The organism is Streptomyces sp. G45, from assembly GCF_049542095.1.
Lineage (GTDB): Bacteria > Actinomycetota > Actinomycetes > Streptomycetales > Streptomycetaceae > Streptomyces.
This window is the reverse complement of the sequence record NZ_JBMUZU010000001.1, coordinates 6,830,909-6,946,251: the sequence shown is the minus strand read 5'-3', so window position 1 is coordinate 6,946,251 and position 115,343 is coordinate 6,830,909. Positions and strand designations below refer to the sequence as shown.

At 72.4% G+C, this 115,343-nt stretch carries 90 protein-coding genes, 1 tRNA gene and 9 pseudogenes (2 of these 100 running past the window's edge); 38 read left to right on the top strand and 62 right to left on the bottom strand.

Annotation, left to right across the window (positions count from 1 at the left end; translation table 11 throughout):
- The 4 genes from ACOBQU_RS29360 to ACOBQU_RS29345 all read right to left on the bottom strand — a co-directional run.
- A protein-coding gene (locus ACOBQU_RS29360; protein WP_423634790.1) for a glycoside hydrolase family 6 protein crosses the window boundary here: on the bottom strand, nt 1-275 show its 5' portion. 769 nt of this gene lie to the left of the window's left edge; only the first 275 of its 1,044 coding nucleotides appear in the window; its start codon is at nt 273-275; its stop codon lies off the left edge, out of view.
- A 212-nt stretch (nt 276-487) separates the two neighbouring features.
- The gene (gene pip / locus ACOBQU_RS29355) at nt 488-1,462 is read right to left on the bottom strand and encodes a prolyl aminopeptidase (RefSeq protein ID WP_423631107.1); all 975 of its coding nucleotides are present in this window, start codon (nt 1,460-1,462) and stop codon (nt 488-490) included.
- Nucleotides 1,463-1,519: 57 nt separating this feature from the next.
- Nucleotides 1,520-3,043 carry a YfcC family protein gene (locus ACOBQU_RS29350; RefSeq protein ID WP_423631105.1) on the bottom strand — a complete coding sequence of 508 codons (1,524 nt, stop codon included), beginning with the start codon at nt 3,041-3,043 and terminating at the stop codon, nt 1,520-1,522.
- Entirely contained in the window at nt 3,040-4,401 is a 1,362-nt protein-coding gene (locus tag ACOBQU_RS29345; RefSeq protein ID WP_423631103.1) for a M20/M25/M40 family metallo-hydrolase, read from the bottom strand. Before ACOBQU_RS29345 ends, ACOBQU_RS29350 begins: the two co-directional genes overlap by 4 nt.
- Before the next feature lie 146 nt (nt 4,402-4,547).
- Here ACOBQU_RS29345 and ACOBQU_RS29340 point away from each other — a divergent pair, with 146 nt between their 5' ends.
- A complete protein-coding gene (locus ACOBQU_RS29340; RefSeq protein ID WP_423631101.1) occupies nt 4,548-4,958 on the top strand; it encodes an RNA-binding S4 domain-containing protein in 411 nt (136 codons plus the stop codon).
- Nucleotides 4,959-5,046: 88 nt separating this feature from the next.
- Here ACOBQU_RS29340 and ACOBQU_RS29335 read toward each other — a convergent pair whose 3' ends face one another.
- Nucleotides 5,047-5,760: a class I SAM-dependent methyltransferase gene (locus tag ACOBQU_RS29335; RefSeq protein ID WP_423631100.1), complete on the bottom strand. Its 714-nt coding sequence runs from the start codon at nt 5,758-5,760 to the stop codon at nt 5,047-5,049.
- A 61-nt stretch (nt 5,761-5,821) separates the two neighbouring features.
- Nucleotides 5,822-6,727, bottom strand: a complete 906-nt coding sequence (locus ACOBQU_RS29330; protein WP_423634788.1) for an acyltransferase domain-containing protein — start codon at nt 6,725-6,727, stop codon at nt 5,822-5,824.
- A 172-nt stretch (nt 6,728-6,899) separates the two neighbouring features.
- Here ACOBQU_RS29330 and ACOBQU_RS29325 point away from each other — a divergent pair, with 172 nt between their 5' ends.
- Nucleotides 6,900-7,157 carry a DUF6343 family protein gene (locus ACOBQU_RS29325; protein ID WP_423631098.1) on the top strand — a complete coding sequence of 86 codons (258 nt, stop codon included), beginning with the start codon at nt 6,900-6,902 and terminating at the stop codon, nt 7,155-7,157.
- A 171-nt stretch (nt 7,158-7,328) separates the two neighbouring features.
- On the opposite strand, the pseudogene ACOBQU_RS29320 reads toward ACOBQU_RS29325, so the two are convergent.
- From ACOBQU_RS29320 to ACOBQU_RS29305, 4 genes and pseudogenes are all read right to left on the bottom strand, one after another.
- Nucleotides 7,329-7,688: pseudogene (locus tag ACOBQU_RS29320) on the bottom strand (tetratricopeptide repeat protein); the annotation flags it as partial.
- Between the two features lie 222 nt (nt 7,689-7,910).
- Nucleotides 7,911-8,294, bottom strand: coding sequence for a hypothetical protein (locus tag ACOBQU_RS29315; RefSeq protein WP_423631096.1), 384 nt, complete (start codon nt 8,292-8,294; stop codon nt 7,911-7,913).
- A 54-nt stretch (nt 8,295-8,348) separates the two neighbouring features.
- Entirely contained in the window at nt 8,349-8,963 is a 615-nt protein-coding gene (coaE, locus tag ACOBQU_RS29310) for a dephospho-CoA kinase (protein WP_423631094.1), read from the bottom strand.
- A 112-nt stretch (nt 8,964-9,075) separates the two neighbouring features.
- Nucleotides 9,076-10,014 (bottom strand): PAC2 family protein, encoded by a 939-nt coding sequence (locus ACOBQU_RS29305; RefSeq protein WP_423631092.1) that lies wholly within the window; start codon nt 10,012-10,014, stop codon nt 9,076-9,078.
- A 141-nt stretch (nt 10,015-10,155) separates the two neighbouring features.
- On the opposite strand from ACOBQU_RS29305, the gene ACOBQU_RS29300 reads away from it, so the two are divergent.
- Both ACOBQU_RS29300 and ACOBQU_RS29295 read left to right on the top strand, forming a co-directional pair.
- The gene (locus ACOBQU_RS29300; RefSeq protein ID WP_423631090.1) at nt 10,156-10,356 is read left to right on the top strand and encodes a DUF2191 domain-containing protein; all 201 of its coding nucleotides are present in this window, start codon (nt 10,156-10,158) and stop codon (nt 10,354-10,356) included.
- Between the two features lie 255 nt (nt 10,357-10,611).
- The gene (locus tag ACOBQU_RS29295; RefSeq protein ID WP_423631088.1) at nt 10,612-11,583 is read left to right on the top strand and encodes a right-handed parallel beta-helix repeat-containing protein; all 972 of its coding nucleotides are present in this window, start codon (nt 10,612-10,614) and stop codon (nt 11,581-11,583) included.
- Nucleotides 11,584-11,733: 150 nt separating this feature from the next.
- Here the strand turns inward: ACOBQU_RS29295 and rpsA are convergent, their stop codons facing one another.
- Nucleotides 11,734-13,233 (bottom strand): 30S ribosomal protein S1, encoded by a 1,500-nt coding sequence (rpsA, locus tag ACOBQU_RS29290; protein WP_423631086.1) that lies wholly within the window; start codon nt 13,231-13,233, stop codon nt 11,734-11,736.
- A 296-nt stretch (nt 13,234-13,529) separates the two neighbouring features.
- Here rpsA and ACOBQU_RS29285 point away from each other — a divergent pair, with 296 nt between their 5' ends.
- Nucleotides 13,530-14,423 carry a class I SAM-dependent methyltransferase gene (locus ACOBQU_RS29285; RefSeq protein WP_423631084.1) on the top strand — a complete coding sequence of 298 codons (894 nt, stop codon included), beginning with the start codon at nt 13,530-13,532 and terminating at the stop codon, nt 14,421-14,423.
- 52 nt (nt 14,424-14,475) lie between these two features.
- A complete protein-coding gene (gene hrpB / locus ACOBQU_RS29280) occupies nt 14,476-17,079 on the top strand; it encodes an ATP-dependent helicase HrpB (RefSeq protein ID WP_423631082.1) in 2,604 nt (867 codons plus the stop codon).
- A 139-nt stretch (nt 17,080-17,218) separates the two neighbouring features.
- On the opposite strand, the gene ACOBQU_RS29275 is transcribed toward hrpB, so the two are convergent.
- The 4 genes from ACOBQU_RS29275 to polA form a co-directional block, all read right to left on the bottom strand.
- A complete protein-coding gene (locus ACOBQU_RS29275; protein WP_423631080.1) occupies nt 17,219-18,217 on the bottom strand; it encodes a DUF3068 domain-containing protein in 999 nt (332 codons plus the stop codon).
- A gap of 12 nt (nt 18,218-18,229) precedes the next feature.
- Nucleotides 18,230-18,364 (bottom strand): SPW_0924 family protein, encoded by a 135-nt coding sequence (locus ACOBQU_RS29270; protein ID WP_423631078.1) that lies wholly within the window; start codon nt 18,362-18,364, stop codon nt 18,230-18,232.
- A gap of 264 nt (nt 18,365-18,628) precedes the next feature.
- Nucleotides 18,629-20,467, bottom strand: coding sequence for a lytic transglycosylase domain-containing protein (locus ACOBQU_RS29265; RefSeq protein ID WP_423631076.1), 1,839 nt, complete (start codon nt 20,465-20,467; stop codon nt 18,629-18,631).
- Between the two features lie 392 nt (nt 20,468-20,859).
- On the bottom strand, nt 20,860-23,589 hold the full coding sequence (polA, locus tag ACOBQU_RS29260) for a DNA polymerase I (protein WP_423631074.1): 2,730 nt from the start codon (nt 23,587-23,589) through the stop codon (nt 20,860-20,862).
- Nucleotides 23,590-23,771: 182 nt separating this feature from the next.
- On the opposite strand from polA, the gene ACOBQU_RS29255 reads away from it, so the two are divergent.
- The 8 genes and pseudogenes from ACOBQU_RS29255 to ACOBQU_RS29220 all read left to right on the top strand — a co-directional run bounded on the left by ACOBQU_RS29255 (nt 23,772) and on the right by ACOBQU_RS29220 (nt 33,465).
- Nucleotides 23,772-26,051, top strand: a complete 2,280-nt coding sequence (locus ACOBQU_RS29255) for an FdhF/YdeP family oxidoreductase (RefSeq protein WP_423631072.1) — start codon at nt 23,772-23,774, stop codon at nt 26,049-26,051.
- A 71-nt stretch (nt 26,052-26,122) separates the two neighbouring features.
- Complete coding sequence (locus ACOBQU_RS29250; RefSeq protein ID WP_423631070.1) at nt 26,123-26,593, top strand: PaaI family thioesterase; 471 nt, start codon at nt 26,123-26,125, stop codon at nt 26,591-26,593.
- A 184-nt stretch (nt 26,594-26,777) separates the two neighbouring features.
- Nucleotides 26,778-27,173: a hypothetical protein gene (locus ACOBQU_RS29245; RefSeq protein ID WP_423631068.1), complete on the top strand. Its 396-nt coding sequence runs from the start codon at nt 26,778-26,780 to the stop codon at nt 27,171-27,173.
- Between the two features lie 592 nt (nt 27,174-27,765).
- Nucleotides 27,766-28,995, top strand: a complete 1,230-nt coding sequence (locus tag ACOBQU_RS29240; RefSeq protein WP_423631066.1) for a branched-chain amino acid ABC transporter substrate-binding protein — start codon at nt 27,766-27,768, stop codon at nt 28,993-28,995.
- 91 nt (nt 28,996-29,086) lie between these two features.
- Nucleotides 29,087-30,016 carry a branched-chain amino acid ABC transporter permease gene (locus ACOBQU_RS29235; RefSeq protein WP_423631064.1) on the top strand — a complete coding sequence of 310 codons (930 nt, stop codon included), beginning with the start codon at nt 29,087-29,089 and terminating at the stop codon, nt 30,014-30,016.
- Between the two features lie 5 nt (nt 30,017-30,021).
- Nucleotides 30,022-31,832, top strand: a pseudogene (locus ACOBQU_RS29230) (branched-chain amino acid ABC transporter permease).
- A 5-nt stretch (nt 31,833-31,837) separates the two neighbouring features.
- Nucleotides 31,838-32,752, top strand: coding sequence for an ABC transporter ATP-binding protein (locus ACOBQU_RS29225; protein WP_423634786.1), 915 nt, complete (start codon nt 31,838-31,840; stop codon nt 32,750-32,752).
- Entirely contained in the window at nt 32,749-33,465 is a 717-nt protein-coding gene (locus ACOBQU_RS29220; protein ID WP_423631062.1) for an ABC transporter ATP-binding protein, read from the top strand. The genes ACOBQU_RS29225 and ACOBQU_RS29220 overlap by 4 nt, the downstream gene beginning before the upstream one ends.
- A gap of 78 nt (nt 33,466-33,543) precedes the next feature.
- Here ACOBQU_RS29220 and ACOBQU_RS29215 read toward each other — a convergent pair whose 3' ends face one another.
- Nucleotides 33,544-34,200: an ANTAR domain-containing response regulator gene (locus ACOBQU_RS29215; protein WP_423631060.1), complete on the bottom strand. Its 657-nt coding sequence runs from the start codon at nt 34,198-34,200 to the stop codon at nt 33,544-33,546.
- 102 nt (nt 34,201-34,302) lie between these two features.
- On the opposite strand from ACOBQU_RS29215, the gene ACOBQU_RS29210 reads away from it, so the two are divergent.
- Both ACOBQU_RS29210 and ACOBQU_RS29205 read left to right on the top strand, forming a co-directional pair.
- A tRNA-Leu gene (locus ACOBQU_RS29210) sits at nt 34,303-34,385 on the top strand.
- Nucleotides 34,386-34,467: 82 nt separating this feature from the next.
- Nucleotides 34,468-35,253: a helix-turn-helix domain-containing protein gene (locus tag ACOBQU_RS29205; protein WP_423631059.1), complete on the top strand. Its 786-nt coding sequence runs from the start codon at nt 34,468-34,470 to the stop codon at nt 35,251-35,253.
- A gap of 51 nt (nt 35,254-35,304) precedes the next feature.
- Here the strand turns inward: ACOBQU_RS29205 and pyk are convergent, their stop codons facing one another.
- Nucleotides 35,305-36,741, bottom strand: coding sequence for a pyruvate kinase (pyk, locus tag ACOBQU_RS29200; RefSeq protein WP_423631057.1), 1,437 nt, complete (start codon nt 36,739-36,741; stop codon nt 35,305-35,307).
- Between the two features lie 144 nt (nt 36,742-36,885).
- Complete coding sequence (locus ACOBQU_RS29195; RefSeq protein WP_423631055.1) at nt 36,886-37,596, bottom strand: SIMPL domain-containing protein; 711 nt, start codon at nt 37,594-37,596, stop codon at nt 36,886-36,888.
- 155 nt (nt 37,597-37,751) lie between these two features.
- On the opposite strand from ACOBQU_RS29195, the gene ACOBQU_RS29190 reads away from it, so the two are divergent.
- The gene (locus ACOBQU_RS29190) at nt 37,752-39,551 is read left to right on the top strand and encodes a bifunctional metallophosphatase/5'-nucleotidase (RefSeq protein WP_423631053.1); all 1,800 of its coding nucleotides are present in this window, start codon (nt 37,752-37,754) and stop codon (nt 39,549-39,551) included.
- Nucleotides 39,552-39,724: 173 nt separating this feature from the next.
- Here the strand turns inward: ACOBQU_RS29190 and ACOBQU_RS29185 are convergent, their stop codons facing one another.
- From ACOBQU_RS29185 to ACOBQU_RS29160, 6 genes are all read right to left on the bottom strand, one after another.
- Nucleotides 39,725-41,116 (bottom strand): lysine N(6)-hydroxylase/L-ornithine N(5)-oxygenase family protein, encoded by a 1,392-nt coding sequence (locus ACOBQU_RS29185; RefSeq protein ID WP_423634784.1) that lies wholly within the window; start codon nt 41,114-41,116, stop codon nt 39,725-39,727.
- A gap of 55 nt (nt 41,117-41,171) precedes the next feature.
- The gene (locus tag ACOBQU_RS29180; RefSeq protein ID WP_423631051.1) at nt 41,172-42,500 is read right to left on the bottom strand and encodes a pyridoxal phosphate-dependent decarboxylase family protein; all 1,329 of its coding nucleotides are present in this window, start codon (nt 42,498-42,500) and stop codon (nt 41,172-41,174) included.
- Nucleotides 42,501-42,812: 312 nt separating this feature from the next.
- Nucleotides 42,813-43,655: an SDR family oxidoreductase gene (locus ACOBQU_RS29175; protein ID WP_423631049.1), complete on the bottom strand. Its 843-nt coding sequence runs from the start codon at nt 43,653-43,655 to the stop codon at nt 42,813-42,815.
- A 151-nt stretch (nt 43,656-43,806) separates the two neighbouring features.
- Entirely contained in the window at nt 43,807-46,320 is a 2,514-nt protein-coding gene (gene pepN / locus ACOBQU_RS29170) for an aminopeptidase N (RefSeq protein ID WP_423631047.1), read from the bottom strand.
- Nucleotides 46,321-46,476: 156 nt separating this feature from the next.
- Complete coding sequence (locus ACOBQU_RS29165) at nt 46,477-46,794, bottom strand: chorismate mutase (RefSeq protein WP_423631045.1); 318 nt, start codon at nt 46,792-46,794, stop codon at nt 46,477-46,479.
- Nucleotides 46,795-46,805: 11 nt separating this feature from the next.
- Nucleotides 46,806-47,705, bottom strand: coding sequence for a helix-turn-helix domain-containing protein (locus ACOBQU_RS29160; RefSeq protein ID WP_423631043.1), 900 nt, complete (start codon nt 47,703-47,705; stop codon nt 46,806-46,808).
- Nucleotides 47,706-47,895: 190 nt separating this feature from the next.
- Between ACOBQU_RS29160 and ACOBQU_RS29155 the strand changes: the two genes are divergently transcribed.
- On the top strand, nt 47,896-49,647 hold the full coding sequence (locus ACOBQU_RS29155) for a glycoside hydrolase family 35 protein (RefSeq protein ID WP_423634782.1): 1,752 nt from the start codon (nt 47,896-47,898) through the stop codon (nt 49,645-49,647).
- Between the two features lie 255 nt (nt 49,648-49,902).
- On the opposite strand, the gene ACOBQU_RS29150 is transcribed toward ACOBQU_RS29155, so the two are convergent.
- Together ACOBQU_RS29150 and ACOBQU_RS29145 are read right to left on the bottom strand one after the other, a co-directional pair.
- A complete protein-coding gene (locus ACOBQU_RS29150; RefSeq protein ID WP_423631041.1) occupies nt 49,903-53,088 on the bottom strand; it encodes an endo-alpha-N-acetylgalactosaminidase family protein in 3,186 nt (1,061 codons plus the stop codon).
- A 340-nt stretch (nt 53,089-53,428) separates the two neighbouring features.
- Nucleotides 53,429-54,226: a S1 family peptidase gene (locus ACOBQU_RS29145; protein ID WP_423631039.1), complete on the bottom strand. Its 798-nt coding sequence runs from the start codon at nt 54,224-54,226 to the stop codon at nt 53,429-53,431.
- 265 nt (nt 54,227-54,491) lie between these two features.
- On the opposite strand from ACOBQU_RS29145, the gene ACOBQU_RS29140 reads away from it, so the two are divergent.
- Nucleotides 54,492-55,388, top strand: coding sequence for a hypothetical protein (locus ACOBQU_RS29140; RefSeq protein WP_423631037.1), 897 nt, complete (start codon nt 54,492-54,494; stop codon nt 55,386-55,388).
- 45 nt (nt 55,389-55,433) lie between these two features.
- Here ACOBQU_RS29140 and ACOBQU_RS29135 read toward each other — a convergent pair whose 3' ends face one another.
- The 7 genes from ACOBQU_RS29135 to ACOBQU_RS29105 all read right to left on the bottom strand — a co-directional run bounded on the left by ACOBQU_RS29135 (nt 55,434) and on the right by ACOBQU_RS29105 (nt 66,964).
- Nucleotides 55,434-56,159, bottom strand: a complete 726-nt coding sequence (locus ACOBQU_RS29135) for a VWA domain-containing protein (RefSeq protein ID WP_423631036.1) — start codon at nt 56,157-56,159, stop codon at nt 55,434-55,436.
- A gap of 95 nt (nt 56,160-56,254) precedes the next feature.
- Nucleotides 56,255-57,103, bottom strand: a complete 849-nt coding sequence (locus ACOBQU_RS29130) for a carbohydrate ABC transporter permease (protein ID WP_423634780.1) — start codon at nt 57,101-57,103, stop codon at nt 56,255-56,257.
- Nucleotides 57,104-57,129: 26 nt separating this feature from the next.
- Entirely contained in the window at nt 57,130-58,128 is a 999-nt protein-coding gene (locus tag ACOBQU_RS29125) for a carbohydrate ABC transporter permease (RefSeq protein ID WP_423631034.1), read from the bottom strand.
- Between the two features lie 84 nt (nt 58,129-58,212).
- The gene (locus tag ACOBQU_RS29120) at nt 58,213-59,520 is read right to left on the bottom strand and encodes a sugar ABC transporter substrate-binding protein (RefSeq protein WP_423631032.1); all 1,308 of its coding nucleotides are present in this window, start codon (nt 59,518-59,520) and stop codon (nt 58,213-58,215) included.
- Nucleotides 59,521-59,888: 368 nt separating this feature from the next.
- Nucleotides 59,889-61,349: a glutamate synthase subunit beta gene (locus ACOBQU_RS29115; RefSeq protein ID WP_423631030.1), complete on the bottom strand. Its 1,461-nt coding sequence runs from the start codon at nt 61,347-61,349 to the stop codon at nt 59,889-59,891.
- A complete protein-coding gene (gene gltB / locus ACOBQU_RS29110) occupies nt 61,342-65,853 on the bottom strand; it encodes a glutamate synthase large subunit (RefSeq protein WP_423634778.1) in 4,512 nt (1,503 codons plus the stop codon). Before gltB ends, ACOBQU_RS29115 begins: the two co-directional genes overlap by 8 nt.
- A gap of 379 nt (nt 65,854-66,232) precedes the next feature.
- A complete protein-coding gene (locus ACOBQU_RS29105) occupies nt 66,233-66,964 on the bottom strand; it encodes a VIT1/CCC1 transporter family protein (RefSeq protein ID WP_423631028.1) in 732 nt (243 codons plus the stop codon).
- Between the two features lie 334 nt (nt 66,965-67,298).
- On the opposite strand from ACOBQU_RS29105, the gene ACOBQU_RS29100 reads away from it, so the two are divergent.
- The 7 genes and pseudogenes from ACOBQU_RS29100 (at nt 67,299) to ACOBQU_RS29070 (ending at nt 75,136) form a co-directional block, all read left to right on the top strand.
- Nucleotides 67,299-68,303: an ADP-ribosylglycohydrolase family protein gene (locus ACOBQU_RS29100; protein WP_423631026.1), complete on the top strand. Its 1,005-nt coding sequence runs from the start codon at nt 67,299-67,301 to the stop codon at nt 68,301-68,303.
- Complete coding sequence (locus ACOBQU_RS29095) at nt 68,303-69,598, top strand: ADP-ribosylglycohydrolase family protein (RefSeq protein ID WP_423631025.1); 1,296 nt, start codon at nt 68,303-68,305, stop codon at nt 69,596-69,598. The genes ACOBQU_RS29100 and ACOBQU_RS29095 overlap by 1 nt, the downstream gene beginning before the upstream one ends.
- A 35-nt stretch (nt 69,599-69,633) precedes the next feature.
- A complete protein-coding gene (locus ACOBQU_RS29090) occupies nt 69,634-70,806 on the top strand; it encodes an ADP-ribosylglycohydrolase family protein (protein WP_423631023.1) in 1,173 nt (390 codons plus the stop codon).
- Nucleotides 70,806-72,199, top strand: a pseudogene (locus ACOBQU_RS29085) (ADP-ribosylglycohydrolase family protein). Before ACOBQU_RS29090 ends, ACOBQU_RS29085 begins: the two are co-directional and overlap by 1 nt.
- Nucleotides 72,196-73,092: a ribokinase gene (gene rbsK, locus ACOBQU_RS29080; RefSeq protein WP_423631022.1), complete on the top strand. Its 897-nt coding sequence runs from the start codon at nt 72,196-72,198 to the stop codon at nt 73,090-73,092. The pseudogene ACOBQU_RS29085 and the gene rbsK overlap by 4 nt, the downstream one beginning before the upstream one ends.
- Nucleotides 73,089-74,273, top strand: coding sequence for a CaiB/BaiF CoA transferase family protein (locus ACOBQU_RS29075; RefSeq protein WP_423631020.1), 1,185 nt, complete (start codon nt 73,089-73,091; stop codon nt 74,271-74,273). The genes rbsK and ACOBQU_RS29075 overlap by 4 nt, the downstream gene beginning before the upstream one ends.
- Nucleotides 74,270-75,136 carry an HpcH/HpaI aldolase/citrate lyase family protein gene (locus tag ACOBQU_RS29070; protein ID WP_423631018.1) on the top strand — a complete coding sequence of 289 codons (867 nt, stop codon included), beginning with the start codon at nt 74,270-74,272 and terminating at the stop codon, nt 75,134-75,136. The genes ACOBQU_RS29075 and ACOBQU_RS29070 overlap by 4 nt, the downstream gene beginning before the upstream one ends.
- 19 nt (nt 75,137-75,155) lie before the next feature.
- Here ACOBQU_RS29070 and lgt read toward each other — a convergent pair whose 3' ends face one another.
- The 11 genes and pseudogenes from lgt to hisI form a co-directional block, all read right to left on the bottom strand.
- On the bottom strand, nt 75,156-76,121 hold the full coding sequence (gene lgt / locus ACOBQU_RS29065; RefSeq protein WP_423631016.1) for a prolipoprotein diacylglyceryl transferase: 966 nt from the start codon (nt 76,119-76,121) through the stop codon (nt 75,156-75,158).
- 87 nt (nt 76,122-76,208) lie between these two features.
- The gene (locus ACOBQU_RS29060; protein WP_423631014.1) at nt 76,209-76,991 is read right to left on the bottom strand and encodes a DsbA family protein; all 783 of its coding nucleotides are present in this window, start codon (nt 76,989-76,991) and stop codon (nt 76,209-76,211) included.
- A 77-nt stretch (nt 76,992-77,068) separates the two neighbouring features.
- Nucleotides 77,069-77,884, bottom strand: coding sequence for a tryptophan synthase subunit alpha (gene trpA / locus ACOBQU_RS29055; RefSeq protein WP_423631012.1), 816 nt, complete (start codon nt 77,882-77,884; stop codon nt 77,069-77,071).
- The gene (gene trpB, locus ACOBQU_RS29050) at nt 77,881-79,125 is read right to left on the bottom strand and encodes a tryptophan synthase subunit beta (RefSeq protein WP_423631010.1); all 1,245 of its coding nucleotides are present in this window, start codon (nt 79,123-79,125) and stop codon (nt 77,881-77,883) included. The genes trpA and trpB overlap by 4 nt, the downstream gene beginning before the upstream one ends.
- Before the next feature lie 194 nt (nt 79,126-79,319).
- On the bottom strand, nt 79,320-79,475 hold the full coding sequence (gene trpM, locus ACOBQU_RS29045) for a tryptophan biosynthesis modulator TrpM (protein ID WP_423631008.1): 156 nt from the start codon (nt 79,473-79,475) through the stop codon (nt 79,320-79,322).
- Nucleotides 79,476-79,483: 8 nt separating this feature from the next.
- Nucleotides 79,484-80,293, bottom strand: a complete 810-nt coding sequence (trpC, locus tag ACOBQU_RS29040) for an indole-3-glycerol phosphate synthase TrpC (RefSeq protein ID WP_423631006.1) — start codon at nt 80,291-80,293, stop codon at nt 79,484-79,486.
- Between the two features lie 159 nt (nt 80,294-80,452).
- Nucleotides 80,453-80,884 carry a DUF2752 domain-containing protein gene (locus ACOBQU_RS29035; protein WP_423631004.1) on the bottom strand — a complete coding sequence of 144 codons (432 nt, stop codon included), beginning with the start codon at nt 80,882-80,884 and terminating at the stop codon, nt 80,453-80,455.
- Nucleotides 80,885-80,987: 103 nt separating this feature from the next.
- Nucleotides 80,988-81,215, bottom strand: a complete 228-nt coding sequence (locus ACOBQU_RS29030; RefSeq protein WP_423631002.1) for an HGxxPAAW family protein — start codon at nt 81,213-81,215, stop codon at nt 80,988-80,990.
- Between the two features lie 128 nt (nt 81,216-81,343).
- A pseudogene (locus ACOBQU_RS29025) lies at nt 81,344-82,002 on the bottom strand (TIGR02234 family membrane protein).
- Between the two features lie 7 nt (nt 82,003-82,009).
- Nucleotides 82,010-83,505 (bottom strand): annotated as a pseudogene (locus tag ACOBQU_RS29020) (anthranilate synthase component I).
- A gap of 9 nt (nt 83,506-83,514) precedes the next feature.
- A complete protein-coding gene (gene hisI / locus ACOBQU_RS29015; protein WP_423631000.1) occupies nt 83,515-83,880 on the bottom strand; it encodes a phosphoribosyl-AMP cyclohydrolase in 366 nt (121 codons plus the stop codon).
- A gap of 83 nt (nt 83,881-83,963) precedes the next feature.
- Here hisI and ACOBQU_RS29010 point away from each other — a divergent pair, with 83 nt between their 5' ends.
- Nucleotides 83,964-84,599: a TIGR03085 family metal-binding protein gene (locus ACOBQU_RS29010; RefSeq protein ID WP_423630998.1), complete on the top strand. Its 636-nt coding sequence runs from the start codon at nt 83,964-83,966 to the stop codon at nt 84,597-84,599.
- A 368-nt stretch (nt 84,600-84,967) separates the two neighbouring features.
- Here the strand turns inward: ACOBQU_RS29010 and hisF are convergent.
- From hisF to hisD, 8 genes and pseudogenes are all read right to left on the bottom strand, one after another.
- Nucleotides 84,968-85,721, bottom strand: a pseudogene (hisF, locus tag ACOBQU_RS29005) (imidazole glycerol phosphate synthase subunit HisF).
- The gene (locus ACOBQU_RS29000; protein ID WP_423630997.1) at nt 85,718-86,125 is read right to left on the bottom strand and encodes a RidA family protein; all 408 of its coding nucleotides are present in this window, start codon (nt 86,123-86,125) and stop codon (nt 85,718-85,720) included. The pseudogene hisF and the gene ACOBQU_RS29000 overlap by 4 nt, the downstream one beginning before the upstream one ends.
- The gene (gene priA / locus ACOBQU_RS28995) at nt 86,122-86,883 is read right to left on the bottom strand and encodes a bifunctional 1-(5-phosphoribosyl)-5-((5-phosphoribosylamino)methylideneamino)imidazole-4-carboxamide isomerase/phosphoribosylanthranilate isomerase PriA (RefSeq protein WP_423630995.1); all 762 of its coding nucleotides are present in this window, start codon (nt 86,881-86,883) and stop codon (nt 86,122-86,124) included. The genes ACOBQU_RS29000 and priA overlap by 4 nt, the downstream gene beginning before the upstream one ends.
- Nucleotides 86,883-87,533, bottom strand: coding sequence for an imidazole glycerol phosphate synthase subunit HisH (hisH, locus tag ACOBQU_RS28990; protein ID WP_423630993.1), 651 nt, complete (start codon nt 87,531-87,533; stop codon nt 86,883-86,885). The genes priA and hisH overlap by 1 nt, the downstream gene beginning before the upstream one ends.
- Nucleotides 87,524-87,688 (bottom strand): hypothetical protein, encoded by a 165-nt coding sequence (locus tag ACOBQU_RS28985; protein ID WP_423630991.1) that lies wholly within the window; start codon nt 87,686-87,688, stop codon nt 87,524-87,526. Before ACOBQU_RS28985 ends, hisH begins: the two co-directional genes overlap by 10 nt.
- A 2-nt stretch (nt 87,689-87,690) precedes the next feature.
- Entirely contained in the window at nt 87,691-88,284 is a 594-nt protein-coding gene (gene hisB, locus ACOBQU_RS28980; RefSeq protein WP_423630989.1) for an imidazoleglycerol-phosphate dehydratase HisB, read from the bottom strand.
- Nucleotides 88,281-89,393: a histidinol-phosphate transaminase gene (locus ACOBQU_RS28975; RefSeq protein WP_423630987.1), complete on the bottom strand. Its 1,113-nt coding sequence runs from the start codon at nt 89,391-89,393 to the stop codon at nt 88,281-88,283. Before ACOBQU_RS28975 ends, hisB begins: the two co-directional genes overlap by 4 nt.
- Nucleotides 89,390-90,712 (bottom strand): histidinol dehydrogenase, encoded by a 1,323-nt coding sequence (hisD, locus tag ACOBQU_RS28970; RefSeq protein WP_423630985.1) that lies wholly within the window; start codon nt 90,710-90,712, stop codon nt 89,390-89,392. The genes ACOBQU_RS28975 and hisD overlap by 4 nt, the downstream gene beginning before the upstream one ends.
- A gap of 314 nt (nt 90,713-91,026) precedes the next feature.
- On the opposite strand from hisD, the gene ACOBQU_RS28965 reads away from it, so the two are divergent.
- The 4 genes and pseudogenes from ACOBQU_RS28965 (at nt 91,027) to ybaK (ending at nt 95,103) form a co-directional block, all read left to right on the top strand.
- The gene (locus ACOBQU_RS28965) at nt 91,027-92,541 is read left to right on the top strand and encodes an oxidoreductase (protein WP_423634776.1); all 1,515 of its coding nucleotides are present in this window, start codon (nt 91,027-91,029) and stop codon (nt 92,539-92,541) included.
- A gap of 272 nt (nt 92,542-92,813) precedes the next feature.
- Nucleotides 92,814-93,830, top strand: coding sequence for a hypothetical protein (locus ACOBQU_RS28960; RefSeq protein ID WP_423630984.1), 1,017 nt, complete (start codon nt 92,814-92,816; stop codon nt 93,828-93,830).
- Nucleotides 93,831-93,841: 11 nt separating this feature from the next.
- The gene (locus tag ACOBQU_RS28955) at nt 93,842-94,582 is read left to right on the top strand and encodes an LON peptidase substrate-binding domain-containing protein (protein WP_423630982.1); all 741 of its coding nucleotides are present in this window, start codon (nt 93,842-93,844) and stop codon (nt 94,580-94,582) included.
- Nucleotides 94,583-94,604: 22 nt separating this feature from the next.
- Nucleotides 94,605-95,103: pseudogene (gene ybaK, locus ACOBQU_RS28950) on the top strand (Cys-tRNA(Pro) deacylase).
- Between the two features lie 253 nt (nt 95,104-95,356).
- Here the strand turns inward: ybaK and ACOBQU_RS28945 are convergent.
- From ACOBQU_RS28945 to ACOBQU_RS28930, 4 genes and pseudogenes are all read right to left on the bottom strand, one after another.
- Nucleotides 95,357-96,022 (bottom strand): DUF2567 domain-containing protein, encoded by a 666-nt coding sequence (locus ACOBQU_RS28945; protein ID WP_423630980.1) that lies wholly within the window; start codon nt 96,020-96,022, stop codon nt 95,357-95,359.
- 73 nt (nt 96,023-96,095) lie between these two features.
- The gene (locus ACOBQU_RS28940; RefSeq protein ID WP_423634774.1) at nt 96,096-96,902 is read right to left on the bottom strand and encodes an ABC transporter permease; all 807 of its coding nucleotides are present in this window, start codon (nt 96,900-96,902) and stop codon (nt 96,096-96,098) included.
- 74 nt (nt 96,903-96,976) lie between these two features.
- Nucleotides 96,977-98,014 (bottom strand): ABC transporter ATP-binding protein, encoded by a 1,038-nt coding sequence (locus tag ACOBQU_RS28935; protein WP_423630978.1) that lies wholly within the window; start codon nt 98,012-98,014, stop codon nt 96,977-96,979.
- Between the two features lie 50 nt (nt 98,015-98,064).
- Nucleotides 98,065-99,281, bottom strand: a pseudogene (locus tag ACOBQU_RS28930) (NYN domain-containing protein).
- Between the two features lie 305 nt (nt 99,282-99,586).
- Here ACOBQU_RS28930 and ACOBQU_RS28925 point away from each other — a divergent pair.
- Nucleotides 99,587-99,766, top strand: a complete 180-nt coding sequence (locus tag ACOBQU_RS28925) for a hypothetical protein (protein WP_423630976.1) — start codon at nt 99,587-99,589, stop codon at nt 99,764-99,766.
- Nucleotides 99,767-99,842: 76 nt separating this feature from the next.
- Here the strand turns inward: ACOBQU_RS28925 and dnaE are convergent.
- Nucleotides 99,843-103,378: pseudogene (gene dnaE / locus ACOBQU_RS28920) on the bottom strand (DNA polymerase III subunit alpha).
- Nucleotides 103,379-103,559: 181 nt separating this feature from the next.
- Here dnaE and ACOBQU_RS28915 point away from each other — a divergent pair.
- The 5 genes from ACOBQU_RS28915 to ACOBQU_RS28895 all read left to right on the top strand — a co-directional run bounded on the left by ACOBQU_RS28915 (nt 103,560) and on the right by ACOBQU_RS28895 (nt 110,038).
- Nucleotides 103,560-104,888: a DUF2252 domain-containing protein gene (locus ACOBQU_RS28915; protein WP_423630974.1), complete on the top strand. Its 1,329-nt coding sequence runs from the start codon at nt 103,560-103,562 to the stop codon at nt 104,886-104,888.
- A gap of 102 nt (nt 104,889-104,990) precedes the next feature.
- Nucleotides 104,991-105,677 carry a hypothetical protein gene (locus tag ACOBQU_RS28910; protein WP_423630972.1) on the top strand — a complete coding sequence of 229 codons (687 nt, stop codon included), beginning with the start codon at nt 104,991-104,993 and terminating at the stop codon, nt 105,675-105,677.
- A gap of 42 nt (nt 105,678-105,719) precedes the next feature.
- A complete protein-coding gene (locus ACOBQU_RS28905; protein ID WP_423630970.1) occupies nt 105,720-106,538 on the top strand; it encodes a thioredoxin domain-containing protein in 819 nt (272 codons plus the stop codon).
- A gap of 245 nt (nt 106,539-106,783) precedes the next feature.
- Nucleotides 106,784-108,394 carry an alkaline phosphatase D family protein gene (locus tag ACOBQU_RS28900; RefSeq protein ID WP_423634772.1) on the top strand — a complete coding sequence of 537 codons (1,611 nt, stop codon included), beginning with the start codon at nt 106,784-106,786 and terminating at the stop codon, nt 108,392-108,394.
- A 33-nt stretch (nt 108,395-108,427) separates the two neighbouring features.
- Complete coding sequence (locus ACOBQU_RS28895) at nt 108,428-110,038, top strand: serine/threonine-protein kinase (RefSeq protein WP_423630968.1); 1,611 nt, start codon at nt 108,428-108,430, stop codon at nt 110,036-110,038.
- Nucleotides 110,039-110,095: 57 nt separating this feature from the next.
- Here the strand turns inward: ACOBQU_RS28895 and ACOBQU_RS28890 are convergent, their stop codons facing one another.
- Nucleotides 110,096-110,665 (bottom strand): dienelactone hydrolase family protein, encoded by a 570-nt coding sequence (locus ACOBQU_RS28890; RefSeq protein WP_423630966.1) that lies wholly within the window; start codon nt 110,663-110,665, stop codon nt 110,096-110,098.
- Between the two features lie 48 nt (nt 110,666-110,713).
- Between ACOBQU_RS28890 and ACOBQU_RS28885 the strand changes: the two genes are divergently transcribed.
- Nucleotides 110,714-111,823, top strand: coding sequence for a mechanosensitive ion channel family protein (locus tag ACOBQU_RS28885; protein WP_423630964.1), 1,110 nt, complete (start codon nt 110,714-110,716; stop codon nt 111,821-111,823).
- A 25-nt stretch (nt 111,824-111,848) separates the two neighbouring features.
- On the opposite strand, the gene ACOBQU_RS28880 is transcribed toward ACOBQU_RS28885, so the two are convergent.
- The 4 genes from ACOBQU_RS28880 to lspA form a co-directional block, all read right to left on the bottom strand.
- On the bottom strand, nt 111,849-113,435 hold the full coding sequence (locus tag ACOBQU_RS28880; protein WP_423630962.1) for a Na+/H+ antiporter: 1,587 nt from the start codon (nt 113,433-113,435) through the stop codon (nt 111,849-111,851).
- Between the two features lie 222 nt (nt 113,436-113,657).
- On the bottom strand, nt 113,658-114,137 hold the full coding sequence (locus ACOBQU_RS28875) for a GNAT family N-acetyltransferase (RefSeq protein WP_423630960.1): 480 nt from the start codon (nt 114,135-114,137) through the stop codon (nt 113,658-113,660).
- Nucleotides 114,134-115,075 carry an RluA family pseudouridine synthase gene (locus ACOBQU_RS28870; RefSeq protein ID WP_423630958.1) on the bottom strand — a complete coding sequence of 314 codons (942 nt, stop codon included), beginning with the start codon at nt 115,073-115,075 and terminating at the stop codon, nt 114,134-114,136. Before ACOBQU_RS28870 ends, ACOBQU_RS28875 begins: the two co-directional genes overlap by 4 nt.
- Before the next feature lie 50 nt (nt 115,076-115,125).
- On the bottom strand, nt 115,126-115,343 hold the 3' portion of the coding sequence (lspA, locus tag ACOBQU_RS28865) for a signal peptidase II (RefSeq protein ID WP_423630956.1). Its footprint extends 367 nt past the window's final position; only the last 218 of its 585 coding nucleotides appear in the window; its start codon lies off the right edge, out of view; the stop codon is at nt 115,126-115,128.

Here is a 115,343-nt window from a genome sequence, read left to right as displayed (position 1 = left end):
GCGATGCGGGACAGGACCCAGCCGTCGGAGAAACGTCCCTGCGCCCACCACTCGGCGACCTGGCGGGAGGCGTGGGTGTCCGGGTTCACCCAGAATCCGGTCGCGTGCGGCGGGGCGGCTTCGCGCGGGGGCGCGGTCTCTCGCGGGGGCGCGGTCTCTCTCAGGGGCGCGGGCGCGGCGGTCCCTCCTGGGGGCGCGGCTGCCAGGGCTCCGAGGGCGAGGAGGGTGACGACGGCACGGGACAGCCATCGGCGGCGAAGGGGGACGTGTTGCAGGGGCACCGGGCGGCTCCGCTCTCCTGGCGCCGGACGACCCGGCGTTCCTCTCACGGAGTGTGCGTCCAGATGCCCTCGTGGTGCAGGTCAACGGGCTTGGTTGCCGTGGAAGTTCACCCCTACGTGGGCGGGGCGGCCTTGCGCTGGTGCCGTGCTGTCGGCCTGCGGCCTCGTCCTCAATCGCCGGACGGGCTTTCCCCTGGCCCTCCGCCTCATGCGCCGGACCGGCCGGGATCCTCCGCCCTGAACCGGTCCGTCGCCGCCACCAGTTCCTCCGCCACCCCCCGCGCGCCCGCGTCGTGGCCCGCCTCGTCCACCAGGATCAGGTCCGCCGTGCCCCACGCCTCCCGCAGGCGCCAGGGGATGCCGAGGAGGTTGCCGAAGTCGAGGGTGCCCTGGACGATCACGCCCGGGATGCCGTGGAGGGACGCCGCGTCGCGCAGGACCGCGCCGTCCTCGCCGAACCAGTGGCCGTGGGCCCAGTAGTGCGTGACGGTGCGGACGAAGCCCGCGCGGAACTCCTCGTCCTCGTACCGGGCGATGGACCGGGGCGGCTGGGACGCCATGGCCGTCTCCCAGTCGGTCCAGGCCCGCGCGGCCCGCGCCCTCGTCCCGGCGTCCCCGGATTCCAGGAGCCGGTGGTAGGCGAGGGCCAGATCGCCGTCCCGCTCCCCCTCGGGGACGGCGGCGCGGAACGCCTCCCAGGCCTCGGGGAAGACCCGGCCGAGCCCCCGCGTCAGCAGGTCGACCTCGGCCTGGCTGCCGGTGGCGACGCCGGTGAGGACCAGCGCGGACACCCGGTCCGGGTACACCTGCGCGTACCGCAGCGCGAGCGCCGAGCCCCAGGAGGCGCCCCACACCAGCCAGCGCTCGATGCCGAGGTGGCGGCGCAGCAGTTCCAGGTCGGCGAGGAGGTGCTTGGCGGTGTTGGCGCCCATGTCGGTGTCCGGGGCGCTCGCCGGGGGCGTGGAGCGGCCCGCGCCGCGCTGGTCGAGCAGCACGATCCGGTACGCGTCGGGGTCGAAGTAGCGCCGGTGGCCCGGCGTGCAGCCGGAGCCGGGCCCGCCGTGCAGGACCACGGCGGGTCTGCCGCGCGGATTGCCGCACTCCTCCCAGTAGACGCGGTTGCCGTCGCCGACGTCGAGCAGCCCGTGGGCGTGCGGTTCGATCTCCGGGTAGAGGGGCATCCGCGCAGCCTAGGCGCCGCCGCCGGTCGGCGTCGCGCGCATTTACGGCGCGGGCCGTCAGGTGAGCGCCGCCCCGGCGGCCACAAACCCGCAGATCAGCACGGCCAGGACCACCAGCAGCGGCCACACGAACCGCAGATACCTGTCGTAGCCCACCTTGGCGAGCGCCACCCCGCCGATCGTCACGGCCGTCGTCGGCACCCACAGGTTCATCCAGCCGCTCGCCGCGGCCCACGCCGTGACGACCACGGACCGCGAGACACCGGCGAAGTCCGCGAGCGGCGCGAGGATCGGCATCGCGAGCGTGGCGTGGCCGGACGTGGAGGGGATGAGGAAGGCGAGCGGCAGGTTTACGAGGAACACGATCACCGCGAACAGGGCCGACGAGGTGCCCTTGACCACGCCCTCGATGGAGTGCAGCACGGTGTCCGTGATCTGCGAGTTGTTCATGATCACGGTGACGCCGCGGGCGAGGACGATCACCAGGGCGGGCGAGATGAAGTCGGCCGCGCCCTGGATCACGGTCGCGCTCAGCTTCTGCTCCCCCATCCGTGCCACCAGGCCGACGAGCACCGCCGCGCACAGGAACAGGGCCGCCAACTGCGGGAAGGACCAGCCCAGTTCGAATCCGTACGGCGTGGCGTCCGCGTCGCCCGTCAGGGCACTGGACCACGGCACCACCGAGAAGATCATGAAGGCGAAGACCAGGGCGACCACCACCAGGATCACCTGGTGCAGCCGGGTCAGCTCGGGCGGCTCCGCCGCGTCGGCGGCCGTCCCCTCCCGGTCGCCGGGCAGGAAGCCGCTCAGGGAGCGGCCGGGGTCCTTCCGTACGCGGCGGGCGTACCGGATGACGTACGCGATGGTCACGGCGGTGAGCACCAGCCACATCGCGAACCGGAGCACGATCCCGTCGCCCAGCGAGATGTCCGCCGCCGAGGAGGCCACTCCGGTCGCGAATGGGTTGACGGTCGAGCACAGCACGCCGACGCCCGCGCCGAGGATGATCGCGCCGACGGCCGTCATCCGGTCGTACCCGAGCGCCAGCATCAGCGGCACGATCAGGCCGTAGAAGCCGAGCGTCTCCTCCGCGAAGCCCTCCACCGTCCCGAGGACGGAGAAGACCACCATGACGCCCGCGATGAGCAGCGCGCCCCGCTCCCGGAGCCGGTGGGCGAGGCGGCCGATGCCCCGGTCGAGGGCGCCGGTGGCGAAGACGACGGTGATGAACGCGCCGATGGCGAGCACGAAGAGGAAGACGCCCGCGCTGCCGTACAGCTCCCCGGCGAGGTCCGGGCCGACCTGCCCCGACTTGGCGTCCTGGACGCCGTACAGGCCGTTGACGGGCGCCAGGAACAGGTCGTTCAGCCGGTCCGCGAAGGACTGCTCGTCCGGCACGCGGTGGTAGCTGCCCTGTACGGGCGCTCCGTCGGCGTTCCGCACGTAGGCGCCGGACGGGATCAGGAACGCCAGCAGCCACACCGCGACCGTCACGATGACGAGGACGGTCAGCGCGCTGGGGAAGGCGAACGTGCGCTTGGGCGCGGGCTCCTCGGTCCCCGGCCCGGTGGTGGCGCTCACGCCCGGCTCCGGCCGTCGAAGTCGGCGGCGTACTCGCGCACGAACGCCCCCAGGGCGAGCACGGTGTTCCGCAGCTCCGAGAGCAGCACGCGCTCGTTCGGGGCGTGCAGGTTGCACATGCTGTCCTGGGCGCCGAAGAGCAGTACCTCCGCTTCGGGCGCGGCCGTGGCGAGCCCGTTGACCAGCGGGATCGAGCCGCCCGTCGCCACGTACGCGGCGTCCTTGCCCCAGGCCTCCTTGAGCGCGGCGAGCGCGGCGCGGTAGGCGGGGCCGCCGGTCACCGCCTCGTAGCCGGGGCCGGTGTCGCCCGGCGTGACGGTCAGCGGGATGCCGAAGGGCCGCAGGGACCGCAGGTGGCCGACGAGCAGGTCCCGTGCCTCGACGGGGTCCTGCCGGGGGTGGAAGCGCAGGTTCAGCTTGGCGCGGGCGTATGGCACCACGGCCGAGGCCGCGTGCTCGACGCCCGGCGCGTCCAGGCCGATCACGGTGACCGCGGGCCCGCTCCACAGCCGCTCGCCCAGGCCCCCGCTGCCGATGAGCGGCACCCCGTCGCGCACGCCCGCGAGGTCGCGGAACTCCTCCTCGGTGTACGACGTCCCCTGCCAGGGCTCGCGGCGCAGGCCCTCGACGGCGACGTCCCCGTGCACGTCGTGCAGGGTGGCGAGCGCCTTGAGCAGCACGAGCAGCGCGTCGGGCGCGGCGCCGCCGAACTCTCCGCTGTGCCGCGGCTCGTCCAGGGTGCGGACCTCGACGACGACCTCGGCGGCGCCGCGCAGGCCGGTGGTGAGGGTGGGCGTGCCGGGGCGGAGGTTGCCGAGGTCGGCGATGACCATGGCGTCGCAGGCGAAGCGCTCGGGGTCGGTGGGCGGGTAGGTGTCGAAGGCGCTGCCGTACTCCTCCTGCCCCTCGATGACGATCTTGACGCCGACGGGCGGGCGGCCCCCGTACGCGCGCAGCATGCCGAGGTGCGCGATGACGTTGGACTTGTCGTCGGCGATGCCCCGGGCGCGCAGGCCCCCTTCGACAGGTGTCGGCTCGAAGGGCGGGGAGCGCCACAGCGTCTCGTCGCCGGGCGGCTGCACGTCGTAGTGCCCGTACAGCAGCACGGTGGGCGCGTCCGGGGCGGGCGGCGGGATCTCCCCGTACACGGCGGGGGCGGTGTCGGGCAGGTCGAGGCGCTCGACGGTGGGCACGCCCGCGTCCCGCAGCAGGGCGGCGACCAGGTCGTGGGCCTCCTCCACCGGGCCGCTCGGGAATCCGGGGAAGGCGATCGAGGGGATCGCGGCGAGCCGTTCGAGGTCGGCGCGCAGGCCGTCCATCAGGCCGTCGACCGTGGTGGCGAGCTCTTCGGGCGTCATGGGCAGCACCTCTGATGCGGGAATATGCCGTCTTTGCCGTGAATGCTGAATTTCAGCCCGCATTATCGAGGGCGAAGGCTGGCGGGTTCCGGACGGCTCGCCGGGGGCCCTGGGTGCCCGCCCCGATGCCGCACTAAGGTCGGCACATGGCTTCGGAGACGTCAGCGAACACGGGGGACGCGACCGGCGGGACCGTCCGCGTCGACAGCTGGATCTGGTCGGTGCGCCTGGTGAAGAGCCGCTCGATGGGCGCGGCGGCGTGCAAGGGCGGACATGTGCGCGTCAACGGCGAGCGCGTGAAGCCCGCGTACGGGGTGAAGCCGGGCGACGAGGTGCGGCTGCGGCAGGCCGGGGGCCGCGAGCGCGTGGTGATCGTCAAGCGGGTCATCCGCAAGCGCGTGGGCGCGCCCGTGGCCGTCGAGTGCTACGTCGACCACAGCCCGCCGCCGCCCCCGCGCGAGGCGGTGGCCCCCGCGGGCATCCGCGACCGCGGCGCCGGGCGTCCCACCAAGCGGGACCGCCGCGAGCTGGAACGGCTCAGGGGGAACCCGCGCTGACCCCCTCGCGGCTCCGCGCCCGGGCGGGCTTCGGCCGCGGGCCCGCCCCGTCGGCGCAGGGGCGGGGCGGGAAGGAGGCCCCGTGCCGTCAGGCCGATGGCACGGCCCGCACCCAGACGCGGTCCTCCGTGAGGTAGCGGTCCACGCGCAGGCCCGCGCCAGAGAGCGCCTCCTCGAACTGCTCCTTGCTCAGCGGCCGTGCCAGGAACGTCTGGGTCCAGGTCGCGTCGGGGAACTCATACTCCGCGTAGACGCGGTTCACGCCGTCTCCCACCGGCTCCGCCGACACGATCCGGACGACGAATCCGGCGGGGTCGACCCGCTCGCGGGGCAGGTCGTCGTGGTAGTCCTCGCCCTCGCGCTGGAACAGCACCACGCCGTCCTCCGCCACGTGCTGACGGCACACCCGCAGCATGCCGTCGCGCACGGACACGTCACCGGCGTGCACCAGGAACGAGCCGAGCAGCACCACGTCGAACCGCTCGCCGAGGTCCAGCGTCTCGATGGCGCCGCGCACCGTGCGCAGGGCGTCGGCGTCGAGGCCGTCCCGCGCGACCAGCTCCCGCGTCTTGTCCAGCATCTCCTGGGACTCGTCCACGGCCGTGACCCGGAAGCCGCGCCGCAGCAGCGGGCGGGTGACGCGGCCCGCGCCGCAGCCCAGTTCGAGAATGTGCGCCCCCGCGGGCACCGCGGCGGCTATGACGTCGGGCTCGTCACCGGCGGGAAGCCGCTCGTACAGGCCCACCGCGCAGCCGTCCGGCGTGATCGCGCCGGGCCCCGTGCCCTCGTATCCCTCACGCATCGTCGTTCCCATGCCGCTTCAACGAACCGCCCCGCCACCCCGTTCCCGCCGTCGCGCCGTTCTACAGCGGGAACCAGCCGTGCCCGGCGTACCAGTGGCCGCCCGCGCGCAAGTGGTCGCCCACGGCCCGCTCAAGGCGTGTGCGGCGCGGCAGTTCGGCCACCGGCAGATCGCGGTCCCCGAAGACGAAGCCCACCGGCACGGTGTCGTCCGGCTGCTCGTCGCCGTACGTCTCGGCGAGCCGGAAGCGGTCCTGGAAGCGCACGATGTTGGAGTCCGCCGGGAGGTAGCGCCGCAGCTGCGGGTCGAGCAGCCACGAGTGGCAGATGGCCACCTCGTAGCGCTCGTCGGGGAAGTGCCGCGGGAAGAACTCCCGCGCGAGGTCCACCGACTCCGCGCACGCCTCGGGCGACAGCGGCCCCCGGAAGTCCGGTATGTGCACGCTCAGGCACAGGTCGTCGGGGCCGAGGCCGAGGCCCGCGTCCGCGACCGCCGCGCCCATGCGCTTGCCGAGCCGGGCCCGCTGGAACTGGAGCCGCCCCAGCTGGTACAGCTCGCCGCGGAAGTGCAGCGCGTTCCAGCTGGGCACCGGCACGCCCCTGCTGTCGTGGCCCCTGCGGTACACGGCCAGGTGCCGCCCCAGGTCGGCGAGGGTGCGGCGGGCCGTGTCGTCGGGTATGCCGTGGCGGCGGTGGTAGGCCCGCACATGCGGCAGCGCGGCCACGAAGACGAACACGGGGAAGCAGCTGCCCAGCTCGCCCAGCTCCTCCGGCAGGACCGGCATGCGCGGCTGCCGCCCCGGCTCGCCCATGTCCCGCACCAGCGCGTCGAGGCAGCGGTCCAGCAGCCAGCGGGTGTCGTCGTGCTCCAAGACCCGGGCGCGCAGCGCGACCAGCTCGTTGACGTCCTCGTGCGGCACCGCCAGGTCGAGCAGGACCTCGGGCAGCGCGTCCGCGGACGGCAGCACGGCCTCGGCCTCGGGCTCCCCCGCGTCGTCCAGGTCCTTCAGCCACGCGGCGAGCCCCTCGTCACTCTCCGCCGCGGCCCGCAGCACGTCCAGCACAGTCCCACCTACCTCTCGATCGCCCCTTCCGCTCCGCCCGTGCCGGGTGGACCCTGGAAGGAGGAGATGACGTTCCATGCGCACAGGCAGCGAACCGGTCACCGCGCGGAGCCCGCTGCGCATGCGCTTCTGGTTCAGCGTATGGGGCCTGGTCTGGGCCACCGCGGGCACGGTCGCCTTCGCGCTCGCGGGCCGCACCGGCTGGGCCGTGGCGTGCGGGGTCCTGTGGCTGGTGATCACCGTCGACATGGCGCTCGTCGTGCGCCACATCCGCCAGGGGCCGCACTACCAGCCGGGCCGGGACGTGCCGCCGTACGAACCGCCCCAGGCCTGACGCGGGCCGCGCGGGCCCTGCCCCCTACGGGGCCGCGTCCCCCTACGGGGCCGCGTCCCCGCCTGTGCCGCGCTCGCCGTCGGCGCGCTGGGCGCCGCCGCTGTCGCCACTGCCGCCACCGCTGTCGCCACCGGTGTCACCGCTGCCGCCACCGCTGCCGTCCCCGGTGTCACGGTCGAACCGCGCCGCCGCCAGGTACTCCGGCTGCGGGTCGAGCGCGGCGGCGAGCCGGAAGTGGCGCCGGGCCTGCTCCGGCCGCAGGGCGCGCTCATAGGTGCGGGCCAGCGCGAAGTGCGCGAACGCGTTGTCCGGCTCGCGCTCCAGGACGATGCTGAACTCAAGCTCGGCGGCGCGCAGTTGGGCGCTGGCGAAGAAGGCGCGGGCACGCAGCAGCCGCGCCGCCGTGTTCTCCGGGTGCGCGGCGATGACCGTGTCGAGGAGCTTCACCGCGCCCCGTGGGTCCCGCGCGGCGAGCAGCTGCTCCGCCGCGCGGAAGTCGATGACATGACTCTCCGGGCTGCTGTCGGGCACGCCGAATCCCTTCCCTGGCTCCCCCGCGTCAACGCCCCCGCCCCGGCGCCGTATTCCGGCCACCCGGCCGGGAGCCACCGCCGCCGCGCGGGTGGGCGCCGCCGCCACCCGGCCGGGAGCACCCCGAGGGCGGGCGCCGCCGTGCCCTCGCCGGGAGCGCCACCGCCCCATGACGCCGGGCACCACCGCCACACCGCGACGGCCCCCGCCGTCACCCCGCCGTCACCCCGCGGCGAGCCCCAGCGCGAGCCCCGCCACGACCAGGCCCGCCCCGGCGATCACGAACCCCCAGTCGACGCCCCGCCGTTCCCCGCCGAGCACCACCACCTCGCGCGGGTCCTCGGGGTCGTAGGCGACCCGCAGCCGCGCCCCGGCCGCCAGGGGCCGCCGTCGGCTCGGCGGCACCGGCGAGACGATCTCGACGACCCGCCCGTCCGCCGTCTCGAACTGGAGCGTGGGCCGCTCCTCCCCCTGCCGCACGGCCTTGACCAGCGCCTGAGCCACCAGGCCCGCCTCGCTGACGCGCCGGGTCTGCCGGAGCCCGTACGCGCCCGCGAGCAGCGCGACGAGTCCGCCCAGAGCGGTGAACGCCGCGAACACGACCACAGAACCGCCCCTCTCCCGCCCTGTCCCGCCCTTTCGACCGTGTGGGTGCCGTCGTCAGGCCGACGGCGGCCGCTGTTCCGCGCGGGCCCTCAGGTCCCGCCACACGGCTGTGACGCGCTCCTCCAGGTCGACGAGGGGGCCGTCGTTGTCGATCACGATGTCGGCGATCTCCAGGCGCTTCTCGCGGGCCGCCTGGGCGGCCATGCGGGCGCGGGCGTCGTCGGCGCTCATGCCGCGCAGCCGCACCAGGCGGTCGAGCTGGGTCTCGGGGCTGGCGTCGACGACGACCACCACGTCGTACAGCGGCGCGAGGCCGTTCTCGGTGAGCAGCGGCACGTCGTGCACGACGACCGCGTCGGGCGCGGCGGCGCGCTCCAGTTCGGCGGAGCGCGCGCGCACCAGCGGGTGCACGATCGCGTTCAGCCGGGCCAACTGGGCGGGGTCGGCGAAGACGATCGAGCCGAGCTTCGGCCGGTCGAGGCTCCCGTCGGGCGCGAGGACGTCCGGTCCGAACGCCTCGACGACGCCCCTGAGGCCCTCCGTGCCGGGCTCGACGACCTCGCGGGCGATCCGGTCGGCGTCGATGAGGACGGCGCCGCACGCGACGAGCAGCCGCGACACCTCGCTCTTTCCGGCTCCGATGCCGCCGGTCAGGCCAACTCTCAGCATGACCGGCAGCTTAGGCCCTGCCCGGACGGCGTGTCCGGGGCCCCGGGCGATCTCCGGCCATCGGCGATGTCCGGGGCCACGGGCGGCGCACCCGTGCCGGGGACCGGCCGCCTCAGCCGTCGCCCTCGCGCTCCGCGAGGAACCGCTCGAACTCCCGGCCGATCTCGTCCGCGGACGGGATGTCCACCGGCTCGGCGAGCATGTTGCCGCGCGTCTGGGCGCCCGCCGCCGCGTCGTACTGGTGCTCAAGGCCCTGGACGAGCGCGACCAGTTCCTCGTCGCCCTCCTGGATCTGGCGGTCGATCTCGGTCTGGGTGCGGTGCGCCTCCGTGCGCAGCGCGTGCGCGACGCCGGGCAGGACCAGGCCGGTGGCGGCGGTGATCGCCTCCAGGGCGGTCAGGGCCGCGTCCGGGTAGGAGGAGCGGGCCACGTAGTGCGGGACGTGGGCGGCGACGCCGAGGACGTCGTGGCCCGCCTCCGCGAGGCGGTACTCGACCAGGGCCTCGGCGCTGCCCGGCACCTGCGCCTCGTCGAAGGGGCTGGCGTGGCCCGGCACCAGGTCCGTGCGGGTGCCGTGCGGGGTCAGGCCGACGGGGCGGGTGTGCGGGACGCCCATCGGGATGCCGTGGAAGTTCACCGCGAGCCGCACGCCGAGCCGCTCGACGATCTCCTTGACGGCGGCGGCGAAGCGCTCCCACTCGATGTCCGGCTCGGGCCCGGAGAGCAGCAGGAAGGGCGCTCCGGTGGCGTCCTGGAGGAGCCGCACCTCCAGCGCGGGCTCGTCGTACGCGGTCCAGCGGTCGCGGCGGAAGGTCAGCAGCGGGCGCCGGGCCCGGTAGTCCACCAGCCGGTCGTGGTCGAACCGGGCCACGACCTGCCCGGGAAGGCTGTCCACGAGCCGCTCGACGATCTGGTCGCCCGCTTCGCCCGCGTCGATGTATCCGTCGAAGTGGTAGAGCATGACAAGACCGGCCGACTCCTGGGCGAGCGCCATGTCGACGACCGCGAGCCCCTTCGGCTCCCACGTGTACAAACCCTGCGGATCAAGCACAGTGACCGCTCCTCCTCGTGTTCATAGAGCAGAACACGCCCTGGACAGCGGGCATTCCCGCCGACGGCGACCACGTCGGCTCGAAGGTGGCCTAGAGTCCGGGTACGGAGATCCGGGCACGACGCGCAGAGGGGGGCACCCGTGGCCAAGGTCAGCGTCAGTCTCGACGCGGAACTGGTGGTGGAGGTGATGGTCCTGGCCGGGGTGGGCTCGCCGCAGGACGCCGTCGAGCTGGTCGTACGGGACTACATCGCCCGGGGCCACCGCACGGAGGCCCGCACCGAGCGCACGGACCAGGTCCTGCGCGACGCGGAGCCGAGGGCGCGCGAGGAGCAGGGCTGACACACGCCCCACGGGTTCGTATGCGTGAACTCATCTCAGCCCGGGGCGAGTTCGCCCTTCTCGCCCGGCCTCGGCGGGGTCTCTGCGGGGTCTCTGCGGGGTCTCGGCGCACACCTTGACGCGGCCTGGGTGCCGCCCTACCGTCTCGAAGCGACCTGGTTCACACTCGCGCCCTCAGTTCACATACACGCACAAGAGGGGGTGCGGGACCGCGTACGCGAGCGAACCGAAGGACCCGACGGGAAGGCACCCCCCATGCGCACCCGCTCCCTGCTCGTCCCCGTACTCGCCGCCCTCACCGCGACCGGAGGCCTCTCCCTCGCCGGACACGCGCACGCGCGGGCCGTGGCGCCCGCCGCGACCATCGAGGTGTCCACGGCGGCCCAGCTCAAGTCGGCCCTCGCCAGCGCCTCCCCCGGCGACACGATCCACCTCGCCGACGGCACGTACGCCGGGAACTTCAAGACCACGATCGCCGCCCGCGCGGGCGCCCGCATCACCCTGACCGGCTCGCCGAAGGCGGTCCTGAAGGCGGGCGGCGGCTACGGCCTGCATCTGAACGGCGCCTCCCACTGGACCGTCAAGGGCATCACGGTCACCGGCGGCCAGAAGGGCATCATGATCGACTCCGCGAACGGGGTCGTGGTGGACGGCGTGACGGTCCACGGCCTCGACATGGAGGGCGTGCACTTCCGCAAGTCCAGCAGCGACGGCGTGATCAGGAACGCGCGGATCTACGACACCGGGAACGACGGCCGGGGCATGGGCGAGGGCATCTACGTCGGCTCCGCGAACACGCTCTCCGACCGCAGTGACAACGTACAGATCCTGAACAACGCGATCGGCCCGGACGTGGGCGGCGAGGCCATCGACCTCAAGGAGGGCACCAGGGGCGGCCGCGTCATCGGCAACACCTTCGACGGCCGGGGCCTGACCGGCAACAACTACGACGACTCGTGGGTCGACGTGAAGGGCAACGGCTACCTCATCGAGGGCAACACCGGCAAGAACACCACGAACAACGGCTTCGAGACCCACACCCAGCAGCCGGGCTGGGGCTGCGGCACGGTCTTCCGCGGCAACCAGTCGGACCTGACGGGCGCGACGGGCGACAAGCGGCTGGCGATCAACGTCACCCACCAGAGCGCCGACTGCAAGACGACGGTGTACGCGAGCAACACGGTCAGGGGCGGCAGGGGCCTGACGAACATCCCGGTGACGCCGTAGCGACTCCGTAGCGTCCCGCGGGGGCGCGGGGAACGGCGCGCCCGGACCACGACGGCCCGCGGCGGACGAACAGCGCGGCGGACACGCCTGTGGGCCCGCACTCCGAAGAGTGCGGGCCCACAGTCACGTGCTAACGCCTAGCGGCGAGCCTCAGCTCTGACCGCCCGCGAGCTTCTCGCGCAGCGCGGCGAGCGCCTCGTCCGAGGCCAGCGCACCGGCGTTGTCCGCACCCTCGGAGGAGTACGAACCGCCACCCGAGGCGGCCGGGGCCGCGGCGGCGGCGTCGCCGCCCTCGGCCGCCGCCTGGGCGTCGGCCTCGCGGGACTTGATGACCTGCGCCTGGTGCTGCTCGAAGCGCTGCTGGGCCTCCGCGTACTGCGTCTCCCAGGCCTCGCGCTGGGCCTCGTAGCCCGGCAGCCAGTCGTTGGTCTCGGGGTCGAAGCCCTCGGGGTAGATGTAGTTGCCCTGGTCGTCGTAGGACGCGGCCATGCCGTACAGGGTCGGGTCGAACTCGACCGACGCCGGGTCGGCACCGAAGGACTCGTTGGCCTGCTTCAGGGACAGCGAGATCCGGCGACGCTCCAGGTCGATGTCGATGACCTTGACGAAGATCTCGTCGTTGACCTGGACGACCTGCTCCGGGATCTCCACGTGGCGCTCGGCCAGCTCGGAGATGTGGACCAGACCCTCGATGCCCTCGTCCACGCGGACGAACGCACCGAACGGCACCAGCTTCGTGACCTTGCCGGGCACGACCTGGCCGATCTGGTGGGTGCGGGCGAACTGCTGCCACGGGTCTTCCTGGGTCGCCTTGAGCGACAGGGAGACGCGCTCGCGGTCCATGTCGACGTCCAGGACCTCGACCGTGACCTCCTGGCCGACCTCGACGACCTCGGACGGGTGGTCGATGTGCTTCCAGGACAGCTCGGAGACGTGCACCAGACCGTCGACGCCACCCAGGTCCACGAAGGCACCGAAGTTGACGATGGAGGACACGACGCCGGAGCGGACCTGACCCTTCTGGAGGGTCGTGAGGAACGTCTGGCGGACCTCGGACTGGGTCTGCTCCAGCCAGGCACGGCGGGACAGGACCACGTTGTTGCGGTTCTTGTCCAGCTCGATGATCTTGGCCTCGAGCTCCTTGCCCACGTAGGGCTGAAGGTCGCGGACACGGCGCATCTCGACCAGGGAGGCCGGGAGGAAGCCGCGGAGGCCGATGTCGAGGATGAGACCACCCTTGACGACCTCGATGACGGTACCGGTGACGATGCCGTCCTCTTCCTTGATCTTCTCGATGGTGCCCCAGGCACGCTCGTACTGGGCGCGCTTCTTCGAGAGGATCAGGCGGCCTTCCTTGTCCTCCTTCTGAAGGACGAGGGCCTCGATCTCGTCACCGACGGCGACGACCTCGTTCGGGTCGACGTCGTGCTTGATGGAGAGCTCGCGGCTCGGGATGACGCCTTCGGTCTTGTAACCGATGTCGAGCAGGACCTCGTCCCGGTCGACCTTCACGATGACGCCGTCGACGATGTCGCCGTCGTTGAAGTACTTGATCGTCTCGTCGATCGCGGCGAGGAAGGCTTCCTCGTTACCGATGTCGTTGACCGCAACCTGCGGGGTGGTGGCGGTGGTCTCGGTGCTGCTCGTCATGTGGGAAAGGGCTCCGGTACGGACATTGAAGTCGTAGGTACTGCTTACGCCGGAGCCCGTTTCGCTCTGAAGAAGCCGGACAGCCTAGGAGGCGCCGACTTACACGGTTTCCAAAGGAAACGGAAGGCGCCTCGACAACCGAGGGGACATACAACAGACGCGAGCGCAACCTGCTATGTCTGAGGAACGCAGGCCCGCAGCGCAACTTGTAGCATACGGGGGCCGTCCGACAGGGTCAATGCGCGAAGGCGCACACCCGGGGCGGATCGCCGCATACCCGGCACAAAACGAGTTACATGAGGCCACACGGGCCGCACCGCGCCCTGCCGCGCCGCGTCCCACTGCGGGAAGACCGCAGAGTACCGACGAGGGAGCCGATCATCCAAGCGCCCGACGCACCCGAGCCCGAAGCCACCCGCCGCGACGCGTCCGCCACCGAGAGTGTCCACGCCAACCGGGGCTGGTGGGACCGTAACGCGGACGACTACCAGACCGAGCACGGCACGTTCCTCGGGGACGACCGCTTCGTGTGGGGGCCCGAGGGGCTCGACGAGGTCGAGGCGGAGCTGCTCGGCCCGGCGGAGGACCTGAAGGGCAAGGACGTCCTGGAGATCGGCGCGGGCGCCGCGCAGTGCGCGCGCTGGCTGGCCGGGCAGGGCGCGCGCCCGGTGGCCCTGGACCTCTCCCACCGCCAGCTCCAGCACGCGCTGCGCATCGGCGGATCGTTTCCCCTCGTGTGCGCCGACGCGGGCGCGCTGCCCTTCGCGGACGGCTCCTTCGACCTCGCGTGCTCCGCGTACGGGGCGCTGCCGTTCGTCGCCGACCCGGTGCGGGTGCTGCGCGACGTGCGGCGCGTGCTGCGCCCCGGCGGGCGGTTCGTGTTCTCCGTGACGCACCCGATCCGCTGGGCGTTCCCCGACGAGCCGGGCCCCGAGGGCCTGTCGGTCGCGGCCTCGTACTTCGACCGCACTCCGTACGTCGAGCAGGACGACGACGGCCGCGCGGTGTACGTCGAGCACCACCGCACGCTCGGCGACCGGGTGCGGGACGTCGTCGCGAGCGGCTTCCGCCTGGTGGACCTGGTCGAGCCGGAGTGGCCCGCGTGGAACACCCAGGAGTGGGGCGGCTGGTCCCCGCTGCGCGGGAACCTGATCCCGGGGACGGCCATCTTCGTGTGCGAGCGGGACTGATCGTCCCTGGGGGCGCGGCGGGAGCCCGCCGGGCCCGTACGACACTGGGGGCGTGATCCGTGACGACGCCCTGAACCTGCCCGTGCGCGAGGCGCTGCCCGCGCTGCGCGACGCCCTGGAGGGGCCGGGCGCCGCCGTGCTGTGCGCGCCTCCCGGCACGGGCAAGACGACGCTCGTGCCGCTGGCCCTCGCCGGGCTCGCGGGCGGCGCCGGGCCCGCGCGCCGGGTCGTGGTGGCCGAGCCCCGGCGCATCGCCGCGCGGGCCGCCGCCCGGCGGATGGCGTGGCTGCTCGGCGAGGAGGTGGGCGGCAACGTCGGCTACACGGTGCGCGGCGAGCGCGTGGTGGGTCCGGGCACGCGCGTGGAGGTCGTCACCACCGGCGTGCTGCTCCAGCGGCTCCAGCGCGACCAGGAGCTGGCGGGCGTGGACGTCGTGATCCTCGACGAGTGCCACGAGCGGCACCTGGACGCCGACACCGTCGCGGCCTTCCTGATCGACGTGCGTGAGGCGCTGCGCCCGGACCTGAGGCTGGTGGCGGCGTCGGCCACCACGGACGCGGAGGGGTGGGCGCGGGTCCTGGGCGGTGCCCCCGTAGTGACGGCCTCCGGGACCTCGTACCCCGTGGAGGTGGTGTGGGCCCCGCCCGCGCGCCCGGTGCGGCCGCCGCACGGGATGCGGGTGGATCCGGCGCTGCTCACGCACGTGGCCTCCGTGGTGCGGCGGGCGCTGCGGGAGCGGGAGGGGGACGTGCTGTGCTTCCTGCCGGGCGTCGGCGAGATCGGCCGGGTGGCCGGGCAGTTGGGCGACCTGGACGGGGTGGACGTCCTCCAGGTGCACGGGCGGGCCCCCGCGGCGGCGCAGGACGCGGTGCTCTCCCCGGGGGCGCGGCGCCGGGTGGTGCTCGCGACGTCCGTGGCGGAGTCGTCCCTGACGGTGCCGGGCGTGCGGGTCGTGGTCGACTCCGGGCTCGCGCGGGAGCCGCGCGTGGACCATGCGCGCGGGCTCAGCTCCCTGACGACGGTACGGGCCTCGCAGGCCGCCGGGCGGCAGCGCGCGGGCCGGGCGGGCCGCCAGGCGCCGGGCACGGTGTACCGGTGCTGGAGCGAGGCCGAGGACACCCGGCTGCCGCGCTTCCCCTCCCCCGAGATCAGGGTCGCCGACCTGACGGCGTTCGCGCTCCAGGCGGCCTGCTGGGGCGACCCGGACGCCTCGGGGCTCGCCCTGCTCGACGCGCCGCCCGCGGGCGCCATGGCGGCCGCCCGTGAGGTGCTGACGGCCATCGGGGCGGTGGACGCGGGGCGCGCCACCCGGCGCGGCGCCCGGCTCGCCCGCGTCGGCGTGCACCCCCGGCTGGCCCGCGCCCTCCTGGACGCGGCACCCCGGGTCGGCGCGCGCCGGGCCGCCGAGGTGGTCGCGCTGCTGAGCGAGGAGCCGCCACGGGAGTACGGGGATGACGTGGCGGCGGCGCTTCGGAGCGCCCGGCGGGGTGGCGACGGGTACGCGGGGCGCTGGCGGGCGGAGGTGCGGCGGCTGACGTCGGCTGCCGGGGCCGCGTCGGCGGTGTCTTCGGAGCGGGCGGTGCCTTCGGAGCGGGCGGCTGCCCGGTCGTCCGCCGGTCGCCCGGCACCAGGGGGGACGCGTGCCGACGCTCCGGAGACGGGGGCCGCTCCCGGGGACGAGGCCGTCGTGGGGCTCGTCGTCGCCCTGGCCTTCCCCGAGCGCGTCGCCCGGCGCGCGGGTGACGGGACGTACCTCATGGTCGGCGGCACGCGCGCCGAGACGGGCGCCGGGTCAGGGCTGGGCGGGGCGCCCTGGGTGGCCGTGGCGGTGGCCGACCGGCCCGCCGGGGCGGGGCACGCGCGCGTGCGGCTCGGTGCGGCCGTCGACGAGGACACCGCCCGCGCCGCCGCCGCACCGCTGTACGCGGAGCGCGACGAGGTGGCCTGGGTGGACGGCGACCTGGTGGCGCGGCACGTCGAGCGGCTCGGCGCGGTGGAGCTGGCGGTGCGGCCGCTCAAGGACGTGGACCCCGCCCTCGTACGCGCCGGACTGCTTCAGGGGCTGCGGCGCGAGGGCGTCGAGCTGCTGCGCTGGGACCGGGACGCGGTGGCGCTGCGCGACCGGCTGCGGTTCCTGCGGCGGCACTTGGGCGAGCCGTGGCCGGACGTGTCCGACGAGGCGCTGCTGGCGCGGGCCGACGACTGGCTGGAGCCGGAGCTGGGGCGGGCCCGGCGCCGCGCGGACCTGGGGCGCGTCGACGCCGGGCAGGCGCTCACCCGGCTGCTGCCGTGGGCGAGCGGCGAGGCGGCCCGCCTGGACGCGCTGGCCCCGGAGCGCGTCACGGTGCCCAGCGGCTCCCGGATCCGCGTCGACTACGCCGATCCCGAGCGGCCGGTGCTCGCCGTGAAGGTGCAGGAGATGTTCGGGCTCGACGACACCCCGCGCGTGGCGGGCGTGCCGCTGCTCGTGCACCTGCTGTCACCGGCCGGGCGCCCGGCGGCCGTCACCGCCGACCTCGCCTCGTTCTGGCGCGACGGCTACCGCTCGGTGCGGGCCGAGCTGCGCGGCCGCTACCCGAAGCACCCGTGGCCCGAGGACCCGGCCACCGCGCAGCCGACGCGGCACACGAAGGCACGGCAGGAGCGGGGCGCCTAGCCCGCGGCGGCGGCGCCCCTCGGGGACACGCGGACCTCTCTACGGAGAGGACCTCTCTACGGAGATACGGGGACGCGCGGCCCTCTACGGAGACACGCGGGCCTCTACGGAGACACGCGAGCCGCTACGGAGAGGCGGGCTAGGCGTTCGCGGGCTGCGGCTGCGGCGCCGTCTCCTGTGTGGGCTCCGGGTCGTCCGGTCCGCGGCCGCGGGCCTCCAGCCACAGGGCGAGGGCGAGCAGCAGCACGCCAAGGACGAGGAAGCCCCACGGCAGGTACGAGGTGATCAGCAGGATCAGCAGCCGCTGGGACCTGACGAGGTCGACGGTGTCCTCGATGTAGTCCTCGCGCATCTTCACGTGCCCGGAGAACGCCGTGACCTTGTCGCGGTCGCCGAGCAGGGTGCCGCCGCGCAGCTCCTCCTGGTGGATCTCCTCCCCGTACACCGGCGCCCCGGTGGTCGGCTCGACCCAGAACCTGCGCACCGTGGAGTACCAGCGGGTCGTGCCGGTCTTGGCGAGGGACTTGGCCGTGAGGCCCTTGACCGGCAGCGTCTTGGGCATGGGGACCCTGGTCCAGGGGATGGACTGCTCGAAGTAGTAGACCTCCAGGCCGCGGAACGTCCGGGTGCCCTTGTAGTGGATGGGTTTGGTCACGCGGGCCTGCGCGTCGAAGTACCGGTAGTCCCGCTTCTCAGTCAGGAAGGGCCACTTGAACTCGATGCCCTCGCGCTTGACCGGGTCGCCGTCGACCATCTCGCCGCTGGTGTGGACGGGCTGCTGGCTGTGGGCGTCGAAGACGTAGCGTTCGGGGATCTTGGAGACCATCTTGCCGTCGGGGCCCTGGACGTAGGTCAGGCCGTCCCAGACGACCACGTCGCGGTCGGCGGACCGCTCGACCTTCTCGGAGGCCGCCACATCGCCCTTGAGGGTCTGTACGACGGTGACCTTGGGCACGCGCTTCGCCTTCATCGTGCCGTAGTCGATGAGCGTCGCGGGCTTCGCCTCCAGCACCGTCGTCTGGTACTGGCTCGGCGGGACCTTGACCAGGCGGGGGAAGGCGTACCAGCGCAGCAGCGGCGACAGGGCCGCGAAGAACACGGCGAGGGCGAGCAGGACCAGGCTGGCCTTGCGGCGCATGGCGGCCCTCCCCTACGGGTGCGCGGGGACGGTGGTGAGCAGCGGCTCGGGCGAGGTCTCGCCCGGCGGCGCGCCGATCGCCGTGACCGTCCACACGAGCGCGAGCGCGACGACGAGGCCGGTGGCGGCGGCGATCAGGGCACGCATACGGGCCTCCCGAGGCGGCGACCGGAAGCCGGGATCTGACTGTTCGTCAGGGCGGGGGCACCGTAGCAACGCGCGGGTGAGATGAGAACACGTCGTACGGGGTCGGCGGCCGTGGGCGGTGGCAGCGGGCCGCGAGGGGAGCGGCGGCGGGAGGGCGGCAGCGGGCCGCCCCCGTGCCGTGGGTGGCGCGGGGGCGGTCGGCGGCTGCGGCGTGCGGGCCAGCCCTGGGGCGGCGTGCGGGCCAGTGCCTGGGTGGCGGGCGGGTCAGCGCCTGGGCGGCGTGCTGGACGTGCCGCTCGGTGTGGAACTCGGTGTGGAACTCGGCGTACCGCTCGGTGTGCCGCTGGGCGTCGTGCTCGGCGTGCCGGACGGGGTCTCGGTCGGCTTGTCGGCCGTCACCTTCAGCTCGACGGTGAGCGTGGCGCCGCCGTCGGTGACGATGCGCAGCAGATACGTCCCGGTCTTGTCGTCGGCGTACATCTTCGGCAGCAGCAGCTTGCCGTTCTTGTCCGTCCTGAGGCCCTTGAGGACGCGGACCGGCTTGCCGTCGGCGTCCTTGAAGTAGGGGCCCTTGTCGTTCACCGTCGGCCGGGTCGCCGACGTGATCATCGTGGCGGTGGCGGCGACTCCGGCGGCGCTGTCGCCCTTGTACGTCGCCTTGACCTGGACCTGCTCGGCGAAGGCCTTGCCCGGGGCGCAGGTCAGCGGCTCGTCACCGATGCGGGCGAGCGCGTCGGCCTTGCGGCCGGTGACCGTGCCGGGCACCTCGACGCGGTCCAGGGAGCGGCCCACGACCAGGGCGCGCACCGTGAACGCGCCGGTCTTCTCACCGGCGCGCAGCTCGGGCGAGGTGACCGTGCCGGTGCCGTCGGTGCTGAGGGTGACGCTGCGGGCGCCGCCAGCGAAGCGCGTGTCGGTGTCCCCGCTGATGGTGAAGCGGACCTTGACCTTGGCGACGCCCTTGCCGGAGCGGTCCTCGGCGCGCACCGCGACGCGCTCGTCGAAGGCGTCGCCCGCGGTCGCGGTGACCTCGTCCGGGCCGGTGTTCTTCAGGCGCTTGACCTGGTCCTGGGGCTGCTGCGGGGGCTTCGGGGTGGGCTTTCCGGAGCCGCCGCCGGGGGTGCCGGGGCGGGTGGTCTCGTCCGGCGGCAGCTTGTCCGGCTGCTGCGGCCTGGGGAGGGGCTTGGGCGGCGTGGACGGCGAGGGCCTGTGGGAGGGCGGCCGCGCGGAGGAGCCGGGGCGCGGGGTGCGGTCGCCGCGGTCGTCGCGGTCGTCGCTGCGGTTGCGGTCGTCGGGCAGCACGCCGGTGCCGTCGGGGATCTCGTGGGTGCCCTTGCGGTAGTACTCCAGCCACGACAGGACCGTGTTCAGGTACTCCGTGGACTGGTTGTAGCTGAGGATCGCGGCGTGCAGGTCGTCCTCGACGGCGAGGTCGCGGTCCTTCCCGCACAGGTAGTGGGCGGCGGCGAGCGCGGCGTCGTAGATGTTGTTCGGGTCCTTCTTGCCGTCGCCGTTGCCGTCCTGGCCGGAGGTCTTCCAGGTCGACGGGATGAACTGCATGGGGCCCACGGCGCGGTCGTGCGTGGTGTCGCCGTCGTAGGCGCCGCCGTCCGTGTCGGTGATCTTCGCGAAGCCGTTGCCGTCCAGGACCGGGCCGAGGATGGGCGTGAGGGTCGTGCCGTCGGCGTCGACGCGGCCGCCGCGGGCCTGGCCGGATTCGACCTTGCCTATCGCGGCCAGCAGCTGCCAGGGGAGGTTGCAGCCGGGGCGCTCGGACCGCACGGCCGCCTCGGCCTTCTTGTAGGCGTCGAGGACCGTGGCCGGGAGGCCCGCCTCGGGGTCGCCCTTCGCGGCGCCGCCGCCGGGCTCGGTGTTCGGCGGCGGAGGGGTCTTCAGGGGCGGCAGGTCCGTGTAGTACGGCGAGTTGCCGGTGGCCGAGTCCGGGGCGGGCGGCTGCGAGGCGTCCGCCGCCTGCCCGCCCGGCGCCTTGTCCGGAGTCGCCACACCAGGGGCCTGCGAGGCGGCCAGCGCCGCCACCGCCGCGGCGGCGACCGCGGACGTCACCGTCGCCTTGCGCAGCCGCTTGCCGAATACCGGCGCCATGTCCGTGAATCCCTCCCTTGACGACCTGCCCGTGCCCTCCCGGCGCTCCTTCTGGCGCCGCCAAGGGGCAGCTCAGGCGACACTACGACAACTCGCGGCGCCGAGACACCTGTTCGCGTCCGATTTTGTCGGATAGGCCAGTCACGGTCCTGTCCCTGTTCGGCTACCGTCCCGCACCCGTTCATCTCCGCGTATCCGGAAGGGGACGCACGGAGCGGAACGGGCGCACGGACGGACCGCCGCGCGGACGGGCGGGCGGACTGCCGGGCGGGTGCGCGGAGCATCAAGCCCGTCCGGCGTTTGAGGACGAGCCCGAAGGGCGATCAACGCCCACCCCGCGAAGGGGGAACCCCCGAGGGGCGGCGCCCCGGGACCCGCCCCCCGCCGGGAGGCTAGTGCGCTGCCGACTCCCAGTCCGCGCCCACACCCACCGACACGTCCAGCGGCGCCCGCAGCGACACGGCGGCGGACATCTCCCGGCGCACCAGCTCCTCCACCGCCTCGCGCTCGCCCGGGGCGATCTCCAGGACGATCTCGTCGTGGACCTGGAGCAGCATCCGGGAGGTGAGCCTCGCCTGTGTCAGCGCCCGGTCCACGTTCAGCATGGCGACCTTGACGATGTCCGCGGCCGTGCCCTGGATCGGCGCGTTCAACGCCATGCGCTCGGCCATCTCACGGCGCTGCCGGTTGTCGCTGTTGAGGTCCGGCAGATAGCGGCGGCGGCCCAGCATCGTCTCCGTGTACCCCGTGGCGCGGGCGTCGTCGACGACACGGCGCAGATAGTCGCGCACGCCGCCGAACCGCTCGAAGTAGGTGTCCATCAGGGCGCGGGCCTCGGCCGCCTCGATGTTCAGCTGCTGGGACAGGCCGAACGCCGACAGGCCGTACGCCAGGCCGTACGACATGGCCTTGATCTTGCGGCGCATCTCCGCGTCGACGGCCGAGCGGTCCACGCCGAACACCTGCGAGGCGACCGTGGTGTGCAGGTCCTCGCCGGAGGTGAACGCCTCGATGAGGCCCTCGTCCTCCGACAGGTGCGCCATCACCCGCAGCTCGATCTGGCTGTAGTCGGCGGTCATCAGGGACTCGAAGCCCTCGCCGACCACGAAGCCGCGGCGGATGGCGCGGCCCTCGTCCGTGCGCACCGGGATGTTCTGCAGGTTCGGATCCGTCGACGACAGGCGGCCCGTCGCGGCCACCGTCTGGTTGTACGTCGTGTGGATGCGGCCGTCCGCGGCGATCGTCTTGACCAGGCCCTCCACGGTGACGCGCAGCTTCGCCTGCTCGCGGTGGCGGAGCATGATCACCGGAAGTTCGTTGTCCGTCTGGGCGGCGAGCCAGGCGAGCGCGTCCGCGTCCGTCGTGTACCCGGTCTTCGTCTTCTTCGTCTTGGGCAGGCCCAGCTCTCCGAAGAGGACCTCCTGGAGCTGCTTGGGCGAGCCCAGGTTGAACTCGTGGCCCGCCGCCGCGTGCGCCTCCTTCACCGCCTGCTGCACGGCGCCCGCGAACTGCTGCTCCATGGACTCCAGATGGGCGCGGTCGGCGGCGATGCCGTGCCGCTCCAGGCGGGCGAGCAGCGCGGACGTCGGCAGCTCCACGTCCGTGAGCAGCCCGGCGGCGCCCACCTCCTTGAGCTTCTCGCCGAACGCCTCCCCCAGGTCGAGGATCGTGCGGGCCTGCACCATCAGGGCCTCGGCCTCGGCCTGCTCGTCGTCCTCCGTACCGAAGGCCAGCTGGCCGTCGGACTCGGCGGCGGGCGCCAGCTCACGGCCCAGGTACTCCAGGGACAGGGCGTCCAGGTCGAAGGAGCGGCGGCCCGGCTTGACCAGGTACGCGGCGAGGGCGGTGTCCATGGTGACACCCTCGACGGTCCAGCCGTGCTCGGCGAAGACCCGCATCGCGCCCTTGGCGTTGTTGAGCACCTTCGGCTTCTTCGCGTCCGCGAGCCAGGCCGCGAACGCCTTCTCGTCGGCCTCGTCCAGCTGCGCCGGGTCGAACCAGGCGGCCGCGCCCCCGGCCGCGGCGAGCGCGACCTCCGTGACCGAGCCGGTACCAAGGGACCACGAGTCGACCGTCGCCAGGCCCAGGACGGCCTTGCCGTGCTCCGCCAGCCACGGGGCCACCTCGCCCGTGCCGAGCACCGCGCCGTCCAGCTCCACGCCCTCGGCGAGAGGGGTCTGCTCGGCCTCCTCCGCACCCGGGTCCACGGCGAGCAGCCGCTCACGCAGCGACGGATTGCGGATCTCCAGGGTGTCCAGGACCATCGCGACCGCCTTGCGGTCGTACGGAGCGCGCTCCAGGTCGGCGACCGCCTTGGGCAGCTCCACGTCGCGCACCATCTCCGTGAGGCGGCGGTTGAGCTTCACCGCCTCCAGGTGGTCGCGGAAGTTCTGCCCGGCCTTGCCCTTGACCTCCTCGGCGCGCTCCACCAGCTCCGCGAACGAACCGAACTGGTTGATCCACTTCGCGGCCGTCTTCTCGCCGACGCCGGGGATGCCCGGCAGGTTGTCCGAGGGGTCGCCGCGCAGCGCCGCGAAGTCCGGATACTGGCTCGGGGTCAGGCCGTACTTCTCCTGGACCTTCTCCGGAGTGAAGCGGGTCAGCTCCGAGACGCCCTTCGTCGGGTAGAGCACCGTCACATGGTCCGTGATGAGCTGGAAGGAGTCCCGGTCGCCCGTGACGATCAGCACCTCGAAGCCCTCGGCCTCGGCCTGCGTGGCGAGCGTCGCGATGACGTCGTCCGCCTCGAAGCCGTCCACCGCGAACCGCACCGCGTGCATCGCGTCGAGCAGCTCGCCGATCAGCTCCACCTGCCCCTTGAACTCGTCCGGGGTCTTGGAGCGGTTCGCCTTGTACTCCGCGAACTCCTCGGAGCGCCACGTCTTGCGCGACACGTCGAACGCCACCGCGAAGTGCGTGGGCGCCTCGTCACGGAGCGTGTTCGCCAGCATCGACGCGAAGCCGTAGATCGCGTTCGTCGGCTGGCCCGTCGCCGTCGTGAAGTTCTCCGCGGGCAGCGCGAAGAACGCTCGGTACGCCAGGGAGTGCCCGTCCATCAGGAGCAGGCGCGGCCGGTCGCCGGCGGTCGTCTTCTCGGTCTTCTTCGATGCTTTCTCTGCCACGCCCCCGATCCTGCCACGCCCCACTGACACTCGGCCCCGCCCCGCCCGCCGACGCCCCGGGTGTCGGCGTCGCCCCGCTCCCCGAGGCCCCTTCGCCCCGGCCGCCCGCGCGGGCCCGCTGTCAGTGCCGCGTGGGAGGATCGGACACGTACTCGCGTTGCGCGCTCGAAGGGGAGCAGACGATGGCAAGCAAGCCGCCCAAGGGTGACCCGGTCCAGGACGCGCCGCAGGTCGCGGACGCGCAGCACGCCGCCGCGGGACTGCCCGCCATCGGCCACACCCTGCGCGTGGCCCAGCGCCAGATGGGCGTGCGGCGCACGGCGTTGACGCTGCTGCGGGTCAACCAGAAGGACGGCTTCGACTGCCCCGGCTGCGCCTGGCCCGAGCCCGACCACCGCCACAAGGCCGAGTTCTGCGAGAACGGGGCGAAGGCGGTCGCCGAAGAGGCCACGCTGCGCCGCGTCACCCCCGACTTCTTCGCCGCCCACCCCGTGGCCGACCTCGCCACCCGCAGCGGGTACTGGCTGGGCCAGCAGGGCCGCCTCACCCACCCCATGTACCTGCCGGAGGGCGGCACGCACTACGAACCGGTGTCCTGGGACCGCGCCTTCGACATCGTCGCCGAGGAGCTGGCCGCGCTCGCCTCCCCCGACGAGGCCCTCTTCTACACCTCGGGCCGCACCAGCAACGAAGCGGCGTTCCTGTACCAGCTCTTCGCCCGCGAACTCGGCACGAACAACCTCCCGGACTGTTCGAACATGTGCCACGAGTCGTCCGGCTCCGCCCTCACTGAAACCCTCGGCGTCGGCAAGGGCAGCGTCCTCCTGGAGGACCTCCACCAAGCGGACCTGATCATCGTCGCCGGACAGAACCCGGGCACCAACCACCCGCGCATGCTCTCCGCCCTGGAGAAGGCCAAGCGCGGCGGCGCGAAGATCATCACGGTCAATCCGCTGCCCGAAGCGGGCCTGGAGCGCTTCAAGAACCCCCAGACCCCCCAGGGCATGCTCAAGGGCACCGCCCTCACCGACCTGTTCCTCCAGATCCGCATCGGCGGCGACCAGGCCCTCTTCCGCCTCCTGAACAAGCTGATCCTGGAGACCGAAGGCGCCGTCGACGAGACCTTCGTACGGGACCACACCCACGGATACGAGGACTTCGCCGCCGCCGCCCGCGCGGCCGGCTGGGACGAGACGCTCACCGCCACCGGCCTGGACCGCGCCCGCATCGAGGAGGCCCTGCGCATGGTCCTCGCCTCCCAGCGCACCGTCGTGTGCTGGGCGATGGGCCTGACCCAGCACAAGCACGCCGTGCCCACCATCCGCGAGGTCGTCAACTTCCTGCTCCTGCGCGGCAACATCGGCCGCCCCGGAGCGGGCGTCTGCCCCGTGCGCGGCCACTCCAACGTGCAGGGCGACCGCACCATGGGCATCTTCGAGCGCCCCGCGCCCGCCTTCCTCGACGCCCTGGAGAAGGAGTTCGGCTTCGCCCCGCCGCGCCACCACGGCCTGGACGTCGTCCGCGCCATCCGCGCGCTGCGCGACGGCGACGCCAAGGTGTTCTTCGCCATGGGCGGAAACTTCGTCTCCGCGTCCCCCGACACGGAGGTCACGGAAGCCGCGATGCGGCGCGCCCGCCTGACGGTGCACGTGTCGACGAAGCTGAACCGCTCGCACGCCGTCACCGGCGCCCGCGCCCTGATCCTGCCGACGCTCGGCCGCACCGAGCGCGACCTCCAGACCGGCGGCGAGCAGTTCGTCACCGTCGAGGACTCCATGGGCATGGTGCACGCCTCCCGCGGCCGCCTGGAGCCCGCGAGCCCGCACCTGCTGTCCGAGCCCGCCATCGTCTGCCGCCTGGCCCGGCGCGTCCTCGGCCCCGAATCGGCCACGCCCTGGGAGGAGTTCGAGCAGGACTACGGACGCGTCCGCGACCGCATCGCCCGCGTCGTCCCCGGCTTCGAGGACTTCAACGCGCGCGTGGCCCGGCCCGGCGGCTTCGCGCTGCCGCACGCCCCCCGCGACGAGCGCCGCTTCCCCACCGCCACCGGCAAGGCCAACTTCACCGCCGCGCCCGTCGAGTACCCCACGGTCCCCGAAGGCCGCCTGCTGCTGCAGACCCTGCGCTCCCACGACCAGTACAACACCACGATCTACGGCCTGGACGACCGCTACCGCGGCATCAGGAACGGCCGCCGCGTCGTCCTGGTCAACCCCGCCGACGCCCACGCCCTCGGCGTCGCCGACGGAGCCTACGTGGACCTGGTCAGCGAGTGGAAAGACGGCGTCGAGCGACGCGCCCCCGGCTTCCGCGTCGTGCACTACCCCACGGCACCGGGCTGCGCCGCCGCGTACTACCCCGAGACCAACGTCCTCGTCCCGCTCGACGCCACCGCCGACACCAGCAACACCCCCGCCAGCAAGTCCGTCGTCGTCCGCCTGGAACAATCCCCTACCGACTGAGCGTTCGCTCAGCCAGTTGTCCGTGTAGTTGTCCGTGTTTCAGGTGTCGTCGACGAACGGAGCCCGGCCCTATGGGCGAGCAGCACATCACGAAGTTCCCGCAAGAGGTCATCGACGAGTACGCCGGGCTCGGCATCGACCTGCCCGCCCTGTTCTCCGCCGGGAACCTCGGCGACCGGATGGGGGTGCGGATCCTGGAGGCCTCCGCCGACCGTGTCGTCGGCACCATGCCCGTCGAGGGCAACACCCAGCCGTACGGGCTGCTGCACGGCGGGGCCTCCGCGGTGCTCGCCGAGACCCTCGGCTCCATCGGCTCCATGCTCCACGGCGGCAGCCGGAAGCTCGCCGTGGGCGTCGACCTGAACTGCACACACCACCGGGGGGCGCGGTCCGGGCTGGTCACAGGAGTGGCCACACCGGTGCACCGGGGGCGGACCTCGGCGACGTACGAGATCGCCATCCAGGACGAGGAGGGGCGGCGGGTGTGCAGCGCGCGCCTGACCTGCGCACTGCGCCCCGCCGACGGGGCCAACGGCGGCTGACCCCGCCCTGAGCGCCCTGGGGCCCACCCTCCGGCCGTGGGCCCCTGCCGCCGCCCGCCGGCCACCGGGGGCCTGCCGCCGCCGCGCCCTCGCCCACCCGCCGCCCGTGACCGCCCCCTGAGAACCGGGCGCCCGCGAGACCGAGCCCTGGTGGAAGGACCCCCTCCGGGCTACCGTCGCCGCCATGAGGCACCGCAGGACGGCCCTCCGCCAGGCACCGCTCGCCCTCGCCCTCACCCTCGCCGTCACCGTCGGCGCCTGCTCGGCCAGCGGCCCCACCGCCCCCGACGGGCCCAGCAGCCCCCGCACCCGCACCACCTCCCCCGGAGACCTGTGCGCCAGCGTGGTCCTCGCCTGGGCTCGCGACGTCTACGACGGGCGCAGGGACGTGTACGGGGACTACCAGCACATGGGGCTCTCCTACGGGCAGTACGAGATCCTGCGCGGCGCCCTGAGCGCGGGACGGGCGGAGCGGAAGCGGCACGGGGCCGCCGCGGGGCGGACGGTGATGACGCGCCAGGTCCGCGAGAAGTGCCGGGCCCGCTACCGCGGCGGCTCCCCCACCGGCAACCCTTGGTAACGGCCGCGACACACCCCCCGTACGCCCCGCGGCCACGGCCGCGCCGCGCCGCCCGGCCCGCCCCCAGGCCCCTGGGAAGCGCTTCCCTTCACCGGAGGAACAGGAGTGCTCCGCAAAAACACTCCTGACCACCCACATTCGCGTATGCGGAAAAGTGCCACGGAATGATCTGCTCCTTTTTCATGAACGTAACGCTGTGTAATACGCGGGCAATGTGAGGACGAAGATCGAATAGCGGGGCGGAGCCCGTAAAGGATCTTTACGGGACGCGGGGAGCACACCGTTCCGCACACTTCCGTCAGGAGTAAAACCAGAGAACAGTCCTGCACGTTCGGCTATGCCGGATGCGCCGAAGCGTGCATATTCCGCCACAACCGGCCCCCGCCTTCACGGACGGAATGCCCCGCGGCATAACAAGAGCGTCACAGCCTTGGTCCGACCACTCCACCAGGATCAATTACGCCCTTAGAGTCACGGCCAGTCACCGCGCCGCCGGGCGCGAACTGAATTGCACGGCCCGGTACCACCACCAGTACGGCCCGGCGATCTTCACGGCCCTAGCAGAGGGCCGCGCCTGGGGAAAGGACCAATCGTGCGAAACCGTTCCGCGCTCATCCTCACCACGGTGTTGACCACAGGGGCACTGACCCTCACCGCCTGCGGATCGCGCGACAAGGACAAGGACGACAACGGCGGCGGCGAGAAGACCGTCGTCATCGGCTTCGACGCCCCCCTGACCGGCGACCTCTCCGCCCTGGGCATCGGAATGCGCAACTCCGCCGAGCTGGCCGTCAAAACCGCCAACAAGGAGAACACCGTCGACGGCATCAAGTTCAAACTTGAACCCCTCGACGACCAGGCCCAGCCCTCCGTCGGCGGCCAGAACGCACAGAAGTTCATCAGCAACGACGACGTCCTCGGCGTCGTCGGCCCCCTCAACTCCAGCGTCTCCCAGTCGATGCAGAAGCCGTTCAACGACGCCAACCTCACCCAGGTCTCGCCCGCCAACACCGGCACCGAACTCACCCAGGGCGACGGCTGGAAGACCGGCGACAAGAAGCGCCAGTTCAAGACCTTCTTCCGCACCGCCACCACCGACCAGGTACAAGGCCAGTTCGCCGCCCAGTACCTGTTCCAGAAAGCGAAGATCAAGAAGGTCTACGTCATCGACGACCAGAAGACCTACGGCGCCGGACTCGCCGCCTCCTTCAAGGACACCTTCATCGACCTCGGCGGCAAGGTCGTCGGCCAGGACCACATCAACCCCGACGACCGCGACTTCAAGTCCGTCGCCTCCAAAGTCAAGGGCAGGGGCGCCCAAGCCGTCTACTACGGCGGCGAATACCCCGCCGCCGCCCCCCTCAGCCAACAGCTCAAGGAGTCCGGCGCCAAGATCCCCCTCATGGGCGGCGACGGCATGAAGAGCGAAGAGTTCCCCAAGCTCAACAAGAAGGCCATCGGCGACCTCGGCACCTCCGTCGGCAAGCCCGTCGAGGAACTCGACTCCGCGAAGAAGTTCATCGAGGAATACAACAAGAACTACAAAGAAAACATGGAGACCTACGGTGGCGGCACCTACGACGCCACCTGGTCCATCATCGAAGCCGTCAAGATCGCCGTCCAGGAAAACGACGGCAAGCTCCCCGACAACGGCCGCGAAAAAGTCCTCGAAGCCATGAGCAAGGTCAAGTTCGACGGCGTCACAGGAACCGTCTCCTTCGACAAGTACGGCGACACCACGAACACGATGATGACCGCGTACCAGGTGAACAAGAGCAACAAGTGGGAATCCAAGTTCAGCGAGGCCTACAAGCCACGCTGACCCAACCCCACACCCATTGACTCAAGGCCGCGCGGGACGCGCTACCAGCGCTCCCGCGCGGTGCCATATCCGAACCCACGGAGGCCCTGCGGTGAACGAACTGCCGCAACAGCTAGCCAATGGACTCATCCTCGGCGCGATGTACGGTCTCATCGCGATCGGCTACACGATGGTCTACGGAATCGTCCAACTCATCAACTTCGCCCACGGCGAGATCTTCATGGTCGGAGGCTTCGGCGCCCTCACCGTCTCCCTCTGGCTCCCCGACGGATTCTCCCTCCTCGCCATGATCCCCCTCATGATCATCGGCGGCGTCATCTGCTCCGTCGCCGTCGGCACCGCCGCAGAACGCTTCGCCTACCGCCCCCTGCGCGGCGCCCCACGACTCGCCCCCCTCATCACCGCCATCGGCCTGTCCATCCTCCTCCAACAAGCCGTCTGGAAGTGGTACCCCGACGCCAAGAAAGACCGCACCTTCCCCCAATTCAGCGGCGACCCCGTCCATGTCTTCGGCGCCGACATCCAACGCGGCGACTTCTTCCTCATCATCGCCGCACCCCTGTGCATGCTCATCCTCGGCTGGTACGTCAACAAAACCCGCTCCGGACGCGGCATGCAAGCCACCGCCCAAGACCCCGACACTGCCAAACTCATGGGCATCAACACCGACCGCATCATCGTCATGGCCTTCGCCATCGGCGCCGCCTTCGCCGCCATAGCCGCCGTCGGCTACGGCCTCCACAACGGCCAAGTCGGCTTCAAAATGGGCTTCATCATGGGCCTCAAAGCCTTCACCGCAGCCGTACTCGGCGGCATCGGCAACATCTACGGAGCCATGCTCGGCGGCATCGTCCTAGGCGTCGCCGAAGCCCTCGCCACCGGATACATGCACGACGTACCCGGCATGGAACAGTTCGGCGGCGGCGCCTGGAAGGACGTCTGGGCCTTCGCCCTCCTCATCCTCGTCCTCCTCCTCAGGCCCCAAGGGCTCCTAGGCGAACGCGTCGCGGATCGGGCGTGATACCCATGACCACCACCACCTCCAACACCCCCAACCACACCAAACCCACCACCGGCACCACCACCCCCCTCATCCCCCTCCCCCAAAACCTCACCCGCCCCCTCATCCTCACCGGATCCACCACCGCCCTCATCGGCACCTTCCTCCCCTGGACCTGGACCACCGCCTTCCCCGGCGACCTCACCGTCACCGGCTACCCCGGCGGCCTCCAAATCCTCACCCTCATCGGATCCGCCCTCACCCTCCTCTTCACCCTCGCCACCTACCACCTCCGCGGCCTCCGCTGGCTCACCCCCGGCGGCACCCACAGCCCCGTACTCCTCCTCACCCTCGGCGTCCTCGGCACCACCGGCTACACCATGGGCGCCATCACCGACCACCTCGGCGGCATCGTCAACCTCGAACCCGGAGCCTGGATCTCCGGCATCGGCGCCCTCACCGCCACCATCGGCGCCCTCGCCCTCCCCACCGACACCCCCGACACCGACAGCACCAACCCCTGGCAACGCCTCCGCCACAGCCTCAAAGCCCCCACCCCCAAACGCGCCAAAGAACTCAACTCCACCCTCGAAATCCTCATCATCGCCGCCGCCTTCGGCATCGGCCTCTACGTCTTCGCCTACGGCATCGAGGCCTACGACGAACTCTTCATCGGCTTCCTCATCACCACCGCCTTCAGCGCCACCGCACTCCACCGCGCCGGACTCATCCCCCGCCTCACCACCCTCACCGCCAAACACCGCAACATCACCCTCACCGCCGCCCTCATCGCCGCCGCCCTCTTCCCCCTCACCCAAAGCGACGCCAGCTACGCCCTCATCGGCGTCAACATCCTCATCTTCGCCACCGTCGCCCTCGGCCTGAACGTCGTCGTCGGCCTCGCCGGACTCCTCGACCTCGGATACGTCGCATTCCTCGGCGTCGGCGCCTACACCGCCGCCCTCGTCTCCGGAAGCCCCGCCTCCACCTTCGACGTCCACTTCCCCTTCTGGGCCGCCGTCCTCACCGGCGCCGCCGCCTCCCTCATCTTCGGCGTAGTCATCGGCGCCCCCACCCTCAGGCTCCGCGGCGACTACCTCGCCATCGTCACCCTCGGCTTCGGCGAAATCTTCCGCATCACCATGAACAACCTCAACGGCAACTCAGGCCCCGACCTCACCAACGGTGCCCAAGGCATCCCCAACATCCCCGACCTCGAACTCCTCGGCTACAACCTCGGCACCGAACACGACATCGCCGGATTCACCCTCAGCAGACCCGCCAACTACTACCTGCTGATGCTCCTCTTCACCGCCGTCGTCGTCCTCGTCTTCCGCCGCAGCGGAGAATCCCGCATCGGCCGCGCCTGGGTCGCCATCCGCGAAGACGAAACCGCCGCCACCGCCATGGGCATCAACGGCTTCCGCGTCAAACTCATCGCCTTCGCCCTCGGCGCCACCCTCGCCGGATTCGCCGGAAGCGTCCAAGCCCACGTCTCCTACAGCATCACCCCCGAGCAATACCTCTTCGCCAACACCGTCCCCCCAACTCCGCCTTCCTCCTCGCCGCCGTCATCCTCGGCGGCATGGGCACCATCAGCGGCCCCCTCATCGGTGCCGCCCTCCTCTACCTCATCCCCGCCAAACTCCAATTCCTCGAGGACTACCAACTCCTCCTCTTCGGACTCGCCCTCATCCTCCTCATGCGATTCCGACCCGAAGGCCTCGTCCCCAACCGCCGCGCCCAGCTCGAATACCACGAAACCGACCAACTCGACATCCCCGCACAACAAAAACTCCCCGAAGGCACCATCGGCGTCCACAAGGCGGGGGCGTGACCACCATGACCACCACCACGACCACCACCGTCCTCGAAGCCAAAGGCGTCACCATGCGCTTCGGCGGACTCACCGCCGTACGCGCCGTCGACCTCACCGTCAACACCGGAGAAATCGTCGGCCTCATCGGACCCAACGGCGCCGGAAAAACCACCTTCTTCAACTGCCTCACCGGCCTCTACGTCCCCACCGAAGGAACCGTCTCCTACAAAGGAACCATCCTCCCCTCCAAACCCCACCTCGTCACCGACGCCGGAATCGCCCGCACCTTCCAGAACATCCGCCTCTTCGCCAACATGACCGTCCTCGAAAACGTCCTCGTCGGACGCCACACCAGAACAAAAGAAGGACTCTGGAGCGCACTGCTCCGCGGCCCCGGATTCAAAAAAGCCGAAGCCGCGTCCCACGCCCGCGCCATGGAACTCCTCGAATTCGTCGGCCTCGCCCACAAAGCCGACCACCTCTCCCGCAACCTCCCCTACGGCGAACAACGCAAGCTCGAAATCGCCCGCGCCCTCGCCAGCGAACCCGGACTCCTCCTCCTCGACGAACCCACCGCGGGCATGAACCCCCAAGAAACCCGCGCCGCCGAAGAACTCGTCTTCGCCATCCGCGACCAGGGCATCGCCGTCCTCGTCATCGAGCACGACATGCGGTTCATCTTCAACCTCTGCGACCGCGTCGCCGTCCTCGTCCAAGGCGAAAAACTCGTCGAAGGCACCTCCGAAACCGTCCAGGCCGACGAACGCGTCATCGCCGCCTACCTCGGCACCCCCTACGAAGGCGCACCCGGCGCCGCCGAAATCGCCGAAGTCGAAGCCGCCGAAGCCGACGCCGACACCCCCGACGACACCCCCACCGACACCACAGACGACAGCACCACAGCCCGCGCCACCGGCACGGAAGGAACAGCCAAGTGACCGCACTCCTAGAGGTCCACGACCTCAAGGTCGCCTACGGCAAAATCGAAGCCGTCAAAGGCATCTCCTTCACCGTCGAAGCCGGACAAGTCGTCACCCTCATCGGCACCAACGGCGCCGGAAAAACCACCACCCTCCGCACCCTCTCCGGCCTCCTCAAACCCCTCTCCGGCACCATCACCTTCGACGGCCAACCCCTCACCGGAACCCCCGCCCACAAAATCGTCGCCCGCGGCCTCGCCCACTCCCCCGAAGGCCGCCACATCTTCCCCCGCCTCACCATCACCGAAAACCTCCAACTAGGCGCCTACCTCCGCGACGACCGCACCGGCATCGAAAAGGACATCCAACGCGCCTACGACCTCTTCCCCATCCTCGGCGAACGCCGCAAACAAGCCGCAGGAACCCTCTCAGGCGGCGAACAACAAATGCTCGCCATGGGCCGCGCCCTCATGTCACGACCCAAACTCCTCATGCTCGACGAACCCTCCATGGGGCTCTCCCCCATCATGATGCAGAAAATCATGCACACCATCAGCGAACTCAAATCCCAAGGCACCACCATCCTCCTCGTCGAACAGAACGCCCAAGCCGCGCTCTCCCTCGCCGACCACGGACACGTCATGGAAGTCGGCCGCGTCGTCCTCTCCGGCACCGGACAGGACCTCCTCCACGACGAATCCGTCCGCAAGGCCTACCTCGGCGAGGACTAGGCCCCTGGCCCCACACAACGAAAAGGGCGGCACCCCCCAGGGGTGCCGCCCTTTACCTTCTCGCCTCGCCCTACCGGCTCAGCCCTTCGCCGCCTTCTTCTCCGCCGCGTCCTCAATCACAGCCTCCGCCACCTGCTGCATCGAAAGCCGACGATCCATCGACGTCTTCTGAATCCAACGGAACGCCGCGGGCTCCGTCAGACCGTACTCCGTCTGCAGAATCGACTTCGCCCGATCCACCAGCTTCCGCGTCTCCAGCCGCTGCGTGAGGTCCGCGACCTCCTTCTCCAACGCCTTCAACTCCGTGAACCGCGACACCGCCATCTCGATCGCCGGTACCACGTCACTCTTGCTGAACGGCTTCACCAGATACGCCATCGCCCCCGCGTCCCGCGCCCGCTCCACCAGGTCCCGCTGCGAGAACGCCGTCAGCATCAGCACCGGCGCGATCGACTCCTCCGCGATCTTCTCCGCCGCCGAGATCCCGTCCAGGACGGGCATCTTCACATCCAGGATCACCAGGTCCGGCCTGTGCTCCCGGGCCAGCTCGATCGCCGTCTCCCCGTCCCCGGCCTCGCCGACGACCGTGTAGCCCTCCTCTTCCAGCATCTCCTTGAGGTCGAGGCGGATCAGCGCCTCGTCCTCGGCGATGACGACACGGGTCGTCAGCGGCGGGACGTGCGACTGGTCGTCGTCGGTCGTCTCTACGGGCTGGGGCGACTCGGGCGCGGTCACGGAGGGCTCCTTGGTATGGCAGGTGCGCTGCCCCGCCAGGGTACCTAGCTGCGGCGCTGCACGGTGACCCGGTATGCTGCCGAAGGTGCTGTGGCACCCCCAGCCGGGTTGGCGGAATGGCAGACGCTGATGTCTCAAACACATCTGTCCGAAAGGGCGTGCGGGTTCGAATCCCGCACCCGGCACGCCGAATAGCGGAGTTTCACGTTCTCGTGAAACTCTGCTATTTACTACGTGGAGCCACGATCAGTCGCACAGAGTGGTCGCATGAACTTCCACGGGACAGAAGTGCGACAGAAGGCATTGACGCTTTTGCGCGGCGGGGCCAGGAACGCCGACGTCGCTCGGCGCCTGAACGTTCCGGTCGGCACGATCGGCTACTGGAAACACGAGGACCGAGCCAAGCGGGGCGAGTGCCCTGGTCGGGTAGGGCCTCCGTGCCCTCGCTGCGACGGAGAGTTGAATCGGTCAGCGTACGCCTATCTCCTGGGCCTGTATCTTGGCGATGGCCACATCAGCAAGAACCGCGCCATGCGCTCTCCCAGCCTCTCGATCACGTGCGCTGAATCTCACCCAGGCCTCATGGATGAGTGCGAGAAGGCCATGCGTCTCGTCTTCCCCAGAAACTCCGTATGCCGAGTCCTCCGCAAGGGTTGCCGGGACGTAAAGCTCTACTCCACGCACATATCGTGCCTGTTCCCCCAGCACGGCCCAGGCCGGAAACACGAGCGCGTCATCGCTCTCGAACCCTGGCAGCAGGAGATCGTCGACAGTTACCCCTGGGAATTCATCCGAGGGCTCATCCACTCCGACGGATGCCGCATCACCAACTGGACCACGCGGCTCGTCGGGGGCGAACGCAAGCGCTACGAGTACCCCCGCTACTTCTTCGCCAACAAGTCCGACGACATCCGGAAGCTGTTCACCGACACCCTCGACCTGGTCGGGGTCGAGTGGACCAGCCTCGCCCGGGGCAGCGACCCGTTCAACATATCCATCGCCCGCAAAGCCTCCGTCGCCCTCATGGACGCTCACGTCGGGCCCAAGTACTGAGACCGGGCCGGGCGGGGCCGCTCCCCCGTGTGAGCGGCCCCGCGGAGTGGGTCAGCGAGGGGTGTCGTCCTCGCCGATGTGGTGGACCCGCACCAGGTTCGTGGAGCCGGAGACTCCGGGTGGGGAGCCCGCGGTGATGATGACCGTGTCGCCCTTCTGGCAGCGGCCGATCTTCAGCAGGTGCTCGTCGACCTGGTCGACCATCGCGTCGGTGGAGTCGACGTGGGGGCCGAGGAACGTTTCGACGCCCCAGGTGAGGTTGAGCTGGGCGCGGGTGGCGGGGTCGGGGGTGAAGGCGAGGAGGGGGATGGGCGAGCGGTAGCGGGAGAGGCGGCGGACGGTGTCGCCGGACTGGGTGAAGGCGACCAGGAACTTCGCGCCGAGGAAGTCGCCGATCTCGGCAGCGGCGCGGGCGACGGCGCCGCCCTGGGTGCGGGGCTTGTTGCGTTCGGTCAGGGGCGGGAGGCCCTTGGCGAGGATGTCCTCCTCGGCGGCCTCGACGATGCGGGCCATGGTGCGGACCGTCTCGACGGGGTACTTGCCGACGCTGGTCTCGCCGGAGAGCATCACGGCGTCGGTGCCGTCGATGACGGCGTTGGCGACGTCGCTGGCTTCGGCGCGGGTGGGGCGGGAGTTGTCGATCATCGAGTCGAGCATCTGCGTGGCGACGATGACCGGCTTGGCGTTGCGCTTGGCGAGTTTGATGGCGCGCTTCTGGACGATGGGGACCTGTTCGAGGGGCATTTCGACGCCGAGGTCGCCGCGGGCGACCATGAGGCCGTCGAAGGCGGCGACGATGTCGTCGATGTTGTCGACGGCCTGGGGTTTCTCGATCTTGGCGATGACGGGGAGGCGGCGGTTCTCCTCGTCCATGATGCGGTGGACGTCGTCGATGTCGCGGCCGGTGCGGACGAAGGAGAGGGCGATGAGGTCGAAGCCGGTGCGCAGCGCCCAGCGGAGGTCGGCTTCGTCCTTGTCGGAGAGGGCGGGGACGGAGACGGCGACTCCGGGGAGGTTGAGTCCCTTGTGGTCGGAGACCATGCCGCCTTCGATGACGGTGGTGGTGACGCGGGGGCCGTCGACGTTGGTGACCTGGAGGGTGACTTTGCCGTCGTCGACGAGGATGTGTTCGCCGGGGGTGACGTCGGCGGCGAGGCCGTCGTAGGTGGTGCCGCACTGGTGGCGGTCGCCGGGGGCGTCTTTTTCGACGGTGATGGTGAAGGTGTCTCCGCGTTCGAGGAGTACGGGGCCTTCGTGGAAGCGGCCGAGGCGGATCTTCGGGCCTTGAAGGTCGGCGAGGATGCCGACGCTGCGGCCGGTCTCGTCGGCGGCCTTGCGCACGCGCTGGTAGCGGTCCTCGTGGTCGGCGTAGGTGCCGTGGCTGAGGTTGAAGCGTGCCACGTCCATTCCGGCTTCGACCAGGGCCTTGATCTGGTCGTAGGAGTCGGTGGCGGGTCCCAGGGTGCAGACGATTTTCGCTCGGCGCATGGTTCGACACTAGGGCTTACCGATGGGTAGTGGATTGGTTGGGTGTGACTGCTCAACAACCGTTGCATGAAGGGTTTTTGACAACTGTTGAAGTGTGCGTGGGCGTGCTCTGATGAGCGCGTTCAAGGGTCGTTGCGGGTGCGGTCACAGTTGTGGGGGGTTGAGGGTGAAGCGGGCGTTGACCTGGGCGTGGACGGTCTGGCGTTGGGGTTCGAGGTCGAGGGGGGCGGCGGCTTCGGGGGTGGCTCCGCCGTAGGCGGCGCGGGCCATGCCGGGGGCGGCGGGGTAGGCGTAGGGGGCGTTGTCGGCGCCGATGTCGGCGATGTCGATGAGGTGGGCGAGGGTGGTGCCGAGGGCGTCGGCGTATTCGCGGGCGCGTTGGACGGCTTCCTTGACGGCTTGTTGGCGGGCGTGGCGGTGGGCGGGTGAGGTGGGGCGCAGGGCCCACCAGGGGCCGTCGACGCGGGTGAGGTCGAGGTCGGCGACGCGGGTGGTGAGTTCGCCGAGGGCGGTGAAGTCGGTGAGTTCGGCGGCGATGTGGACGCGGCCGTGGTAGGTGCGGACGCGTTCGCCCTTGCCGCGTTTGGTGAGTTCGGGGGTGATGGAGAAGGCGCCGGTTTCGAGGCGTTCGACGGCGTCGCCGTAGCTTTTGACGAGTTCGATGACGGTGTTGTTGCGGCGGGTGAGGTCGGCGAGGGCGGTGGCGCGGTCGTTGCCGCGGGCGCTGACGGTGATGCCGATGCGGGCGTACTCGGGGTCGACTTCGAGGTGGGCTTCGCCGCGGACCGCTACGCGCGGGGCGTGGGCGGTGGCGTGGGTGGCGGTGGCGTCGGTGGTGTCGTCCTGGGTGGTCATGGGGCCACTGTCGCACTGCGGGTGGGTGCGGGACAGTCATCGGATCGAAACCTGGCGGGTCTGTCGCGGGCTGCGCGGGCGGGTCAGAATCTACGCGCGTTACCGCTGTTCATTCCTGTTGTGTATCCGCTTTTGTCGTGTTGGAGGAGTTTGTCATGCCGTTGAACCGGAGGAAGTTCCTGGGTGGGTCCGCCGCTACGGGTGCGGGCGTGGCCCTCGCGGGTGCGGCGGCGCCGGTGGCCGAGGCGGCCGCGGGGCCCGGTGGGCGGCGGCCGAAGCGCTATGAGTTCACGGTGATGGGGACGACGGATCTGCACGGCAACGTCTTCAACTGGGACTACTTCACGGACCGGGAGTTCGACGACAAGGACCACAACGACGTGGGCCTGGCGAAGATCTCCACGCTGGTGGGGCGGGTCCGGGCGGAGCGGGGCCGCCGCAACACGCTGTTGATCGACGCGGGTGACACGATTCAGGGCACGCAGTTGTCGTACTACTACGCGAAGGTCGATCCGATCACGGCGGAGCGCGGTCCGGTGCATCCGATGGCGCGGGCGATGAACGCGATCGGCTATGACGCGGCGGCGCTCGGCAATCATGAGTTCAACTATGGGATTCCGCTGCTGCGGAAGTTCGAGGAGCAGTGTGACTTCCCGCTGCTGGGGGCGAACGCGTTGGACGCGAGGACGCTGCGGCCCGCGTTCGCTCCGTACAGCATGCACCGGTTGCGGACGCCGCACGGGCGGGATGTGCGGGTGGCGGTCCTGGGGCTGACGAATCCGGGGATCGCGATCTGGGACAAGGCGAACGTGCAGGGGAAGATGACGTTCCCGGGTCTGGAGGAGCAGGCGGCGAAGTGGGTGCCGAGGCTGCGGTCGATGGGCGCGGACGTGGTGGTGGTGTCGGCGCACTCGGGTTCGAGCGGTACGTCGTCGTACGGGGATCAGTTGCCGTACGTGGAGAACGCGGCGGCGCTGGTGGCGCGGAAGGTGCCGGGGATCGACGCGATCCTGGTGGGGCACGCGCACACGGAGATTCCCGAGTACGTGGTGGAGAACGAGGTCACGGGCGAGAAGGTGGTGCTGTCGGAGCCGTTGAAGTGGGGGCAGCGTCTGACGCTGTTCGACTTCGGCCTGGTGTGGTCGAAGGGCCGCTGGCGGGTGGAGTCGGTGGGTGCGCGGGTGCTGAACTCCAACACGGTGGCGGAGGACCCTGCGATCACGGGGCTGCTCGCGAAGGAGCACCGGAAGGTCGTGGCGTATGTGAATCAGGTCATCGGCACGTCGAAGGCGGCGATGAGCACGGCCGAGGGTCCGTACAAGGATGTGCCGATCATCGATCTGATCAACCATGTGCAGGCGGAGACGGTGCGGGCGGCGCTGGCGGGCGGGGAGTTCGCGGCGCTTCCGGTGCTGTCGCAGGCGTCGTGCTTCTCGCGGACGGCGGGGATTCCGGCGGGTGCGGTGACGATCCGGGACGCGGCGGGCCTGTATCCGTTCGAGAACACGCTGGAGGCGCGGCTGCTCACGGGTGCGCAGCTGAAGGACTATCTGGAGTTCTCGGCGCGGTACTACGCGCGGACGGCTCCGGACGCGGTGGTGGATCCGGCGAAGCTGACGAACGCGAACGGCACGCCGGACTACAACTACGACGCGCTGTACGGGGTGACGTATGACGTGGACATCGCGCAGCCGGAGGGTTCGCGGATCGTGGATCTGCGGTTCGAGGGGAAGGTGGTGGATCCGCAGGCGCGGTTCGTGCTGGCGGTGAACAACTACCGGGCGAGTGGGGGTGGGAACTTCCCGCACGTGGCGAAGGCCCAGCAGGTGTGGGTGAATTCGGAGGAGATCCGGAACACGATCATCGCGTGGGTGAAGGCGCGGGGGACGGTGGATCCGGCGGAGTTCGCGCGGGTGGGGTGGCGGCTGACGCGGGCGGGGGTGCCGGTGTTCTGACGGGTGTCGTGGGGCGGGGCCGGGCGGTGGGGGTGGTGCCGCCCGGTTGTGCTGCCGTCTGGTCGCTGTTGGTGAGGTGGCTGGAGTGCCCCGACCGTCCGGGTGCGCGTCCGTGGGGCGCGGGTGGGTCCGCGGTCGGGGCAGGTGGGGTCGTTCCTGGGGTGGTGTGAGGGTTATTTCTTGAGGTGGACGAGGGTGCCGCGCTGTTCCCCCGCGGGGTGGGGGGTGGCGCGGCTTTGTTGTGTGGGGAGGCCGAAGCTGGTGAAGGCGGTGCGGTCGGGCAGGGGGTAGGGGTTCTTGCCGGTGAGGGCGTTGAGGATGGTGGCGCTGCGCCAGGCGGAGAGGCCGAGGTCGGGGGCGCCGACGCCGTGGGTGTGGCGTTCGGCGTTCTGGACGTAGACGTTGCTGCCGGTGCGGGTGATGGCGGGGTCGAGGACGAGGCGGTAGTGCTCGTCGATGCGGGGGCGGTCGGCGCTGTCGCGGCGCAGGTAGGGGTGGAGTCCGGCGAGGAGTTGGTCGAGGGGGCGTTCGCGGTAGCCGGTGGCGAGGATGACGGCGTCGGTGGTGAGGCGGGAGCGGGTGCCTTGCTCGGTGTGTTCGAGGTGGAGTTCGACGCGGGTGGTGGCGACGCGGCCCGCGGTGCGGACGCTGACGCCGGGGGTGAGGACGGCGTCGGGCCAGCCGCCGTGGAGGGTGCGTCGGTACAGCTCGTCGTGGATGGCGGTGATGGTGTCGGTGTCGATGCCTTTGTGGAGTTGCCACTGGGCTTTGACGAGGCGGTCGCGGGTGGGTTCGGGGAGGGCGTGGAAGTAGCGGGTGTAGTCGGGGGTGAAGTGTTCCAGGCCGAGTTTGGAGTACTCCATGGGGGCGAAGGCGGGGGTGCGGGCGAGCCAGTGGAGTTTCTCGGCGCCTGGGGGGCGGTGGGTGAGGAGGTCGAGGAAGATCTCGGCGCCGGACTGTCCTGAGCCGATGACGGTGATGTGGTCGGCGGTCAGGAGGCGGTCGCGGTGCAGGAGGTAGTCGGCGGAGTGGATGACGGGGACGGTGGGGGCGTCGGCGAGGGGTTTGAGGGGTTCGGGGATGTGGGGGGCGGTGCCGATGCCGATGACGATGTTGCGGGCGTGGGTGCGGCCGAGGGCTTCGGCTTCGCCGTCGGTGTCGAGTTGGGTGTAGTCGACGTCGAACTGGGCGCGGTCGGGGTTCCAGCGGACGGCGTCGATCTGGTGGCCGTAGTGGAGTCCGGGCAGGTGGTCGCTGACCCAGCGGCAGTAGGCGTCGTAGTCGGCGCGTTGGATGTGGAAGCGCTCGGCGAAGTAGAAGGGGAAGAGGCGTTCGCGGCTTTTGAGGTAATTGAGGAAGGTCCAGGGGCTGGCGGGGTCGGCGAGGGTGACGAGGTCGGCGAGGAAGGGGACTTGGAGGGTGGTGCCGTCGATGAGGAGGCCGGGGTGCCAGTGGAAGGAGGGGCGTTGTTCGTAGAAGTCGGCGGTGAGGTGGCCGAGTTCGGTGAGGGGCTGGGCGAGGGCGGCGAGGGAGAGGTTGTTGGGGCCGATGCCGATGCCGACCAGGTCGCGGGGGGTTTCGGGTGGGGTGGGTGCCTGGCGTGGCTTGGGGGTGAGTCGGTCATCGGGGGGTGGTTCCTTCCGCGACGAGGGTCAGGAGGCGGGTGAGGTCGGCGGTGGTGGTGTGGGGGTTGAGGAGGGTGAGTTTGAGCCAGCGGCGGCCGTCGAGTTCGGCGCGGCCGAGGACGGCGGTGCCGTCGGTGAGGAGTTTTCTGCGGAGGTGGGCGATGTGGTCGTCGTCGGCGCCGGTGGGGCGGAACAGGACGGTGCTGATGGCGGGTTTGGCGTGCAGGTCGAAGCGGGGGTGGGCGGCGACGAGGTCGGCGAAGGCGTGGGCGAGGTGGCAGACGCGGTCGACGAGGGCGCCCAGGCCGCTGCGGCCGAGGGTCTTGAGGGTGACGGCGATCTTGAGGGCGTCGGGGCGGCGGGTGGTGCGCAGGGAGCGGCCGAGGAGGTCGGGGAGGCCCGCGGTGGTGTCGTCGTCGGCGTTGAGGTAGTCGGCGCGGTGGTCGAGGGCGGTGGTGTCGTGGGGGTCGCGGAGGGTGAGGATTCCGGCGGCGGCGGGCTGCCAGCCGAGTTTGTGCAGGTCGAGGGTGACGGTGTCGGCGCGGTCGAGGCCGTGGAGCTTGGCGCGGTGGGTGTCGCTGAAGAGGAGTCCGGCGCCGTAGGCGGCGTCGACGTGGAGGCGGGCGCCGTGGGTGGCGCAGAGGTCGGCGATGTCGGTGAGGGGGTCGATGAGGCCCGCGTCGGTGGTGCCCGCGGTGGCGGTGACGAGGGTGTGGCCGCCTCGGGCGGTGAGGTGGGTGAGGGCGTCGTCGAGTGCGGTGAGGTCGAGGGTGCCCGCGGGGGCGGGCAGGGTGTGGGGGGTGGGCAGGCCGAGGAGCCAGGCGGCGCGGTGGAGTGAGTGGTGGGCGTTGGCGCCGGTGAGGATGTGGAGGGGCTGGCCGTGGGCGGCGGCCTGTTCGCGGGCGAGGAGCAGGGCGAGTTGGTTGGACTCGGTGCCCCCGGTGGTGATGAGGGCGTCGCCGTCGCCGTGGACCTCGGTGGCGAGGGTGGTGGTGAGGAGGTCTTCGAGGGCGGAGGCGGCGGGGGCCTGGTCCCAGGAGTCGAGGGACGGGTTGAGCGCGGAGGCGGCGAGGTCGGCGGCGGCGGCGAGGGCGAGCGGCGGGCAGTGCAGGTGGGCGGCGCACAGGGGTTCGGCGGGGTCGGCGGCGCCGGTGGCGACGGCGCGGACGAGGGTGGCGAGGGCGTCGTCGCTGCCGTGCGGCGGCAGGAGGTCTCCTGCCGCCGCGTGGAGGCGGGTGGTGACGGCGGTGGGTCCGCCGGGTGGGAGGGGGCCGCCGCGGGCCGCCGCGCCGTCGCTCAGGGCGTCGAGGACGGTGGTGAGCAACGGCCGGAGTGCGTGGGGGCCTTGGGCGCCTCCGGCGAGGGGTGGGGGGCCGTCGGCGGGGGCGGCGGGGTGTTCATGGGAACACCCTGTATCGGTTGTGGGGGTTGTGAGCCGAGCGGCGGCATTCGGAACCCGAAAGTGGTAATCGGACGCGCCGCCGCGCTCCCGCGCCGGGTATGCGGCTGCGTCGGGGTGGGCGATGCCGGGCCGGGTACGGCCCCGGGCACGCCCCGTGCCCCGGGCACGCCCCGTGCCCCGACCTGCCCGCGCCCCAGCGCGCCCCCGCCCCCCGGAGGGCCCCCGCCCCCAGCGCTACGCGCGGAAGTCGTCCGCGTGGTCCCGTGCCCACTCGGCGAAGGTGCGGGCAGGGGTGCCGGTGACGTCCTCGACCGTGGTGGTGAGCGGCGGCTCGTGCTCGACGGTGTGGGCGAGGGCGGCGACGAAGGCGGGCACCATGTCGGCGGGGATGATGGGGAACATCTCCGGGGCGACCTCGTCGGGGGTGATCTCCTGGTACGTCAGGGAGCGGCCGACGGCGTCGCCGATGGCGGCGATCTGCTGGGCGGTGGTGATCGGCGCGGGCCCGGTGAGGGCGTGGGCGGTGGCGCTGTGCCGTTCGGTGAGGGCGTGGCGGGCGACGGCGGCGATGTCGCCTTCGTGGATGGGGGTGGAGACGCCGTCGGCGTAGGGGCCGCGGACGGTGTCGCCCTGCTTGATCTGCCAGGCCCACTGGAGGGCGTTGGTGGCGAAGACGCCGGGGCGCAGGAAGGTCCAGTCGAGGCCGCTGTCGCGGACGTCCTGTTCGAGGGTGCGGTGCCAGGTGTGGATGAAGGTGTCGTGGGCGGGGTCGTCCTCGACGGCGATGGAGGACAGGACGACGACGTGTTCGACTCCGGCGGCGCGGGCGGCGGCGAGGAAGGCCGTGGTGTGGTCGCCGGTGACGGAGGCGTGCAGGAAGAGCTGCCTGGCGCCCTTGAACTGGACGGTCATGTCAGCGGGTTCGGGGGTGACGACGAGTCGGGTGGTGTCGGCGGCGGGGGGCAGGTGGGCGCGGGCGGGGTCGCGGGTGAGGGCGCGTACGGGGGTGTCGGCGGCGGTGAGCTGGTGGACGAGGGCGCGGCCCACGTTGCCGGTGGCTCCGGTCACGACGATCACAGGGGGTTCCTCCGGGTCGTTGGTCGGGTCTGGCCTGGTGTGGCGTGGTGCGGACCGACCCTAAGCAACCGGAGGAGCCCTCCGTATCGTCGTCGAGGACGAGCCCGGCCTAGGCAATCGGGCCTAGGCCGGGGGTCGTACGAGGGCCGTCTCAGCCCTTGACGGCGTCGCTCCCGGACTTGCGCCGCACCCTCAACGCCCGTGCCAGGTCGTCGAGTTGGTCGGCGAGCCCGCGGCGCAGCGCCGGGGCGAGGCCGGGCCGGGCCAGGCTCCGCTCGCCCAGGCGCAGCGTGTCGTCGTCGACGGCGTGCAGCGGGAAGGCGTGGTGGCAGATGGCGCTGGCGATGGCGGGGCCGCGGCGGGCGGCGACGGGGACGGCCTCCTCGAAGTAGCGCGGCACATAGGGCCGTACGAGGTCCTCCTGCTCGGGCTGCCAGAAGCCCTGGGCGGTGGCCTTGAACAGGTAGTTCGACAGGTCGTCGGTGGCGAACAGGGCGTTCCAGGCGCGCTGTTTGGCGGCGGCGTCGGGCAGTGCGGCGCGGCAGCGGGCGGCGCCCTCCTGACCGGCGGCGCTCGGGTCGCGGCGCAGTTCGGCGGCGATGGCGTCCTCGTCGGCCTCGCCGAGCACGGCGAGCCGGGCGAGGACGCGCCAGCGCAGCTCGGGGTCGAGTTCGGGCCCGCCGGGGACGGCGCCGAAGCTGAGCCAGGTGTGCAGCGGCTCGGCCTGGGTGGCGGCGTCGATGAGGCCGCGTACGGCGATGAGTCTGAGGTCCGGCTGGGAGCCGTCCTCGGTGCGGCGGATGATGTCGCGGCACAGGGCGTCGAGGGTGGCGAGGGCGGCGGGGCGGTCGGCGGGCGGGGTGTAGCGGTCGGTGATGTCGCTGGCCGCGAAGGCGAGGACGCCGGAGACCAGGGCGATGTCGGTCTCGGCGGGCAGGTGGGCGCCCGCGGCTTCGAGGTAGGCGGCGGGTTCGAGGTCGCCGTCGCGGACCATGTCGCGCAGCGCGTTCCACAGGACGGCGCGGGTGAGCGGGTCGGGGACGTCGGAGAGGGAGCGCAGGGCGGTTTCCTCGGAGACGTCGTCGAGGCGGATCTTGGCGTAGCTGAGGTCGTGGTCGTTGGGGACGATCAGGGCGGGCCTGACGCCGTCGCGGGGTTCGGGCTCGCGCTGGGGTACGTCGGTCTCGTAGCGCTCGCGCAGGACCAGGCCGCGGCCGTCGGACAGGTCGCGGTCGAAGACGCCGACGGCGATGCGGTGGGGGCGGCTGCCGTCGCGGTCGAGGGTGAGGGTCCAGGTGCGGCCGCCGTGGGTGACGGTGGGGGTGAACGTGTCGACGCCGGTGGTGCGCAGCCAGGATTCGGCCCAGGCGTGCACGTCGCGGTCGGTGGCGGAGGCGAGGTTGTCGATGAAGTCGGCGAGGGTGGCGTTGGCGAACTTGTGGCGCGCGATGTGGGCGTTGATTCCGGCGAGGAAGTCCTTCTCGCCGAGCCAGGCGACGAGCTGGCGCAGGGCGCTGGCGCCCTTGGCGTAGGAGATGCCGTCGAAGTTGAGCAGCGCGGACGCGGTGTCGGGCACGGCGTCCGGGGCGGGTGCCACGGGGTGGGTGGAGGGCCGCTGGTCGGCGTTGTAGCCCCAGGCTTTGCGGGTGATGCCGAAGTCGACCCAGGTGTCGGTGAAGCGGGTGGCTTCGGTGAGGGTCTGGTAGCCCATGTACTCGGCGAAGGACTCGTTCAGCCAGATGTCGTCCCACCAGGCGAGGGTCACCAGGTCGCCGAACCACATGTGGGCCATCTCGTGGGCGACGACCACGGCGCGGGTCTGGCGCTGGGTGTCGGTGACGGCGGACCGGAACACGTACTCGTCGCGGAGGGTGACCAGGCCCGGGTTCTCCATGGCGCCCGCGTTGAACTCGGGGACGAAGGCCTGGTCGTAGGAGTCGAACGGGTAGGGCTCGGTGAATTTCTCGTGGTAGCGGTCGAAGCAGGCGCGGGTGACGTCGAGGAGTTCGTCGGCGTCGGCGTCCAGGTGCGGGGCCAGCGAGCGGCGGCAGTGCAGGCCGAAGGGCAGGCCGCGGTGTTCGGTGCGTACGGAGTGCCAGGGGCCCGCGGCGACGGCGATCAGGTAGGGCGACAGCGGCGGGGTGGTGGCGGCCCGCCAGCGGCCGTCGCCGAGGTGTTCGGTGACGCCGTTGGCGAGGACGGTCCAGGCGGTGGGGGCGGTGACGGTCAGGTCGAAGGCGGCCTTCAGGTCGGGCTGGTCGAAGGCGGCGAAGACGCGCTGGACGTCGTCGAGGAAGAGCTGGGTGTAGAGGTACGTCTCGCCGTCGCTGGGGTCGGTGAAGCGGTGCATGCCCTCGCCGGTGCGGGAGTAGCGCATCGCGGCGTCCACGCGCAGTTCGTGCCGTCCGCCGGTGAGGGCGCGCAGCGGGAACCGGTTGTCGGCCAGGTCCCGCGGGTCGAGGGGGACGCCGTCGAGCGTGATGGAGCGCAGGGTGGCGGGCTTCAGCTCGACGAAGGTGTCGCCGTCCGCGGCGGCGGTGAACTCGATCACCGTGCGGGAGTCGAAGGTCTCCTCGCCGGTGGTGAGGTCCAGGTCGACCTCGTACCGCTGGACGTCGAGGAGCAGGGCTCGGGTCTGCGCTTCGTCGCGCGTCAGTGCGGGCATCTGGCAAGGATGCCTTACGCGGGGGGTGGTGCGACCGGGGGATCGGGTGCCCGGGAGCGCGCTGGGGGCGGGCCCGGGTTTCCGGGCGCCCGGCGCCGGGGCTGTGCCCGCCGGTTCCGGCCGCCCGCAGGTGGGGTGGGGGCGGCCGGTCGGCGGTCAGGACTTCTCGTTGGCGATGTGTTCGTGGTGGCGGATGACCTCGGCGATGATGAAGTTGAGGAACTTCTCCGCGAAGGCCGGGTCGAGCTTGGCGTTCTCGGCGAGCTGGCGCAGCCGGGCGATCTGGCGGGCCTCGCGCTCCGGGTCGGCGGGCGGCAGGTGGTGGTTGGCCTTGAGGTGGCCGACCTGCTGGGTGCACTTGAAGCGTTCGGCGAGCATGTGGACGACGGCGGCGTCGATGTTGTCGATGCTCTCCCGCAGGCGGGACAGCTCGGCGCGCACCTCGGGGTCGTCGCTGGTGTGCTTCGTGGTCATGGCATGCGAGCCTACGTGGCGTCGGCGGCGGGCTCCGACGTCAGGATGGGCGGGTGGTCGGGGTCGGGGACGCGCTGGGACCAGCCGCCGGGGACGGCGCGCCCCTGCTGTTCGCGGAAGCGCACGGGGGCCATGCCGACGCGGCGGGTGAACAGGCGGGAGAAGTAGGCGGGGTCGTCGTAGCCGACGCGGCGGGCGACGGCGGCGACGGGCAGTTCGGTGGCGGCGAGGAGTTCCTTGGCGCGGCCCAGGCGGATGCCGAGGAGGTAGTCCTTGGGGCTGCACCCGGCGCCGCGGCGCACGGCGGTGCGCAGTTCGGCGGGGGTCATGCCGTGGCGGGCGGCGTGTTCGGCGACGGACAGGGCGGTGAAGGCGTCGCGGGCCAGGGACTGCAGGACGGGGTCGCCGTCGGGGGCGATGTCGGCGCGGGCGCGGCGCAGGGCGACGAGGAGTTCGTGGACGGCGGCGCTGGTCTCGACTTCGAGGAGGGGGTTGCCGCGGCGGGCGGCGCGGGCGACGCGGCTGACGACGGCGCGGGCGGCGGCCGCGTCGGACAGCGGCACGACGGGCCGGTCGGGTTCGATGTAGCCGAGTTCGGTGTAGGTGGCGGCGTCGGGTCCGGTGAAGTCGACGAAGCACTCGTCCCAGCCGGTGTCGGGGTCGGCGCCGTAGTGGTGGGGCACGCCGGGGGTGAGCCAGAGCAGGGCGGGCGCGGTGACGGCCCTGCGGCGGCCGTCGGGGGTGCGCAGCCAGCCGCTTCCGGCGCTGACGACGACGGCGACGTGGTGGTCGAGGGTGCGGGGGCCGACGGTGGGCAGGGTGCCGTGCTGCAGGCCCACGCCGAGGCAGACCAGGCCGAGGCGCTGGTGCACCGGGCTGGGCGTGAAATACCTCATCCAGGTGTGGTACATGCGCGGCCGCCCCTCTCGTGCGCGGGTCCCGTCGTCGCCCCGGGTCCGGTCGTCCACGGGACCCGGTCGTCCACCGGGCCGGGTCGTGTCGGCTCAGTCCAACCGGGTTCGATCTTTGTCCATGGACCGTGCCGCCCGCCAGGGGCAATCGTGGCTGCCGTACCTGGTCGGCGAGGAGGGGACGGGCGCGGTGCGCGGCTTCAGGGTGGGCGAGGACGGCTTCGAGCTGGACGGGCGGCCGGTGCGGATCCTGTCGGGGGCGCTGCACTACTTCCGGGTCCACGAGGGGCAGTGGGAGCACCGTCTGGCGATGCTGCGGGCGATGGGCCTGAACTGCGTGGAGACGTACGTGCCGTGGAATGTGCACGAGCCGCGGCCGGGCGTGTTCCACGACGTGGAGGCGCTGGGCCGGTTCCTGGACGCGGCGCACCGGGCGGGTCTGTGGGCGATCGTGCGGCCGGGCCCGTACATCTGCGCCGAGTGGGACAACGGCGGGCTGCCGTACTGGCTGACGGCGGAGGCGGGGCCGCGGGTGCGCACGCGGGACGCGTGCTATCTGGCGCATGTGGAGCGGTGGTTCGCCCGGCTGCTGCCGCAGGTCGTGGCGCGCCAGCACGACCGGGGCGGCCCGGTGGTCCTCGTACAGGTGGAGAACGAGTACGGGAGCTACGGCAGCGACCAGGTGTATCTGCGCCGCCTGGCGGAGCTGCTGCGGGAGTGCGGGGTGACGGCGGAGCTGTGCACGTCGGACGGCCCCGAGGACCACATGCTGTCCGGGGGCAGTGTGCCCGGGGTGCTGGCGGCGGTGAACTTCGGCTCGCGGGCGCGCGAGAGCTTCGCGGCGCTGCGGCGGCACCGGTCGAAGGGGCCGCTGATGTGCATGGAGTTCTGGTGCGGCTGGTTCGACCACTGGGGCGCGGAGCACACGGTGAGGGATCCGCGTGAGGCGGCCGACGCGCTGCGGGAGATCCTGGAGTGCGGTGCGTCGGTGAATCTGTACATGGCGCACGGCGGCACGAACTTCGGCGGCTGGGCGGGCGCCAACCGGGGTGGGGGCGCGCTGCACGACGGGGTGCTCCAGCCGGATGTCACGTCGTACGACTACGACGCGCCCGTCGACGAACGGGGGCGGCCCACGCGGAAGTTCTGGCTGTTCCGCGAGGTGCTGTCCGCGTACGCCGACGGGCCGCTGCCGGAGGTGCCCGCGGCGCCGCCGGTGCTCGGCGCGGCGGGCGCGGGGCGGCTCACCGGGTGGGCGTCCCTCGACGCAGTCGCCGCGCACCTCGGCACGCCCGAGTCCGAGCACGCCGTGCCGCCCACGTTCGAGGACCTCGGCGTGGACCGGGGCCTGGTGCGGTACGCGCTGACCGTGCCGGGGCCGCGGGCACCGTATCCGCTGCGGGTGCGGGGGCTGCGGGACCGGGCCGTCGCCTTCGTCGACGGGCGCCGGGCCGGTGTCCTCACCGAGGACTCCCCCGAGCTGCCCCGGCCCGTGCCCGGGCCCGCCCGCGTGGAGCTGTGGGTGGAGTCCCTCGGCCGCGTCAACTACGGGCCGCGGCTCGGGGAACCGAAGGGGGTCACCGGGGGTGTGCTGCACGAGCGGCAGTATCTGCACGGGGTGCGGGCCGTCGGGGTGCCCCTCGACGCGTTCCGCTCGGCGGACACGGTGCCGGTGGGCGGGGTGCCCGGGGACGGGCGGGCCGGGCTGTACCGGGGGGTGGTGGAGGTGACCGGGGCGGGGGACGCGGTGCTGTCCCTGCCGGGGTGGACCCGGGGGTTCGTGTGGGTGAACGGGTTCTGCCTGGGGCGGTACTGGGGGGTGGGGCCGCAGCGGGGGCTGTTCGTGCCGGGGGTGGTGCTGCGGGAGGGGGCCAACGCGGTGTGGGTCCTGGAGGTGGAGGGGGCGACGGGCACACCCCGGGTCCACCTGCGCTGTCCCTAGCGGGGGGCTCCCCAATCCCGCCCCTTCACCGAAACCAGGGGCGGCTGCCCCTGGCACCCCGCTCATCGCCGCTGCGCGGCTCGTCCTCAAACGCCGGACGGGCTGAGATCTGCCGCACCGGCAGAATCCGACCCAGCCCGCGACAATCCAGCCCGTCCGGCGTTTGAGGACGAGGCCGAAGGCCGATTCACGGGGGTGCCAGGGGGCTGGCCCCCTGGTTCGGGAAGGGGCGGGTCTGGGGCGCCCCCGCGAGGGTCAGCGCTCCGCCACCTCGAAGGCGTCGAGGACGAACTCCGCCTTCCCGTCCGCGCCGACCTTCCGCAGACCCACCCACGCCTCCCCCTCCCCGGGGGCGGTGAACTCGTACGAGAAGAGGGCGGGCTCCGTGGCGACGGGCACCGCGACGCGGGACAGCTCGCGCCCGGAGGGCGCGTCCACGGCGGTCACCCAGGCGTACTGCCCGGCGGTGTCGTTCTCGTACCGGAAGGACACCCGGTAGCGCCGCCCGGGACGGAACCGCACGGTGTGGGGAACGGTCCGGTAGACGAGCCCCTCGTTCTCGCCGCGGGACTTCAGCGACTGGCGGCCGTCGATGACGTCGTCGATGGCCTTGCCGTTCCAGCCGCGCTGGGTGTAGGGGGCGTGCCGCTGGGCGATGTGGGTGCGCGGGTCGGTGGCGCCGCCCGCGTCGCCCTTGACGAAGGGCCCCCAGCCCTGGGGGACGGCCTCGAAGTCCTCACGGACGAGCACGCCGGGCGGGAGCCGCCCGGGCGGGGCGGCGGGCACGACGCGGACGTTGTCGAAGCGGACGCGGGCCGCCCCGGCGTCGGCGCGCAGCGCGAGCCGGACGGGCCCGCCGCCTTCGGGGACGGTGAAGCGGGTGAACAGGCGCTGGAAGCGGGTGCCGTGCTTGCGGTCGGCGGCGACGTAATTGACGGCGGTGGAGGTGTCGGTGAAGTTGGCGGCGGTGACGCCGTCGGCGGTGCGCACCTCAAGGGCGGCCCGGCGCCGCTCCCCCGCGCGGACGCCCACCTCGACCTGCGCGGAGGCGGCGTAGTGGCCGGGCGGGAGGCGGCGCAGCCGCTGGCTGACGGTGGCGGCGCCACCGGCGGCGATGACGAGTTCGTAGTCGCCGAGGGCGCTGCGCTCGACGCGGGCGGGCCCGGTGGCGTGCCAGTTCCCGGCGAGGGTGCCCGCGTGGAAGCCGGGGTCGCGCAGCGGGGTGCCCTGGCCCCAGTCGGGGTCGCGCTGGGCGCGGGCGCGGGTGCGCAGCACGACGTAGGGCTGTGCGGCGTCGGCGTCGAGGGTGATCCGGCCGCCGCGCACGGGCAGGTCGCGTACGAAGGCGCGGCCCTGGTCGGTGAGGCGGTACAGGAACACGCGGCGGGCGTCGGCCCAGCGGGGCGGCAGGGTCCAGGTGGTGCGGCCGCCGCGGGGGTTGTAGTGGTGGAGCTTGGCGGGGTCGGTGGCCTCGCGGGGCTCCCAGGGCAGCAGGTAGGCCCCGTCGTCGTACACGAGGTGGCCGTGGGTGGTGACGCGGCGTCTGCCGCCGGTGTCGGTGACGGAGGTGGCGCCGTCGCCGAAGAAGGTGATCTCGTGGTCGGTCCAGGTGCGGACGGGGTGGGCCTGGAGGTATTTGGCGGGCAGCGCGTGGGTCCAGATCAGCCGGTAGAAGGCGGGCCAGTCGGTCTTGCCGACCCAGCCCTCGAAGGTGCCGGTGCGGGCGGTGCCGAGGAGGGTGGGCCACTTGTCGGCGAAGACGTCCTTCTGGTGGTGGCGGATGAAGCGGATCAGGCGGGAGTTGACGCCGCGGGAGGTGTCGGGCCCGTAGTCGGTCTCGGTGGCCCAGTGGGACCAGACCGATGAGCGTTCCAGGCCGTGGCCCCATTCCGTGGTCACGGTCCAGCCCTGTTCGCGCAGGGTGCGCTGGAGGCGGTCGGAGGTCCAGCCGGACTCGCGGAAGACGTCGATGTAGAGGGTGTTGAGGGCCGGGTGGGTGTCGCGGCGCAGGGCGGCGAGGCGGCGCGCGATGTCGCCGGAGACCAGGTCGCGGCGCTGGTCGATGCGGTAGCTCTGGTCGAGCCAGTCCCACTGTTCGTCGGTCTTGTCGACGAGCTTCTCGGAGAAGGCGTGGGCGGCGGGGTAGGACTCGGTGGCGTTGATGTGCACGCCGAAGTCGCTGTGCCATCGCGCGCCCTCGCGCAGGAGGGTGTTGAGGTCGTCGAGGCCGCCCGCGCGGGTGTTGTAGTTGCCCGCGTAGTCGGGGTGGGCACAGTCGTGGCCCTCGGACTGGTAGCCCTTGAGGAGGGTGTACTGGCGCAGCCCGTCGGTGGCCAGGGAGATCCGCTTGACGTTGTCGAGGGTCGCGAGGAACGGGTTGGTGGCCTGGGAGGCGAAGTTGAACGGGATGTGCGGGACGACCCGCAGGTGCTGCTCGTCGGCGCCGAGCGGGTTCACCATGATGTCGCGGAAGGCGATGGCGGCGTCCTGCCAGTCGACGCGGCCGTCGCCGTTGCGGTCGCCGGTGACGATGACGGTGGCGTACGGCAGGGGCTCGGTGTCGGCGGTGGGCGCGGTGGCGGCGCGGTGGGTCCACTGGCCGGGGGTGAGGCGGGCCTCGGTGTGGCCGCCCGCGCGCCGGGTCTCGTGCCACAGGCGGCCGTTGTCCCAGGTGGTTCCGGCGGCCGAGGTGGGCTTGTCGTAGACGGTGTTGGTCTCGATGGCGGCGCCGAGACGGTCGTGCGCGACGACGGCGTACGCGCAGCCGGTGGGCGCCTGCGCGGGAGTGTCGGGGGTGAGGGTGACGAGGGTGTCGCCGCTCTTGGCCTGGTCGAGTTCGACGCGGGCGGCGTACAGCGCGGCGCCGGGCTGGTCGCTGCGGACACAGGCCAGGGCGAGGCCGGGGACGCGGAGGGTGCCGACGCGCAGCGCGGGCGTGTCGGCGACGCGGGTGACGCGCCAGTGGACGCGGCGGCCGGTGACGGAGATCTCCACGTCGATCCGGGTGCCGCCGTCGAGGGTGAGGACGTAGGTGGCGCGGTCGCCGGTGGTGCGCGCGGTGACCTGGGGGGTGTGCTCGGTGTCGTCGACGAGGAGGGTGGTGACGGGGTCGGGCTGTGCGTGCAGGACGGCGCCGCTGGCGCGGTCGGTGTACGCGATGACGCGGGGGAAGGCGGTGCAGACGCGCACGTCGAGTGCGGCGGACCGCAGCACGGCCTCGCCAGCGGGACGTCGCGCGGCCACGGCGGGGGCGCCGACGGCCGCGCCGAGCCCCGCGGCGACGCCCGTGGCGACGCCCGTGGTGACCACGGCCCTGCGGCTGGGGCGGGGCGCGGGGAACCGCGCGCCCGGCCTCGGCGCACCCGCGGCCGCCGAGCGGCGTGACGGGGCGGCGGCTCCGGCGTCCCCCTGGGAGGAACCGGACGGCGTAGAAGGCGGCATGGACGCACCCTTCCCTGCGGCGGCATCGGCGGCACCGCTGGCACCGGCGGCTCGGTGGCATCGGTGGCATCGGTGGCATCGGTGACGGTCACGATGCGCCGCGCGGCAGGCACGCGCCCATGGACAAAGGCGGGAGAGGTGTTGGACTAACGGGGCGCCCCGACACACCCCGACACACCCCGACGCGCTCTGATACGCCCCGCCACGCCCTGACACGCCCCGCGCGCCCGGCGCCCGCCCCCGGGCAGCCGAACGGAGCCGGACCCCCGGAAGGGTCCGGCTCCGCCGCGTGCGCAGGGTCATCCGCCGGGCGCGCGGCACCCGGTGGACGGAAGGGACGTCAGAGCTGGCCCGCGTAGCGGGTTATGTCGGCGGCGAAGGTCGACACCTCGGTGTAGACGCCGGGGTAGTTCGGCCGGGCGCAGCCGTTGCCCCAGCTCACGATGCCGACCTGGACGAACTGGCCCGCCTCGTCCTTGCGGAACATCGGGCCGCCGGAGTCGCCCTGGCAGGTGTCCACGCCGCCCTGGGCGAGCTTGCCCGCGCACAGCTCCTCGGCGGGCACGAAGTCGTTGCCGTACGCCGCCTTGCAGTCGGCGTCGCTGACGAACGGGACGGTGGCCTTGAGCAGGTAGCGCTGCTGCGGGCCGCCCTCGCGGGCAGCGCCCCAGCCCGCGATGGTGAAGTTGCCGCTGTTGTACTGGGTGGTGGTGGCGATCTTCAGCGTGGGCTGGTTGATCGGCTTGGCGAGCTTGATGAGCGCCCAGTCCTTGCCCTTGCCGTTGTAGCCGGGGGCCTGGAGGACCTTGGTGGACTTGACCTTGATGGCGCTGGGGCTCTGGAGGTCGACGACGCCGCCGGTGACCGTGATGGACGTGTTGTTGCCCGAGCCGTCGACACAGTGCGCGGCGGTGAGGACGACGTCCTGCTTCAGCAGGGAGCCGCCGCAGCCCATGGACAGGCGCACCATGAACGGGAACTCGCCCTGGGCGGCGCGCACGCCGCCGACGACGCGCTCGCCCGGGTTCGGGCCGGGGTGCGGGGCCGCCTGGGCGACGACGGGCTGGAGGCTCGCGACTCCGAGGGCGACCGAGCCGAGGACGGCGGCTCTCTTGAATCCACGGAACTTGTTCTTCACTTCGACGTCCCTTCGTGGGAGTTGTGGGGGGTAGCGCACGCGGCGGGTCTGTGCCGAACGCGCCGGAGAGGCTCGTGGCATGAGCCCGCCAAAGCGTTGTTGGATTATGAGGAGGGCCGCACACGAGCGACAAGGGGCGCTTTTCGGCCAGGCGTTGGCCGATGATCTGGCCGGTGGGCCGGACAACCCCCGTACAGTAGGGACGAGTCGGGGTGATCTCAGCGGGACGCCGCACGGTTCCCGCCGTGGCTCAGGGGGTGGCGGCGTGCCGGACGACGGCCCGGTGGAGCACGGCTATCCGCATCTGGAGACGGTGCGCGCGGCGATCACGGCGCTGTACCGCCGCCTGTCGTACGACACGGTGCACTCCTTCGACACCAGCGTGGCGCCCGCCGACGTCGCCTTCTGCGACACCGACGACCTGCACCTGGGCGCCCAGCGGGTGGCCCGCGAGATGGTGCGCCACCTGCGCCTGCCGGACGCCCGCATGATCGTGTCGTTCCGCGAGATGCGGCACGCGGCGTTCGTCGAACTGGCGGCGGGCCCCGAGTACTTCATCGAGCTGAACGACCGCTTCCGCAGCCACCGCAGGGACATCGGCGCGGCCCTCGCGCACGAGGTGATGCACGTCTATCTGCACCGCCTGGACCTGGCCTTCCCCGGCACCCGCGACAACGAGATCCTCACGGACACCGCGACGACCTACCTGGGCGCGGGCTGGCTGCTCCTGGACGCCTACCGCGAGGACGGCGCCTCCTCGCAGAAGCTCGGCTATCTGACGCCGGAGGAGTTCGGGTACGTGCTCGCCAAGCGCGCCCTGGCCTTCGGGGAGGCGCCGGAGACCTGGTTCACCAGTCCGCAGGCGTACACGGCGTACACCAAGGGGCTGGCGCGGGCCCGGCACGACCAGCGGCAGCCGCCGCTGACGGCGGCGGGCTGGGCGGGCCGCCGCCGCTACGCCAAGGACCGGCGCCACGCCCTCGACCACGGCGCCGCGCCGGACCCCACCGGCCCGTACTCCTTCTCCCGCCCCGACGCCTCGGGCCCGCTGCGCGTCTCCTTCCCCTGCCCGACCTGCCACCAGCGCATCAGGCTGCCCGCCCGGGGCCGGGTGCGGGCGCGGTGCGGCCTGTGCCGGTCGGTCCTCGACTGCGACACCTAGCGGGGTACGTCGGGGCCGGGGCCGCCGCCCCGTGGTGCGGGCCGGTCAGGTGGGGCGCGGCGGGACGATGCCGAGGTCCCGCGCCGCCTTCAGCCACTGCGGCAGCTCCCGCACCAGCCGGTCGTACAGGACGTCGTCCGGCACCGCGCGCGGCTTCTCGCCGACGGGGAAGAACCCGGCGTTGTCGACGGGCCGCCGGGCGGGCACCGCCAGCTCGTCCAGGCGCCGCAGGTAGTCGAACTGCTTGCTGTCCGGGTCGCCGAACCCGACGAACTGCCAGAACAGCGGCAGCCGCGCCGCCTTGCACAGATAGCGCTCGGCGGCGGCCCTGCTGAGCGGCCCGCCGTCGGTCTGGAACACCACCAGGGCGGGGGCCTTCGTGCCGCTGTCCAGGTAGTGGTCGATGACGGCGTCCATCGCCAGGTGGTAGTTGGTCCGGCCCATGTGCCCGAGCCCGGCGACGATCCGCTCGATCCGGCCCTCGTGGCGGGCGAGTTCGATGTCCGTGACCGCGTCCACGTCCGTGGAGAAGAACACCGTCGGTACGGTGCCGTCGTCGTCCAAGTGCGCGGACAGGCCAAGGACGCGGTCGGCCAGGGCCTGGACGGTGCCGTCGTCGTAGTACGGGCGCATCGACCCCGAGTAGTCGAGCACCAGGTAGACGGCGAGGCGCTCGCCGTCGAGGCCGTGCCCCCGGACCGAGGCCCCCGCCGTCTTGTACAGGCTCACGAGCCCCGGCGCCGTCTCCTCGACCTTCCGCAAACTGATCACGCCCCCATCTTCCCCCGGTCCCGGCCCGCACGGAACGCCGAGCGGGGGCGGCGCGACCCAGCGCACCGCCCCCGCCTGGCGTTCGGGAGACCGGCTCAGCCCTTGACGGCTCCCGCCGCGAGCCCGGAGCCCAGCCTGCGGTGGACGAGCACGAAGAAGATCATCACTGGCACGGTGACCAGCGTGGAGCTGGCCATGACCGGCCCCCACGAGGTGGTGTTCTCACCGAAGAACTGGAAGATGCCCACGGCCGCCGTGTACTTGTCGCTGCCCTTCATGAAGGTGTACGCGAACACGAACTCGTTCCACGCCGTGATGAAGGCGAAGATCGAGGTGGCCACGAGACCGGGACCGACCAGCGGCAGCAGCACCGACCAGAACATCCGGAACCAGGACGCGCCGTCGATGTACGCCGCCTCCTCGACCTCCTTGGGCACCGCCGCGACGAAGCCGCGCAGCGTCCAGATCGCGAACGGCAGCGAGAGCGCGATGTACACGATCGACAGACCGAGCAGCGAGTTGAGCATCTCGTAGTCCCGCATCTGGATGAACAGCGGGATGACCAGCGCCTCCAGCGGCACCATCTGCACGATCAACACCATGATCAGCACGGAGGTGCGGAACTTGAAGCGGAAGCGGGCCACCGCGATCGCCGCGAACAGCGACAGCAGCGCCGCCGCGACGATCGTGGCGAGGCCCACGATCGCCGAGTTCAGCAGATACTGGTCGAAGTTGCCCCGGTCGAAGACGAAGTCGAAGTGCTCGAAGCTCACTCCGCTCGGCAGCAGGTCCGAGCCGCGCGTGAGCGCCTTCGGATCGAGCGCCGTGGAGACCATCCAGTAGACCGGGAACAGCGTGAAGACCAGCAGCGCCACGACCGCGACCGGCAGGCCGACGCGTGCGGCGAGACCGGTGCGGCGACGGGTCCCGCCCGCGGCGGGCACGGCCGCCGAGACCTTGGTGGGGGTCGTCACAGGTCCTCCTCCCCCTGCCGGAACAGCGTACGGATGTAAATGATGGTGATGACCAGGAGCAGCAGCGTGAGCAGCACCGCGGCCGCCGCGCCCGTGCCGTAGTCGTTCTTGGCGAACGCCTCGATGTACGAGTAGACGCCGAGGTTGTAGACGTCGGGGTTGTCGCCGCTGCCGCCCGGCATCAGGAACACCTGGGTGAAGACCTTGAAGTCCCAGATGGTGGACAGGATCGTCACCACCAGGAAGACCGGCTTGATGGTGGGCACGGTGATCTTCCAGAACCGCTGCCAGGCGTTGGCGCCGTCGATCATCCCGGCCTCGTACAGCTCCTTCGGGATGGTGAGGAGACCCGCGAAGACGGTGATCGCGACGAACGGGAAGCCGTGGTGGACGACGTTGATGGTCGCGATGATGTAGAACGGCAGCCGCTCGGTGAACCAGTTGGTGGTCTCCGCGTCGATCAGCCCGAGGGAGTCCGCGAGCTGGCTGAACATGCCGTCCCCCGGCGAGAACAGCCAGATCCAGACGTACGTCCCGGTGACCGCGGGCATCGCCCAGGCGCTCAGGATCGACACGGAGCAGATCATGCGCCAGACGGGGCCGAGGCGGTTGAGCAGCAGTGCGACGGCCGTGCCGAGCGCGACGGTCAGCCCGACGCAGGCGACCGCGAAGAAGACCGTGTTCGGCATGACGGTCTTCCACAGCAGATCGCTGGAGAGCAGGTCCTTGTAGTGGTCGAACCCGGTGAACGTGGCCTCGCCGCCGCCGAACTTGACCTTGTAGTCCTGGAGCGAGAGCTTCCCGACCTGGATCAGCGGCCACAGGAGCAGGCCCGCGAGCACGATGAGCGAGGGCGCGAGCAGCAGCCACGGCCGGGTGACGGTGATCAGCTTCTTGCGGCGCCGGGCGGCCTCCGCCCCGCCGTCGGCGGGGCGGGAGCCGCGGGCCGAAGGGATGGTGGCCTTCGGCTCGCCGCTGACGAGCGTGTCTTTCACAGCAGTGACTCGTCCCTGTTACTTGTCGTTACTTGCCTTACATGTGGTGCTTTCGCACTTCCCCTTGGGTGCCACGGCGCGCCGCTACTCGTCCTTGGCGAAGATCGCGTCCATGTCCTTCGCCGCCTGGTCCGCGGCCTCCTGGACGGACGACTTGCCGGTCAGGACCGACTGGACCATGCGGGGGATGACCTTGGAGGCCTGGATCTCGCCGTACGACTTGGTCTTCGGCACGGTGGCACCGGCCTCGATCATCTGCTTCGCGAACGGCTCGACCAGCGGGTCCTTCTGCTGCTCGATCTTCTTCAGCTCGGAGTTCTGGCCCGGGAAGTAGTTGGTCTGCTTGGCCCACTTGGCGGCGAACTCACCGGTCGTCATGAGCTTCACCAGCTCCCAGCCCAGCTCCTTCTTGTCCGTGTCGAACACCGACAGGTAGGAGCCGCCGACGAAGGACTTGCTCATGCCGCCCTTCTCGCCCGGGATGGGTACGACGCCGAGCTTGCCCTTCAGCTTCGGGTTGCCCTCGACGATGGCCTTCGGGGTCCAGTTGCCGCCGATCGACATCGCGATCTCGCCCTTGTTCCAGGCGTCGCCGACCTCCTTCTCCGTCCAGGTGTTGACCTTGGCCGGGGAGACCTTGTCTTTCGTCGCGAGGTCCGTGTAGAACTTCAGGCCCTTCACGGCCTCGGGCGAGTTGATGCCGGACTTCCACTTGTCGCCGTCCTGCACGGCGAGCTGACCGCCGCCGCCCCAGACGAAGGCGGTGGCGAACATCTCCGCGCCGCCCGCCACCGGGAAGGGAACCAGCTTCGGTTCCTTCTCCTTCAGCGTCTTCGCCGTCTCCTGGAGCTCCTTCCAGGTCGTCGGCGGCTTCAGGTTGTGCTTCTCGAAGACGTCCTTGCGGTAGACGATGGAGCGGACGCCCGCGTACCACGGCATGCCGTACTGCTTGCCGTCGAGCGTTCCGGCGTCCTTCAGGCCCTCGACCAGGTCGTTGCTGAGCCCCGACTTCTTCACGTCGTCGGTGACGTCGACCAGCGCCTCGGTCTCGGCGAACTGCGGCACCCAGGTCGTGCCGACCTCGGCGACGTCCGGGACCTGCTCCGCGCCGCCCTCGATGGCCGTGGTGAACTTCTTCTGGGCCGTGGCCCACTGCTGGTACTCGACCTTGATCTTGGCGCCGGTCTTCTTCTCGAAGGCCGCGCCGACCTCCTTGAAGAAGGGCCTGGGGTCAGGGTTGGTACCCTCCATGATCCATACGGTGAGGGTCTTGCCCTTGCCGTTGAGCTTGCCGCCCTCGCCGTTGTCGTCGCCGTCGTCGCCGCCGCACGCCGTTGCGGTGAGACCGAGCGTCAGGGCGATACAACCCGCCGCGATGACATGTCGGTTCATGTCGGCCCCCTTCAGGTTCTAATGGTGGGAGCGATTCTGCTCACGCAGGGTGTTGGCGGTCTAGACCCTTTCGGATACGCGGCCGAACCGTAATCACCGTTGCGTGGGGCGCTACCACTGGGGTTTGGCGGGTTTCGGCGCCGCCGCTGCCGCGGTGGATTGGGGCTGCGGGCCCACCCGTTTGTCCTACACCCGCGGGCCGGTGGGGGGTTTCTTCTCCCACCCGCCCACCCGTGACTGGCGGCTTCGCCAGCGCGGGTGGGTGCGTCAGCCGACGGTACAAACACGCGACGCCTGCCGAAGAGTCCGGTCGGGGACTCGGCAGGCGTCGCGCTCAGTTCCGTACGCCGTTGTACGGGACAGTCGGGTCAGACCGTGAGGGCACGGTCCGTGGGACGGATGGGGGCGGGGAGGTCGCTCGCCCCCGTGAGGTAGCGGTCGACGCCGCGCGCGGCGGACCGGCCCTCGGCGATCGCCCAGACGATCAGGGACTGGCCGCGGCCCGCGTCACCGGCGACGAACACCCCCGGCACGTTCGTCTGGAACTCACCGTCCCGGGCGATGTTACCCCGCGCGTCCAGGTCGAGCCCGAACTGGTCCACCAGGCCGTTCTCCCGGTCCGTGCCGGTGAAGCCCATCGCGAGGGTGACGAGCTGCGCCGGGATGCGCCGCTCGGTGCCCGGCTTCTGGGTGAGCTTGCCGTCGACGAACTCGACCTCGACCAGGTGCAGCCACTGCACGTTGCCGTCCTCGTCGCCCTCGAAGTGGGTGGTGGAGACGGAGTAGACGCGCTCGCCGCCCTCCTCGTGGGCGGAGGTCACCTTGTACAGCATGGGGAACGTCGGCCAGGGCTGGTGCGGCGCCCGCTCCTCGCCCGGCCGGGGCATGATCTCCAGCTGGGTGACGGAGGCCGCGCCCTGGCGGTGGGCGGTGCCCACGCAGTCCGCGCCGGTGTCGCCGCCGCCGATCACGACGACGTGCTTGCCCTCGGCGGTGACGGGCGCGGTGACGTAGTCGCCCTCCTGGACCTTGTTGGCCAGCGGCAGGTACTCCATGGCCTGGTAGACGCCCTTCAGCTCACGGCCGGGGACGGGCAGGTCACGGGCGGTGGTGGCACCGGCGGCGATGACCACGGCGTCGTACCGCTTGCGCAGCTTCGCCGCGTCGATGTCGCGGCCGACCTCCACGCCGGTGCGGAACTTGGTGCCCTCCGCGCGCATCTGCTCGATGCGGCGGTTGATGTGCCGCTTCTCCATCTTGAACTCGGGGATGCCGTAGCGCAGCAGGCCGCCGACGCGGTCGGCGCGCTCGTACACGGCGACGGTGTGCCCGGCGCGGGTGAGCTGCTGGGCGGCGGCCAGGCCCGCCGGGCCCGAGCCGATGACGGCGACGGTCTTGCCGGAGAGCCGTTCGGGGGCCTGCGGGGCCACGTCACCGGTCTCCCAGGCCTTGTCGATGATGGAGACCTCGACGTTCTTGATCGTGACGGCGGGCTGGTTGATGCCGAGGACGCAGGCGGCCTCGCACGGGGCGGGGCACAGGCGGCCGGTGAACTCCGGGAAGTTGTTCGTGGCGTGCAGCCGCTCGGAGGCGGCCGTCCAGTCCTCGCGGTAGGCGTAGTCGTTCCACTCGGGGATGAGGTTCCCCAGCGGGCAGCCGTTGTGGCAGAAGGGGATGCCGCAGTCCATGCAGCGGCTGGCCTGCTTCGAGATGATCGGCAGCAGGGAGCCGGGGACGTAGACCTCGTTCCAGTCCTGGACGCGCTCGGCCACCGGGCGGGTCGCGGCGACCTCGCGGCCGTGGTTCAGAAAGCCCTTCGGGTCAGCCATGGGTCGCCGCCTCCATCATCTTCTCGGTGATCTCGGACTCGGTGAGTCCGGCTCGCTCGGCGGCGTCCTTGGCGGCGAGCACTGCCTTGTACGTACTGGGGATGATCTTGCTGAAGCGGGTGACGGCGGTGTCCCAGTCGGCGAGCAGCTTCTCGGCGACGGTGGAGCCCGTCTCCTCCTGGTGGCGGCGCACCACGTCGTGCAGCCACCGCTCGTCCGCGTCGTCCAGGGCCTCGATGGCCCCCAGGTTCCCGGCGTTGACGCGGTCCCGGTCGAGGTCGATGACGTACGCGACGCCGCCGGACATGCCCGCCGCGAAGTTGCGGCCGGTCTCGCCGAGGACGACGGCGTGGCCGCCGGTCATGTACTCGCAGCCGTGGTCACCCACGCCCTCGGAGACCACCAGCGCCCCGGAGTTGCGCACGCAGAACCGCTCACCGGTGCGGCCGCGCAGGAACAGCTCGCCGCCGGTGGCGCCGTACGCGATGGTGTTGCCCGCGATGGTGGAGTACTCGGCGAGGTGGTCGGCGCCGCGGTCCGGGCGGACGATGATCCGGCCGCCGGACAGGCCCTTGCCGACGTAGTCGTTGGCGTCGCCCTCCAGGCGCAGCGTGATGCCGCGCGGCACGAACGCGCCGAAGGACTGGCCCGCGGAGCCGGTGAAGGTGATGTCGATGGTGTCGTCGGGCAGGCCCGCGCCGCCGAACTTCTTGGTCACCTCGTGGCCGAGCATGGTGCCGACCGTGCGGTTGATGTTGCGGATGGCGACCTGCGCGCGGACCGGCTGGGCCTCGTCCTGGGAGGTCGCGGCGAGCGCGTCGGCGGCGAGCCTGATCAGCTCGTTGTCGAGGGCCTTCTCCAGGGCGTGGTCCTGGGCGACCAGCTGGTGGCGGACGGCGCCCTCGGGCAGGTCCGGGACGTGGAACAGCGGCTCCAGGTCGAGGCCCTGCGCCTTCCAGTGGTCGACGGCGCGGGTGGTGTCCAGCAGCTCGGCGTGGCCGACGGCCTCCTCGATGGAGCGGAAGCCCAGCTCGGCGAGGAGTTCGCGGACCTCCTCGGCGATGAACTCGAAGAAGTTCACGACGAACTCGGCCTTGCCGCTGAAGCGCTCGCGCAGCGCCGGGTTCTGCGTGGCGATGCCGACCGGGCAGGTGTCCAGGTGGCAGACGCGCATCATGACGCAGCCGGAGACGACGAGGGGCGCGGTGGCGAAGCCGAACTCCTCGGCGCCGAGCAGCGCGGCGATCACCACGTCGCGGCCGGTCTTCAGCTGGCCGTCGGTCTGCACGACGATGCGGTCGCGCAGGCCGTTGAGCAGCAGCGTCTGCTGGGTCTCGGCGAGGCCCAGCTCCCAGGGGCCGCCCGCGTGCTTGAGCGAGGTGAGCGGGGATGCGCCGGTGCCGCCGTCGTGGCCGGAGATGAGGACGACGTCCGCGTGTGCCTTGGACACGCCCGCGGCGACCGTGCCGACGCCGACCTCGGAGACCAGCTTCACGTGGATGCGGGCGGCGGGGTTGGCGTTCTTCAGGTCGTGGATGAGCTGGGCGAGGTCCTCGATGGAGTAGATGTCGTGGTGCGGCGGCGGGGAGATCAGGCCGACGCCGGGCGTGGAGTGCCGGGTCTTGGCGACCCACGGGTAGACCTTGTGGCCGGGGAGCTGGCCGCCCTCACCGGGCTTGGCGCCCTGGGCCATCTTGATCTGGATGTCGTCGGCGTTGACGAGGTACTCGCTGGTCACGCCGAAGCGGCCGGACGCGACCTGCTTGATCGAGGAGCGGCGGGCCGGGTCGTACAGGCGCTCGGGGTCCTCGCCGCCCTCGCCGGTGTTGGACTTGCCGCCGAGCTGGTTCATGGCGATGGCGAGCGTCTCGTGCGCCTCCTTGGAGATGGAGCCGTACGACATGGCGCCGGTGGAGAAGCGCTTGACGATCTCGGAGACCGGCTCGACCTCGTCGAGGGGGATCGGCTGCCGGTCGCTCTTGATGGCGAACAGTCCGCGCAGCGTCATCAGGCGCTCGGACTGCTCGTTCACGCGGTCCGTGTACTGCTTGAAGATGTCGTAGCGGCGGTTGCGGGTGGAGTGCTGGAGCCGGAAGACCGTCTCGGGGTCGAACAGGTGCGGCTCGCCCTCGCGGCGCCACTGGTACTCGCCGCCGATGTCCAGGGCGCGGTGCGCGGGCGCGATCCCGGAGGCCGGGTAGGCCTTGGCGTGGCGGGCGGCGACCTCCTGGGCGATGACGTCGATGCCGACGCCGCCGATCTTGGAGGTGGTGCCGTTGAAGTACTTCTCGACGAAGGACTCCTCCAGGCCGACGGCCTCGAAGACCTGGGCGCCGCGGTAGGAGGCGACGGTGGAGATGCCCATCTTGGACATGACCTTCAGGACGCCCTTGCCGAGGGCGCGGATCAGGTTGCGGATGGCCTGCTCGGGCTCGATGCCCGGCAGGAAGGTGCCCGCGCGCACCAGGTCCTCGACGGACTCCATCGCCAGGTACGGGTTGACGGCCGCGGCGCCGAAGCCGATGAGCAGCGCCACGTGGTGGACCTCGCGCACGTCGCCCGCCTCGACGAGCAGGCCCACCTGGGTGCGCTGCTTGGTGCGGATGAGGTGGTGGTGGACGGCCGCGGTGAGCAGCAGCGACGGGATCGGGGCGTGCTCGGCGTCGGAGTGCCGGTCGGAGAGGACGATCAGGCGGGCCCCGGCCTCGATGGCGGCGTCGGCCTCGGCGCAGATCTCCTCGATGCGGGCGGCCAGGGCGTCGCCGCCGCCGTGCACCCGGTACAGGCCGGAGAGGGTGGCGGCCTTCATGCCGGGCATGTCGCCGTCGGCGTTGATGTGGATGAGCTTGGCCAGCTCGTCGTTGTCGATCACCGGGAACGGCAGGGTGACGCTGCGGCAGGACGCGGCGGTCGGCTCCAGGAGGTTGCCCTGGGGGCCGAGCGAGGAGTGCAGGGAGGTGACCAGCTCCTCGCGGATGGCGTCCAGCGGCGGGTTGGTGACCTGCGCGAACAGCTGCGTGAAGTAGTCGAAGATCAGCCGGGGGCGCTCGGAGAGGGCCGCGATCGGCGTGTCCGTGCCCATGGAGCCGATGGGCTCGGCGCCGGACTTGGCCATCGGGGCGAGCAGCACGCGCAGCTCTTCCTCGGTGTAGCCGAAGGTCTGCTGGCGGCGGGTGACGGAGGCGTGGGTGTGCACGATGTGCTCGCGCTCGGGCAGGTCGCCCAGCTCGATGATCCCGGCCTGGAGCCACTCCTCGTACGGCTGCTCGGCGGCGAGCCGCGCCTTGATCTCGTCGTCCTCGACGATGCGGTGCTCGGCGGTGTCGACGAGGAACATCCGGCCGGGCTGGAGGCGGCCCTTGCGGACGACCTTGGCGGGGTCGATGTCGAGGACGCCGACCTCGGAGCCGAGGACGACGAGGCCGTCGTCGGTGACCCAGTAGCGGCCGGGGCGCAGGCCGTTGCGGTCGAGGACGGCGCCGACCTGGGTGCCGTCGGTGAAGGTGACGCAGGCGGGGCCGTCCCAGGGCTCCATCATCGTTGAGTGGTACTGGTAGAAGGCGCGCTGGGCCGGGTCCATGGAAGCGTGGTTCTCCCAGGCCTCCGGGATCATCATGAGCACGGAGTGCGGCAGGGAGCGGCCGCCGAGGTGGAGGAGTTCGAGGACCTCGTCGAAGGAGGCCGAGTCGGAGGCGTCCGGCGTGCAGACCGGGAAGATCCGCTCCAGCTTCTCCTGGGGGCCGAACAGGTCGGAGACGAGCTGCGACTCGCGGGCGCGCATCCAGTTGCGGTTGCCCTTGACCGTGTTGATCTCGCCGTTGTGGGCGACGAAGCGGTACGGGTGGGCGAGCGGCCAGCTCGGGAAGGTGTTCGTGGAGAAGCGCGAGTGGACGAGCGCGATGGCCGTGGCGAAGCGGCGGTCGGACAGGTCCGGGAAGAAGGGCTCCAGCTGGCCGGTGGTCAGCATGCCCTTGTAGACGATGGTGCGGGCCGACAGGGACGGGAAGTACGTGGCGGCCTCGCGCTCGGCGCGCTTGCGCAGCGCGAACGCCTTGCGGTCCAGGTCGAGCCCGGTGCTGGCGCCGTCGGTGACGAACAGCTGCCGGAAGACCGGCATGGTGGAGCGGGCGGTGGCGCCGAGCAGCGTCGGGGCGACGGGGACCTCGCGCCAGCCGAGGACGGTCAGGCCCTCCTCGGCGGCGATCGTCTCGATGCGTGAGACGGTCTCGTCGGTGCCGGTGGTGGGCAGGAAGGCGATGCCGACGGCGTAGGCGCCGGGCGCGGGCAGCTCGAATCCGGCGGCCTCGCGCAGGAACGCGTCCGGCACCTGGAGCAGGATTCCGGCGCCGTCACCGGAGTCGGGCTCGGAGCCGGTGGCACCTCGGTGCTCCAGGTTGCGCAGTACGGTCAGCGCCTGCTCGACGAGCTCATGGCTCGCCTCACCGGTGAGGGTGGCCACGAACCCGACGCCGCAGGCGTCGTGCTCGTTCCGGGGGTCGTACATGCCCTGCGGGGCGGGGCGACCGTCCATGGGCGACCAGGCGTCGATGCGCATCGGCACTCCCGTCGTCGTCGTGGTGAGGCACCTCCCAGGCTCTGGAGGCGCGGGCGGCGAGGGACGACGTTGGCCCTGGCGAAATTTCGTGCAGGTTACATGATGGGTCGCTTCTCGAAAAGCGGAACCATCATTCCAGCATTTGGACACGCTCCGGGGGTGGCGAGCGGCGGAAGAGGGGGCCGAAGCGGACAGATCGGTGGCCGTGGGCCCGTCGCGTCACGGGCCTCATTGCCCGCAGCGCTTACGGCTCATGCCCATCGGCCCGCGAATCGAAACAGCCCGGAAACGGCTACTTATGCAGGATCCTGCATACACCTGCGGCCGCTCATCCTACGGCCGTGCCGAACAGAGCGCCCAGGGCGTACGTCACACCCGCCGCCGCCCCGCCCAGGGCGAGCTGCCGGAGACCGCTGAACCACCAGGAGCGCGCGGTCACCTTCGCGACGACCGCGCCGCACGCGAACAGCCCCACCAGCGCCAGCAGCACCGCGGGCCACAGGGCGCTGGCCCCCAGCAGATACGGAAGGACCGGCAGCAGCGCGCCGAGCGCGAACGAGCCGAAGGACGAGACGGCGGCGACGGTCGGCGAGGGCAGGTCGCCCGGGTCGATGCCCAGCTCCTCACGGGCGTGGATCTCCAGGGCCTGCTCGGGGTCGGCCGACAGCTGCCGGGCGACCTCGCGGGCCAGGTCCGGCTCGACGCCGCGCGCCACGTAGAGCGCGGCCAGCTCCCGCTCCTCGTCCTTGGGGTGCTTGCGCAACTCCCGGCGCTCCACGTCCAGTTCGGCCTGCACCAGCTCGCGCTGCGAGGCCACCGAGGTGTACTCCCCCGCGGCCATGGAGAAGGCGCCCGCGGCGAGCCCGGCGAGGCCCGTGACGACGATCGTCTGCTGCGAGACGGCGCCGCCCGCGACGCCTGTCATCAGGGCCAGGTTGGACACCAGGCCGTCCATGGCGCCGAAGACGGCCGGGCGCAGCCAGCCACCGGTGACATCACGGTGGGTGTGGTTGTCGCGGTGCGCCTCGTGCAGCGTCGCCTCGGTCTCGATGATCGCCATGACTGGCCGATGCCCCCTTGTCGTACGACGCCCGTGTGGCGTCAGTGAACTCCCTGAACGCCTTCGAAAGTACGCCCGAAAAACCGCTCCCGCCAGCAAGGAAGGCCGTACTTACCTGCGAAAACACACGGATGTAAGGCGAGCCTGCCCTTCCCGTGGACCCCCGTCGGGGCCCGTCCGGCTGCCTCTCGGCAGCAGGGCGCCGACGGCGCGAAGGGGTGATCCGAGCGCGCCGATGCTCATATGAGAGGCGTCGCGTGGGAGTCATCCACCAAGGCGCCGCCATCGGCAGTCGGCGTGACAGAGCGTGACAGGCGTGACAGGGAGGCACGGCATGGCATCCGTCGCATGCGTTCCCTCCGTCCCGGCGCCCGGCGGCGCGGGCGGACTGCGCGAGCGGGCCCGCGGGGCGATGCTCGGCCTCGCCGTCGGCGACGCGCTCGGCGCGCCCGCGGAGAACCTGAAGCCCTCCGAGATCCGCCGCCGCTGGGGCCGCATCACGGGGTACGTCGCCGAGCACCCGGCGGGCACGGACGACACCGAGTACGCCATCTTCTCCGGCCTGCTGCTCGCCCGGTACGGCTCCGGGCTGCGGGTCGCCCACGTGGAGGCCGCCTGGCACCGCTGGATCGCCGACCTCGACGAAGGGCCCTTCCGCGGCGCCGGGTTCAGCGAGCGCGGCACCCTGGAGAACCTGCGCCGGGGCCTGGCCGCCCCCATCTCGGCCCAGCACCGGCACGCGTGGAGCGACGGCCTGGCGATGCGGGCGGCGCCCTTCGGGGTGTTCGCGGCGGGGGACCCGGCGGAGGCGGCGCGCCTGGTCGCCGTCGACGGCTCGGTCAGCCACGACGGCGAGGGCATCCACGGCGGCCGGGCGGTCGCGGCGGGCGTCGCGGCCGCCATGGCGGGGGCGCCGGTGCCGTCCGTGGTCGCGGCGGCCCTGTCGGTCATCCCGGAGGACTCCTGGACGTGCCGCTCGCTGCGCCGCGCCGTCGCCGTCGCCCACCGCGGCGAACGCGCGGTCCGCACCGCCGTGGTCATCGGCGGCTACCCCTGGACGGACCTGGCCCCGGAGGCGGTGGGCCTCGCCTTCGGCGCGTACGCGGCCGCCGACGGCGACTTCGCGGCGGCGGTACTCACCGCGGTCAACATGGGCCGCGACGCCGACACGACGGCGGCGGTCGCGGGCGCCCTCGCGGGCGCGACGCGCGGCGCCGCGTCCATCCCCGCGGAGTGGGCCGAGGCCATCGGCCCCGCCCGGGGCACCTGCCTGCCCACGATGCGGGGCCACCACGTCCTGGACATCGCGGACCTGCTGACGCCGGACGAGGAGCCGTAATGTCGTACACAACTGGCCATTCCCTGGCTGTGGGCAGTCGTCCCGCAGGGCGGGACGGGTGGGCACAGCCCGAGACGCCGGGCGACCGTGAAGCGGGGGTCCAGGGGGTGCAACCCCCTGGTTTCGGGAAGGGGCGGGCTTGGGGAGCCCCCGGCAGGGCCACCCCCGGCAGCCCCCGCACCGAAGGCCTCCTGCTCGGCCTGGCCGCAGGCGACGCCGCCGGGTGGCCCGCGGCCCGCCACCGGGCGACCCGCATGCCCGAGTGGACCCGCCGCCTCACCCGCGAACTGGACACGTTCGCCGAGCAGAACGCGACCACCACCCTCCCCGTGCCCATCGCCCTGAACCAGCCCCCGGGCCCCCTCCGCCTGGGCCCCTCCGACGACGCGGAGTGGGCGGCCTTCACCGCGGAGTCCGTCCTGGAGGCGACACGGGCCACCCGCGCGAGGAGCACCCCCACCCGCTCAAGGGACCGCCGCACCCGCACCGCACTGGCCGCCGCCTGGCAGTCCCTGGCCGACGAGATCGCCGCCGCCGCGGCCCGCGCCCCGGAGGTCGAGTCCGCGGTCCTGCCCCTGCGCGCCCGGATCTCCGTCCGCGCGGGCCTCGGGAACCTCGCCGCGGGCCTCACCCCGCCCGCCACCGGCCACGACAACCCGCACTACTTCGACGACGCGGCCTGCGTGCGCGCCTGCGTCCTGGCCCTGGTGCACCCGGGCGCCCCCGAACGGGCCGCCGACCTCGCCGAGTTCGACGCCCGCTACACCCAGGACGGCGACGGCGTGCACGGCGCCCGCGCGATGGCCGCGGCGGTCGCGGCGGCCCTCGGCGGCGCGGGCCCCGATGAGGCGGTGGGCGCCGCCCTCGCCCAGCTGCCGGGCGGCACGGAGATCGGCCGCAACGCCCGCCACGCGGTCGCCCTCGCCCACGAGTGCGCGCTGGACGAGGGCGCCACGTTCGCCCTGATCCCGCTCCTGGAGCACCAGATCGTCGACCACGTCTACAGCTACGGCATCGCCGCCGCCGAGACCGTCCCGGTCGCCCTCGCCCTGGCCACCGCCGCCCGCGGCCGGATCCACGAGGCGGTGCCCGCCGCGGCCTGCCTGTCCCGGGTCGCGGACTCGGCGCCCGCGCTCGCCGGGGCGCTGACGGGCGTGCTGGGCACGGCCGCCGCGATCCCCGACAGCTGGCGGGCGGCCTGCCGGACGCTCTCCGGCTGCGCGCTGCCCCGCCTCGCGGGTACCGACCTGGTGGCGCTGGCCGCGCGCCTGGCCGACGCGTACGAGCCGACCTGACCCCCAACCACCCACCGCAGGAGGCGACTTACCGCATGACAGCCCCGCAGCCGACACCGCCGCGCACCACCCTTGAGGACCGCGTCACCGGAAGCCTCGTCGGCGCGGCCGTCGGCGACGCGCTCGGCGGCCCCGTCGAGGGCCACTCCCCCGAGCAGATCGCGGACCGCCACGGCGGCCCCGTCCAGGGCATCGTCGGCCCCTGGCACGGCGACGCCTGGCGCACGGCCCGCCCCATCGCCCCGTACCACAAGGGCGACGGGCACGTCACCGACGACACCTTGATGACGCACGCCCTGGTCCGCGTGTACGCCACCGTCCGCGACCACCTGGACGCGTACGCGATCGCCGACCACCTGGTGCCGGACCTGATGACCCGTCCCCGCTGGATCCCGGAACTGGAGGCCGAGGCGCTGCCCCTGCACCGCCTGTTCCTCGCCGAGAAGTGGCTGGTGGCCCGCCTGCACTACGGCCACGCGGACCCGCGCGAGGCGGGCACCGGCAACATCGTCAACTGCGGCGCGGCGATGTACATGGCGCCGGTCGGCCTGGTCAACGCGGCCGACCCCGAGGCCGCGTACGCCGAGGCCCTGGACGTGGCGGGCGCGCACCAGTCGTCGTACGGAAGGGAGGCGGCGGGCGTGCTCGCGGCGGCGGTCGCGGCGGCCTGCCGCCCCGGCGCCACCCCCACCTCGGTGATCGACACCTGTCTGTCCCTGGCGAAGGACGGCACGCGGGCCGCCATCGAGGCGGTCGCGGACACCGCCGCCCGACACCGCGCGTACGAGACGGCCCTGCGGCCCCTGCGCGCGGCCATCGCCCCCTTCGACACGGTCGGCCCCGACTACCGCGCCCCGTCGCTCGGCGCCCGCCGCCCCTCGCGCCTGCACGCGATCGAGGAACTTCCCATCGCCCTGGGCATGGTGCTGATCGCCGACGGCGACTACCGGGCCGCGGTGCTCGGTTCGGTGAACTACGGCCGCGACTGCGACTCGATCGCGACGATGAGCGGCGCGATCGCGGGCGCGCTGCGCGGCGAGGCGCCGATCCCGCGCGACTGGTCGAAGAGGGTCGCCGAGGCCAGCCGCCTGGACCTGCACGCCCCGGCCCGCACCCTGACGGCGGTCGCGCGGGAGGTCCACGCCAGGGACCGCGCCCGCCGCCGCGCCCACGAGACGGCGTTCGCCACTCTGACGGGCACCCCCTGATGCGCCTGACCTGGCTCCAGCCCGAGGACCTCATCGCCCACGAACTCCGCCAGGCGGAGGAGGAGGGCAGAGACGTCACCGAGGCCCGCTCCCGCTGGCTGGCGGCGGGCGGCACTCCCACCCCTCCCACGTCAGGCGCGTCCCTCCACCGGGCCCCGCCCCACCTGCGAGCCTTGGCGGAACAACTCCTGGACGAGCTGGGTGATTCAGCCCGTCCGGCGTTTGAGGACGAGCCGCGAAGCGGCCATGAGCGGGGTGCCAGGGGCGGCAGCCCCTGGTTTCGGGAAAGGGGCGGGCCTGGGCGCCCCCGCGAGGCCACCGCCACCGCGTACACGCGGCCTGGCTGGGCCGAGCCGTCGGCTGCCTCCTGGGCAAACCGGTGGAGAAGCTCCCCCTGGACGGCATCCGCGCCCTGGCCAGGGCGGCTGGCAACTGGCCCCTGAGGACCTGGTTCACCGCCAGGGGCGTCCCACCCGCCCTCCTCGCCCAGCACCCCTGGAACCGGCGCTCCGCCCCCACCTCCCTCGCCGAGAACATCGACGGCATGCCGGAGGACGACGACCTCAACTACCCCCTGCTCAACCTGCTCCTCCTGCAGCGCCACGGCCCCGCCTTCACCACCGCGGACGTGGCTACGCTCTGGCTGGAGGAGCTGCCCGCGGCCCGCACCTTCACCGCCGAGCGCGTCGCCTACCGCAACCTCCTCAACGGCGTCGCCCCACCCCGCACGGCCCGCCACCGCAACCCGTACCGCGAGTGGATCGGCGCCCTGATCCGCGCGGACGTCCACGGCTGGACGAACCCGGGAAACCCTCAGGCGGCGGCCGAACAGGCCAGCCGTGACGCCGAGTTGACCCACACCGGCAACGGCGTGTACGGCGCGCGGTTCGCGGCGGCCACGATCGCGCGGGCGGCGTCCGGAACCGCCGACGTCCACCAGTGCCTGGCGGCGGGCCTCGCCGCGATCCCGCCCGGCTCCCGGCTGTCCGAGGCCGTCGCGCACGGCATCCACCTGGCCCGCACCGCGCGGCACTTCGACGACGTGGTCGACCAGCTGCACGGCCGGTTCGGCCACTACCACTGGGTGCACGTGGTCCCGAACGCGGCGCTGCTGGCCGCCGCCCTCACCCACGCCGACGGCGACTTCACCGGCTCCATCACCAAAGCGGTGTCCGGCGGCTGGGACACCGACTCCAACGGCGCGACCGCCGGTTCGGTCGCGGGCCTGCTCGCCGGGCACCCGGACGCGCTGCCGCCGCGCTGGACGGCCCCGCTCAAGAACCGCCTGGCCACGTCCGTCGGCGCCTTCGACGGCGTCGGCTTCGACCAACTCGCCCAGCTCACCGCCGAGCTGACGCCCCCTCACACACTCCAGGAGACCCCCCGCCCATGAGCCCGCACATCGTCGTCCTAGGCAGCACCAACATGGACCTCGTGGCGTACGTGGCCACGGCCCCGTGCCGCGGCGAGACCGTCACCGGCCGCGAGTTCCGCACCTTCCCCGGCGGCAAGGGCGCCAACCAGGCCGTCGCCGCGGCCCGCGCGGGCGCCACCGTCTCGATGGTCGGCGCGGTCGGCACCGACGCCTTCGGCGCGCGGCTGCGCGAGACCCTCGACCACTCGGGCGTGGACATCGACCTGCTGCGCACCGTCGAGGGCGCCACCGGAACCGCGCACATCGTCGTCGACGACGAGGGCGGCAACGCGATCGTCGTGGTGCCCGGCGCCAACGCGACGCTCACCGGCCTCACCCACGGCGACGAGGCCCTGATCGCCTCCGCCGACCTGCTGCTCCTCCAGCTGGAGGTGCCGCTCGACGGAGTGCTCGCCGCCGCGCGCCACGCCCGCGAGCGCGGCGTGCGGACCGTCCTCACCCCGGCGCCCGCCCAGCCGCTGCCGCCCGAACTCCTCGCCGCCGTCGACCTGTTGGTCCCCAACGAGCACGAGGCCGCCGCGCTCACCGGCGTCACCGACCCCGGCGCCGCGGCGCGGGCGCTGCTGTCCCAGGTCCCGGAGGTCGTCGTCACGCTGGGCGCGCACGGCAGCCTGTACGTGGCGCGCGACGCGGAACCCGTCACGGTGCCCGCGCCCCGGGTCACGGCGGTGGACTCCACGGGCGCCGGTGACACGTTCGTGGGCGCGCTCGCGGTGGCGCTCGGCGAGGGCAGGCCCATGCCGGACGCCCTCGCCTGGGCGTCGACGGCGGCCGCGCTGTCCGTGCGGCGGCCGGGGGCGGCGGCGTCCATGCCGTACCGCACGGAGATCGACGCGGGGGCGGACACGTGAGACCGCTGGAGGGCCTGCGCGTCCTCGACCTCGCCACGCTCTTCGCGGGCCCCCTCGCCGCGACCCTGCTCGGCGACTTCGGCGCGGACGTGATCAAGGTCGAGCACCCCGCGCGCCCCGACCCCTCCCGCGGCCACGGCCCGGCCAAGGACGGCGTCGGCCTGTGGTGGAAGCTGCTCGGCCGCAACAAGCGCACCATGACCCTGGACCTGTCCACGCCCGGCGGCCGCGCCACCCTGCTGCGCCTGGCCGCCGGGGCCGACGTGGTCGTGGAGAACTTCCGCCCCGGCACCCTGGAGAAGTGGGACCTCGGCTGGGAGGAGCTGAGCGCCGCCAACCCGCGCCTGGTCCTGGCCCGCGTCACGGGCTTCGGCCAGTTCGGGCCGTACGCGCGCCGCCCCGGATTCGGGACGCTCGCCGAGGCGATGAGCGGCTTCGCCGCGGCCACCGGCGAGCCGGACGGCCCGCCGACGCTGCCGCCGTTCGGCCTCGCCGACTCCATCGCGGGCCTGGCCACGGCGTACGCGGTGCTGACCGCGCTCGCGGCCCGCGACCGCACCGGCCGGGGCCAGGTCGTCGACATGGCGATCATCGAGCCGATCCTCACGGTCCTCGGCCCGCAGCCGCTCTGGTACGACCAGCTCGGCCACGTCCAGCCGCGCACCGGCAACCGCTCAGCGAACAACGCGCCCCGCAACACCTACCGCACCGCCGACGGCAGCTGGGTCGCCGTGTCCACCTCCGCCCAGTCGATCGCGGAGCGGGTCCTGCGCCTGGTCGGCCGCCCCGAGCTGATCGACGAACCGTGGTTCGCCACCGGCACCGGGCGCGCGGCGCACGCGGACGTCCTGGACGAGGCGGTCGGCGCCTGGATCGCCCGCCGCACCCGCGCCGAGGTCGTCGCGGCCTTCGAGAAGGCGGAGGCGGCGGTCGCCCCCGTGCAGGACGTGCGGGACGTGATGACCGACCCGCAGTACGCGGCCCTCGGCACGATCACCACGGTCCCCGACCCGGAGCTGGGCCCGCTGCGCATGCAGAACGTCCTCTTCCGGCTCTCCGAGACGCCCGGCGCGATCCGCTGGGCGGGCCGCCCGCACGGCGCCGACACCGACGAGGTCCTGACCGGGCTCGGCCTGACGGCGGACGAGATCAGCGCGCTCCGCGAGGAGGGCGCCCTATGAGGCCCATCCCCCTGACCTGGCTGTACGTTCCCGGGGACCGCCCCGAGGTAGTGGCGAAGGCGCTGGCCGCGGGCGCCGACGTGGTGGTCGTCGACCTGGAGGACGCGGTGGCGCCGGACCGCAAGGAGTACGCCCGCGCGGCCACCGCGGAGCTGCTGGCGAAGGCCCCGCCGGTTCCCGTCCACGTCCGCGTGAACGCGCTCGGCACGCCCCTGTCCGACGCCGACCTGGCGGCCCTCGCGCCGCTGCCGGGCCTGTCAGGGCTTCGCCTGCCCAAGGTGAACGACCCGGCGGACGTGGTGCGCGCCGCCGAGCGGGCGGCCCCGGCGGAGGGCGGCGCGCCCGCCCTGTACGCCCTGATCGAGTCGGCGCTCGGCGTGGAGCGGGCGTACGCGATCGCCACCGCGCACCCGGCGCTGCGGGGCCTGTCGCTCGGCGAGGCGGACCTGCGGGCCGACCTCGGCGTGCGGGAGGAGCCGGGCCTCGACTGGTCCCGGTCCCGGGTGGTGGTCGCCGCCCGCGCGGCGGGGCTGCCTCCGCCGCCGCAGTCGGTGCACCCCGACATCCGGGACCTGGAGGGCCTGGCCGCGTCCTGCGCGCGGGGCCGCGCCCTGGGCTTCCTGGGCCGCGCCGCCCTCCACCCGCGCCAGCTCCCGGTCATCGAGCGCGCGTACCTGCCGACCCCCGAGGAGGTCGAGCGGGCCGAAGCCGTCCTCAGGGCAGCGGAGGCCCACCCGGGCGCCCAGGCGCTCCCCGGCGGTCAGTTCATCGACCAGGCGGTGGCGGAGCAGGCCCGCAGAACGCTGGCTCTGGCTCGTCGGCAGCGCCCCGAAGAGGCGCGACCAGCCACGACGGCGCCCTAGCCGAATGACGGAGGCCGTCTCAGCCCTTGGCCGTGGACTCCGCCCCGCCCTCGGACTCGACCTTGGGCTCCTTGGCCAGCGGGTCAGAGCCCTTCGCCTCGGCCAGGGCGTCCGAGGGCTCCCCCTCGGCGTCGGCGCCGTCATCGCTGGAGGCGCCCCCGCCAGCGACCGCGGCGGGTTCGACGACCTCCTCGCGGCCCGGCCGCGTCCGCGCCGAGATCACGAAGTACACCACGGCCAGCAGGAAGACGACGAGCGCCGTCCAGTTGTTCAGCCGCAGGCCGAGGAATTCGTGGGCGTCGTCGACGCGCATGTACTCGATCCAGAAGCGGCCCGCGCAGTACGAGGCGACGTACAGCGCGAAGGCCCGCCCGTGCCCGAGCCTGAAGCGGCGGTCGGCCCAGATGACGAGGGCCGCGACGCCGAGGCACCACAGCGACTCGTACAGGAACGTCGGGTGGTAGGTGCCCGGCACGCGGCCGTCGTCGGAGCTGGTGATCTTCAGCGCCCACGGCAGGTCCGTCTCCCTGCCGTACAGCTCCTGGTTGAACCAGTTGCCCCAGCGGCCGATGGCCTGGGCGATCGCGATGCCGGGGGCGAGGGCGTCGGCCCAGGCGGGCAGCGGGATGCCGCGCCTGCGGCAGCCGATCCAGGCGCCGACGGCGCCGAAGGCGATGGCGCCCCAGATGCCGAGCCCGCCCTCCCAGATCTTGAAGGCGTCCACCCAGTCGCGGCCGTCGCTGAAGTACAGCTGGTAGTCCGTGATCACGTGGTAGAGGCGGCCGCCGACGAGGCCGAACGGCACCGCCCACACGGAGATGTCCGCCACGGTGCCGGGCAGACCGCCGCGGGCGATCCACCGCTTGTTGCCGAGCCACACGGCGACGAACACGCCGATGATGATGCAGAACGCGTAGCCGCGCAGCGGAATGGGGCCGAGCTCGACCACTCCGCGCGACGGGCTGGGGATGTAGGCAAATTCCATGGCAGGGTCGACGCTACCGCGCCGGGCGGCGCCGACGGCAACCGGCCCGGCAACGGGTCCATAACGCCGCCCCGCGGACGGCGGGCGTCAGCGGGCCGCCTGCTCCACCTTCTGCTTGAGCTTCTGGGGCGTGAGCGGGTTCTTCTGGTCCTCGAAGATGTTCTTGCCGTCGAGCAGGACCGTGGGCGTGCCGCGCAGGCCCGCGTCCTCGAAGGCCTTGTCGGACTTCACCACCCAGCTGCTGTGCGTGCCGTCGGTGACGCACTTCTTGAAGGCGGCCGTGGTCAGGCCGTCGACCTTGCCCGCCAGCTCGATCAGCTTGTCGTTGTCCCCGAAGGCGTCGTCGGGCTCCGGGGGCTGGTTCTGGAACAGCACGTCGTGGTACGCGGGGAACTTCCCGGCGTCCTGGGCGCAGGCCGCGGCGTTGGCGGCGCGCAGGGAGCCGTGGCCGCCCATGTTGTCGTCGATGAGGGTGGCGAGGTGGTAGTCGACCTTGAGCAGGCCCTTGTCGACGAGGTCGTTGACCGTCGAGCGGTACCCGTCCTCGAACTGCTTGCAGGCCGGGCAGCGGAAGTCCTCCCAGACGGTGAGGGTGGACTTGGCGTCGGCCTTGCCGTGCCGGATCGCCGGGCCGTCCTCGTCGGTCGCGCCCTTCGGGGCGACCACCGGGCCGGACGCGTCCTTCTTCTTGTCGTCGTCCCCGGCGTTCGCCGCGAGCAGGCCGCCGACCGCGGCCAGCGCCAGCACCCCGACGACGGCCGCGCTCACCAGCAGCGTCCGGCGCCGCTTGTCGCTTCTCTTCTGCCGCTCGCGCTCCTCGGCAAGGCGCTCGCGGGCCGTGCGCTTGCCCTCACGGTTCTTCTCGCTCATAACGGACCAAACGAACCGGGGAGGCGCGAGCGCGCCTCCCCGGTCCAGGTCCACCCTTATGAGCTACCCGTACGAAACTACCCGTCGGCCCGTACGCCCTTGGCCAGCTCACCGGCCAGTTCGCGCACCGCGGTGAGGCCCGCCGCCTCGTCCTCGGCGTCGAGCATGCGCTGGACGAACGCCGAGCCGACGATGACGCCGTCGGCGAAGCCCGCGACCTCGGCGGCCTGGGCGGCGTTCGAGACGCCGAGGCCCACGCAGACCGGCAGGTCGGTGGTGGCGCGGGTGCGCCGCACCAGGTCCGCGGCCTGCGCGCCCACCGAGGCGCGGGTGCCGGTGACGCCCATCAGGGAGGCGGCGTACACGAAGCCGGAGCCCGCCGCGGTGATGGTGGCGAGCCGCTCGTCCTTGCTGCTGGGGGCGACGACGAAGACGGTGGCCAAGTCGTGCTTGGCCGCGTGCTCGCGCCACAGCGCGGACTCCTGCACGGGCAGGTCGGGCAGGATGCAGCCCGCGCCGCCCGCCTCGGCCAGCTCGGCGGTGAACCGCTCCACGCCGTAGCGGTCGATGGGGTTCCAGTACGTCATGACGAGCACCGGCTTGCCCGTGGCGGCGTGCGCCTCGCGGACCGTGCGGAGGACGTCGGCGATCTTCACGCCGCCGCGCAGGGCGATGTCGTCGGCGGTCTGGATGACCGGCCCGTCGAGGACGGGGTCGCTGTGCGGCAGGCCGACCTCGACGACGTCCGCGCCGCCGTCGAAGACGGCCTTGACCGCCTCGATGCCGCCGTCCACGGTGGGGAATCCGGCGGGCAGGTACGCGATGAGCGCGGCCCGCCCCTCGGCCTTGGCGGCGGCGAGGGTGTCGCTCAGCAGCTGAAGGTTCCCGCTCACTTGGCGGCCTCCTCGGTGGCGTCGTAGAGCCCGAAGTAGCGGGCGGCGGTGTCCATGTCCTTGTCGCCGCGCCCGGAGAGGTTGACGACGAGCAGCCCGTCGGGTCCCAGCTCCCGGCCGACCTCAAGGGCCCCCGCGAGGGCGTGGGCGGACTCGATGGCCGGGATGACGCCCTCCGTGCGGGAGAGCAGCCGCAGCGCCCGCATCGCCGCGTCGTCGGTGACGGCCCGGTACTCGCCGCGGCCGCTGTCCTTGAGGAAGGCGTGCTCGGGGCCGATGCCCGGGTAGTCGAGCCCCGCGGAGATCGAGTAGGGCTCGGTGATCTGCCCCTCCTCGTCCTGGAGGACGTACGACCGCGATCCGTGCAGGATGCCGGGCTCGCCCGCGGTGAGCGTCGCCGCGTGCTCGCCGGTCTCGACGCCGTGCCCGGCGGGCTCGCAGCCGATCAGGCGGACGTCGGTGTCCGGGATGAAGGCGTGGAAGAGCCCGATGGCGTTGGAGCCGCCGCCGACGCAGGCGATCGCGGCGTCGGGCAGCCGCCCGGCCCGCTCCAGGATCTGGCGGCGCGCCTCCACGCCGATCACGCGGTGGAAGTCGCGGACCATGGCGGGGAAGGGGTGCGGCCCGGCGACGGTCCCGAACAGGTAGTGGGTGTGGTCGACGTTGGCGACCCAGTCGCGGAAGGCCTCGTTGATGGCGTCCTTCAGCGTCCGGGAGCCGGACTTCACGGCGATGACCTCGGCGCCGAGCATCCGCATCCGGGCCACGTTCAGGGCCTGGCGCTGGGTGTCGATCTCACCCATGTAGATGGTGCAGTCCAGCCCGAACAGCGCGCACGCGGTGGCCGTGGCGACGCCGTGCTGCCCGGCGCCGGTCTCGGCGATGACCCGGGTCTTGCCCATCCGCTTGGTGAGCAGCGCCTGCCCGAGCACGTTGTTGATCTTGTGGGAGCCGGTGTGGTTGAGGTCCTCGCGCTTGAGGAACACGCGGGCGCCCCCGGCGTGTTCGGCGAACCGCGGCACCTCGGTGAGCGCGCTGGGCCGTCCCGTGTAGTTCACGAGCAGGTCGTCCAGCTCCCGCGCGAACGCGGGGTCGGCCTTCGCCTTCTCGAACTCGACGGCCACCTCGTCGACGGCCGCGACCAGGGCCTCGGGGATGAACTTGCCGCCGAACGCGCCGAAGTAGCCTTCGGCGCTGGGGGTCCGGCCCTCCGGGTCGGGGATGAAGAACTCGCTGGGCATGTGGGTACCTCATGATGATTCGGGGCGAACGTGGTCTGTTCGTCTGCGCGCCCGAACACCGCCGCTCGCGGCGGATACCTTCCACCGCCCCCTGGTTTCGGGAAGGGGCGGGCTTGGGGAAGTTCCATCCGCCGCGACGGCGAGCAACCCCCGCGAACCGGCCCGGCGGTGCCGAGCCGTCCGCAAGCACAGGGTCAGGGACGCGCGCCGCAGGGACGCCATCGCATCCCGTTCACCTGACCGGGCTCGTCCCCGATGACATACCGCACCCGCCGCCCGCGCACCCGCCGCGCGGGCGCCCGGCAGCCGCGCGGGCGGCAGCCGGGAGCGAGGCGGGCGGCGATGGGCATGGCGGCGGTCAGCTCCGCCCGTGCCGCAGGGCCGGGTGCTCCCCGGCCGCGACGAGGTCGGACACGGCGGCCCTGGGGTCGCGCCCGGTGACCAGGGACTCGCCCACGAGCACCGCGTCGGCGCCCGCGTTGGCGTACGCGATCAGGTCGTGCGGGCCGCGCACGCCGGACTCGGCGACCTTCACCACGGAGTCGGGCAGCTCGGGCGCGACGCGCTCGAAGGTGGCGCGGTCGACCTTGAGGGTCTTCAGGTTGCGCGCGTTGACCCCGATGACCCGGGCGCCCGCGTCGAGGGCGCGCTCGGCCTCCTCCTCGTCGTGGACCTCCACGAGCGGGGTCAGGCCGATGGACTCGGCGCGCTCGATCAGCGACTCCAGGGCGGGCTGGTCCAGGGCCGCGACGATCAGCAGGGCGAGGTCGGCGCCGTACGCGCGGGCCTCCCACAGCTGGTACGAGGTGACGATGAAGTCCTTGCGAAGGACCGGGATGTCGACCTTGGCGCGCACGGCCTCCAGGTCGGCGAGGGAGCCGCCGAAGCGGCGCTGCTCGGTGAGCACGGAGATGACGGCGGCGCCGCCCGCCTCGTAGTCGGCGGCGAGGCCCGCCGGGTCGGCGATCGCGGCGAGCGCGCCCTTGGACGGGCTGGAGCGCTTGACCTCGCAGATGACCTTGACGCCGTCGCCGCGGAGGGCGGCCGCGCCGTCCCGGGCCGCCGGTGCCTTCGCCGCGCGCTCCTTGAGCTCGTCGAGGCTGACGCGCGCCTGCCGCTCCGCGAGGTCGGCACGGACTCCGTCGATGATCTCGTCGAGCACACTCACGCGAGCGGCCCCCTTCCCTGCAAAACGATGGTCACTGCGATGGTATCCGCAGCGGGGCGTAGGCCCCGCATCCGGTTGACGGCGATCCCACGACCCGGACGCCCGCCAGGGTCGCCGGACCCCGCTGACGGGGCGCTGACCGGCCGCCGCCGCACGGGCCTAGGGGTGCAGCCAGGACCCGAACGGCAGGTTGCGTACGAGGGTGAACAGCGCGACCAGCGCGCCCAGGGCCCACAGCTGGCCGCGCCCGAGGTCGAGCCGCGGGGGCCTGCCGCGGGCGGCCCGCACGGCCCACAGCGTCCAGAGCACCGCGAAGACGCCGTAGCCGACGACGGCGAGGGCGTTGGCGCCGAGGGCCCCGGCGAGGTCGCCGTGGGCGACGGCGTGGGCGCTGCGCAGCCCGCCGCAGCCGGGGCAGTAGACGCCCGTGTAGTACAGCAGCGGGCAGGCCGGGTAGTGGCCGGGCTCGTTCGGGTCGACCGCGGCGACGTACGCGAAGGCGGCGGCGACCGCGCCGAGCAGGGCGAACGGCACTGCCAGGCGGCGCAGCGCGGGGCGCGAGCCCTTGGCGGTCTCCGGTTCGGCGTTCACCAGCGCATTCTCTCCCGTGCCGGGCGCGGGCGCGCCCGTCCGGTACGCCGATGGGGCGCGCGGAACGGGTCCGGGCGCCCCATCGGCGTACGACAGGAGTCGGTCAGCTCTCGGACTGGACCACCCGGTGCGGCTGGGGCTTCTGGCCGAGGCCCGCGAGGCGCATGGCGCCGCCCACGACCGCGCCGACGAGGGTGAGCCCGATACCGGCCCAGAAGCCGACCGGGTTGCTCATCACCATGAAGGCCCCCGCGACGCAGAAACCGATGAAGGCGATGATGACACCGGTCCACGCGGCCGGGGTGTGTCCGTGTCCGTGGCTTCCCGCCATGACTTGCTCCTCGTTAGCTGTGCGTGTGGACGCGTGTGGGTTGACGCTGTCGTCCATTGTCCCGTACGCCGGGGTGTGCGATGAGACCGGGGCCCGCGATGATCGCGCCGACCGGGGTCCCGTGGCGGCTATGCCTCGCGAGTGGGGTCCTCGCCGCGGTCGATGGCCTTCCACAGCTCCTCGGGGCGGTCCGGGTCCGGGGCGCGCCGCGCGGCCCGGGGGCGGGGGCGCCGTCGCGCTCGTACCGGCCGGACATCGCGGGCCAGGCGCGGCCGCAGACCAGCGCGAGCAGCCCGGCGGCGAGCAGCAGCGCGCCCGCGGCGGCGGCCGCGTAGGGCCAGCCGGTGTGGCTCAGCTCGGCGACCTGGGAGGCGGCGTCGCCGGACGCGGTGGCGGCCTTCTCGTCGAGCGCGCCGCTGTCCCTGGCGCCGACGAGCGCGGCGACGGCGATGCCGACGCCGCTCAGCGCGAGCAGCAGGGAGACCAGGACGCGGCCGGTGCGGCGCACGGCGAAGACGGCGACGAGCGCGGCGAGGCCCACTATCGCGAGGGCCGCGGGCACGCCGGTGACGTCGCTGCCCTTGGCGGTCAGCGGGAAGTCGCCGCCCGCCACGGCCGCGGTGCCGTGGGCCCAGGACTGCCGGGAGGCGAGCAGCGCGAGGGCCGCGCCCGCGGCGCCGAGCAGCAGCGCGGCGGCGAGGCTGCGCCGTCCGCCGCGCGCGGGGCGGCTCGCGACAGCCGGGGGCGCGCTGTCGGAACGTGGCGTCGGTACTGCTGCAGAAGTCACCCGTCCACTATCCCTCACGGCTCGCGGGGCCGTGCAGGCGGTGGGCGGTATGGATGGCGCGCAGCACGGCGGCGGCCTTGTTGCGGCACTCGGTGTCCTCGGCGACCGGGTCGGAGTCGGCGACGACACCCGCTCCGGCCTGCACGTACGCGGTGCCGTCGCGCAGCAGGGCGGTGCGGATGGCGATGGCGGTGTCGGAGTCGCCCGCGAAGTCCAGGTAGCCGACGCAGCCGCCGTACAGGCCGCGCCGGGACGGCTCCAGCTCGTCGATGATCTGCATGGCGCGGGGCTTGGGGGCGCCGGAGAGGGTGCCCGCGGGGAAGCAGGCGGTGAGCACGTCGAAGGCGGTGCGGCCCTCGGCGACCCGTCCGGTGACGGTCGACACAATGTGCATGACGTGGGAGTACTTCTCGATGGACATGAAGTCCACGACCTCCACGGAGCCCGGCTCGCAGACCCGGCCGAGGTCGTTGCGGCCCAGGTCGACGAGCATCAGGTGCTCGGCGCGCTCCTTGGGGTCGGCGAGGAGTTCCTCGGCGAGCGCCTGGTCCTGCTGGGGGTGGCGCCGCGCGGCCGGGTCCCGGCGATGGGGTGCACCAGGGCGCGCCCGTCCTCGACCTTGACGAGCGCCTCGGGCGACGAGCCGACGACGTCGAATCCGTCGAAGCGGAAGAGGTACATGTACGGCGACGGGTTGGTGGCCCGCAGCACCCGGTACACGTCGAGGGCGCTCGCCCGGCACGGCGTCTCGAACCGCTGCGAGGGCACCACCTGGAAGGCCTCGCCCGCGCGGATGCGCTCCTTGATGTCCTCGACGGCCGCCTGGTACTCGGGGCCGCCCCAGCGGGCGGTGAACTCGGGCAGCTCGGAGGGCGGGAGGGCGGCCGGGGGCTGGGCGACCGGCCGCGACAGGTCGGCCTCCATGGCGTCGAGCCGGGCCACGGCGTCGGCGTACGCCTCGTCGACGCCGGTGTCGAGGTCGTTGTGGTTGATGGCGTTGGCGATGAGCAGGACCGAGCCGTCCCAGTGGTCGAGGACGGCGAGGTCGCTGGTGAGCAGCATGGTCAGCTCGGGCAGCGCCAGGTCGTCGACGTCGCCGGGGCCGATCTTCTCCAGGCGGCGCACGATGTCGTAGCCGAGGTAGCCGACCATGCCGCCGGTGAAGGGCGGCAGGCCCTCCTGGTGGGGCGTGTGCAGGGCCTCGATGGTGGCGCGCAGCGCGGCCAGCGGGTCGCCGGAGGTGGGGACGCCGACGGGCGGGGCGCCCAGCCAGTGGGCCGCGCCGTCGCGCACGGTCAGGGTGGCGGCGCTGCGGACGCCCACGAACGAGTACCGGGACCAGGAGCGGCCGTTGTCCGCCGATTCGAGCAGGAACGTGCCGGGGCGCTCGGCGGCGAGCTTGCGGTAGAGCCCGACCGGGGTGTCGCCGTCCGCGAGGAGCCTGCGGCTGACGGGGATCACGCGGCGGTCGGTCGCGAGCTTGCGGAAGGTCTCCAGATCCATGGGCCGACCCTACTGGCCGAGGGGGAGCGCGTCGGCGTCGAAGCAGGTGCGGGTGCCGGTGTGGCAGGCGGGGCCGACCTGGTCGACCTTCACGAGGACGGTGTCCGCGTCGCAGTCCAGGGCGACGGACTTCACGTACTGGTAGTGGCCCGACGTGTCGCCCTTGACCCAGTACTCCTGCCTGCTGCGCGACCAGTACGTGCAGCGCCCGGTGGTCAGGGTGCGGTGCAGGGCCTCGTCGTCCATCCAGCCGAGCATCAGCACCTCGCCGGTGTCGTACTGCTGGGCGACGGCGGGGACGAGTCCGTCGGCGCCGCGCTTGAGGCGGGCGGCGATCTGCGGGTCGAGGCTGCTGGGCGGCGGCGTGCTGGTCATGTCGGCCATTGTGCCGCGCCCGTGCGGTCCGTCCGCCGGACGTCCACTGTGCGGACCGGATCCCCGGTCGTACGCTGGCTGGCATGTCGACCCATGCCAAGCGTGAACGACTCCTCCTCGCTGACCTCCTGGAAGCGGCGGGGCCGGACGCGCCGACCCTCTGCGACGGCTGGACCACCCGCGACCTCGCCGCCCACGTGGTGGTCCGCGAGCGCCGCGCGGACGCGGCGGGCGGAATCCTGATCAAGCAGCTGGCGTCGCGCCTTGAGCGGGTGCAGGCGGAGTTCGCCGCGAAGCCGTACGACGAGCTGATCCAGCTCATCCGCACGGGGCCGCCGCGGTTCTCCCCCTTCCACCTCAAGCAGGTCGACGAGGCGTCGAACGCCGTCGAGTTCTACGTCCACGCGGAGGACGTGCGCCGCGCCCAGGCGGACTGGACGCCGCGCGAGCTGGACCCGGTGTTCTCCGAGGCCCTGTGGTCCCGCCTGGAGCGGATGGCCCGCGTCCTCGGGCGCAAGGCCCCCGTGGGCCTGGTCCTGCGCCGCCCCGACGGCCAGACGGCGGTCGCCCACCGGGGTGCCCCGGTCGTCACGGTCACCGGGGAGCCGTCCGAACTCCTCATGTTCGCCTTCGGCCGCCAGGAGGTGGCGGACGTCGCCCTGGACGGCGACAAGGAGGCGGTGGCCAAACTCCTGGAAACCCCCCAGCTGGGCCTCTGACTCCCGCCCCTCTCCCCCACCCACCTCATCGGCGCTCCGCGCCTCGTCCTCAAACGCCGGACGGGCTGGAACGTGCGTTGCTCGCCGTCGTCGACTGACCGTGATCCACCGCTACCGCGGCGGATTTCCCCACCCGCCCGCCCCCTCCGGGGCGGGTGGGCTGCCTCGCTGTCCCGTCCAGCACCCGAGGACGAGCCGCAACGCGACCGATCCAGCCCGCCCGGCGTTTGAGGGCGAGCGCGCAGCGCGAAGGATTAGCCCGTCCGGCGTTTGAGGACGAGGCCGCCAGGCCGATGAACGGGGGTGCCAGGGGGCGACAGCCCCATGGTTTCGGGAAAGGGGCGGGCCTGGGGCGCCCCCCGCGAGGGCTAGCGCACCGCGTGTCCCGCCCCCCTCAGCGCCCCCTTGACCTCCCCGATCCGCAGATCCCCGAAGTGGAAGACGGATGCCGCGAGCACGGCATCCGCACCCGCGGCGACGGCGGGCACGAAGTGCTCAAGCCGCCCCGCACCCCCGACGCGATGACGGGAACCGAGACGTGCTTGCGGACGGCGGAGATCATCTCCAGGTCGTAGCCGTCCTTCGTGCCGTCCGCGTCCATGGAGTTGAGCAGGATCTCCCCGCCCCCAGCTCGGCGGCCCGGTGAGCCCACTCGACGGCGTCGATCCCGGCGGAGCGGCGACCGCCGTGGGTGGTGACCTCGAAGGCCCCGGACCCGGTGCGGCGCGCGTCCACCGACAGGACCAGGACCTGCCGCCCGAAGCGCTCGGCGATCTCGCGGATGAGGTCCGGCCGGGCGATCGCGGCGGTGTTCACGCCGACCTTGTCGGCCCCGGCCCGCAGCAGCTTGTCCACGTCGTCGGCGGTGCGCACCCCACCGCCGACGGTGAGCGGGATGAAGACCTGCTCGGCGGTGCGCCGCACCACGTCGTACGTGGTCTCGCGGTCGCCGGAGGACGCGGTGATGTCCAGGAACGTCAGCTCGTCGGCGCCTTCGGCGTCGTACACCTTGGCCATCTCGACGGGGTCGCCCGCGTCGCGCAGGTTCTGGAAGTTGACGCCCTTGACGACCCGGCCGTTGTCCACGTCCAGGCAGGGGATGACTCGGACCGCCAGGGTCACGATGGGGCTCCTCGGGAAGCTTCTCGGAATGCTTCTAGCTCGACCTCGACCAGGATGCGCGGGTCGACGAACCCGTCGACGATCACGAGCGTGCTGACGGGGCGCACGGAGTCGAAGACCTCCCAGTGCGCCCGGCCCACGTCGTCGACGTCCCGCGCGTGGGTCAGGTACATGCGGGTGCGGATCACGGAGTCGGCGGTCAGGCCGAACTCGGCGAGCGCGTCCAGGGCGTTGCGGAAGGCGACCCGCGCCTGTTCGTAGGGGTCGCCCTCGCCGTACAGGACCGGGCCCTTGAAGGCCGTGGTGCCGCCGACGAGGACCCGGTCGCCCGCCGCCACGGCGCGTGCGAAACCGAAGGCGTCCTCCCAGGGGCTGCCGCTCTGCACACGCCGTACGTCGCTCATGACGCCACTGCCCCCACTGCCTCCAGTGCCTCTTCCAGCGTGAACGCCTTCGCGTACAGCGCCTTGCCGACGATGGCGCCCTCGACGCCCCGCGGCACCAGCGCGGCGATGGCGCGCAGGTCGTCCAGGGAGGAGACGCCGCCGGAGGCGACGACCGGGCGGTCGGTGGCCACGCAGACGTTCTCCAGCAGCTCCAGGTTCGGGCCCTGGAGGGTGCCGTCCTTGGCGATGTCGGTGACCACGTAGCGCGCGCAGCCCTCGGCGTTGAGGCGCTCCAGGGTCTCGTACAGGTCGCCGCCGTCGCGGGTCCAGCCGCGGCCGCGCAGCGTGGTGCCGCGCACGTCGAGGCCGACGGCGATCTTGTCGCCGTGCTCGGCGATGGCCTTGGCGACCCACTCGGGGGTCTCCAGGGCGGCCGTGCCGAGGTTGACGCGGGTGCAGCCGGTGGCGAGGGCGGCGGCGAGGGTCTCGTCGTCGCGGATGCCGCCGGACAGCTCCACCTTGATGTCCATGGCCCGGGTGACCTCGGCGACCAGGGCGCGGTTGTCGCCGGTGCCGAACGCGGCGTCCAGGTCGACCAGGTGCAGCCACTCGGCGCCCGCCCGCTGCCAGGCGAGGGCGGCCTCCAGCGGGGAGCCGTAGGAGGTCTCGGTGCCGGACTCGCCGTGCACGAGCCGGACGGCCTGCCCGTCGCGGACGTCGACGGCGGGGAGGAGTTCGAGCTTCGGGGCCGTGCGGGGGGCCGTGTCAGGGGCCATCAGAGGGTTCCGATCCAGTTCTTCAGCAGCTGCGCTCCGGCGTCGCCGGACTTCTCGGGGTGGAACTGCGTGGCCCACAGGGCGCCGTTCTCCACTGCCGCCACGAAGGGCTCGCCGTGCGTGGCCCAGGTGACCTTGGGGGCGCGCATCGCCGGGTTCGCGGTCTCCAGGGTCCAGTCGTGGACGGCGTACGAGTGCACGAAGTAGTAGCGCTCGTCGGCGTCCAGGCCCCGGAACAGCTCGGAGCCCTCCGGGGCGTCGACGGTGTTCCAGCCCATGTGGGGCACGACCTCGGCCTTCAGGGGCGCGACCGTGCCGGGCCACTCGTCCAGGCCCTCGGTCTCGACGCCGTGCTCGATGCCGCGCTCGAACAGGATCTGCATGCCGACGCAGATGCCCATGACGGGGCGCCCGCCGGACAGGCGGCGGCCGACGACCCAGTCGCCGCGGGCCGCGCGCAGCCCCTTCATGCAGGCGGCGAAGGCGCCGACGCCGGGCACGAGCAGGCCGTCGGCGTTCATCGCCGTGTCGTAGTCACGGGTGATCTCGACGTCGGCGCCCGCGCGGGCGAGGGCGCGCTCGGCGGAGCGGACGTTCCCGAAGCCGTAGTCGAAGACCACGACCTTCTTCGGAGCGGAGGTCAATTCCACACCTCCAGGCGCAGGACGCCCGCGAGGAGGCACATCCCGGCGCCGATGGACAGCAGGGTGATGAGGCTCTTGGACTGCTTCTGCTTGGCGAAGGAGTACACACCGCCGAGGAGGAAGAGCCCGACGAAGATCAGCAGGGTGGAGACGCCGTTCATGGCTACAGGGCGCCCTTCGTGGAGGGGAGGATTCCGGCGGCGCGCGGGTCGCGCTCGGACGCGTACCTGAGCGCCCGGGCGAGGGCCTTGAACTGGCACTCGACGACGTGGTGGGCGTTGCGCCCGTACGGCACGTGGACGTGCAGGGCGACCTGGGCCTGGGCGACGAAGGACTCCAGGATGTGCCGGGTCATCGTGGTGTCGTACGCGCCGATCATCGGCGCCAGGTTCTCCGGCTCGGTGTGCACCAGGTACGGGCGGCCGGAGAGGTCGACGGTGACCTGGGCGAGGGATTCGTCGAGCGGGACCGTGCAGTTGCCGAAGCGGTAGATGCCCACCTTGTCGCCGAGGGCCTGCTTGAAGGCGGCGCCGAGCGCGAGGGCGGTGTCCTCGATGGTGTGGTGGGAGTCGATGTGCAGGTCGCCGTCGGTCTTGACGGTGAGGTCGAACAGGCCGTGGCGGCCGAGCTGGTCGAGCATGTGGTCGTAGAAGCCGACCCCGGTCGACACGTCGACCTTCCCGGTGCCGTCGAGGTCGATCTCGACGAGGACCGAGGTCTCCTTGGTGGTCCGTTCGACACGGCCTACGCGGCTCATGCGTTTCGCTCCTTCTTCAGTCCGCGCACCGCATCGAGGAACGCGTCGTTTTCTGCGGGGGTGCCCGCGGTGACCCGCAGCCACCCGGGTACCCCGTTGTCCCGGACGAGGACGCCCCGGTCGAGGATGTCGCGCCAGGCCCGGTGGGCGTCGTCGAAGCGCCCGAACTGGACGAAGTTGGCGTCCGACTCGGTCACCTCGAAGCCGAGGGCGCGCAGCTCGGCCACCAGGCGGTCCCGCTCGGCCTTGAGCTGCTCGACGTAGCCCAGGAGCGTGTCGGTGTGCTCCAGGGCGGCGAGCGCGGTGGCCTGCGTGACGGCCGACAGGTGGTAGGGCAGGCGCACCAGCTGCACGGCGTCCACGACCGCCGGGGCGGCGGCCAGGTAGCCGAGGCGCAGGCCCGCGGCGCCGAAGGCCTTGGACATGGTGCGCGAGATCACCAGGTGCGGCCGTCCCTGAAGGAGGGGCAGCAGCGAGTCGCCGTGGCTGAACTCCACGTACGCCTCGTCGACCACGACGATCGACGGTCCGGCGGCCTGCGCGGCGTCGTACAGGGCGAGGACGGTCTCGCGCGGCACGGCGTTGCCCGTGGGGTTGTTGGGCGTGGTGAGGAAGACGACGTTCGGCCGGTTCTCGGCGATGGCGCGCGCGGCGGCGTCGGCGTCGATCGTGAAGTCGTCGCGCCGCGGCCCGGAGATCCAGCCGGTGCCGGTGCCGCGGGCGATCAGGGCGTGCATCGAGTACGAGGGCTCGAAGCCGATCGCGGTGCGGCCGGGGCCGCCGAAGGTCTGGAGCAGCTGCTGGATGATCTCGTTGGAGCCGTTGGCGGCCCACACCTGGGCGCGGGTGACCTCGTGGCCGCCGGTGCGGGTGAGGTAGCGCGCGAGCTGGGTGCGCAGCTCGACCGCGTCCCGGTCGGGGTAGCGGTTCAGGCCCCGGGCGGCCTCGCGGACGCGCTCGGCGATGCGCTCGACCAGGGGCTCGGGCAGCGGGTAGGGGTTCTCGTTGGTGTTCAGGCGGACGGGGACGTCGAGCTGGGGCGCGCCGTAGGGGGACTTGCCGCGCAGCTCGTCCCGTACGGGGAGGTCGTCGATGGTCACGTCGCTCACTGGCCGGGCACCTTCCCGCCGAACCTCACCTTGACGGCCGCGCCGTGCGCGGGCAGGTCCTCGGCCTCGGCGAGCGTCACCACGTGGTGGGCGACCTCGGCGAGGGCGTCCTTCGTGTAGTCCACGATGTGGATGCCGCGCAGGAAGGACTGCACGGAGAGCCCGGACGAATGGCAGGCGCAGCCGCCGGTGGGCAGCACGTGGTTGGAGCCCGCGCAGTAGTCGCCGAGGGAGACCGGCGCCCAGGGACCGACGAAGATCGCGCCCGCGTTCCTGACCCGGTCGGCGACGGCGGCGGCGTCGGCGGTCTGGATCTCCAGGTGCTCGGCGCCGTACGCGTCGACGACGCGCAGGCCCGCCTCCAGGCCGTCGACGAGGACGATCGCGGACTGGCGGCCGCTGAGCGCGGGCACGATGCGGTCCTCGACGTGCTTGGTGGCGGCGACCTGCGGCTCCAGCTCCTTGGCGACCGCGTCGGCGAGCGCCACGGAGTCGGTGACCAGGACGGCGGCGGCCAGCGGGTCGTGCTCGGCCTGGCTGATCAGGTCGGCGGCGATGTGCGCCGGGTCGGCGGTGTCGTCGGCGAGGACCGCGATCTCGGTGGGGCCCGCTTCGGTGTCGATGCCGATGCGGCCGGTGAAGTAGCGCTTGGCGGCGGCGACCCAGATGTTGCCGGGGCCGGTGACCATGTTCGCCGGGGCGCACTCCTCGGTGCCGTACGCGAACATGGCGACGGCCTGGGCGCCGCCGACGGCGTACACCTCGTCGATGCCGAGGAGGGCGCAGGCGGCGAGGATCGTCGGGTGCGGCAGGCCGCCGAACTCCTTCTGCGGCGGGGAGGCGAGGGCCATGGAGGCCACGCCCGCCTCCTGCGCGGGCACCGCGTTCATGATCACGGAGGAGGGGTAGACGGACCGGCCACCCGGCGCGTACAGGCCGACGCGGTCCACCGGCACCCACTTCTCGGTGACCGAGCCGCCGGGCACGACCTGCGTGGTGTGGGGGGCGCGGCGCTGGGCGCGGTGGACGGTGCGGGCGCGGCGGATGGACTCCTCCAGGGCCGCGCGCACGGCCTCGTCGAGCCCCGCCAGGGCCTCGGTGAGCGCCTCGGCGGGCACCCGGACCCGCTCCAGGCGCACGCCGTCGAACTTCTCCGCGTACTCGATCAGCGCCGCGTCGCCGCGATGATGCACGTCTTCGCAGATGGGCCGCACCTTCTCCAGGGCGGCCGCGACGTCGAAGTCGGCACGGGGCAGCAGGGCGCGCAGGGCGGAGCCCTCGGGGAGGGCGTCGCCGCGCAGATCGATTCGAGAGATCACATGGCCAATTCTCGCAGACGGCCGTCGGCGGCCGGTCGGCCGTATCAGTGAGTGATACGCGGTGAGTGATACGGGACGGGCCGGGCCCCGGCCGCCCGGCGCATCCGGCGGAGGCTCGGGTTCCGGCGGCTGGCGGGGCGGCCCCGGATGTACGGAAGCCCCGCTCACCACTAGCGTTCAGGCGGTCACGGAGCGGGCATGAACAGGTGTACGAGACACGCGCACCTCAGGGGACGTACGGGAGGACGACGGCTGTGGTCGACGACACCGGCATCGGGGAGCCGCCGGACGGGCTGACCGCCGCGGAGATCGGCATGTGGCAGGCGTTCCGCAACGGCACGACCTACGACCTCAGATCGGGCGACGCGGTCGCGGACGACCCGCACGGCGCGCACCCCTGGGGGCCCGAGCGCAGCGTGCGGGCCCGCATCGTGTGCTGGCTGCTGCTCGACGGGCCGCCCGCGCTCGCCGGGCGGGTGTCGGCGCTGAAGCTCGCGGGGGTGCAGATCACCGGCGTCCTGGACCTGGCGGGCGGCACGGTGGTGCCGTACACGGAGCTGAAGGGCTGCCGCTTCGAGAAGGAGGTCCTGCTGCCGGAGGCCCGGTTCACCACGCTGCGCCTGGTGGACTGCTCCATCCCGCGCCTGGAGGCGGCCCGGGTGCACACCGAGGGCGACCTGCACCTGCCGCGCTGCCGGGTGCACAACGGCATGCGCCTGACCGACGCCCACATCGGCACCGACCTGCTGCTCAACCAGGCCGTGGTCTACCGCGACCGGCGCGGCCGCTCGATCATGGGCGACGGCCTGTCGGTCGGCCAGGACCTCCAGGCGGAGATGCTGGAGTCGCACGGCGAGCTGAGCCTGCGCGGCGCGAAGGTCGGCGTCAGCCTGAGCCTGCGCGGCAGCCGCCTGTCCAACCCGTACGGCTACCGCGCCCTGAACGCCCCGCAGCTCACCGTCGAGCGCACGCTGTACCTGACGCCCGCCGGGGTCGGCAACCCGCCGCAGACCAGCGGCTCCACGCCCGCCCGCGGCACCCGTGTGCAGCGCTTCGAGTGCCGCGGCGGCATCCGCCTCGACGACGGCCGCTTCGGCGACGCGGTGGACTTCGGCCAGGCCCGCTTCACCCTGCGGAACGACCAGGAGCTGTCGCTGCGCCGCGTCCAGACGCCCGAGCTGCGCTTCCTCGGCGAGGCTCCGCAGCACGGCAAGGTCGTCCTGTCCGGCGCGCGGATCGTCAACCTGATGGACCGGGCGTCGAGCTGGCCCGGCCCCGGCGGCCTCCAGATGGGCGGCTTCACCTACGAGAACCTGATCCCGCAGGGCGCCTTCCCGCTCTCCCGGCGCCTGGAGTGGGTGGTGGCGGCCACCGCCGAGTACAACCCGGAGCCGTACGAGAAGCTGGCCGCCGTGCTGCGCGCGGGGGGCGAGGACGCGGACGCCCGCGAGGTGCTGCTGGCCAAGCAGCGGCGGCGGCGCGAGACGCTGCCCTTCGCGGCCAAGCTGTGGGGGTACGCCCAGGACTGGACCGTGGCGTACGGGTATCGGCCCGGGCGGGCCGCGCTGTGGATGGCGGTGCTGTGGGCCGCCAGTGCCATCGCCTTCTCGCGCGCCGACCACCCGCCCCTCAAGGAGGGGGAGCACCCCAACTGGAACCCCTCCCTGTTCGCCCTCGACCTGCTGCTGCCCGTTATCGACCTCGGCCAGGACAGCTACTGGCAGCTGCGCGGGGGCTGGCAGTGGCTCGCGGCGGCGCTGATCCTGCTGGGCTGGGTCCTGGCCACGACGGTCGCGGCGGGCGCGACGCGGCTGCTGCGGCGCAACTGAGCCGGGGGTGCCCTCGCGGGGGGGCGCCCAGACCCGCCCCTTCACCGAAACCATGGGCTGCCGCCCCTGGCACCCCGCCCTCATTGCCGCTTCGCGGCTCGTCCTCACACGCCGGACGGGCCGAAACCCCGCCGCACCGGCAGGATCCCGCCCGGCCCGCGAGGAAAACTTGCCGAACCGTTACCCGGGCCCGCACAACCATCCCCCACCTCCACCCGTCAACACACATCGACCGCACCAGAACACCCACCGGCGCAAAAGGGGGGACCGCCATGCCACTGCTGCGCGCCCTCATCCGCACCGCCCGCATGGTCCGCCACACCCCCCGCCTGGCCGACGGCCTGTCCCCCGACGACGACGTCCTCCTGGACGTGCCGGATGACCGCCTCGCCCCCGCCCTCGTCGCCGCGGGCCGCGGCGACCACGGCCCGGCGGCCAAGCTGCTCGCCACCACCCGCGAGGCCGCCGAGTGGGAGAACCGCGACCGCTACGCCACCCGCCTCGCCGCCTTCGCCCGCTCCCGCGGCGAGTGGTTCGACGACTGGCTCGCCGCCGCCCCGCACGACCCGGACGCGCTGCTCGTCAAGGCCGAGCTGGCGGTCGTGCGCGGCTGGGAGTCCCCGGCCCGCGCCGAGCTGCTGCGCGAGGTGAGCCCGCTGATCAGCGCGGCCGCCGAGGCCGACCCGCGCGACCCGGTGCCGTGGCGCGTCGCGCTCGACCACGCGCGCGGCACCCACGCCTCGCACACGGACTTCGAGGAGCTGTGGGCCCAGGCGGTGCGCCGCTCCTCGTACCACTACGGCTGTCACGCCTCCGCCCTGATGTACCTCTCGGCGGACTGGTACGGCTCGCACGCGGAGTGCTTCGACTTCGCCGAGCGCGCGGCGGCGGACGCGCTGCCCGGGTCGCTGATACAGGCACTGCCGGTGCGCGCCGCGTTCGCGTACCTGACGAGCGACGGCGGGACGCTGCCGCGCGAGCGCCTCGACAAGGCCGCCGACCTGGCGATCGCCCTGTCCGGCGCGTACGGGCCCGCCGACCCCTGGCCCGCGGAGGTCCGCAACCTCCTCGCGTACGTCCTGATCCGCCTGGAGCGGTGGCAGGAGGCCCTGGAGCAGTTCCGTCTGATCGGGCCGTACGCGACGTCGTTCCCCTGGGACCGGATCGCCGACGACCCGCTCGGGCAGTTCCTGGAGCTGCGCGACGGCGTGCGTCTGGAGGTGGCCGCGCGCACCCCGCTGCGGTCCGGGCGCGGGCGCGCGGGCGGCGGGGGTGGCCGCGGCCGTTAGGCTTTCGGCTCGTGACGACCGTCCGGCTCCCGCTCTTCCCGCTCAACTCGGTGCTGTTCCCGGGTCTGGTGCTGCCCCTGAACGTGTTCGAGGAGCGGTATCGCGCCATGATGCGCGAACTGCTCAAGACCCCCGAGGACGAACCGCGGCGGTTCGCCGTGGTGGCGATCCGTGACGGCCAGGAGGTCGCGCCGAGCGCGCCCGGCCTGCCCGACCAGGCGTCCCGGCCCGAGCCGGGGCCCACCGCGGGCTTCGGCGACGACCCGGTGAAGTCCTTCCACGCGGTCGGCTGCGTCGCGGACGCCGCGACCATCCGGGAGCGCGAGGACGGCGGCTTCGAGGTGCTCGCCACCGGCACGACCCGGGTGCGGCTGCGCTCCGTGGACGCCTCCGGCGCCTTCCTGACCGCGGAGCTGGAAGAGCTGGGCGAGGAGCCCGGCGACGAGGCGGGCGCCCTCGCCGAGGGCGTCCTGCGGGCGTTCCGCTCGTACCAGAAGCGCCTGGCCGGGGCCCGGGAGCGCTCACTGACCACCGGCACCGAGCTGCCCGACGACCCGTCGGTGGTGTCGTACCTGGTCGCCGCGGCCGCCGTCCTGGACACGCCCACCAAGCAGCGCCTACTCGAAGCCGCCGACACGGCCTCCCGGCTGCGCGACGAGCTGGAATTGCTGCGCGCCGAGACCGCGATCATCCGTAACCTGCCGTCGTTGCCCGCGACGGAGCTGACGCGCGGCGCGACGAGCCTCAACTGACACATCCCCAGGGGTAGGCGAAGTGGCCAAGAAGCAGAAGAAGTCCCAGGCGGGCGGCACCCCCGCGACGGTCGCCCTGACGAGCGCGGGCACCGAGTTCACCCTCCACGCGTACGAGCACGACCCGTCCCACCCCTCGTACGGCGAGGAGGCGGCCGAGGCGACGGGCGTGTCCCCGACCGCGTCTTCAAGACCCTGGTCGCCGACGTCGACGGCGAGCTGACCGTCGCGGTGGTGCCGGTGGCGGGCACCCTGAACCTGAAGGCCCTGGCCGCGGCGGTCTCCGGCAAGCGCGCGACGATGGCCGACCCGGCCCTGGCCGAGCGCACCACGGGCTATGTCCGCGGCGGCATCTCCCCCCTCGGCCAGCGCAAGAAGCTCCGCACGGTCCTGGACGACTCGGCGTCCACCCACGCCACGGTCTTCGTCTCGGCGGGCCGCCGCGGCCTGGAGGTCGAGCTGTCCCCGCCGACCTCGCCGCCCTCACCAACGCGGTCCTCGCCCCCATCGGACGCGATTGACCCCTCGACGCCACCGCGTTCCTCGACTAGGACCACACCCATGTCGAAGAGAACACGCAAGCGGAAGTGGCGAGTACGCAAATCCAAGGCGAACCACGGCCGCCGACCGGCGTGACGAACATCAAGCCCGTCCGGCAGCCGTCAAGCCCGTCCGGCGTTTGAGGACGAGGCCGAAGGCCGATGAACGGGGGTGCCAGGGGGCGGAGCCCCATGGTTTCGGGGAAGGGGCGGGCCTGGGCGCAACCCGCGAGGGCTACCGCCCCACCGCCCCGTCCTCATAGGCGCCCCCCGCCTCGGGGTCCCGCGGCCCGAACAACGCCGTCAGCACCAGATGCACCACCATCGCGGCGACGGGCCACGCCAGCAGCACCCCCTTGGCCTTCAGCTCCATGGGCGCGTCGAACACGACCCCCCGCCCCACGGACTTCGCGTGGGCGACCACGTCCGTCTCGGGCCCGAGCCACACCCCCACCTTCCAGGCGAGCACCGCCCCGAGCAGCCCGCCCGCGGCGAGCCCCACGACCAGCGGGATGCCGCCCCGGCGCCGCACCAGGAAGACCACGACCGCGCTCAGCAGCCCGAAGCCGAGCCCCAGCAGCGTGAACGTTCCGTCGACGCCGATGGCCTGCTCGCCCTCGTTGTCCTTGAGGTAGACGGCCTCCTCGGAGGCGATGAGCGGCACGCGCGGGGCGAGCCAGAGCCACAGCAGCCCCAGCAGCACCCCGCTGACCGCCACCGCGACGCCGATCACCGCGGCTTCGACGACTTCACGCCTCATGCCGGGACCGTCCTCCTCGTACCCCGTGCCGGGAGCGGGTCCCGACGCCTGCGCGGGTGCCTGCGGTGCCTGCGGTGCCTGCCAGGGGCTGGGCCCGGGCTCGTCGTGCGGTGGTTGGGAGGGTGTCAGCGGTGCGGTCACGCACACATGGTGCCAGCTCCGCCTGAGAACCGCGCCACCGGTCGGCCCGGCACCGCGCGGGCCGGGCACCGCGTCAGCGGACGGCGGCCCGCCGGTAGGCCCAGGTGGCGACGGCGAGCGAGACGACGCCGACGCCCGCGCACACCGCCAGGTCGAGCGCGACCACGCCCCAGTCGGGGTCGGCGGCGAAGGTGCGGGCCAGCGCCTCCACCCCGTACGTGGACGGCAGCAGATCCCGCGCGACCTGGAGGAGTTCCGGCATCCGCGCGGCCGGGAGCACCCCGAGCAGCAGGGCCGCCGACATGCCCATCTGGCCGAGCAGGGTGGCCAGTTCGGGCCGGGGCGCGAGCAGGCCGAGCGCGGCGCCGAGCCCCGCGAGGGCGGCCCCGGCCAGCGGGATCACCGCGACCAGCACCCACAGATGCGTCAGCGGCAGGCCGAACAGGGCGCAGCCGACGACGGCGGTGACGATGGTGCCGGGCACCGTGAAGGACGCGTACGCGGCGGCGGCGCCGAGGACGACGGCGGCGGGCGGCACCGGCAGCGTGGCGTAGTGGTCGAGCCCGCCGGTGCCGCGCAGTTGCCCGAAGTACTGGGCGAGCAGGTTCAGCGCGACGAAGGCGACGACGAGGACGGAGGACCCGGCGACGACGGCGTGCGCCTCGGCGCCGCCGTCCACCACGCCGCGCATCAGGATCATGATCCCGACGGACTGGAAGGTGGCGACGAAGAGCAGCGGGATCCGGGCGACCCGCGCGCGGGAGAGCTGCGCGCGGTAGACGGCCGCGAGGGCGGGCAGCAGACGCGCCCGCGCGCCGAGGGGCGCCGCGACGTCCGCCGCCGCTCCGGGGCCGTCCTCGGCCCGCGCCACGGCTTCCAGGGAAACGGCACTCACCGACGAACCTTCCTGATTGCGTCCACTGCGACCCTCGCGCACGGCGTCCACCGCGGCCGTCACGACTTCACCAGCCCGTCCCCGCCGAGGCCGCCGAGGGCGAGGTACACGTCCTCCAGCGACGGCGTGGCCACCGTGAAGTCGTCCAGCGCGGCGAAGGCGCCCCCGCCGGTGACCGCCGCGACCGCCGCGCGCGCCTCCTCAGGGGCGAGCCGCAGCGTCCAGCGCCGCCCGGACTCGACGGCGGACGAGCGCAGCGCGGCCACCTCCGGCACGTCGACGGGCGCCCGGTCCCGCCACACCAGCTCGACCCGCACCTCGCCCGCGACCCGCTCCTTCAGGCCCGCGGGCGTGTCGCAGGCGATGACCTTGCCGCGGTCGAGGACGGCGACCCGGTCGAGGACGGTCTCGGCCTCGATGACGTTGTGGGTGACGAGCAGCACGGTGGTGCCGCGCTCGGAGCGGCGGCGGTCGACGGCGGCCCACACGGCGCGCCGCGCCACCGGGTCCATCCCGGTGGTGGGCTCGTCGAGGACGAGCAGCTGCCGCTCCCCCACCAGGGCGGTGGCGAAGCAGGCGAGGCGGCGCTGGCCGCCGGAGAGCTTCTTCAGGGGCATGGAGGCGAGCGGGAGCAGGCCCAGCTCCTCCAGGACGGCGTCGCGCTGGGCCCGCGCCAGCGGCACGTCGAGGCCGCGCAGCCGCGCGGTGGTCTCGACGGCGAGGGACACGGTCAGCTCGTCGAGGGCGGTGGACTCCTGCCCCAGGTAGGCCAGGAGCCGGGCGGCCCGCTCGGGGTGGCGCACGATGTCGTGGCCGAGGACCTCGACGCTGCCGCTGTCGGGCCGCATCAGGCCGGTCAGCTGGCGTACGAGGGTGGACTTGCCCGCGCCGTTGGGGCCGAGGAGGCCGAAGATCTCGCCGCGGCGGACCTCGATGCCGATGCCGTCGGAGGCCCGCACCTCGGGGGTGGCTGGCCTGCCGCGCCGGGCGCGGGCCGCGGGGTAGACCTTGACCAGGTCGCGCACCGCGCAGACGGCATCGCTGCCGTGCCCCTGCCGGAGCCCCCCTCGGACTGCCTGTGCCGCGCGCGTACTCACGAAGGACGAGGGTACGGGGTCCGCTGCGCGGCGAGGCGCCCGGGGCGGCCTCACTCCCCCGCGACCGCGTGCTCCGCGGCGGTCCGCACGTCGATTTCGCGCCAGAATCCGGCCCTGATCGCGTACCGGTCGTGCTCGTCGATCTGGTCGTCCTTGTGGGCGAGCAGGCCGAAGCGCGCGGCGTACCGGAGCAGTTCGCCGTCGATGCGGTGCGGGATGCGGGGGTACATCGTGGACAGCTTCTGCAGGCCCTCCTTGTCGGGCAGGCGGGCCATCCAGCGGCGGGCGAAGACCTGGCCGACCTCGTAGGGGTCGCCGCCGACCGTGGTGATGTCCTCCTCGCGGTCGGCCCAGCGCTGCTCGGCCGTGGTGAGCTGGGCGAGCGTGGGCAGCGCGGCGGCGTCCGGGGACTCGGCGGGGGTGCCGGGGCGGTCGACCCAGCCCTTGTCGGAGGACCAGCGCAGCGTGGCGCCCGCCTGGTCCTTGCCGGTCGGGGCCGGGGCGGGGCCGCGCAGCGCGGCGAGGTCCTTGGGGGTGGGGACGCCCTTGGAGGCGCGCTCGCCGTTCTCCTGGGCGCGGGCCGGGGCGCCCGCGTGCGGGGCGGCGGGGGGCTCGGCCGGTTCGGCGGCGGCGGTGAGGGCGGACTCCGGCAGGGGCGCGGAGAGGATCGCGGCGATCTCGGGGCGGGGGCGGGCGGCGGCGCGCAGACCCCGCCCTGCTCCTTGGCGCGTACGGCCTGGGTGATCCAGGCGCGGTCCAGGACGCGCCGCTCGTCGGCCTCGGCGACCAGGTCCTCCGACTGGTTGTAGTCGCCGTCGGCGGCCTGCACGGCCCACAGGTGGACGGCGACGCCGTGCTCCTTGGCGGCCATCATGCCGGGCAGCAGGTCGCCGTCGCCGGTGACGAGCACGATGTCGGAGCAGGCGCGGTTGCGGGCCAGCTCGGTCAGCTCGGCGTGCATGGCGGCGTCCACGCCCTTCTGCGCCCAGCGGCCGTCGCTGCGGGTCAGCGCGCCGAGCCGGACGGTCACCCGGGGCATGACCCGCAGCCTGCGGTGCTCGGGCTGCGGTACGCGGTCGGGGGCGCCGTCGAACCAGTAGATGCGCAGCAGGGGCCGCTGCGTGTCCGACTCGGCGCGCTCGCGCAGCCCCTGGATCAGGGCGGTGTGGTCGACGGTGATCCGGGAGCGGGACGGCTCTCCCGCGAGGAGGCTCGCGGCGGCTCCCAGCAGATACCCGGCGTCCACCAGGACGACGCAGCGGTCCACGCGATCCACCCTCTTTCCCTGGTACGGCTGGTGTGGCTGGTGTGGCTGGCCATGCCCGACAGCGTCCTGCGGGTCCTGCGGATACTCCGAACGGTCCCCACAGGGGTCACTTCGGGTTTGCTTCGAGTCTGCCCGACCTCGCGGAGGTTAACGGCCGGAACTCGATCTTCGGCGTGGCGTATCGGCTCCGTACCCCTCGGTGGCCCGAATTACGCACGGTGATTGCCCGACATGCGACCTTCGTCCGTTCATGTGAGCCTTGTCGGGTCCTGGCCCCCCGATTCCTTCGCAGGAGGAAGATCACCATGGCCAAGAACAAGAACCGCGACCGTAACCAGCAGCAGAAGGGCGCCCAGGCCGCTGAGCGCGGCCGCCAGGAGGCCCAGAAGTCGGCGATGGAGGCGCAGGCCCAGCCCCAGGCGCAGGCCCAGGGCAGCCCGGCGGACGTGGCGCGCAAGCACCAGCGCCGTTTCGGCCACAACTGACGCGGGCTCAGGCACAGCCGAGGGGCGCACCCGGAGTCGGGTGCGCCCCTCGGCCGCGCTGGGTGCCCTCGGGCGGTCAGCCCGCCAGGCAGGACGGGCCGAGCAGCACCTTCAGGTCGCCGAAGAGCGCCGGGTCCGGCTTCACGCGGTGCCGGTCGAGCCGGAGCACGGTCGTCTTCTGCGCCCCCTGGAGCTTGATCCGCACCTCGCTGTTGCCCCGGTGGTGGCTGAGGATCTCGCCGAGGCGCGTGACCATCGGCGGGCTGACCTTGACCGTCGGGATGGTGAGGATCACCGGGGCGTTGGCGCCCGCGTTCGACAGGTCGGGGACCTGCATCTCCATGGCGACGAGCCGGGGACGTCCTCGCGCTTGTCCAGGCGGCCCTTGACGAAGACGACGGCGTCCTCGACGAGCTGGGTGGACACCAGCTGGTAGGTGGCCGGGAAGAACATGCACTCGATCGAACCGGCCAGGTCCTCCACCGTGGCGATGGCCCAGGCGTTGCCCTGCTTGGTCATCTTGCGCTGGAGGCCGGAGATGATGCCGCCGATGGTGACGACCGCGCCGTCGGCGAAGTCCCCGCCGGTCAGCTGTCCGATGCCCGCGTCGGCCTTGTCCGACAGGACGTGCTCAAGGCCGAACAGGGGGTGGTCGGAGACGTACAGGCCGAGCATCTCGCGCTCCTGGGCGAGCAGGTAGGTCTTGTCCCACTCCTCGTCGGAGAACTCGACGTCGAGGCCGAAGCCCGGCTCGTCACCGCCCTCGTCCATGCCGCCGAAGAGGTCGAACTGGCCCTCGGCCTCCTTGCGCTTGACCGCGACCACGTTGTCGATCATGGGTTCGTACTGAGCGGTCAGGCCCTTGCGGGTGTGCCCCATGGTGTCGAAGGCGCCCGCCTTGATCAGGGACTCCGTGGTGCGCTTGTTGCAGGCGGCGGCCTCGACCTTGTCCAGGTAGTCGGGGAAGGAGGCGTACTTCCCCTTGGCCTTGCGGGAGCGGATGATCGCGTCGACCACGTTGGTGCCGACGTTGCGCACCGCTTCGAGGCCGAAGAGGATCACGTCGTCGCCCTGGGCGGCGAAGTTGTGCACGGACTCGTTCACGTTGGGCGGCAGGACCTTGATGCCCATGCGGCGGCATTCGTTCAGATAGACGGCGGACTTGTCCTTGTCGTCCTTGACCGAGGTGAGCAGCGCCGCCATGTACTCGGCCGGGTAGTTCGCCTTCAGGTAGGCGGTCCAGTACGTGACCAGGCCGTACGCGGAGGAGTGGGCCTTGTTGAACGCGTATCCGGCGAACGGGACCAGGACGTCCCACAGGGCCTGGATGGCCTCGTCCGAGTAGCCGTTCTTGCGGGCGCCCGCCTGGAAGATGCCGAAGTTCTTCTCCAGCTCCTCCGGCTTCTTCTTGCCCATCACACGGCGCAGGATGTCGGCCTCGCCGAGCGAGTACCCGGCGATGATCTGGGCGGCCTTCTGCACCTGCTCCTGGTACACGATCAGGCCGTAGGTCAGGCCCAGGGTCTCCTTCAGGGGCTCTTCGAGCTCCGGGTGGATCGGGGTGATCTCCTGGCGGCCGTTCTTCCGCTCCGCGTAGTTGATGTGCGAGTTCATGCCCATCGGGCCCGGGCGGTACAGGGCCGAGACGGCGGAGATGTCCTCGAAGTTGTCAGGCTGCATCTGGCGCAGCAGCGAGCGCATCGGGCCGCCGTCGAACTGGAAGACGCCGAGCGTGTCACCGCGGCAGAGCAGTTCGTACGTCTTGGGGTCGTCGAGGGGGACTTCGAGCAGCTCCAGCTCGATGCCCTTGTTGGCCCGCACCATCTTCAGGGCGTCGTCCATGATGGTGAGGTTGCGCAGGCCGAGGAAGTCCATCTTCAGCAGGCCGAGCGACTCGCACTGCGGATAGTCCCACTGCGTGATGGTCACGCCGTCGGTGTGCCGCACCCAGATCGGAGCGTGCTCGATGATCGGCTCGCTGGACATGATCACGCCCGCGGCGTGCACGCCCATCTGCCGGACCAGGCCCTCGACGCCCTTGGCGGTGTCGATGACCTTCTTCACGTCCGGCTCGTTCTCGTACATCGACCGGACCTCGCCCGCCTCGCTGTAGCGGGGGTGCTCGGGGTTGGTGATGCCGTCCAGGTCGATGCCCTTGCCGAGGACGTCGGCGGGCATGGCCTTGGTGATGCGGTCGCCCATCGCGTACGGGTAGCCGAGGACGCGGGCGGAGTCCTTGATGGCGTTCTTCGCCTTGATCTTGCCGTACGTGCCGATCATGGCGACCTTGTCGGCGCCGTACTTCTCCGTCACGTACCGGATCACCTCGACGCGCCGACGCTCGTCGAAGTCGATGTCGACATCGGGCATGGAGACGCGCTCGGGGTTGAGGAACCGCTCGAAGATCAGGCCGTGCTCGATCGGGTCGAGGTCGGTGATGCCCATCGCGTACGCCACGATCGAACCGGCCGCGGAGCCTCGGCCGGGGCCGACCGCGATGCCGTTGCGCTTGGCCCACATGATGAAGTCGGCGACCACGAGGAAGTAGCCCGGGAACCCCATCTGGATGATGACGTCCATCTCGTACTCCGCCTGCTTCTGGCGGTCGTCCGGGACGCCGTTCGGATAGCGGCGCTCCATGCCGCGGCGGACTTCCTCCTGGAACCAGGTGACCTCGGTGAAGCCCTCCGGGATGTCGAACTTCGGCATGAGGTCGCGCTTCTCGAACATGCCGGTGGTGTCGATCTGCTCGGCCACCAGGAGCGTGTTGCGGCAGCCCTCCTGCCAGGCGTCCGAGGAGTCGATGGCGTACATCTCGTCCGTGGACTTCAGGTAGTAGCCGGTGCCGTCGAACTTGAAGCGGTCGGGGTCGGAGAGGTTCTTGCCGGTCTGGATGCACAGCAGGGCGTCGTGCGCCGTCGCCTCGTGCGCGTACGTGTAGTGCGAGTCGTTGGTGACCAGGGGCGGGATGCCGAGCTTCTTGCCGATCTCCAGGAGGCCGTCGCGGACCCGGCGCTCGATCTCGATGCCGTGGTCCATCAGCTCCAGGAAGTACCGGTCCTTGCCGAAGATGTCCTGGTACTCCGAGGCCGCCTTCAGGGCCTCGTCGTACTGGCCGAGGCGCAGCCGGGTCTGGAGCTCGCCCGAGGGGCAGCCCGTGGAGGCGATCAGGCCCTCGGACCACTGGGAGATGGTCTCCTTGTCCATGCGGGGCCACTTCTGGAGCCAGCCCTCGGCGTACGCGTCGGAGGACAGCTTGAAGAGGTTGTGCAGGCCGGTCTTGTTCGCCGCCCAGATCGTCTTGTGCGTGTAGCCACCGGAGCCGGAGACGTCGTCGCGCTTCTGGTGCGGCTGGCCCCACTGGATCTTGCGCTTGTTCCTCCGGGACTCCGGGGCCACGTACGCCTCGATGCCGATGATCGGCGTGATCCCGGCCTTCTGGGCGCTGTGGAAGAAGTCGTACGCCCCGTGGAGGTTGCCGTGGTCCGACATGGCGATGTGCGTCATCCCCATCTCGTTGCACGCCTTGAACATGTCCTTCAGCCGCGCCGCGCCGTCCAGGAGCGAGTACTGGGTGTGCACGTGCAGGTGCGTGAAGGGCGGCTTCGACACGGCTTGGGCCTCCGACGAGAACGCTGGGCGACAGGCTGGGGACAGTCCGGGGGACAGCGGGGAAGTCTAGTCGGGGCCACTGACAGCCCGCGGGCACTCGGGAGTACGGTCGAGCGTTGGAAGCCACGGAGAGGGGGCGGCGACGGCCGCCCCGTGTTCAGGTACCAGGAGGCACCCCGCGATGTCGGTCCCCCAGCCCACCGCCGAGCAGCGCGGTGAGCAGATCCTCGCCGTCTTCGACACGGCCTTCGGCGAGCTGCTCGCCGCCGACCCCGCGGCCTTCCGGGTCAAGTTCCGGAAGATGGCGGCCTCCGCCTTCGCGTTCTACCGGGGCACGGCCTGCCTCTTCTACCACGACCTGGAGCGCGAGCTGCACACCGGCGCGTACGTGGACGACCGCACCGGCCGCGTCTGGATCCACGGCGACCTGCACGCCGAGAACTTCGGCACGTACATGGACGCCCAGGGCCGCCTGATCTTCAACGTGAACGACTTCGACGAGGCGTACGTCGGCCCCTTCACCTGGGACCTGAAGCGCTTCGCCGCCTCCCTCGCCCTGATCGGGTACACGAAGGCTCTGAGCGACGACCAGATCACCGACCTGGTGCGGACCTACGCTGCGGCCTACCGCGAGCGGATCCACGACCTGGCGACCGGCGCCAAGAGCGACGAGGTGCCGCCCTTCACGCTGGACACCGCGCAGGGCCCGCTCCTCGGGGCGCTGCGCGCCGCCCGCTCCCTGACCCGCTTCGCGCTGCTCGACTCGATGACGGAGATCCGGGACTTCGAGCGCCGCTTCGCCCCGGGCGGCGGCTCCATAGAGCTGGACGCGGCCACGCGGTACAAGGTCCTGGCCGCCTTCGACGGCTACCTGGAGACGCTCCCCGAGTCCTCCCTCACCCGCCCCGACTCCTACCGGGTCAAGGACGTCGTGGGCCGCCGCGGCATCGGCATCGGCTCGGCGGGCCTCCCGTCGTACAACATCCTCCTGGAGGGCAACAGCGACGCCCTGGAGAACGACGTCGTCATCTATCTGAAGCAGGCCCAGACCCCCGCCGTCTCGCGCCACGTCACGGACCCCGCGATCCGCGACTACTTCCAGCACGAGGGCCACCGCACGGTCATCTCGCAGCGCGCCCTCCAGGCGCACGCCGATCCCTGGCTCGGCTGGACCGAGCTGGACGGCGCGGGCCAGCTCGTCGCCGAGGTCTCGCCGTACGCGGTCGACCTGGACTGGTCGGACATCGACGACCCGGAGGAGATCGCCGCCGTGGTCGCCGACCTGGGCCGGGCCACGGCCACGATGCACGCGGCGGCCGACGACGAGAGCGGCCACTCGGACCTGGTGCCGTTCTCCACGGAGCGCGCCATCGACGCCGCGATCGCCGCCGACGAGGACGACTTCGGCGACCTGCTCGTGGACTTCGCGCACTCCTACGGGGCGCGGGCGCGCGCCGACCACCAGATCTTCGTCGACCTGTTCCGCAACGGCCGGATACCGGGGCTGTAGGGGACTGGTGCGGGGCCGCCCCCGCCGCCGGTGATTCTCATGGGATTCAAAGGGACCCTTCAGGGCTCTGACCCGGCGGCTCATGGCACACTCGCTTGCGCGATGGACATATCCGGGACCCCGATCAGAGTGGTGCGCGCGGCACTGTTCACGACGCTCGTCGTGCTGCTGTCCGCCGCGTCGCACATCCTGCTGTCCCGGGCCCCGCTGCCGCTGCCCACGTGCCTGGCCGTCACGGCCGCCGTGTACGCCGTCGCGTACGCCCTCGCGGGCCGCGAGCGCGGCTTCGGCAAGATCGCCGCCCTGCTCATCCCGCTGGAGCTGGCCGCCGACACGGTCTTCACCACCGGCCAGCACGTCTGCTACGGGCAGGCGGGCGGCCCCGTCGCCGGGCCGCTGCGCTCCGTCGGCTTCGACGTGCTGTGCGGCGGCGGGGACGTGGGCACCCCGCTGGCCCGCATGACGGGCGGCGAGCCCCAGGGCGCCGCCGCGCTGCTCGCCGACGCCGACCCGGCCGCGGCCTGGCTGCTGCTCGCCGCGCACGTGGGCGTCGGCCTGGTCGCCGCCGCCTGGCTGAGCCGCGGCGAGCGCGCCGTCGCCCAGCTGCTGCGCGCGGTGGCCGCCGCCACGTTCCGGCCGCTGCTCGTCGCCGTCGCCGCGGTGGCCGCCGCGGTCGCTCCGGAGCGGCGCCTCCCGCGGCCCGCGCGCCGCACCGCGGCGGTGCGGACGCGGCTGCTTGTGCACTGTGTGGGGCGGCGTGGACCGCCGCGCCGGGCCCGACTCGCCTGAGCACCCCACAGTCCACATCTGCCACACCCACGGAGAACAGTCATGAGCAAGCGCAACAGCCAGGCGGCGAAGCAGGCGGCCCGCGAGCGGATCCGCGCCCAGCAGGAGGCCGAGCGGCGCCGCGAGAAGCGCAAGAAGTCGTTCATCGTCGGCGGCGCCATCGTCGGCGTCCTGGCCATCGCGGGCGGCATCAGCTACGCCGTCGTACAGAACAACAAGCCCGGCTACTGGGAAGAGGCCAAGGACAACAAGCTGGTCAAGCCCGCCAACACGTCCGGCAAGGACGGCACGACCGTCGTCATCGGCAAGGCCGACGCCAAGAAGACCGTGAAGGTCTACGAGGACCCGCGCTGCCCGATCTGCGCCAGCTTCGAGCAGACCGTGGGCCCGACCGTCGAGAAGGACATCAAGGACGGCAAGTACAAGGTCCAGTTCGTCGGCGCCACGTTCATCGACCGGAACCTGCCGGGCGAGGGCTCCCGCAACGCGCTCAGCGCGCTCGGCGCCGCCCTGAACGTGTCGCCCGACGCCTTCCTCGCGTACAAGAAGGCCCTGTACTCGGCGGACAACCACCCGAGCGAGCAGGACGACAAGTTCAAGGACGACTCGTACCTGATCAAGATCGCCGACGAGGTGCCCGCGCTGAAGAAGAACGCGGGCTTCAAGAAGGCCGTCAAGGACGGCACGTACGACCGCTGGGCCCTGGAGATGTCGAAGACGTTCGACGACAACAAGGAGGACGTCCGCGGCACCCCGGCCTTCACCGTCGACGGCAAGCAGCTCACGGGCGCCGACGGCAAGAACGCGCCGATGTCGGTCGAGGACTACAACAAGGCGATCGACAAGGCCCTCAAGGGCTGACCGCCCCCGAGGGCGACCAGCCACCGAGGGCCGACCAGCCTCCAGGGGCTGACCGATCGCTGTCACGCAAGCGAAGTAGACGACTTGCGGAAGAGCGGGCGAACTTTTCGAAGCCGCCCGCTCTTCGCCGTTACTGGTCCGTAGGGTGCCTGTTCGTGACCAGTCGAATAGACAGCAACTCCCCCGCGCCCGCCGAGGGTTCCGGTGGTCCCCAGGCCCCGGCGCTCACCCCGCGCCGCCGCACCGTGGTCAAGGCCGCGGCGGCCACCGCGGCCCTCGCCGCACCCCTGGCGGCCGCCTCCCCGGCCCGCGCCGCCGAGGGCCCCGCCTTCCTGCACGGTGTCGCCTCCGGTGACCCGCTGCCCGACGGCGTCCTGCTGTGGACGCGCCTCACGCCGACCCCGGACGCGGTGCCGGGCTCCGGCAAGGGCCCGGACGTCACGGTCCGCTGGGAGGTCGCCGAGGACAAGGGCTTCACCCGGATCGTCAGCGGTGGCTCGACCACCGCGAAGGCCGGAAGCGACCACACCGTCAAGGCCGATGTAAGGGGCCTGCGCCCGGCGACGGCCTATTACTACCGCTTCTCCGTAGCGGGCGCCGCACCGGTGCACTCCCCCGTGGGCCGCACCCGCACCGCCCCCGCGCACGACGTCGCCGCGCCCGGCGTCCGCCTCGGCGTGGTGTCCTGCTCCAACTGGGAGGCGGGCTACTTCTCCGCCTACCGCCACCTCGCGGCCCGTACCGAACTCGACGCGGTCCTGCACCTCGGCGACTACCTGTACGAGTACGCGTCCGGCGGCTTCGCCTCCTCCGGCGACGTCGTGCGCGAGCACCGGCCGCGGCACGAGATCGTCACCCTCGCCGACTACCGCGTGCGGCACGGCGCCCACAAGACCGACCCGGACGCCCAGGCCATGCACGCCGCGCACCCGGTCATCGCGATCTGGGACGACCACGAGGTCGCCAACGACGCCTGGTCCGGCGGCGCGGAGAACCACCAGCCGGAGACCGAGGGCCCCTGGGCGGCCCGCGTGGCCGCCGCCAAGCAGGCCTACTTCGAGTGGATGCCGGTGCGCCCGTCCACCGAGGGCACCGTCTACCGCCGTCTGCGCTTCGGCAGGCTCGCCGATCTGCACCTGCTCGACCTGCGCTCCTTCCGCTCCCAGCAGGCCAAGCCCGGCAGCGGCGCCGTCGACTCCCCGGAGCGCACGATCACCGGGCGCGCCCAACTCGACTGGCTGAAGGCGGGCCTCGCCTCCTCCGACGCCTCCTGGAAGCTGGTCGGCACCTCGGTGATGATCTCGCCGGTGGCCTTCGGTTCGCTCCCGGCGTACCTGCTCGCGCCGCTCGCGGAGCTGCTGGGCCTGCCCAAGGAGGGCCTGGCCGTCAACACCGACCAGTGGGACGGCTACACGCACGACCGCAAGGAACTCATCGGGCACCTGCGGGACAAGGGCGTCAAGAACACCGTCTTCCTCACCGGCGACATCCACATGGCGTGGGCCAACGACGTGCCGGTGACGGCCGCCACGTACCCGTCGTCGCCGTCCGCCGCCACGGAGTTCGTCGTCACGTCGGTGACCTCCGACAACGTCGACGACTTCCTGAACGTGCCGCCGCAGACGGCGTCGCTGGTCGGCGTCGCCGCCGTCAAGGCCGCCAACCGCCATGTGAAGTGGCTCGACATGGACTCGCACGGCTACGGGGTCCTGGACGTGACCGCCGAGCGCGCGCAGATGGACTACTACGTGCTGTCCGACCGCACGGACCCCAGGGCGACGGCGGCGTGGACCCGTTCGTACCGGACGCTCAGCGGCACGCAGAAGGTGGAGCGGGCGCACGCGCCGGTGCGCTGACCGGCGGGCGCCGGACCACCTACCCTGTCGCCCATGAGCACGCAGGGGGATGTGGTCGACGGGCGCTTCGAGTTGCTCGAACGGCTGGGCAGCGGCGGCATGGGCACGGTGTGGCGGGCGCGCGACACCGTGCTGCACCGCGAGGTGGCCCTGAAGGAGGTGCGGCCACCGCGGGCGGACGGCGTCGGCGCGGACGTGCTGCGCGAGCGGGTGCTGCGCGAGGCCCGCGCGCTCGCCCGGCTCAACCACCCGCACGTGGTGACCATCCACCACATCGTCGACACCCCCGCCGAACCGCACCCCTGGCTGGTGATGGAGCTGCTGCCGGGCCGCACCCTCCAGGACCTCCTGGAGCAGCGCACGCTCACCCCTCAGGAGGCGGCGCGCACGGGCCGCGAGATCCTGTCGGCGCTGCGCGTCGCCCACGCCGCGGGCATCGCGCACCGCGACGTCAAGCCCGCCAACGTGCTCCTGCGGGAGCCGCCGGGCCCCGGCGCGGTCCCGCCCGCGGTCCTCACCGACTTCGGCATCGCCCGGCTCCAGGGCTCCACGCAGCTCACCGCCACCGGCGAGCTGATCGGCTCCCCCGAGTACATCGCTCCGGAGCGCGTCCGCGGCACCGGGGACGGCCCGGCCGCCGACCTGTGGTCGCTGGGGCTTGTGCTGTACGTCGCCGTGGAGGGCGTCAGTCCGCTGCGCCGGGCGTCCACGCTGGCCACGCTCGCGGCCGTGCTCGACGACCCGGTGCCGCCGCCGGTGCGCTCCGGGCCGCTCGCGCCGGTCCTGACGGCGCTGCTGGTGCGGGATCCGGCGCTGCGCCCGGACGCGGAGCGGCTCGACGCGACGCTGGCGGCGGTCGCCGAGGGGAGGCCACCCGTGCCACCCGAGCCGCCCGTGCCGCCCGAGCCGGTCGCGTACGTGCCGACGGTGACCGCGGCGCGGCCTGAGCCGCCCGCTCCCCCACCGACGCCGACTCCCTCACCGGAGCCCGCACTCTCGCCGGAGCCCGCGCCGCCGTCCGCCGCGCCCCGGCGGCGTACGCCCGTGCTCGTCGCGGCCCTCGCGGTGGTCCTCGCGCTGGTCGCGGGCGTCGCCCTCGCGCTCGCGCTGCGGGGCGGCGACGAGCCGGACGGCAAGGCGGGCGGCGACACACGGGAGACCGCCAGCGGCACGCGGCCCTCGCCCCGGCGCACGCCCTCGGAGCCGACCGCCACGCGGTCCACGCCGAAGCCGTCCCAGGAGCCCGCCACGCGGCGGCCGCCGTCGAAGACCCCGGAGACGACGCCCACGGGGAGGGGCCCGAAGCCCGGCTTCGGGCGCTGGATCGCCCAGCTCCACTCCGAGCCGGACTCGACGCCGCCCGCGGCGCGCGACCGCAAGCTCGCCGCCCTGCGCCAGCGGATCCCGGAGGCGCGGTATCTGCACAGCGACGACTACGCCTCGCTGCGGCCCGGCTTCTGGGTGTTCTACGCGCCGGGGCCGTTCGCCGACGGCCGGGCCGCCCTTGGGTTCTGCGCCGCGCACGGCCGCGCCTCGGGCGACTCCTGCCTGGGCCGCTTCCTCAGCGGCAGCGCCGCCGACATCGTGTTCCAGTGCAAGCCGCCCCTGAGCAGCCCCAGGGGACGCTGCACGGGGCGCCCCTAGGCCCCTTGGCCGTACGCCCCGTACGGCCCGTACGGGGCGTACGCCCCGTGCCGGGCGCTACAGGGTCTCCAGGAACCCGAGCGCCGTCCGCCACGTGGTCTCGGCCGCCTCGGCGTCGTAGTCGTCCAGGTCCGGGTCCGTGTACAGGTGCCCGGCCCCGGCGTACCGGTAGATCTCGACGTCCGCCCCGGCCCGGCCCATCTGGAGGTACCAGGCGCTCAGCCAGTCGTCCGTCTCGAACGGGTCGGGCTCGGCGACGTGCAGCTGCACCGGCAGCTCGTCCACGGAGGCGTTCTCCGCGATGTCGGACGTGCCGTGCAGGAGCAGCAGGCCGCGCGCCTTGGCGTCGCCGAGCGCGAGGGTCTGCGCGACCGAGGCGCCGAACGAGAAGCCCGCGTACACCAGGCCCCGCTCGGAGTAGGGCGCCGCGGCCAGGACCGCGCGCCGGAGCAGTTCGTCCCGGCCGAGCCCGTCCCGGTGGGCCATGCCCTCCTCGACGGTGTCGAAGACGCGGCCGTCGAAGAGGTCGGGGGTCCACACCTCGTGGCCCGCCTCGCGCAGCCGGTCGGCCGCCGCGCGCACCGCGGGCCGGAGCCCGTACGTCGAGTGGAAGAGCATGATGTTCATGGGGCCATCGTGCCATCCGCGGTCAGGGGCACCCCTACCCTCGGAGGCATGGAGAACGTCCTGCGCCCAGTGATCGTCGTCGGCGCCTCGGTCGTGCTCACCCTGGCCGTCGGCTGGATGGTGGACGCGGCGCTGCGCCGTGCCGACGCCCGGCAGCCCGAGCGCCCCCTGTGGGGGCTGCTGCGGCGCTGTCGGCTGCCCCTGCAAGTCGTGCTGTGCACCGCCCTGTTGCGAGGGTCGTACGAACGGGCCGAGATCGCCGTGGAGCACTCGGCGGGCATCGCCCGGTTGCTCACGCTGGTGCTCATCGGGTCGGTGGCCTGGCTCGCCGTGCGGATCTCGGCGGCCATAGTGGAGGCGTCGTACGCGCGCTACGCGGCCGCGCACCGGGACCCGGCCCGGGTGCGCCGCGTCCGTACGCAGGTGACGCTGATCCAGCGGGTGGTCACGGCCGTGATCGGCGTGGTGGCCGTCGCCGCGATGCTGCTGACGTTCCCCGCGATGCAGACCGCGGGGGCCTCGCTGCTGGCGTCGGCGGGCATCCTCGGCATCGTCGCGGGCGTCGCCGCGCAGTCCACGCTCGGCAACCTCTTCGCGGGGCTCCAGATCGCGTTCGGCGACATGGTGCGGATCGGCGACACGGTCGTGGTGGACGGCGAGTGGGGCACGGTCGAGGAGATCACGCTGACGTTCCTGGCCGTGCGCACCTGGGACGAGCGCCGGATCACCATGCCCGTGTCGTACTTCACGTCGAAGCCGTTCGAGAACTGGTCGCGCGGCGGCGCCCAGATGACCGGCACCGTCTTCTTCCACCTCGACCACACCGCGCCGGTCGCCGCGATGCGCGAGAAGCTGCACGAGGTCGTGCGCGACTGCGCCGCCTGGGACGGCCGGGACTGGGGCCTGGCCGTCACGGACACCACGCCGAACACGATCCTGGTGCGGGCGCTCGTCACCGCCAAGGACGCCGACGACATCTGGACGGTCCGGGTCACGGTCCGCGAGCAGCTGGTGGCCTGGCTCGCCGAGCACCATCCGTACGCGCTGCCGCGGGTCAACACCGCCTGGGCGGAGCTGCCGCCGGACGGCGAGCGGCCGTCGCCACCGGCGCCGCCGACGGCTCCGACGCCGCCGCTGCCGCGCACGGGCCGGGGCTGAGCCCCCGGGTCCCGCGCGGCGGGCGTCAGCGCAGGCTGCGTACGTCGAGGTGGTGCAGGACGCGGTCGACGACCTCCGGGTCCGAGCCGGGTTCGCTGCGGGCGGCGAGGACGGCGTGCCGGGCGGCCGACATCATCTCGCGCTGGATGCGCTGGACCGCCTTGAAGCGGTCGACGCGTTTGGCGTACCGCTCGCGCCGCTCCTCGTCGACGATGTCCGGGCTGATCCGGGCGCCGATGTCGAAGGCGCCGCGCAGCAGCCGTTCGGAGATCTCCTCGGGCAGTTCCTCGACCTCCTCGATCTCCTTCAGGCGGGCCTTGGCGGCCTTGGCGGCGCGCAGGGCGAGGTCGCGCTCCAGGTCGCGCTCGGCGTCGGTGTCCGCGCGCACCCCGAGCCGCTTCACCAGCCACGGCAGGGTGAGCCCCTGCGCCACCAGCGTCGCCATGATCACACAGAAGGCGATGAAGACGACCTCGTCGCGGCCGGGGAACGGCGCCCCGTCGTCGGTCTTCAGCGGGATGGCGAGGGCCAGCGCCACGGAGGCCACGCCGCGCATCCCGGACCACCACATGACCACGGTCTCGCGCCACGACATGGGGATCTCCTCGTCGTAGTCGCGCCGCTTGTGCAGCCGCTTGGCGAGCCAGGTCGCGGGCAGCAGCCAAAGGAGTCGTACTCCGACGACGACCGCCACGACCGCCGCGCCCCAGCCGAGCATCCGCCACTCGCGGCCCTCGGCCGTGCCGAAGACGTTGTGCAGTTCGAGCCCGATCAGGCCGAAGGCGACTCCGGTGACGAGGGTGTCGACGATCTGCCAGAAGGACTGGCCGGTGATCCGGCCGAGCACGTCGTCGGCGTCGACGGCCCGCTCGGCGAGGTAGAGGGCGGTGGTCAGGACGGCGAGGACGCCGGAGCCGTGCAGTTCCTCGGCGAGGACGTACGAGACAAACGGCACGAGCAGGGTCAGGCCGGTCTGGAGGGTGGCGTCGGCGAGCAGGCCCATGAGCTTGTTGGAGAGCCAGCCGATGGCGAACCCCACGGCGACGGCGACCACCGCGGACAGCACGAGCTGGCCCACGGCCGACGGCCAGGAGAAGGTGCCGCTGACGGCGGCGGCGATGGCCACGTGGTAGAGCACGATCGCGGTGACGTCGTTGAACAGGCCCTCGCCCTCCAGGATCGACACCAGGCGGCGCGGCAGGCCGAGCGAACCGGCGACGGCGGTGGCGGCCACCGGGTCGGGCGGGGCGACCAGGGCGCCGAGCGCGAGCGCGGCGGCGAGCGGCAGGCCCGGCACGACCGCGTGGGCGACGGCGGCGACGGCCGCCGTGGTGACGAAGACCAGGGCCACGGCGAGCAGCAGGATGGGCCGGATGTTGGCGGTGAACTGCCGCCAGGAGGTGCGCTGCACGGCGGCGTAGAGCAGCGGCGGCAGGACCAGCGGAAGGATGAACTCCGGCGGGATGTCGACGTTCGGTACGAAGTCCAGGAAGGCCAGGACGATGCCGCCGAGGGTCATGAGGACCGGCGCGGGCAGCCCGAGCCGGTCCCCTATGGGCACGGTCACGACGGCACCGAGCAACAGCACGAGCAGCAGCGCCAGTTGATCCATGGAGGTACTCCGGGGGCCGAGGCGTGGGCGATCAGGACCCCAACCTTGCCATGGAACGGAAAAAAACATGGCAAACCACCCACCAGCGGGATGCGGCCATACGGCACGGGGAGCGCCCCGAAGGGGCGCGGGGAACTGCGCGACCAGCCACAACGCGCCCGCGGCCGAACAAGCACAGCGCGGCACCACGAACGAGCACAGCGCGGCACCACCGGCGAAGCGCTAGCGCAGCGCCTTCCGCATCGCCCGGTGCGGAATCCCGGCATCCGGGAACTCCGCCCCGTACGCCTCGTACCCCAACCGCTCGTAGAAGCCCAGCGCGTGCGTCTGCGCGTGCAGGTCGACGGCGGTGAGCCCCCGCTCACGGGCCGCGTCCTCGATGGCCCGCACCAGCGCCGCCCCCGCCCCGAGCCCCCGCGCGGACCGCAGGACGGCGAGGCGCCCCAGGGCGCCCACGCCCGCGTCCCCGCCGTTCTTGACGGCCGCCGCCTCGCCCGTGAGCAGCCGCCCGGTCCCGATGGGCGCCCCGTCGCCGCGGCGCACCGCGAGGACGTGCACGGCGACCGCGTCGTACTCGTCGTACTCCAGTTCCTCAGGGACGCCCTGCTCGGCGACGAAGACCTCCTTGCGCACGGCGAAGCACGCGTCGAGGTCCGCCCGCCCTTCCGCGACCCGGCAGGTCACGGCGTCCGCGGCGGTCACGCGCTCTCCGCCCGGACCCGGTCGAGGGCGCGCTGGAGGTCTTCGGGGTAGGCGCTCTCGTACTCCACCCACTGGCCGTCGCCGGGGTGCTCGAAGCCGAGGCGCACCGCGTGCAGCCACTGGCGGGTGAGGCCGAGGCGCTTGGCGAGCGTGGGGTCCGCGCCGTACGTCAGATCGCCCACGCAGGGGTGCCGGTGGGCCGACATGTGGACGCGGATCTGATGGGTGCGGCCCGTCTCCAGCTTGATGTCGAGCAGGGAGGCGGAGCGGAAGGCCTCCATCAGGTCGTAGTGCGTGACGGAGGGCTTGCCGTCGGCGGTGACCGCCCACTTGTAGTCGTGGTTCGGGTGGCGGCCGATGGGGGCGTCGATGGTGCCGCTCAGGGGGTCGGGGTGGCCCTGGACCAGCGCGTTGTACCGCTTGTCGACCGTGCGCTCCTTGAACTGGCGCTTCAGTGACGTGTACGCCCGCTCCGACTTGGCGACGACCATCAGGCCGGAGGTGCCGACGTCCAGGCGGTGCACGATGCCCTGGCGCTCGGCGGCGCCGGAGGTCGAGACGCGGTACCCGGCGGCGGCGAGGCCGCCGATCACCGTGGTGCCGGTCCAGCCGGGGCTCGGGTGGGCGGCGACACCGATGGGCTTGACGATCACCACGATGTCGTCGTCGTCGTGCACGATCTCCATGCCCTCGACCGGCTCGGCGACGACCTGCACCGGCGCGGGCGCCTGCGGCATCTCCACCTCCAGCCAGGCACCGCCGTGCACGCGCTCGGACTTGCCCGCCACCGACCCGTCGACCAGCACCTTTCCGGCGGCCGCCAGCTCGGCGGCCTTCGTACGGGAGAAGCCGAACATGCGCGAGATGGCGGCGTCGACGCGCTCGCCCTCCAAGCCGTCGGGCACGGGCAGGGTACGGATCTCGGGAATCGTGCTCACCCCACGAGTATGCAGGAGGGGTACGACACCCGGAGACCTCGGGAGACCCGTCAGTCCTTGTGCACGGTCCCGTCCGGGTCGAGGCCCCGGAAGGAGAGCAGCACGATCAGGATGCCGCCGCACACGATCGCCGAGTCCGCGAGGTTGAACACCGCGAAGCCCTTGGGCGCGATGAAGTCGACCACGGCGCCCTTGAAGACGCCGGGCGAGCGGAACAGCCGGTCGGTGAGGTTGCCGAGCGCACCGCCGAGGAGCAGGCCGAGCGCGA

Coding starts and splice junctions, on each gene's coding strand:
- pip (WP_423631107.1), bottom strand. CDS start 1,462: ATGCCCCTCTACCCGGAGATCGAACCGCACGCCCACGGGCTGCTCGAC.
- ACOBQU_RS29345 (WP_423631103.1), bottom strand. CDS start 4,401: ATGACGCCCGAAGAGCTCGCCACCACGGTCGACGGCCTGATGGACGGC.
- ACOBQU_RS29340 (WP_423631101.1), top strand. CDS start 4,548: ATGGCTTCGGAGACGTCAGCGAACACGGGGGACGCGACCGGCGGGACC.
- ACOBQU_RS29335 (WP_423631100.1), bottom strand. CDS start 5,760: ATGCGTGAGGGATACGAGGGCACGGGGCCCGGCGCGATCACGCCGGAC.
- ACOBQU_RS29325 (WP_423631098.1), top strand. CDS start 6,900: ATGCGCACAGGCAGCGAACCGGTCACCGCGCGGAGCCCGCTGCGCATG.
- coaE (WP_423631094.1), bottom strand. CDS start 8,963: ATGCTGAGAGTTGGCCTGACCGGCGGCATCGGAGCCGGAAAGAGCGAG.
- ACOBQU_RS29295 (WP_423631088.1), top strand. CDS start 10,612: ATGCGCACCCGCTCCCTGCTCGTCCCCGTACTCGCCGCCCTCACCGCG.
- rpsA (WP_423631086.1), bottom strand. CDS start 13,233: ATGACGAGCAGCACCGAGACCACCGCCACCACCCCGCAGGTTGCGGTC.
- ACOBQU_RS29285 (WP_423631084.1), top strand. CDS start 13,530: ATGAGGCCACACGGGCCGCACCGCGCCCTGCCGCGCCGCGTCCCACTG.
- ACOBQU_RS29275 (WP_423631080.1), bottom strand. CDS start 18,217: ATGCGCCGCAAGGCCAGCCTGGTCCTGCTCGCCCTCGCCGTGTTCTTC.
- ACOBQU_RS29270 (WP_423631078.1), bottom strand. CDS start 18,364: ATGCGTGCCCTGATCGCCGCCGCCACCGGCCTCGTCGTCGCGCTCGCG.
- ACOBQU_RS29265 (WP_423631076.1), bottom strand. CDS start 20,467: ATGGCGCCGGTATTCGGCAAGCGGCTGCGCAAGGCGACGGTGACGTCC.
- ACOBQU_RS29255 (WP_423631072.1), top strand. CDS start 23,772: ATGGCAAGCAAGCCGCCCAAGGGTGACCCGGTCCAGGACGCGCCGCAG.
- ACOBQU_RS29250 (WP_423631070.1), top strand. CDS start 26,123: ATGGGCGAGCAGCACATCACGAAGTTCCCGCAAGAGGTCATCGACGAG.
- ACOBQU_RS29245 (WP_423631068.1), top strand. CDS start 26,778: ATGAGGCACCGCAGGACGGCCCTCCGCCAGGCACCGCTCGCCCTCGCC.
- ACOBQU_RS29225 (WP_423634786.1), top strand. CDS start 31,838: ATGACCACCACCACGACCACCACCGTCCTCGAAGCCAAAGGCGTCACC.
- ACOBQU_RS29205 (WP_423631059.1), top strand. CDS start 34,468: ATGAACTTCCACGGGACAGAAGTGCGACAGAAGGCATTGACGCTTTTG.
- pyk (WP_423631057.1), bottom strand. CDS start 36,741: ATGCGCCGAGCGAAAATCGTCTGCACCCTGGGACCCGCCACCGACTCC.
- ACOBQU_RS29195 (WP_423631055.1), bottom strand. CDS start 37,596: ATGACCACCCAGGACGACACCACCGACGCCACCGCCACCCACGCCACC.
- ACOBQU_RS29190 (WP_423631053.1), top strand. CDS start 37,752: ATGCCGTTGAACCGGAGGAAGTTCCTGGGTGGGTCCGCCGCTACGGGT.
- pepN (WP_423631047.1), bottom strand. CDS start 46,320: ATGCCCGCACTGACGCGCGACGAAGCGCAGACCCGAGCCCTGCTCCTC.
- ACOBQU_RS29165 (WP_423631045.1), bottom strand. CDS start 46,794: ATGACCACGAAGCACACCAGCGACGACCCCGAGGTGCGCGCCGAGCTG.
- ACOBQU_RS29160 (WP_423631043.1), bottom strand. CDS start 47,705: ATGTACCACACCTGGATGAGGTATTTCACGCCCAGCCCGGTGCACCAG.
- ACOBQU_RS29150 (WP_423631041.1), bottom strand. CDS start 53,088: ATGCCGCCTTCTACGCCGTCCGGTTCCTCCCAGGGGGACGCCGGAGCC.
- ACOBQU_RS29120 (WP_423631032.1), bottom strand. CDS start 59,520: ATGAACCGACATGTCATCGCGGCGGGTTGTATCGCCCTGACGCTCGGT.
- ACOBQU_RS29115 (WP_423631030.1), bottom strand. CDS start 61,349: ATGGCTGACCCGAAGGGCTTTCTGAACCACGGCCGCGAGGTCGCCGCG.
- gltB (WP_423634778.1), bottom strand. CDS start 65,853: ATGTACGACCCCCGGAACGAGCACGACGCCTGCGGCGTCGGGTTCGTG.
- ACOBQU_RS29105 (WP_423631028.1), bottom strand. CDS start 66,964: ATGGCGATCATCGAGACCGAGGCGACGCTGCACGAGGCGCACCGCGAC.
- ACOBQU_RS29100 (WP_423631026.1), top strand. CDS start 67,299: ATGGCATCCGTCGCATGCGTTCCCTCCGTCCCGGCGCCCGGCGGCGCG.
- ACOBQU_RS29095 (WP_423631025.1), top strand. CDS start 68,303: ATGTCGTACACAACTGGCCATTCCCTGGCTGTGGGCAGTCGTCCCGCA.
- ACOBQU_RS29090 (WP_423631023.1), top strand. CDS start 69,634: ATGACAGCCCCGCAGCCGACACCGCCGCGCACCACCCTTGAGGACCGC.
- rbsK (WP_423631022.1), top strand. CDS start 72,196: ATGAGCCCGCACATCGTCGTCCTAGGCAGCACCAACATGGACCTCGTG.
- ACOBQU_RS29070 (WP_423631018.1), top strand. CDS start 74,270: ATGAGGCCCATCCCCCTGACCTGGCTGTACGTTCCCGGGGACCGCCCC.
- lgt (WP_423631016.1), bottom strand. CDS start 76,121: ATGGAATTTGCCTACATCCCCAGCCCGTCGCGCGGAGTGGTCGAGCTC.
- ACOBQU_RS29060 (WP_423631014.1), bottom strand. CDS start 76,991: ATGAGCGAGAAGAACCGTGAGGGCAAGCGCACGGCCCGCGAGCGCCTT.
- trpB (WP_423631010.1), bottom strand. CDS start 79,125: ATGCCCAGCGAGTTCTTCATCCCCGACCCGGAGGGCCGGACCCCCAGC.
- trpM (WP_423631008.1), bottom strand. CDS start 79,475: ATGCCCATCGCCGCCCGCCTCGCTCCCGGCTGCCGCCCGCGCGGCTGC.
- ACOBQU_RS29030 (WP_423631002.1), bottom strand. CDS start 81,215: ATGGCGGGAAGCCACGGACACGGACACACCCCGGCCGCGTGGACCGGT.
- hisI (WP_423631000.1), bottom strand. CDS start 83,880: ATGACCAGCACGCCGCCGCCCAGCAGCCTCGACCCGCAGATCGCCGCC.
- ACOBQU_RS29010 (WP_423630998.1), top strand. CDS start 83,964: ATGTCGACCCATGCCAAGCGTGAACGACTCCTCCTCGCTGACCTCCTG.
- ACOBQU_RS29000 (WP_423630997.1), bottom strand. CDS start 86,125: ATGAGCGACGTACGGCGTGTGCAGAGCGGCAGCCCCTGGGAGGACGCC.
- priA (WP_423630995.1), bottom strand. CDS start 86,883: ATGGCCCCTGACACGGCCCCCCGCACGGCCCCGAAGCTCGAACTCCTC.
- ACOBQU_RS28985 (WP_423630991.1), bottom strand. CDS start 87,688: ATGAACGGCGTCTCCACCCTGCTGATCTTCGTCGGGCTCTTCCTCCTC.
- hisB (WP_423630989.1), bottom strand. CDS start 88,284: ATGAGCCGCGTAGGCCGTGTCGAACGGACCACCAAGGAGACCTCGGTC.
- ACOBQU_RS28965 (WP_423634776.1), top strand. CDS start 91,027: ATGTGGCAGGCGTTCCGCAACGGCACGACCTACGACCTCAGATCGGGC.
- ACOBQU_RS28960 (WP_423630984.1), top strand. CDS start 92,814: ATGCCACTGCTGCGCGCCCTCATCCGCACCGCCCGCATGGTCCGCCAC.
- ACOBQU_RS28925 (WP_423630976.1), top strand. CDS start 99,587: ATGGCCAAGAACAAGAACCGCGACCGTAACCAGCAGCAGAAGGGCGCC.
- ACOBQU_RS28915 (WP_423630974.1), top strand. CDS start 103,560: ATGTCGGTCCCCCAGCCCACCGCCGAGCAGCGCGGTGAGCAGATCCTC.
- ACOBQU_RS28910 (WP_423630972.1), top strand. CDS start 104,991: ATGGACATATCCGGGACCCCGATCAGAGTGGTGCGCGCGGCACTGTTC.
- ACOBQU_RS28905 (WP_423630970.1), top strand. CDS start 105,720: ATGAGCAAGCGCAACAGCCAGGCGGCGAAGCAGGCGGCCCGCGAGCGG.
- ACOBQU_RS28895 (WP_423630968.1), top strand. CDS start 108,428: ATGAGCACGCAGGGGGATGTGGTCGACGGGCGCTTCGAGTTGCTCGAA.
- ACOBQU_RS28890 (WP_423630966.1), bottom strand. CDS start 110,665: ATGAACATCATGCTCTTCCACTCGACGTACGGGCTCCGGCCCGCGGTG.
- ACOBQU_RS28885 (WP_423630964.1), top strand. CDS start 110,714: ATGGAGAACGTCCTGCGCCCAGTGATCGTCGTCGGCGCCTCGGTCGTG.
- ACOBQU_RS28880 (WP_423630962.1), bottom strand. CDS start 113,435: ATGGATCAACTGGCGCTGCTGCTCGTGCTGTTGCTCGGTGCCGTCGTG.